Annotated in this window: 88 protein-coding genes and 1 pseudogene (1 of these 89 running past the window's edge); 53 read left to right on the plus strand and 36 right to left on the minus strand. The window is 70.6% G+C overall.

Annotated features, from left to right (window positions below; all coding sequences use genetic code 11):
• On the minus strand, positions 1-361 hold the 5' end (the start) of the coding sequence (locus ABD156_RS19180) for a methyltransferase (protein ID WP_344274973.1). It extends 683 nt beyond the left edge of the window; 361 of the gene's 1044 nt are visible here — the first part of the coding sequence; the start codon lies at positions 359-361; the stop codon falls past the left edge of the window.
• A 215-nt stretch (positions 362-576) separates the two neighbouring features.
• Here ABD156_RS19180 and ABD156_RS19185 point away from each other — a divergent pair, with 215 nt between their 5' ends.
• Positions 577-1935 carry a cytochrome P450 gene (locus ABD156_RS19185; RefSeq protein WP_344274976.1) on the plus strand — a complete coding sequence of 453 codons (1359 nt, stop codon included), beginning with the start codon at positions 577-579 and terminating at the stop codon, positions 1933-1935.
• A 54-nt stretch (positions 1936-1989) separates the two neighbouring features.
• Here the strand turns inward: ABD156_RS19185 and ABD156_RS19190 are convergent, their stop codons facing one another.
• Entirely contained in the window at positions 1990-3291 is a 1302-nt protein-coding gene (locus ABD156_RS19190; protein ID WP_344274979.1) for a condensation domain-containing protein, read from the minus strand.
• Between the two features lie 99 nt (positions 3292-3390).
• Between ABD156_RS19190 and ABD156_RS19195 the strand changes: the two genes are divergently transcribed.
• From ABD156_RS19195 to ABD156_RS19210, 4 genes are read left to right on the plus strand one after another with little or no spacing between them, the layout of a single operon-like run.
• Positions 3391-5049: an FAD-dependent oxidoreductase gene (locus tag ABD156_RS19195; protein ID WP_344274982.1), complete on the plus strand. Its 1659-nt coding sequence runs from the start codon at positions 3391-3393 to the stop codon at positions 5047-5049.
• Between the two features lie 21 nt (positions 5050-5070).
• Positions 5071-6459, plus strand: a complete 1389-nt coding sequence (locus ABD156_RS19200) for an NAD(P)/FAD-dependent oxidoreductase (protein ID WP_344277602.1) — start codon at positions 5071-5073, stop codon at positions 6457-6459.
• A gap of 26 nt (positions 6460-6485) precedes the next feature.
• Positions 6486-7796: a cytochrome P450 gene (locus ABD156_RS19205; RefSeq protein ID WP_344274984.1), complete on the plus strand. Its 1311-nt coding sequence runs from the start codon at positions 6486-6488 to the stop codon at positions 7794-7796.
• On the plus strand, positions 7793-8203 hold the full coding sequence (locus ABD156_RS19210) for a VOC family protein (RefSeq protein WP_067588281.1): 411 nt from the start codon (positions 7793-7795) through the stop codon (positions 8201-8203). Before ABD156_RS19205 ends, ABD156_RS19210 begins: the two co-directional genes overlap by 4 nt.
• A 20-nt stretch (positions 8204-8223) precedes the next feature.
• Here ABD156_RS19210 and ABD156_RS19215 read toward each other — a convergent pair whose 3' ends face one another.
• On the minus strand, positions 8224-9066 hold the full coding sequence (locus ABD156_RS19215; RefSeq protein ID WP_344274989.1) for an acyl-CoA thioesterase: 843 nt from the start codon (positions 9064-9066) through the stop codon (positions 8224-8226).
• A gap of 3 nt (positions 9067-9069) precedes the next feature.
• Positions 9070-10518, minus strand: coding sequence for an MFS transporter (locus tag ABD156_RS19220; protein WP_344274992.1), 1449 nt, complete (start codon positions 10516-10518; stop codon positions 9070-9072).
• A gap of 82 nt (positions 10519-10600) precedes the next feature.
• Between ABD156_RS19220 and ABD156_RS19225 the strand changes: the two genes are divergently transcribed.
• Positions 10601-11059: a VOC family protein gene (locus ABD156_RS19225; protein WP_344274995.1), complete on the plus strand. Its 459-nt coding sequence runs from the start codon at positions 10601-10603 to the stop codon at positions 11057-11059.
• Here ABD156_RS19225 and ABD156_RS19230 read toward each other — a convergent pair.
• Genes ABD156_RS19230 through ABD156_RS19240 form a run of 3 tightly spaced genes read right to left on the minus strand, consistent with a single transcriptional unit; the run spans position 11034 to position 13793 of the window.
• Entirely contained in the window at positions 11034-11498 is a 465-nt protein-coding gene (locus ABD156_RS19230; protein ID WP_344274998.1) for a PaaI family thioesterase, read from the minus strand. The two genes, ABD156_RS19225 and ABD156_RS19230, sit on opposite strands and share 26 nt — an antisense overlap.
• Positions 11495-13084, minus strand: a complete 1590-nt coding sequence (locus ABD156_RS19235; protein WP_344275001.1) for a (2,3-dihydroxybenzoyl)adenylate synthase — start codon at positions 13082-13084, stop codon at positions 11495-11497. The genes ABD156_RS19230 and ABD156_RS19235 overlap by 4 nt, the downstream gene beginning before the upstream one ends.
• A gap of 16 nt (positions 13085-13100) precedes the next feature.
• Positions 13101-13793, minus strand: a complete 693-nt coding sequence (locus tag ABD156_RS19240) for a GNAT family N-acetyltransferase (RefSeq protein ID WP_344275004.1) — start codon at positions 13791-13793, stop codon at positions 13101-13103.
• Positions 13794-13997: 204 nt separating this feature from the next.
• On the opposite strand from ABD156_RS19240, the gene ABD156_RS19245 reads away from it, so the two are divergent.
• Positions 13998-14441: an enediyne antibiotic chromoprotein gene (locus ABD156_RS19245; protein WP_344275007.1), complete on the plus strand. Its 444-nt coding sequence runs from the start codon at positions 13998-14000 to the stop codon at positions 14439-14441.
• Between the two features lie 91 nt (positions 14442-14532).
• Here ABD156_RS19245 and ABD156_RS19250 read toward each other — a convergent pair whose 3' ends face one another.
• Positions 14533-15681 carry a TolB family protein gene (locus ABD156_RS19250; RefSeq protein ID WP_344275010.1) on the minus strand — a complete coding sequence of 383 codons (1149 nt, stop codon included), beginning with the start codon at positions 15679-15681 and terminating at the stop codon, positions 14533-14535.
• A gap of 272 nt (positions 15682-15953) precedes the next feature.
• Between ABD156_RS19250 and ABD156_RS19255 the strand changes: the two genes are divergently transcribed.
• The 11 genes from ABD156_RS19255 (at position 15954) to ABD156_RS19305 (ending at position 26195) form a co-directional block, all read left to right on the plus strand.
• A complete protein-coding gene (locus tag ABD156_RS19255) occupies positions 15954-16391 on the plus strand; it encodes a DUF3592 domain-containing protein (RefSeq protein ID WP_344275013.1) in 438 nt (145 codons plus the stop codon).
• 6 nt (positions 16392-16397) lie between these two features.
• Positions 16398-17186, plus strand: a complete 789-nt coding sequence (locus tag ABD156_RS19260; RefSeq protein ID WP_344275016.1) for an AraC family transcriptional regulator — start codon at positions 16398-16400, stop codon at positions 17184-17186.
• Between the two features lie 47 nt (positions 17187-17233).
• Positions 17234-17644, plus strand: coding sequence for a VOC family protein (locus ABD156_RS19265; RefSeq protein ID WP_344275019.1), 411 nt, complete (start codon positions 17234-17236; stop codon positions 17642-17644).
• A gap of 425 nt (positions 17645-18069) precedes the next feature.
• Positions 18070-19215: an alpha/beta hydrolase gene (locus ABD156_RS19270; RefSeq protein ID WP_344275022.1), complete on the plus strand. Its 1146-nt coding sequence runs from the start codon at positions 18070-18072 to the stop codon at positions 19213-19215.
• 22 nt (positions 19216-19237) lie between these two features.
• The gene (locus ABD156_RS19275) at positions 19238-19924 is read left to right on the plus strand and encodes a TetR/AcrR family transcriptional regulator (RefSeq protein WP_344275025.1); all 687 of its coding nucleotides are present in this window, start codon (positions 19238-19240) and stop codon (positions 19922-19924) included.
• A 145-nt stretch (positions 19925-20069) separates the two neighbouring features.
• Positions 20070-21740 carry an AMP-binding protein gene (locus ABD156_RS19280; RefSeq protein WP_344275028.1) on the plus strand — a complete coding sequence of 557 codons (1671 nt, stop codon included), beginning with the start codon at positions 20070-20072 and terminating at the stop codon, positions 21738-21740.
• Positions 21737-23260, plus strand: coding sequence for an FAD-dependent monooxygenase (locus ABD156_RS19285; protein ID WP_344275031.1), 1524 nt, complete (start codon positions 21737-21739; stop codon positions 23258-23260). The genes ABD156_RS19280 and ABD156_RS19285 overlap by 4 nt, the downstream gene beginning before the upstream one ends.
• Complete coding sequence (locus ABD156_RS19290; RefSeq protein ID WP_344275034.1) at positions 23257-24015, plus strand: maleate cis-trans isomerase family protein; 759 nt, start codon at positions 23257-23259, stop codon at positions 24013-24015. Before ABD156_RS19285 ends, ABD156_RS19290 begins: the two co-directional genes overlap by 4 nt.
• A 12-nt stretch (positions 24016-24027) precedes the next feature.
• Positions 24028-24666 (plus strand): VOC family protein, encoded by a 639-nt coding sequence (locus tag ABD156_RS19295; RefSeq protein ID WP_344275037.1) that lies wholly within the window; start codon positions 24028-24030, stop codon positions 24664-24666.
• 1 nt (position 24667) lies between these two features.
• Complete coding sequence (locus ABD156_RS19300; protein ID WP_344275040.1) at positions 24668-24922, plus strand: hypothetical protein; 255 nt, start codon at positions 24668-24670, stop codon at positions 24920-24922.
• Entirely contained in the window at positions 24915-26195 is a 1281-nt protein-coding gene (locus ABD156_RS19305) for an alpha/beta hydrolase (protein WP_344275043.1), read from the plus strand. Before ABD156_RS19300 ends, ABD156_RS19305 begins: the two co-directional genes overlap by 8 nt.
• 29 nt (positions 26196-26224) lie before the next feature.
• On the opposite strand, the pseudogene ABD156_RS19310 reads toward ABD156_RS19305, so the two are convergent.
• Positions 26225-26374, minus strand: a pseudogene (locus tag ABD156_RS19310) (molybdopterin-dependent oxidoreductase); the annotation flags it as partial.
• Positions 26375-26494: 120 nt separating this feature from the next.
• On the opposite strand from ABD156_RS19310, the gene ABD156_RS19315 reads away from it, so the two are divergent.
• A complete protein-coding gene (locus tag ABD156_RS19315; RefSeq protein WP_344275046.1) occupies positions 26495-27172 on the plus strand; it encodes a fasciclin domain-containing protein in 678 nt (225 codons plus the stop codon).
• 258 nt (positions 27173-27430) lie between these two features.
• On the opposite strand, the gene ABD156_RS19320 is transcribed toward ABD156_RS19315, so the two are convergent.
• Positions 27431-27592: a hypothetical protein gene (locus ABD156_RS19320; RefSeq protein ID WP_344277648.1), complete on the minus strand. Its 162-nt coding sequence runs from the start codon at positions 27590-27592 to the stop codon at positions 27431-27433.
• Positions 27593-27792: 200 nt separating this feature from the next.
• Positions 27793-28002 (minus strand): CsbD family protein, encoded by a 210-nt coding sequence (locus ABD156_RS19325; protein ID WP_344275048.1) that lies wholly within the window; start codon positions 28000-28002, stop codon positions 27793-27795.
• Positions 28003-28177: 175 nt separating this feature from the next.
• Between ABD156_RS19325 and ABD156_RS19330 the strand changes: the two genes are divergently transcribed.
• The 6 genes from ABD156_RS19330 to ABD156_RS19355 are packed head-to-tail and all read left to right on the plus strand — an operon-like array spanning position 28178 to position 30591.
• Positions 28178-28639, plus strand: a complete 462-nt coding sequence (locus ABD156_RS19330) for an Asp23/Gls24 family envelope stress response protein (RefSeq protein ID WP_344273074.1) — start codon at positions 28178-28180, stop codon at positions 28637-28639.
• On the plus strand, positions 28636-28962 hold the full coding sequence (locus ABD156_RS19335) for a hypothetical protein (protein WP_344275051.1): 327 nt from the start codon (positions 28636-28638) through the stop codon (positions 28960-28962). Before ABD156_RS19330 ends, ABD156_RS19335 begins: the two co-directional genes overlap by 4 nt.
• Positions 28959-29135: a hypothetical protein gene (locus ABD156_RS19340; RefSeq protein ID WP_344275056.1), complete on the plus strand. Its 177-nt coding sequence runs from the start codon at positions 28959-28961 to the stop codon at positions 29133-29135. Before ABD156_RS19335 ends, ABD156_RS19340 begins: the two co-directional genes overlap by 4 nt.
• A 3-nt stretch (positions 29136-29138) precedes the next feature.
• On the plus strand, positions 29139-29507 hold the full coding sequence (locus ABD156_RS19345) for an Asp23/Gls24 family envelope stress response protein (protein ID WP_344275059.1): 369 nt from the start codon (positions 29139-29141) through the stop codon (positions 29505-29507).
• The gene (locus ABD156_RS19350) at positions 29504-30031 is read left to right on the plus strand and encodes a DUF6286 domain-containing protein (RefSeq protein WP_344275061.1); all 528 of its coding nucleotides are present in this window, start codon (positions 29504-29506) and stop codon (positions 30029-30031) included. The genes ABD156_RS19345 and ABD156_RS19350 overlap by 4 nt, the downstream gene beginning before the upstream one ends.
• Positions 30028-30591, plus strand: a complete 564-nt coding sequence (locus tag ABD156_RS19355) for an Asp23/Gls24 family envelope stress response protein (protein ID WP_344275065.1) — start codon at positions 30028-30030, stop codon at positions 30589-30591. The genes ABD156_RS19350 and ABD156_RS19355 overlap by 4 nt, the downstream gene beginning before the upstream one ends.
• 72 nt (positions 30592-30663) lie before the next feature.
• Here ABD156_RS19355 and ABD156_RS19360 read toward each other — a convergent pair whose 3' ends face one another.
• The gene (locus ABD156_RS19360; protein ID WP_344275067.1) at positions 30664-31644 is read right to left on the minus strand and encodes a ferritin-like domain-containing protein; all 981 of its coding nucleotides are present in this window, start codon (positions 31642-31644) and stop codon (positions 30664-30666) included.
• Positions 31645-31969: 325 nt separating this feature from the next.
• Here ABD156_RS19360 and ABD156_RS19365 point away from each other — a divergent pair, with 325 nt between their 5' ends.
• Both ABD156_RS19365 and ABD156_RS19370 read left to right on the plus strand, forming a co-directional pair.
• Positions 31970-32455, plus strand: coding sequence for a hypothetical protein (locus ABD156_RS19365; RefSeq protein WP_344275070.1), 486 nt, complete (start codon positions 31970-31972; stop codon positions 32453-32455).
• Positions 32456-33251: 796 nt separating this feature from the next.
• Positions 33252-36008 carry an ATP-binding protein gene (locus ABD156_RS19370; protein ID WP_344275073.1) on the plus strand — a complete coding sequence of 919 codons (2757 nt, stop codon included), beginning with the start codon at positions 33252-33254 and terminating at the stop codon, positions 36006-36008.
• A gap of 524 nt (positions 36009-36532) precedes the next feature.
• Here ABD156_RS19370 and ABD156_RS19375 read toward each other — a convergent pair.
• Positions 36533-37924, minus strand: a complete 1392-nt coding sequence (locus ABD156_RS19375) for a KamA family radical SAM protein (RefSeq protein ID WP_344275076.1) — start codon at positions 37922-37924, stop codon at positions 36533-36535.
• Between the two features lie 121 nt (positions 37925-38045).
• Here ABD156_RS19375 and ABD156_RS19380 point away from each other — a divergent pair, with 121 nt between their 5' ends.
• Genes ABD156_RS19380 through ABD156_RS19390 form a run of 3 tightly spaced genes read left to right on the plus strand, consistent with a single transcriptional unit; the run spans position 38046 to position 42074 of the window.
• Complete coding sequence (locus ABD156_RS19380) at positions 38046-39647, plus strand: amidohydrolase (protein ID WP_344275079.1); 1602 nt, start codon at positions 38046-38048, stop codon at positions 39645-39647.
• Between the two features lie 10 nt (positions 39648-39657).
• Complete coding sequence (gene lnt, locus ABD156_RS19385) at positions 39658-41283, plus strand: apolipoprotein N-acyltransferase (RefSeq protein WP_344275082.1); 1626 nt, start codon at positions 39658-39660, stop codon at positions 41281-41283.
• A gap of 23 nt (positions 41284-41306) precedes the next feature.
• Positions 41307-42074, plus strand: coding sequence for a polyprenol monophosphomannose synthase (locus ABD156_RS19390; protein WP_344275085.1), 768 nt, complete (start codon positions 41307-41309; stop codon positions 42072-42074).
• A 7-nt stretch (positions 42075-42081) separates the two neighbouring features.
• Here the strand turns inward: ABD156_RS19390 and ABD156_RS19395 are convergent, their stop codons facing one another.
• The 3 genes from ABD156_RS19395 to ABD156_RS19405 all read right to left on the minus strand — a co-directional run bounded on the left by ABD156_RS19395 (position 42082) and on the right by ABD156_RS19405 (position 44022).
• On the minus strand, positions 42082-43164 hold the full coding sequence (locus tag ABD156_RS19395) for an SRPBCC domain-containing protein (RefSeq protein WP_344275088.1): 1083 nt from the start codon (positions 43162-43164) through the stop codon (positions 42082-42084).
• A complete protein-coding gene (locus tag ABD156_RS19400; RefSeq protein WP_344275091.1) occupies positions 43161-43505 on the minus strand; it encodes an ArsR/SmtB family transcription factor in 345 nt (114 codons plus the stop codon). Before ABD156_RS19400 ends, ABD156_RS19395 begins: the two co-directional genes overlap by 4 nt.
• Positions 43506-43584: 79 nt before the next feature.
• Positions 43585-44022 carry a winged helix-turn-helix transcriptional regulator gene (locus tag ABD156_RS19405; protein ID WP_344275094.1) on the minus strand — a complete coding sequence of 146 codons (438 nt, stop codon included), beginning with the start codon at positions 44020-44022 and terminating at the stop codon, positions 43585-43587.
• Positions 44023-44108: 86 nt separating this feature from the next.
• Between ABD156_RS19405 and ABD156_RS19410 the strand changes: the two genes are divergently transcribed.
• A complete protein-coding gene (locus tag ABD156_RS19410) occupies positions 44109-45320 on the plus strand; it encodes an MFS transporter (protein WP_344275097.1) in 1212 nt (403 codons plus the stop codon).
• Here the strand turns inward: ABD156_RS19410 and ABD156_RS19415 are convergent.
• A complete protein-coding gene (locus ABD156_RS19415) occupies positions 45235-45693 on the minus strand; it encodes a MarR family winged helix-turn-helix transcriptional regulator (RefSeq protein WP_344275099.1) in 459 nt (152 codons plus the stop codon). The two genes, ABD156_RS19410 and ABD156_RS19415, sit on opposite strands and share 86 nt — an antisense overlap.
• Positions 45694-45781: 88 nt before the next feature.
• Here ABD156_RS19415 and ABD156_RS19420 point away from each other — a divergent pair, with 88 nt between their 5' ends.
• Together ABD156_RS19420 and ABD156_RS19425 are read left to right on the plus strand one after the other, a co-directional pair.
• Entirely contained in the window at positions 45782-46342 is a 561-nt protein-coding gene (locus tag ABD156_RS19420; protein ID WP_344275101.1) for an NADPH-dependent FMN reductase, read from the plus strand.
• A 22-nt stretch (positions 46343-46364) separates the two neighbouring features.
• Positions 46365-47246 carry an NAD(P)-dependent oxidoreductase gene (locus tag ABD156_RS19425; protein WP_344275104.1) on the plus strand — a complete coding sequence of 294 codons (882 nt, stop codon included), beginning with the start codon at positions 46365-46367 and terminating at the stop codon, positions 47244-47246.
• A gap of 395 nt (positions 47247-47641) precedes the next feature.
• On the opposite strand, the gene ABD156_RS19430 is transcribed toward ABD156_RS19425, so the two are convergent.
• The 3 genes from ABD156_RS19430 to ABD156_RS19440 all read right to left on the minus strand — a co-directional run bounded on the left by ABD156_RS19430 (position 47642) and on the right by ABD156_RS19440 (position 50400).
• Complete coding sequence (locus tag ABD156_RS19430; RefSeq protein ID WP_009078445.1) at positions 47642-47989, minus strand: RNA polymerase-binding protein RbpA; 348 nt, start codon at positions 47987-47989, stop codon at positions 47642-47644.
• Between the two features lie 226 nt (positions 47990-48215).
• Complete coding sequence (locus ABD156_RS19435; RefSeq protein WP_344275115.1) at positions 48216-48977, minus strand: thymidine kinase; 762 nt, start codon at positions 48975-48977, stop codon at positions 48216-48218.
• Positions 48978-48999: 22 nt separating this feature from the next.
• Positions 49000-50400, minus strand: coding sequence for an MFS transporter (locus ABD156_RS19440; RefSeq protein WP_344275118.1), 1401 nt, complete (start codon positions 50398-50400; stop codon positions 49000-49002).
• A gap of 250 nt (positions 50401-50650) precedes the next feature.
• Here ABD156_RS19440 and ABD156_RS19445 point away from each other — a divergent pair, with 250 nt between their 5' ends.
• Positions 50651-51355: a transglycosylase family protein gene (locus ABD156_RS19445; RefSeq protein ID WP_344275121.1), complete on the plus strand. Its 705-nt coding sequence runs from the start codon at positions 50651-50653 to the stop codon at positions 51353-51355.
• Here ABD156_RS19445 and ABD156_RS19450 read toward each other — a convergent pair.
• Together ABD156_RS19450 and ABD156_RS19455 are read right to left on the minus strand one after the other, a co-directional pair.
• Positions 51288-52286, minus strand: coding sequence for a helix-turn-helix transcriptional regulator (locus ABD156_RS19450; RefSeq protein ID WP_344275124.1), 999 nt, complete (start codon positions 52284-52286; stop codon positions 51288-51290). The genes ABD156_RS19445 and ABD156_RS19450 overlap by 68 nt on opposite strands.
• A 40-nt stretch (positions 52287-52326) precedes the next feature.
• Positions 52327-53103, minus strand: a complete 777-nt coding sequence (locus ABD156_RS19455; protein WP_344275127.1) for a glycerophosphodiester phosphodiesterase family protein — start codon at positions 53101-53103, stop codon at positions 52327-52329.
• A gap of 66 nt (positions 53104-53169) precedes the next feature.
• On the opposite strand from ABD156_RS19455, the gene ABD156_RS19460 reads away from it, so the two are divergent.
• Entirely contained in the window at positions 53170-53550 is a 381-nt protein-coding gene (locus tag ABD156_RS19460; protein WP_101440048.1) for a hypothetical protein, read from the plus strand.
• Positions 53551-53709: 159 nt separating this feature from the next.
• On the plus strand, positions 53710-54618 hold the full coding sequence (locus ABD156_RS19465) for a helix-turn-helix domain-containing protein (protein WP_344275130.1): 909 nt from the start codon (positions 53710-53712) through the stop codon (positions 54616-54618).
• A gap of 281 nt (positions 54619-54899) precedes the next feature.
• Here ABD156_RS19465 and ABD156_RS19470 read toward each other — a convergent pair whose 3' ends face one another.
• The 3 genes from ABD156_RS19470 to ABD156_RS19480 all read right to left on the minus strand — a co-directional run bounded on the left by ABD156_RS19470 (position 54900) and on the right by ABD156_RS19480 (position 57772).
• Positions 54900-55364: an SRPBCC family protein gene (locus ABD156_RS19470; protein ID WP_344275133.1), complete on the minus strand. Its 465-nt coding sequence runs from the start codon at positions 55362-55364 to the stop codon at positions 54900-54902.
• Positions 55365-55368: 4 nt separating this feature from the next.
• Positions 55369-56394, minus strand: a complete 1026-nt coding sequence (locus tag ABD156_RS19475; RefSeq protein WP_344275136.1) for a tyrosine-type recombinase/integrase — start codon at positions 56392-56394, stop codon at positions 55369-55371.
• Positions 56395-57061: 667 nt separating this feature from the next.
• On the minus strand, positions 57062-57772 hold the full coding sequence (locus ABD156_RS19480; protein WP_344275139.1) for an SDR family NAD(P)-dependent oxidoreductase: 711 nt from the start codon (positions 57770-57772) through the stop codon (positions 57062-57064).
• A 60-nt stretch (positions 57773-57832) separates the two neighbouring features.
• Between ABD156_RS19480 and ABD156_RS19485 the strand changes: the two genes are divergently transcribed.
• Positions 57833-58426: a hypothetical protein gene (locus ABD156_RS19485; RefSeq protein ID WP_344275142.1), complete on the plus strand. Its 594-nt coding sequence runs from the start codon at positions 57833-57835 to the stop codon at positions 58424-58426.
• On the opposite strand, the gene ABD156_RS19490 is transcribed toward ABD156_RS19485, so the two are convergent.
• Positions 58423-59289 (minus strand): LLM class flavin-dependent oxidoreductase, encoded by an 867-nt coding sequence (locus tag ABD156_RS19490; RefSeq protein ID WP_344275145.1) that lies wholly within the window; start codon positions 59287-59289, stop codon positions 58423-58425. The two genes, ABD156_RS19485 and ABD156_RS19490, sit on opposite strands and share 4 nt — an antisense overlap.
• Positions 59290-59330: 41 nt before the next feature.
• Positions 59331-60290 (minus strand): EamA family transporter, encoded by a 960-nt coding sequence (locus ABD156_RS19495; RefSeq protein ID WP_344275148.1) that lies wholly within the window; start codon positions 60288-60290, stop codon positions 59331-59333.
• Positions 60291-60415: 125 nt separating this feature from the next.
• Between ABD156_RS19495 and ABD156_RS19500 the strand changes: the two genes are divergently transcribed.
• The 4 genes from ABD156_RS19500 (at position 60416) to rox (ending at position 64922) form a co-directional block, all read left to right on the plus strand.
• On the plus strand, positions 60416-61021 hold the full coding sequence (locus tag ABD156_RS19500) for a TetR/AcrR family transcriptional regulator (RefSeq protein ID WP_344275151.1): 606 nt from the start codon (positions 60416-60418) through the stop codon (positions 61019-61021).
• On the plus strand, positions 61005-62621 hold the full coding sequence (locus ABD156_RS19505; RefSeq protein ID WP_344275154.1) for an acyl-CoA dehydrogenase family protein: 1617 nt from the start codon (positions 61005-61007) through the stop codon (positions 62619-62621). The genes ABD156_RS19500 and ABD156_RS19505 overlap by 17 nt, the downstream gene beginning before the upstream one ends.
• A gap of 52 nt (positions 62622-62673) precedes the next feature.
• Entirely contained in the window at positions 62674-63318 is a 645-nt protein-coding gene (locus tag ABD156_RS19510; protein ID WP_344275157.1) for a class I SAM-dependent DNA methyltransferase, read from the plus strand.
• A 176-nt stretch (positions 63319-63494) separates the two neighbouring features.
• Positions 63495-64922 (plus strand): rifampin monooxygenase, encoded by a 1428-nt coding sequence (rox, locus tag ABD156_RS19515; protein ID WP_344275160.1) that lies wholly within the window; start codon positions 63495-63497, stop codon positions 64920-64922.
• A 58-nt stretch (positions 64923-64980) separates the two neighbouring features.
• Here rox and ABD156_RS19520 read toward each other — a convergent pair whose 3' ends face one another.
• The 3 genes from ABD156_RS19520 to ABD156_RS19530 form a co-directional block, all read right to left on the minus strand.
• Entirely contained in the window at positions 64981-65751 is a 771-nt protein-coding gene (locus ABD156_RS19520) for a PE-PPE domain-containing protein (protein ID WP_344275163.1), read from the minus strand.
• 253 nt (positions 65752-66004) lie between these two features.
• The gene (locus tag ABD156_RS19525) at positions 66005-66652 is read right to left on the minus strand and encodes an SWIM zinc finger family protein (protein ID WP_344275166.1); all 648 of its coding nucleotides are present in this window, start codon (positions 66650-66652) and stop codon (positions 66005-66007) included.
• Positions 66649-69117 (minus strand): SNF2-related protein, encoded by a 2469-nt coding sequence (locus tag ABD156_RS19530; protein ID WP_344275169.1) that lies wholly within the window; start codon positions 69115-69117, stop codon positions 66649-66651. Before ABD156_RS19530 ends, ABD156_RS19525 begins: the two co-directional genes overlap by 4 nt.
• Before the next feature lie 106 nt (positions 69118-69223).
• Here ABD156_RS19530 and ABD156_RS19535 point away from each other — a divergent pair, with 106 nt between their 5' ends.
• The 5 genes from ABD156_RS19535 to ABD156_RS19555 all read left to right on the plus strand — a co-directional run bounded on the left by ABD156_RS19535 (position 69224) and on the right by ABD156_RS19555 (position 73042).
• The gene (locus ABD156_RS19535; protein WP_344275172.1) at positions 69224-69973 is read left to right on the plus strand and encodes a TetR/AcrR family transcriptional regulator; all 750 of its coding nucleotides are present in this window, start codon (positions 69224-69226) and stop codon (positions 69971-69973) included.
• 87 nt (positions 69974-70060) lie between these two features.
• A complete protein-coding gene (locus ABD156_RS19540; protein WP_344275175.1) occupies positions 70061-71401 on the plus strand; it encodes an RNA polymerase sigma factor in 1341 nt (446 codons plus the stop codon).
• Positions 71398-72216, plus strand: a complete 819-nt coding sequence (locus tag ABD156_RS19545; protein ID WP_344275178.1) for an alpha/beta fold hydrolase — start codon at positions 71398-71400, stop codon at positions 72214-72216. The genes ABD156_RS19540 and ABD156_RS19545 overlap by 4 nt, the downstream gene beginning before the upstream one ends.
• Positions 72201-72524 carry a YciI family protein gene (locus ABD156_RS19550; RefSeq protein ID WP_344275181.1) on the plus strand — a complete coding sequence of 108 codons (324 nt, stop codon included), beginning with the start codon at positions 72201-72203 and terminating at the stop codon, positions 72522-72524. The genes ABD156_RS19545 and ABD156_RS19550 overlap by 16 nt, the downstream gene beginning before the upstream one ends.
• A gap of 29 nt (positions 72525-72553) precedes the next feature.
• The gene (locus ABD156_RS19555; RefSeq protein WP_344275183.1) at positions 72554-73042 is read left to right on the plus strand and encodes a GyrI-like domain-containing protein; all 489 of its coding nucleotides are present in this window, start codon (positions 72554-72556) and stop codon (positions 73040-73042) included.
• An 18-nt stretch (positions 73043-73060) separates the two neighbouring features.
• Here the strand turns inward: ABD156_RS19555 and ABD156_RS19560 are convergent, their stop codons facing one another.
• On the minus strand, positions 73061-73537 hold the full coding sequence (locus tag ABD156_RS19560; protein ID WP_344275186.1) for an anthrone oxygenase family protein: 477 nt from the start codon (positions 73535-73537) through the stop codon (positions 73061-73063).
• A gap of 113 nt (positions 73538-73650) precedes the next feature.
• On the opposite strand from ABD156_RS19560, the gene ABD156_RS19565 reads away from it, so the two are divergent.
• Positions 73651-74490 (plus strand): alpha/beta fold hydrolase, encoded by an 840-nt coding sequence (locus ABD156_RS19565; protein WP_344275189.1) that lies wholly within the window; start codon positions 73651-73653, stop codon positions 74488-74490.
• 214 nt (positions 74491-74704) lie between these two features.
• Positions 74705-75640: an AraC family transcriptional regulator gene (locus ABD156_RS19570; RefSeq protein WP_344275192.1), complete on the plus strand. Its 936-nt coding sequence runs from the start codon at positions 74705-74707 to the stop codon at positions 75638-75640.
• Between the two features lie 113 nt (positions 75641-75753).
• Here the strand turns inward: ABD156_RS19570 and ABD156_RS19575 are convergent, their stop codons facing one another.
• The gene (locus tag ABD156_RS19575) at positions 75754-76890 is read right to left on the minus strand and encodes an FAD-dependent oxidoreductase (protein ID WP_344275194.1); all 1137 of its coding nucleotides are present in this window, start codon (positions 76888-76890) and stop codon (positions 75754-75756) included.
• An 83-nt stretch (positions 76891-76973) separates the two neighbouring features.
• Between ABD156_RS19575 and ABD156_RS19580 the strand changes: the two genes are divergently transcribed.
• The 3 genes from ABD156_RS19580 (at position 76974) to ABD156_RS19590 (ending at position 79320) form a co-directional block, all read left to right on the plus strand.
• Entirely contained in the window at positions 76974-77660 is a 687-nt protein-coding gene (locus ABD156_RS19580; RefSeq protein ID WP_344275197.1) for a TetR/AcrR family transcriptional regulator, read from the plus strand.
• Positions 77661-77687: 27 nt separating this feature from the next.
• Positions 77688-78431: a hypothetical protein gene (locus ABD156_RS19585; protein WP_344275200.1), complete on the plus strand. Its 744-nt coding sequence runs from the start codon at positions 77688-77690 to the stop codon at positions 78429-78431.
• A gap of 82 nt (positions 78432-78513) precedes the next feature.
• Positions 78514-79320: an MBL fold metallo-hydrolase gene (locus tag ABD156_RS19590; protein ID WP_344275204.1), complete on the plus strand. Its 807-nt coding sequence runs from the start codon at positions 78514-78516 to the stop codon at positions 79318-79320.
• Between the two features lie 3 nt (positions 79321-79323).
• Here the strand turns inward: ABD156_RS19590 and ABD156_RS19595 are convergent, their stop codons facing one another.
• Positions 79324-80487 (minus strand): tyrosine-type recombinase/integrase, encoded by a 1164-nt coding sequence (locus tag ABD156_RS19595; RefSeq protein WP_344275207.1) that lies wholly within the window; start codon positions 80485-80487, stop codon positions 79324-79326.
• Entirely contained in the window at positions 80484-81179 is a 696-nt protein-coding gene (locus ABD156_RS19600; protein WP_344275210.1) for a TetR/AcrR family transcriptional regulator, read from the minus strand. The genes ABD156_RS19595 and ABD156_RS19600 overlap by 4 nt, the downstream gene beginning before the upstream one ends.
• Positions 81180-81258: 79 nt before the next feature.
• Here ABD156_RS19600 and ABD156_RS19605 point away from each other — a divergent pair, with 79 nt between their 5' ends.
• A complete protein-coding gene (locus ABD156_RS19605) occupies positions 81259-82380 on the plus strand; it encodes an FAD-dependent oxidoreductase (protein ID WP_344275213.1) in 1122 nt (373 codons plus the stop codon).
• A gap of 74 nt (positions 82381-82454) precedes the next feature.
• On the opposite strand, the gene ABD156_RS19610 is transcribed toward ABD156_RS19605, so the two are convergent.
• Complete coding sequence (locus ABD156_RS19610) at positions 82455-83156, minus strand: flavodoxin family protein (RefSeq protein ID WP_344275216.1); 702 nt, start codon at positions 83154-83156, stop codon at positions 82455-82457.
• Positions 83157-83287: 131 nt separating this feature from the next.
• On the opposite strand from ABD156_RS19610, the gene ABD156_RS19615 reads away from it, so the two are divergent.
• Positions 83288-84178, plus strand: coding sequence for a LysR family transcriptional regulator (locus tag ABD156_RS19615; protein WP_344275219.1), 891 nt, complete (start codon positions 83288-83290; stop codon positions 84176-84178).
• Here the strand turns inward: ABD156_RS19615 and ABD156_RS19620 are convergent.
• On the minus strand, positions 84175-84918 hold the full coding sequence (locus ABD156_RS19620; protein WP_344275222.1) for an AfsR/SARP family transcriptional regulator: 744 nt from the start codon (positions 84916-84918) through the stop codon (positions 84175-84177). The genes ABD156_RS19615 and ABD156_RS19620 overlap by 4 nt on opposite strands.
• Positions 84919-85173 lie beyond the last annotated feature (255 nt).

Below are 85173 nucleotides of genomic sequence, written 5' to 3' on the forward strand. Positions count from 1 at the left end.
GGTTGGCGCAGGACGAATCGCTGCGCCCGACGAAGGTTTCCAGGTCGAGAGTGGCCCGCAGCCCGGCGGGGTGGTCGTCGCGCAGGATGGCGCCCGCTTCGGTGACCCGGTAGGAATCGCCGTCGGCGGCGAAAAGGCCGGTGACGCAAAGGTGGTCCAGCAGCCGCGCGAGCGCGGAGGGATCGGCGCCGGCCGTTTCGGCGAGTGCGGCGGCGTCGCGGGAGCCGTCGCCGATCAGGTCGGCGAGGCGCAGGGTCGCCGCGCAGCGCACGGCGAACGGCGTGACCACGTCGGTCAGCGCGGGGAAATTCACCGCCGGGGCCTCCTCGGACGCGGCGGCACTCTGCTCGGTCGTCGACATGACACCTCGGTTTCGGCGCGGGAAAACGGGAACTGGCAAGCGAAAGAGCGCGGACCAGGATGGGGCCAGCGTATCGGCGGGGCCGCCCGACTGGGGACAATCGGCAGTTGCACACCGCGCGGTTTTCCGGGGGCGGGCGGGTGTTCTACCTTCAGCACCGGTTGTTTGTCGCGGTTCGCGTCCGGCCGCGCCCCTGCAGAGGAAGCGGAAACTCCATGACCTCAGTGCACACGTCCCCGGCCGGTGTCTCGGCCCCGCCCGGGCCGGCCGCGTCGAAATTCGGCCAGACCCGCAATTTCGTCCGGGACCCGATCGACTATCTCGACGGCCTGCACCGGCAATTCGGCGACATCTTCAAGGTGACGCTCGTCGGCATGCCGCCGATCGTCTACGTGGCGAACCCCGAGCTCGCCCGGCAAGTCTTCGCGACCGACCGCAGCGTCGGCGAGGCGGGCAAGACCCGGGCGGATTTCCTGCAGCGCATGGTCGGGGACAACTCGATCCTGGTCGAGGACGGCGAAAGCTGGCTGCGCCACCGGAAACTGCTCGGGTCCGCCTTCCACGCGCGCTATCTGCAGCGCTACCGCGAGCAGATCGCCGAGATCGCCGCGGAAGAGGTGGCGAAGTGGACCCTGGAACAGGAACTGGTGCTGCGGCCCCGGATGCAGGTGATCGCGCTGGACGTGCTGCTGCGCGTGGTGTTCGGCATCCACGACGTCGAGCGGGTCGCGCAGCTGCGGGAGATGCTGCCCCGGCTCACCGCGGCCGCGGCGCGGATGGAGACCGTCGCGTTCGTGCTGTCCCGCGCGGCCTGGACCGGCCTGGAATCGATGCTGCGCAAGATCCCCGGCAGCGCGGCCGCGCGGTTCGCGGTGGCCAGGGCCGACGTCGACCGGATCCTCTACGACGAGATCGAGCGGCGCCGCGCCGCCCCGGACATCGCCGAGCGCACCGACCTCATGTCGCAGCTGCTGCGCGCGTCCGACGACGACGGCGAGAAGATGACCGACCTCGAACTGCGCGACGGGCTGATGACGTTGCTGGAGGCGGGATACGAGACCACCGCGACCGCGATGGCGTGGGTGTTCGAGCGGCTGGTGCGCCATCCCCAGGTGCACGACCGGCTCGTCGAGGAGGTCGACAAGGACGACAAGTACCTGGAAGCGGTGATCAACGAAACGCTGCGCACCCGCCCGATCGTCCCGGTCATGCCGCGGGCGCTGTCGGGCGACCTGGAGCTGGCCGGCTATCACATCCCGGCGGGCTGGTGGGTGGCGCCGTCGGTGCCGCTGCTGCACGGGCGCGAGGCGTCGTTCGACGACCCGGAGGTGTTCCGCCCGGAACGGTTCCTGGACGCGGACCTGCCGCGCGGGACGTTCCTGCCCTTCGGCGGCGGACGGCGGCACTGCCTCGGCGCGCAGTTCGCGATGCTGGAGATGAAGGCGGTGATCCCCGAGGTGATCAAGCGGGTCCGGCTGCGCACCCGGCCCGGTGCGCCGGACGAGCAGCAGCGCGGCTCGCACGTGCTGCTGACGCCGTCCGAAGGGTGTTTGGTGATTCCCGGAAAGCGGTGAGCACGCGACGAAAAAGGGGGACCCGCGCGCGGGTCCCCCTTTTTCGCGCCCGGGTCAGCGCAGCGCGGCGGTCAGTTTCGCGGCCGGCGCGTCCGGCGCGGCGAGCATTCCCTCGGCGAGCACGCGATAGGAGCGCAGCAGCCCGCGGACCCACTCGCGGTCGAGCTGGTTGCGGTCGTAGGAGAGCCGGACGTCGAACCGGTCCTCGCGCGGGATCACGGTGAGGTTGAGCCCGAACCGGCTCAGGCCGTGGTCCGGGCGGAACGTGTCGATGCGCAGCCCGGCTCCGGCGTCGATCGGCGACCACGAACCGGGTTTGCGGTCCGGCAGCATCTGGAAGACCACCTCGTTGACCCGGCCCGGGGTCCGCTGCAACCGCGACATCGGCAGCATCTGGCAGGGCACCGCCTGGTGGGTGGTCGCGTCGAGCACGGTGCGGCGGGTGGCGGCGAGCAGGTCGGCGAACGGCCGGTCCGGATCGACTTTCGCTCGCAGCACCAGCATGTTCGCGAAGAACCCGACGGTCGAGGTCACCTCGCGGCGGGTCCGGTTGGCGAAGAACGACGCCACCGCGAGGTCGTCCTGCCCGGTTTCGTGGTTCAGCAGCAGGTAGTACAGCGCCAGCAGCACCGAGAACAGCGTGTGCCGCCTCCGCTGCGAAAACTCGCGCAGCCCGGCGGCGGTCTCGGCGGACAGCGAAAGGGTTTCCAGCCCGGGGGAGGGCCGGGGCGAGCCCTCCGGGGCCAGCCACGGCAGCGGAGTCAGCTTCATGCCGTCGAGCTGTTCGCACCAGAAATCCTGGTGTGCGCGCAGTTTCCCGGACTTCTCCTGCTCGGCCTGCCAGGTCGTGAAATCGGAGTACTGCCAGGACGGGGCCGCCGGGCGGCGGCCTCCCAACAGCGCGATCAGGTCGGCGATCACGACACCGCACGACCACGCGTCGGAGACGAGGTGGTGCATGTTCACGCACACCACGTGGTCTTCGCGGCCCAGCCGCCACCAGCTCGTGCGCACCGGCTCGCGGCCGGGTTCGAGGTCGGCCGCCTGTTCGGCGCGCAGCAGCGCGAGCATCTCCTCCTCGCCGCCGGAAACGTCCACAACGGACAGTTCGGGACGGTCGCCGCGGTCGTCGTGCACGTGCTGCAGGAGGTTCCGGCCGTCGCGGGAAAGCGTGGTGCGCAAGGCTTCGTGCCGGCGCGTCAGGTCGGCGAGCGCGCCGCGCAGCAGGTCGCCGGAAAGCCTTCCGGAAATCCGGAAGGTGGCGGGGCAGTTGACCGAGGAAGTCTCGGAACGGTAATGCTCGAGAAACCACACCAGCCGCTGGCCGATCGAGGCCGGGAAATGCGCAGTGCCCATTTCGCGGAGTCTAGCCGGAGCGCGCGGCGATTCCGGCGAAGTCGTTGCCCGCCAACCTGAACGCTTCATCGGCGGGCCGCGCGGTGGTACTGATGAGCTATGTCTGATGCCACGCCGGCCGGCCGGCGCACTTCCGTCCTCGTAGTCGGCGCGGGCTACGCCGGGCTCACCACCGCGCTCTTCCTCGCCTGGCGGGGAATCCGGGTCACGCTCGTCGAGCGCCATCCCGACACCTCGGTCCAGCCGAAGGCGTTCGGGATCGTGCACCGCAGCATGGAGCTGCTCCGCCAGATCCCCGGGCTGGCGGAGCGGATCGCGGCCGCGAACGTGCTCGATTTCGCCGCCGAGGCCACCATCACCATCGGGCGCGACCTGCGCGACGAGAACCAGTTCGAACTGCTCGTCGGCGGCGACGACGTGATGAAGGAGCTGGCGTCGATGACGCCGGCCGCGTTCGGCGCGCTGCCCCAGTCGAAGATCGAGTCCGTGCTGCGCGCGACTGCCGAGGAGAACGGCGCGGAGCTGCTTTTCAGCCACCGCCTCGAATCCTTCGAGCAGGACGCCGAACAGGTGCGCGCGCGGGTGCGGGATCTGGGCTCCGGCGAGGAGTTCGCCATCGAGGCCGACTACCTCGTCGCGGCCGACGGCTGGCAGGCCCCCGTGCGAGAGCAGCTCGGGATCGGCACGCACGGGCTCGGCGAGCTGTGGCGGTGCCGCACCATCCTCTTCAACGCCGACCTCGACGAACTGCTCGCCGGGCGCAAGGCGCTGCTGACCTACATGCAGAACGAGCACTTCTCCGGCCTGTACTCGTATCTGGAGAACGCGATCGAGGTGTTCGGCGTCTCCGGCGCGCACCTGCTCGGCGTGAACTACTACCCGGAGCGGGGCGACCGCGACGAAGACTTCACCGACGAGCGCTGCGTCGAGCTGATCCGCGTCGCGACCGCGACGCCGGACCTGGAGGTGGAGATCACCGACCAGTCGACGTTCGTGATCGCGCACCGGGTGGCCGACGAGATGCGCCGCGGCCGGGTGTTCCTGGCCGGCGACGCCGCGCACGTGATGCCGCAGACCGGCGGGCTCGGCGGCGCGACCGCGCTGCAGGACGGCCACGACCTCGCCTGGCGCCTCGCCGCCGTGCTGCACGGGCACGCCGGTCCGGCGCTGCTCGACGGGTACGCCGCGGAGCGGCAGGAGATCGGCGAGTCCACCGCGGACCGCCAGCTCGCCCGGCTCGCCGACCGGATGGCCCCGCACCTGCAGGGCAAATACCCGTTCCCGCCGGAGGTCCCGGCGCAGTGGGAGCACCTCGGCTACCGGGTCGCCTCGGCCGCGGTGCCCGGCGCGGAGCGCGGGCCGGAGACGCTGCTGGAGGACCCGGCGAAGGCGACCGCGGAGCCGGGCAGCCGGGCCCCGCACGTGTTCGTGGACAAGGACGGCACGCGGATCTCCGTGCTGGACCTGACCGGGCGCGGGCACGTGCTGTTCGTCGGCTCGCCCGGTTCCGGCTGGCTCGCCGCGGCCAAGGAGGCCGCCCGGACGCTGGACGTGCCGCTGCCCGCTTACAGCCTCGGCGGGGACCTGACCGACGACACCGGGAGCATGCTGCGGCGCTATCGGCTCGAGCCCGGCGCGGCGGTGCTGGTGCGCCCGGACGGGTACGTCGCGTGGCGGGCGGACGAGGAGTCCGCGGACGCGGCGGCGGAGTTCGGCCGGGCATTGGCGACAGTGCTGGCCAGGACCGCCGCGGGCTGAGGAGGACGCGAAGTGGTGCGGATGGTCATCGTCGGTGCCGGGATCGCCGGTCTGTCCGCGGCGTTGTTCGCGGCCCGGCGCGGGCACGAGGTGGTGCTCGTGGAGCGCGACGCGGCGCGGCCCGAGGGCGGCGCGGACGAGGTGTTCGCGTCGTGGCGGCGGCCCGGGGTGCCGCAGTTCCGGCATTCGCACAAGTTCCTCGGCCGCGCGGTGGGCGTGCTGCTCGAAGAGGAACCGGCGCTGGTCGCCGAACTGCTGGAAGCGGGGGTCCGCAAGACGCCGGTGAACCGGTTCGACGCGGGCCGCGGCGAACCGGCCGAGTACGCGCTCGCCGCGCGCCGCCCGGTGTTCGAGGCGGTGTTGCGGCGAGCCGTCGAGCGCCGGGCGGGCGTGGAACTCGTGCTCGGGCGCCGGGTGACCGGCCTGCGGGCCGACCGGGGCGGCGACGGGTCGGTGCTGGTGCGCGGCGTCGAACTGGACGACGGCCGGAGGCTGGCGAGCGGCCTGGTGGTGGACGCGTCCGGGCGGCGGTCGCCGGTGCTGCGCCGGATGCTCGGCGCGCCGCTGCCGCCGGCGGAGGTGCAGCACTGCGGATTCGTGTACCTGAGCCGGCATTACCGGCTCAGCCCCGGGCGCGAGCTGCCGCCGATGGACCGGCCGCTGGCGTTGCACCTCGGCTACGCCGCGGCGCTGGTTTTCCCTGGGGACAACGACACTTTCTCGCTGTCGCTGACCTTCGCCACCGAAGACCGGCTGCGGCACGCGCTGCGCGATCCGCGGATGTGGGACCGGTTCGTCGCCGCGGTGCCGCACACCGCGCGCTGGGCCGAACGCGGTGTGCCGCGCGGCGGGGTGGACGCCATGTCCGGCATCGACAACCGCTGGCAGCGGATGCCCGCCGCGGACGGTCCGGCGATCGGCGGGCTGGTTTCGATCGGCGACGCCGCGATCCAGACGAATCCCACCTACGGCCGCGGTGCCGCGATGGCCCTGATGCACGCGCAGCAGCTGGCGCGGAGCGCGGGGGAGGCGGAAGACGATCCGGCCGGCTACGTCGCCGGGTTCGCCGCGTGGACCGAACGGCATCTCGGCGTGTGGTTCCGTGCGCAGCTGGCCGCGGACCGGACCGGCGTCGCCAAGATCGAGGCCGGGCTGCGCGGCGCCCGGCACGAGGACGCGCGCGATCCGTTTGCCCGGCTGATGGCGGGCATGGAGGCGATGGCGAGCGAGGACGAGGTCGTGGGACGGGGGCTGGGCCGGATGGCGCATCTGCTGATCACCCCGACCCAGCTGCTGTCGGACCGGGAAGTCGTCCGCCGGGTCACCCGCAGGCTGGGCGAGACGGCCGTGCCGGAACCGCGCGCGCAAGGGCCGAGCAGGGCGGAATTCGAATCGCTGGTCGCCTGCTGAGGGCGGCCGCCGGGAAGGACGGCAGCGTGCGCACTGACGAACCGGCGGGGTGCCCGTTCACCTCCGCCGCCGACGAGGAGTTCGACCCGTTCCGCGGCGCCTACCACGAGGATCCGGCGGAGGCGCTCGCCGCGGCGCGCGCCGGACGTCCGGTGTTCTACAGCCCGCGCATCGACCACTGGATCGTGACCCGCTACGCCGACGTGCAGCGCGTTTTCGCCGACTCCGCGGCCTTTTCCGCGGCCAACGCGATGGACTCGATCCGGCCGCCGGGCCGACGCGCGCTGCGGGCGCTGGTGCGGCACCGGTTCGCCGGAGCCCCGGTGCTGGCGGTGGAGGACGAGCCGGGGCACCGGCGGCGGCGCCGCGCGCTGGCGCGGCCGTTCACCCGGGCGCGGGTGCGCGCGTGGGAGCCGCGGATCCGGGAACTCGCCGCCGCGCACATCGACCGGTTCGCCGAGCGCGGGCACGCCGATTTGATGGCGGAGCTGCTGTGGCCGGTGCCGTCGCACGTGATTCTGGCGTTCATGGGGATTCCCGCCGAGGACATCCCGCGGGTGCACGAGTTTTCCGTGTCGCAGGCCCGGTTCACCTGGGGCGAGCCCACCGAAGAGGAACAGGAGCGGTCGGCGGACGCGCTGGGCCGGTATTGGGAGTACACCGGCGGATTCGTGGCCCGGCTGCGCGAACAGCGCTTTCCGCCGGGCTGGATCGGCCACGCGGTGCGCGCGCAGCGGCGCGATCCCGAGCTGTTCTCCGACAACTACCTCCGTTCCTTGGTGCTCAACGGATCGACCGCCGCGCACGAAACGACTTCGGGGGCCGCGGCGCACGCGGTGCGCGAGCTCTCGGCCCGGCCCAGTCTCTGGGCCGCCGTCGCCGAGGATCCGCAACTGGCCGCCGACGCGGTGGAGGAGTCGCTGCGCTACCGGCCCGCGGTGGTGTCCTGGCGGCATCGGGCCCGGCACGCCACGACCCTCGGCGGCGTGGACCTGCCCGCCGGGGCGAACCTGCTGCTCGTCACGGCGTCGGCGAACCGGGACGAGCGGGCCTTCGACCGGCCCGGCGAATTCGACCCGCACCGCCCCGACGCCCGGCGGCACCTGACTTTCGGCGACGGGGACCACGTGTGCCTCGGTGCGCACCTCGCCCGGCTCCAGGTGCGCGTGCTCGTCGAAGAGCTCGCCCGCCGCTTCCCGGACCTGCGCCTCGAACCGGCGGGCGCGGACGCGTACGTGCCCAACACGTCGTTCCGCACCCCGGTGCGGCTGCCCGCGCGATGGTCGGTCGCACGCCCTGTCCCGGCCCCGTCCGGGACTCTAAAATCGTTGCCATGACTGAGAAATCTTCCTTCTTCCCGTGTCTGCTCTACCGGGACGCCGCGGCCGCGATCGACTGGCTCAAGGAGACCTTCGGGTTCACCGAGAACTTCCGTGTGCCGGGCCCGGACGGCAGCGTCGTGCACGCCGAACTGGGCTGGCGCGGCGACACCGTGATGGTCAACTCGGCGGGCGACGGGCCGCGGCTGGCGACCGAGATCGGCCAGGCGGGCACGTACCTGGTGGTCGACGACCCGGACGCGCACCACGCCCGCGCGGCGGCCGCCGGCGCGGAGATCGTGCGCGAGCTGAAAGACGAGGACTTCGGCGCGTCCCGCGGCTACGCGGCGCGCGACCCGGAGGGCAACGTGTGGGTGATCGGCACCTACCAGCCGGGCACGGTGCCGGTTCCGCCGCCTGCGTGACCGGCTGCCGGGCGGGCCGGTCAGAGCCGGTCCGCCCGCTCCCGCACCGCGGTGCCGAGCATCTGCTGCCCGGCCGAGGCCAGCAGCCTGCCGTCGCGGGTCCACACCGAGCCGCGGCCGTGGAACGTGCCGCGGTGCGCGGCGGTGCCGGTCGTTTCCACCAGCAGCCAGTCGCTGTCCGAGCCAGCCCCGTGGAACGCGACGTAGAGGTCGAGGCTCGGGGCGAACAGCACCGTTTCCCGTTCGGGGAACGCGTTCATCACCGCGGGCCATTGCAGGCTGTCGAGCAGGATCACCGAGCGGCCGGCGTCGACCCAGCAGTCCTCGAAGCACCGGCGCGGCTCGAACCGGGCCCAGCAGCGCACCCGGGGTTCTCGCTCCGCGGCGCCGGTGCGCCCGGAAAGCTCGCGCAGGGTCACGTTCCCGTGCCAGGCCGGGACTCCGCGTCCCTCGGCGGCGAGATGGGTGCGCAGATCAGGCACGCCGTCCGGTCCCGGAACAGACGGGGCGGGCGTCCAGTCGGCGTTGGGCCCGGACAGGCCGGACTGCGCCGCCCAGACCAGCGCTTCCAGCACCGGACGGTCCGTTCCCTGCTCCATCCGCACCCGCACGGCGGTCGCGCGCCGCGAGGCCCGCAGCACCTCCGCCCGCACGTGCACCGGCCCGAATCTCGGCCGGGCGAGGAACTGGCAGGACAGGCTGAGCGGCTGCGCCGGCCCGGCGTGCGCGGCCGCCGCGCGCAACGCGATCGCCGCCAGGTATCCGCCGTTCGGGCCCATCAGGTCCCAGTCGCGGCTCAGCTCCGCCTGAAAGGTGTTCTCGCCCAGCGCGGTGAGCGCGGTGTCCTCAGCCAGGTCTCCCACGCGTCACTCCGTCGCCGCGGGGGCCTGTTCCGCGGGCGCTGCCTGGCGGGCGCGGCCCGGCATCAGGAACGCCACCAGCGTCCCAGCGAGCAGCAGCGCGCAGCCGACGAGCATCGCCCGGGTGTACCCGGCGGTGAGGGTCTCGGCCGCCGGCCCGGTCCGGCCCGCGGTGGTGGTCGCGGCGACCGCGGTGAGCACGGCGAGCCCGAGCGCGCCGCCGAACTGGCGCGTGGTGGAGATGATCCCGGACGCGAGGCCCGCCTCCGCCGGTTCGATCCCGGCCGTCGCCGCCGCGGTGATCGGCACCATCACCAGTCCCATCCCGAGCCCGATGGCGAGCGTCGGCCCGAGCAGGTCGGCCGCGAAGCCGCCGTCGGCGGGGCACTGCGCCAGCCAGGCCATGCCCGCGGTCGCGACCAGCCCGCCCGCGATGAGCAGCGGCTTCGGCCCGCGCGCGGGCAGCAGTTTGGTGGAAATCCCGGTGCCCGCCGCGATGGTCACGGACATGGGCAGGAACGCGAGGCCGGCCTGCAGCGCGTCGTAATTGAAAACCCGTTGCAGCAGAAGCGAAACGAAGTAGAACACGGCCACCGTGGCGGCCCCGCCGAGCGCGGCGAACAGGTTGGCCGGCCCGACGTTCCCGCGCCGGAAGATGCCCAGCGGCACGATCGGCCGCGGCGCCCGGGTCTCGGCGACCGCGAACGCCGCGAGCAGCAGCACGCCCGCCAGGAGCGGGACGAGCACCGCGGGCGAACCCCACGCGTGCCCCTCGAGCTGGGTGACCCCGAGGATGACGGCCGCGAGCCCGGCGGTGACGGTGACCGCGCCGGCGAAATCCGGTTTGCCCCGGTCCCGCCCGGGGGCGAACTCGGTGAGCGACCCGAGGGCGAGCAGCAGGATGACCGCGCCGAGCGGCACGTTCACGAACAGCACCCATTGCCAGCCCGCCGCGTCGGTGAGGAGGCCGCCGATCACCGAGCCGACCGCGCCGCCCGCCGCCGAGGTCGCGCTCCAGACGCCGATCGCTTTGGTGCGCCAGGCCGGATCGGCGAACCCGGTGGTGACCACGGTGAGCGTGGCCGGGGCGAGCACCGCGCCGCCGAGGCCCTGCACCGCCCGGGCGACGACCAGCCACGTGCCGTTCTGCGCGAAACCGCCGAAGAGGCTCGCCGCGACGAAAAGCACGAGCCCGCACAGGAACATCCGGCGGCGGCCGAACAGATCGGCGAACCGGCCGCCGAGCAGGAGGAAACCGGCGAAGGCGACGGTGTAGGCGTTGACCACCCACTGCAGGCCCGCCGGGCTGAGCCCGAGACTGTCGCGCATGCTCGGCAGCGCCACGTTCACGATGGACACGTCCAGCACGACCATCAGCTGGGCGAGGCACGCGACCGCGAGCACGGCGCCGTTGCGCGCGGGTTTCCCCGCGGGCGCCCCTCCGCTTTCGACCATGACAGTCCCTCCAGGGAAGATCGGCTTGCCATATAGTGGCGGCGGAGCCAGTGCCGCCGCAACAGACGACCGGGGGATCGCCATGGCAGACAACGACAAGGCCGGATTCCGAGGAATCGGCCCGTATTTGTACTACGAGAACGCCGCGGCCGCGCTGGAGTGGCTGGCCGAAGTGTTCGGGTTCGCCGAGGTCGCGCGGTACGCCGACGAGAGCGGAGTGGTGCGCGAAGCCGAAATGCGGGCGGGCGACGCGCAGATCTCCTTGCACGGCGCGGATCCGGGCTATTGGGCCGCCCAGGGCGTGCCCGGCCCGGTGGGGCACATGTGCATTGTGTACGTCGACAATGTAGACGCGCAGTGGGAACGGATCCGGGCGGCCGGCGTCGACGGGGTCGCTCCGGAGGACAAGCCTTACGGCGCGCGGATCGCGATGGTCACCGATCCCGGCGGGCACCAATGGACGTTCTGGCAGCACCTGAGCGACGACGTCGAACTGGACGAGGGCTGGAGCGAGATCAAGGCCGAGCCACCCGGGCTTTGAGGCGCTCCGCGGTCGCGGCGGAGAGCACGCGGAACCGCGCTTGCGCGTGCGTGCACTCGCGCGCCGAGTCGTCGGTGATCATCGCTTCGGCGCGCACTTCCCCGGTGTCACGCGCAAGCACGGCCGCCCGGACGGAGTAGCCCGACCCGATGCGCAAGGGACGCCGGAAGTCCGTCGTCATCGAGGCGGCCACGGCGAAATCGCCCGTTTCGCTCACCACCGCCCAAGCCATCGCCTCGTTCAGCACCGCGAGCGCGATCCCGCCGTGCACGAAGGTCGGCGCGCCGGACTGGCCCTCGCCGAAGCTGAACCGGGCGTGCACCTCCTTCGCGACGTCGTCGTAGTCGAAGGGGATGCGCAGCCCGGATTCGTTGGTGGGACTGCAGACGAAGCAATGCGTTTCCCGATGCGTCGTCCCGGTGAGCCGGTGCACCGTCATGGCCGGGCCTCCCGCAGCAGCCGTTTCTTGTCGATTTTCTGCGCGCCGGTCATCGGCAGTTCGGCGACGACGTCCAGCCGGTCCGGCAGTTTGTAGGCGGCCGCGCCCTGTTCGTGCAGAAAGGTGCGCAGCTCTTCGAGTTTCGGCGGCGCCGCGGCGGGCACGACGAACGCGCGGATGCGCTCGCCGAGGCCGGGGTCCGGTTCCGCGACGACCGCCGCCGTCGCCACGCCGGGGTGGCGTTCCAGCAGCGCTTCCAGCTCCTGCGCGCCGACCTTCTCGCCGCCGCGGTTGACGATGTCCTTGATCCGTCCAGTCACCTGCAGTTCGCCGCGCGGGGTGAGCCGCACCAAGTCGCCGGTGCGGAAGAATCCGTCGGGAGTGAAGGACCGCGCGTTGTGCGCGTCGGCCCGGTAGTAGCCGCGCAGCGTGCACGGACCGCGGTAGAGCAGTTCGCCCTCTTCGCCTGGTGCGACGGCGTTTCCGTCCTCGTCGAGCACCATCAGCTCGTCCGCGGCGAACAGGGGAGTGCCCTGGGTGGTGGCGACGGTGTCCGCCGGGGCGTCGAGGCGGGTGCAGCACAGCACTCCCTCGGCCATCCCGAACCACTGGGTGATCCGGCATCCGGCGTCCGTCATCTCCCGCGCGAGTTCCGGGCGCAGCGCGGCGCCGCCGACCTCAAGCAGGACCTTCTTCAGGTCGGCCCCGAACAGCGGGGCGAGTTCGAACCACACCGGCAGCAGCGACGGCATGAGCGTCGTCAGCGTCACGCCTTCGGCTTCGATCAGCGGCAACGCGTCGTCGGGGCTCGGCGTCGGGCTGAGCACGACGCGCCCGCCCGCGCGCAGGGTGCCGAGTACGCCCGGACAGCCCAGCGCGGCGTTGTGGCCGGCGGGCAGCGCCGCGAGGTACACGCTGTTTTGGTCCACCGAAAGCACTTCGGCGCAGGCGCGCAGCTGGCAGGCGTAGTCGTCGTGGGTTCGGGGGATCAGCTTCGGCACGTCGGTCGTGCCGCCGGACAGCAGCAGGAACGCCACGTCCTCGCCGCGCGGCGAAGGCAGCGGTCGCGGCTGGGCGGACAAGTCGGCGAGGCGGAGGTGCTCGCCCGGATCTCCGTCTGTCACGACGAATTCGAGGTCCGGGGCGTTCGCGGCGACCTCTCGGGCCAGCGCCCGGTAGTCGAATCCGCCGTGCTCGGCCGGCCCGAAATACGCGCGGGCGCCGGTGAGTTCGGCGAAGCTGCCGATTTCCAGCGCGCGGTGCGCGGGCAGGGCGAACACCGGCACGACGCCCAGCCGGAACAGCGCCAGAGTGACCTCGACGAACGCGACGGTGTTGGGCAGTTGCACGATGGCCCGGTCTCCGGGGCACAGTCCGAGTTCGGCGAGCCCGGCGGCCAGTTCGTCGGCACGCCGGTCGAGTTCGGCGTATCCGACGCGGCGTTCGCCGCCGACGATCGCGGTCCTCATGCCGTCGGCGCGGGCCCAGTTCCGCCCGAGGTCGGCGAGCGTCTCCCCGGTCCAGTAGCCCTCGGCACGGTACCGGGCGGCGAATTCCGGCGGCCACGGATGTGCTCCGGCAAGCATGGTCGTCCCCTTCCGGTCAGCCTGAGGTGATCGACTGCGGACGACCGCCAGTTGCACGCCCGGCCGCGCCGGCCTCGGCGCCGGGTGCGGTCCGGCCGAGGAACCACAGGTCGATGCCGCTGACCGTGACGGTGCGGTCGAGGTCCCAGCCGAGCGCGCGGTAAAAGCGGACGTTGGCCTCGGTGTCGGTCTCGCCCCAGGACGGGCTGCCGTCGGCGTCCATGATGGCGATCAGCGCGCGCATCAGGGATTCGCCGATGCCGCGGCCCTGAAACCGCGGTTCGACGCCGACCGGCCCGACGTGCCAGTGCGGCTCGGCGAGGTCGTGCAGCACATAGTGGGCGCGCACGTAGTCGCCGATCGCCGGGTCGCCCGCCGAGGGCGCCGGCCCGGTCGCTATTTTCGCGGCGTCGCCGGGAAAAGTGCTGCCGATGCAGTGTCCCGGCGGGCTGGCCGCGGCGGTGCCGACGAGGCAGCCGCGGTAGAACGCGCCCAGCTGCGGGGGCGCCTGCCGGTGGAAGAACGCGGTCCACACCGCTTGCATTCCGGCCAGCCGGTCGAGCGGCTCGGCCCCGAACATCGCGTAAGTGGTGGGGTTGTCGCGCATCGCACGGGCGGTGAGCCCGGCGGCGGCGAGCCGTTCGGTCTTGCGCAGGTCGCGGATTTCGAGCCGGGGAAGGTCGTCCGGCGGCGGCGGTTGCTGAGGCACCCCGCCACGGTAGAGCCGCCTCCCGCGTGCGGGCCAGCACTGTGCAAGCCGGGAAGACGTTCGCCCGCAACGGTTTCCGGCCGTTGACAGCCAGTGACCGGACTGTCACCGTTGATCTTTGCCGACAATGGCGGAATGTTGCCAAGTCACCGTCGGAATTCTCCATTGCCAACGTTTGTCCACAGTGGAAGGAGCTTGTTCCGCATGTTTCGCGATCGACAGAAATCCCTGCCCCTGCTGGTGAAGGCGGCCGCCCCGCTCGCCGCCGCGGCGGCAGCGCTCGCGCTCGCCGCGTCCCCCGCGTCGGCTGCCGGGCCGGCGGTTTCGGTGAGCCCGTCGACCGGTCTGTCGGACGGTCAGCAGGTAGCCGCCACCGGCACCGGCTTCCGCGCCGACACGGACACCTTCGTGGGCCAGTGCGCCACGGTCGGCTCGGAGATCCTGTGCGACAGCGACACGCTGACGCAGGTGAAGTCGGATTCCTCCGGGACCGTGAAGCACTCGCTCGCCGTGCACGCCACGTTCCAGGGCACCGACCCGGAGACCGGCAAACCGGTGAGCACGGTGGACTGCACGAAGGTCGCCTGCCGGATCGGCATCACCCAGGACCACCAGACCGGGGCCAGTGCCGAGATCTCGTTCAGCTGATTCCCGCTGTGCGGCGCGGTTTCCGGAAACCGCGCCGCACAGCCGGTAGCCGGTGCAGCCGGATTCGCTCGCTTCGTGCGGTCGCCGGGTGCTACCCGGTGGTGCTCGCGCCGGCGGTCCAGCCGAGCACCTGCGTGGCCTCGCTCCACGGCCCGTCCAGACGGCGGCTGCCGCCGGTCGTCAGGTCCGCCACGATCAACTGGTGCGTGTTGGCGTCCGCGTACGCCGCGGCGAGTGCGCCCGGCGCCGGAGACGGGACGAACGAGGTTCCGCCGGAGGGTTCGCGGATGCCGCTGTCGCCGCCCAGCGCCATCGGCAGCGTCCGGGAGCTGCGTTGCTGGCCGGTGACCGGATCGAACAGCTTGACGGTGTAGTCGTAGCTGTCTTCGTCGCCCGGGTGCGAAACGACCACGAGCGCGCAGGTTCCCGGCTGGAAGAACCACGCTTCGTCGCCAGCGCCCAGCGGCACTTCGGTGGTGCGCGACAGGTCGGAGGCGTCCGCGAGAAGCGTCGGGCCGGTCACGATCGGATCGGGCGCCCGGTGCAGCAGCGCGTGCCCCTGGCAGGTGTGCAGGAGGTTTTCCATCTGGGGCAGGTCCTGGGCAGTGCCCGCGGCGACGTGGCCGACGACTGTCGTGTTCGGCGCGAGCGCGCCGCCGCCGGTCGGGATCGTCGAGGGCAGATCGCCGTTGTAGCGGCCGAGGATCACCGTGTCCGGGTCGGTCCAGCGGGCACACGTCATCCCGGACACGACCTCCCGGGAGTCGCCCGAGGAGCCGGGTCCGGTCTCGTGGTAAAAGCCGCTGGGCCGGGTGATGAGGCCGGTCACTACGCCCTTGCGGTCGGTTGTGGAAACCCCTTGTTCGGCGGTGATCGCGAAGTGCGCGCTGTCGGGCGCCCAGGTCGCGCACAGCGGACCGGTCACCGAGGCTTGGGCGACGATCTCGGTGCCGGCGCCGACGTCGTGCAGCACGATCCGGCCAGCGCCGTTGACGTAGGCGAGCGTGCGGCCGTCCGGCGACAACGCCACGGCGGGCAGCTTCGGCGCCGTGTTCCCGGACAGCAACGGCATCGCGGCGCCTTCGGTCACCCGCCACACCGCGGGCTGCCCGGCCTTGTCCTTGCCGGCCACCACCAGCGATCCGCCGAGCACCGGCGCCGCGACCTCGGGCGACGACGAGCACGCGGCGGTGAGAAGAGCAAGGGCGCCCAGCAGGACGGCGGTTCGGCGGTACGACATGAAACGATCATCGTGACATCCGGTGCGGTCTGGGGACGGCGGAAATGCCGACCATCGGCGATCAGATCGGGACGACGGCCAGGAACGCCAGGTCTCGGACTTCCTTGCGCCCGCGACAGGGTCGCCAGCAACGTCGATCAGATCAGCTGCCAGTTTCGAGGGGCGTGTTCGGGGCCAGGAGGGAACCGTGCGGCCTTCGGCGGCCTCGAAGCACTGGCAGGCGCGCCGGTCTTTCCCTGATCGGCGGATGCCGTGCGAGGAAGGCCGGGTTCGTGACCACTGTGCAGACTGTGGTGTGGAGCTGCTGGGGCGGCTTCGTCCTGATAATGGTCCTGGTCTCGGTGTTCCAGCTGCGCAAGCTCCGGCACCGGGAGAAGGGGATGCGCACCTGGCCGCACGTCGCGGCTGTGGTCGTCGGCCACCAGGCCGTGCCCGGGGCGGGCTCCGGTGACGACTCCTTGCCTTCGTACCTCAGCGTCTACCAGTATGCCGGTCCGGACGGCCGGACGTATCAGGGCAAGACGATCTGGAGCAAGAGCCGGCCGCTGCCGCTCCGGCAAACTTTGCCGGTGTGCGTCAATCCCGGCTCGCCGGCGGAGTCGTATCCGGTGGAGAAGACCAGCCGGGCCATGCTGGGGTGCTTGTTCGTCGTCATGGGGGTGTTCTGCGTCGGCTCGTTCTTCTTCGTGCGGGTGCTCGTCGGGAGCTGACGGCGCATGCCGCGCGCTACGATGCCCGGCGTGTCGCTCGACCGGGTTGAGGGAATTCCAGGGCTGGAGTACCGGGTGTCGGACTCGCCCTATGTCGAGGGCGTGTACCGGGTGGGACCGGACGGCGGGCAGGGCGGTTTCGCGCCGGAACGCATGGTGTCGGTCGTGAACTCGAACTGGGAGCTGCTGGTGTGGGCCTCGGCCGGGGTGACCGCCGTTTCGGTCCGCGGTCCCGAGACGCGGCCCACCGTGGTTCCGCTGGGCGGCGGGCTGGGCAGCGCCTTCGGCGTGATCTTCCGGCACGGCGCCTTTCTGCGGAATCTGCCCGTGGGCGGCCTTGTGGACGGCACCGTGTCGAGCCCGTACACGACGCCGCGCTCGTTCGTGCTGCAGAACACCGAGTGGGAGATCCCCACCTACGAGAACGCGGAGACGTTCGTAGACCGCCTGGTCCGGGCGGGGCTGCTGGCGCGGGACCCGCTGGTGACCGACGTCCTCGCCGGGGAGCGGCCGGTGCTGGTCACCCCGCGCTCGGTGCAGCGCCGGGTCGCCGCGGCCACCGGCTTGACGCAGGGCATGATCCGGCAGATCGAGCGGGCGCGACGGGCCACGATGCTGCTGCGCCAGGGCGTCGCGGCGACCGACGTCGTGCATCTCGTCGGGTATCACGACCAGCCCCATCTGGCGCGGTCGCTGACCCGCTTCGTCGGCCGGACGGCGACCCAGCTGCGACGTCCAGACCCCGGAGAGATGGTGTCGCTCCTGTACAAGACCGACGCCGAGGTAGCGCCGTAGGTTCGTACCCAGCCGGAACGCCCGGCTGCCGGAACCGAGGAGCACCAATGGCTTTCACGCAGATCTATGTCAACCTGCCGGTCGCCGACCTGGAGGCGAGCACGGCGTTCTACACGGCGCTGGGCGGCGAGCTCAACCCGCAGTTCACCGACGAGACGTCCGCACAGGTCGCCCTCGGCGAGGCGGTGACCGTACAGCTCATGACCCACGAGCAGTTCGCCCAGTTCACCTCGCGGCCGGTAGCTTCCGGTGCGATCGAGTCGATCCTCGCGGTGCCCGCCGAGTCGAAGGAGGAGGTCGACCGGCTGGCCGACGCCGCCGTGAAGGCAGGCGGGTCCGAGCCGCGCCCGCCGCAGGACATGGGCTGGCTCTACAACCGCGCGGTGGACGACCCGGACGGCCACAGCTGGGAACTGCTCTCGTTCGACGCCTCGGCGATGCCCGGTACCCCCGAATGACGGCGGGTGCGGGCGGTCGGATTCCCTTTGCCCGCACCATGCCCGGCCCAAGACGTCTTCGGTCACGCCAATTCACTTTTGCCATCTGCACAAGAATTCCGGCAATCATTTCACCGCGCCGACGGCCACGCAGCGGCCGAAACCGAGCAGTTCACCCTGAAACTGGCTGGCTGGCAAGGCATGCGGACGCGGCCGACGGAACTCCCGGTCGACAGAGCAGATCCGCGGAAGCGATCGAGGGCATCTCAGCGGCTTACCAGTCCAGCAGCACCGGCGGAACACCTCCGGTGCTGCGTCCATACCGCCCGAATGGCGGACGCAGCGCTTTCACCTGCACCGACCCTTGACTTCGACACGCGTGTCGATAACATGACACACCTGTAACAGGGTGGGCAACGGAGCCCGCCTGTCGAAGGGAGACCACCGTGCGCAGCGTGCAACGACGTTTTTCCCGGATGGCTGCGGTGGCGTCCGCCGCGGTGCTCGCGCTGGCCGGTGCCGCGGCTGTCGCGAGCGCGGCCGACAGCTGGCCGCTGACCCCGAAGGCGGTGCCGGGGCTGCCCGGCGCCCCGGCGGCGGCCGACCTGCCGGGCGTGAGCTCGGCGAGCGGAGCGCAGTGCCGCAACTATTTCTTCCCGGTCACCGAGCCCGGAAGTTCCGCCGTGCTCAAGGAATTCGGTCAGCTGTGCACCTCCGACCCGGCACTGCTGGGCAAGCAGCCGGTGCAGATCCTGATCCACGGCGGGACCTACGACCACACTTACTACGACTGGCCGTACCAGCCGGACCGCTACAACTACGTCCGTTACATGACCCAGCGCGGTTTCACGACCCTGAACCTCGACCGGATCGGGTACGGCCACAGCGATCATCCGCTCGGCGCGAGCATGAACTTCGACGTCGCCGCGAACACCACGCATCAGATCGTGCAGTACCTGCGCCAAGGCGGCCTGGGCACGCAGTTCGGCACTGTCACGCTGAACGGGTACTCGATGGGCGGCCTCACCTCGCAGGTCGAGGCAGGCACCTTCCACGACGTCGACGCGCTGATGGTGCACGCCGTCGGGCACGGGCTGCTGACCCCGGCTTCGACCGCGCGGCTGGGCAGTTTCGCCTACCCCGCGCTGCTGGACCCGAAGTTCTCCGGCCGGCCGTGGGCGGTCGATCCCGCGTATCTCACCAGCATTCCGGGCCGCCGCACCATTTTCTACGGCCCCGCGTCCACTTTCGACCCGCAGCAGCTGACCGTCGAGGACGCGACGAAGGACACCATGTCGGCGACCGAGCTCGCGGACATCACCCTGCGCACCTACACCGACCAGACCAAGAACATCACCGCGCCGATCCTGTGGTCGCCCGGCCAGTACGACAAGATCTGGTGCGGCACCACCGACGACTGCGACACCGATCCGATGTCCGCGAACGAGTCGGGCTACTACCGGCCGGGCGTGTTCACCAAGTACATCGTGCAGAACACCGGCCACGCCACGCTGCTCGGCTACGGCGGTGCCGACTACCTGAACGAGATCGTCGGCTGGCTCGGCGCGCACGGCATCCACGGCGTGCGGTGAGCCCGCGGGTAAGCTGCGGATCATGTCCACGGCAGAGCGGGGTAAGGGAAAACGCAGCGAGTTGCGCCGCACGCTGGTGACGTCGGAACTGCTCGACACCGCGACCCGGCTGTTCGCGGAAAAGGGCTACGAGGCGACCAGTCTGCTGGACATCGCGAACGCGCTGAACATTTCGCGGCCCGCGCTGTATCACTACGTGAGCAAGAAGGAAGACCTGCTCGCGATGCTCGTCGAACAGGTCACCAACGGTTTCGCGGAGGTGCTCGCGCAGTTCAAGGCGCGTGACGATCTCGCGCCGTCGGAGAAGGTCGCCGACGTGGTCGGGCTGATCGTGCGGCAGCGGGCCGAGCATTCCGACCAGTTCCGCATTCTCGACCGCTCCGAGTCGATCCTGCCGGAACCGCTCGCGGGCGAGCATCTCGAGGCGAAACGCACTGTCCTGCGCGAATTCACCGCGCTGGTGGAGGCGGGCGTCGAAACCGGCGAGTTCCGCCCGGTCGACGCGCGCACCGCCGCGTTGTCGCTGCTGGGCATGTGCAACTGGGTCGCCTGGTGGTTCCGGTCCGGCTCGGACGTCGAAGCGGTCGTCGCGACGATCACCGGGTTGGCGACGTCGATGCTCGCCGCAGGCGACAACACCGGGCGCGGACGGCAGGACGCCAAGACGATCGACCAGATCCGCGCGCTCCTGGACCGTCTCGAAGGCTGACCGGGATCCTGCTTGGGCCGTGCGGCGCACCAGCGCCGCACGGCCTTTTTGGTGTCCTGGGCCAGCCTGGCGCGCAAGTGACACATGTGTCGAACTTTCGACACAGCTATTGAACTTTCGCTCGGACCGGCTTACCGTCATCCGCATGACGTTGCCTCCACCTGCACCACCGACGACCCCGTACGACGAGGTCAGCGTGCTTGCGTACCGGCGTGCCGGGTTCTGGGCGGGGCGGTCGCTGCCGGCGGAACTGCTCGAGTCCGCCCGCCGGCACGGGACGCGGACCGCGCTCCTGGCCGAGGGCCGCGCGTGGACCTACGACGACCTGTTCGACGAAGCCCAGCGGTTCGCGGCGGGGCTGCTTCGCTCCGGCGCTGCCCGGCCGGGCGAGCCGGTGATGTTCCAGATGGGGAACGTCGCCGAGACGGTCGTCGCCTACCTGGGCTGCTTGTTCGCCGCCGCGCCGCCAGTGTGCACGCTGCCGCAGCACGGAACACGCGAGATCGGCCTGCTCGCCGCGCACGTCGGCGCCCGCACGCTCCTCGTGCAGGCCGACTTCCGCGACGGACGGCTGCGCACTCAGGCCGAGCAGCTTCTCGCCGAGGGATCGGTCGCCGAGGTGGTGACGTGCCGCGGCGAGCCGATCGGGACGGCGCCCGCCTATGACCGGCTGGTGCGCGAGCCAGTCCGGGAACCGTTGCCCTATCTCGAATCCGACCTGCTCCGGCCCGCGGTCTTCCAGCTTTCCGGCGGCACGACGGGCTTGCCGAAGGTCGCGCCGCGGCTGCACGAGGAATACGCCTACAACGCGCGCGCCTGGGCCGCCGCGATGGCGATGGACGAGGACTCCAGAGTGCTCTATCCGTTGCCGCTCATGCACAACGCCGGGATTTCGCTCGCGCTCCAGCCGTCGATCTTCACCGGCGCGACGCTCGTGCTCGCGCCCTCGGCGGACGTCGACACCGTCCTCGAGCTCGTCGCCGAACACCAGCCGGACGTGCTGCCGCTCGTCCCGCCCGCGCTCGCGGTCCGGCTGCTCGAATCGCCACGGGCCCAGCGGACAGACTTCTCCGGCCTTCGCGATTTCGTCGTCGGCGGACAGCGGTTGCCGGCCGAGGTCGCCGAGCGGCTGCGCGACGAGCTGGGCATCCGGATCCGCCAGATGTTCGGCATGGCGGAAGGGATGTTCCTGGTCACGCCCGCCGGAGCGGACGAGGCGGTGCGCCACCACACGGTCGGCGCGCCGATCTCCGCGGCCGACGAAATCCGGATTCTCGACCCGGTGTCCGAGGACGAGGTGCCGGACGGCGAGGTCGGGGAATTCGCCGCGCGCGGGCCGTACACGATCCGCGGCTACTACCGCGCCGACGAGCACAACCGGACCGCGTTCACGCCCGACGGCTTCTACCGCACCGGCGATCTGGCCCGGCGGCACGTCGCCGCGGAGGGCGTCAGCTACTCGATCGACGGCCGGATCAAGGACGTGATCAACCGCGGCGTCGAGAAGATCTTCGCCGAAGAAGTGGAGGAGATCATCGTCGCGCATCCGGACGTGGTCACCGCCGCGCTCGTCGCGATGCCCGATCCGGTGCTGGGAGAGCGGGCCTGCGCTTATCTCGTGCTGGAGGACGGCGCGCCGCCGCTGACGGTCGAAACACTGGGCGCGCACCTGCTTGCCCGCGGGCTGGCCAAATACAAACTGCCCGAGCGCGTCGAGGTCGTGCCCGCGCTGCCGCTGACGAACGTCGGCAAGGTCGCGAAGAACCGGCTGCGCGAGGACGTCCAGGCGAAACTGGCCGAAGGGAGTGCCCGATGACCCGGCGGGTGAACGTGCTCGGCGGCGGTCCTGGCGGGCTGTACGCCGCGAGGCTGCTGAAACTGCGCGACCCGGCCCTGGAGGTGGCCGTCCACGAGCGGATGGACGGCGCGCAGGGGACGTTCGGGTTCGGCGTCGGTCTGACCGAGGCCACGATGCGCAATCTCGAACAGGCCGATCCGGAGACCGCGGACCGGGTCCGGGAGGTCAGTTACGTCGGCCACGAACTGCGGTTCGCCGCCGAGGACCGGTCCGTCTGCCTGCACGGCGCGCGGAACCTCGCGGTCGGTCGCGCCGCGCTGCTGCGAGTCCTGACCGAAGCGGCGACCGCGGTCGGCGTCGAGTACCGGGCCGGGTCCCACGCGGACCTCGGCTCGGTGAGCGGCGACGTCGTCATCGCGGCGGACGGCGTCGGAAGCGGGACGCGCGCCAAGCTCAGCGCCGAACTGGGCGTCCGGACCGGCCTCGGGCGGACGCGGTATGTCTGGTGCGGCGCGCCGTTCGCCGCCTCGTCCGCGTTCTTCGCGTCCGTCCGGCGGGGGCAGCAGCTGTTCGTCACGCACGCGTACCCGTACGCCGAGGACCGCAGTACGTTCCTGATCGAAGTGGACGACCGGACCTGGACCGACGCCGGTCTGGGCGAGTTCGACGCGGCGACCGCGCCCGGAGAAACGGACCAGCAGAGCGTGCGGCTGCTCGAAAACGTGCTTTCGGGCCAATTGCGCGGCGGGGAACTGCTCGCGAACCGCACGCGGTGGAGCCGGTTCGTCAACCTCGGCCTCGAGCGCTGGCACACCGGGAACGTCGTGCTGCTCGGGGACGCCGCGCACACCGCGCACTACACGCTCGGCTCGGGTACCAAGCTGGCTCTGGAAGACGCGATCGCGCTGGCGGACGCTCTCGCCGGGGAAGGCTCGGTGACGGCCGCCTTCGCGGCGTACGAGCAGGCGCGCCGGCCGGCGGTCGAGCGGTTCAAGCAGCTCGCCGGCCGCAGCCAGCGGTGGTGGGATTCCTACCGCTGGCGGGCGGATTGGCCGGCCGAGCGGCTGGGCCTGTCCTACATGACTCGCTCCGGCAACCTGACCATGGCCGACTACGCCGCGTCGGAACCCGAGGTCGTGCGCACCGCACTGGAGTGGCTGGGCGCCGCGCCGTCCGGCGACCCGGCGGAGTGGGTCCTCGCACAACCGTTGCGCGGCAACGGAATCCAGCTTCCCCTGCGGGCGGTCCCGCGAGCCGACCTCGGCCAGCCGGTCGAGGAGGTCGAGTGGACCGAGCCGGACGTGTGGGGAGAAGCCGCCGACCAGACCGTCGACCGGCTCGCCGCCGGCGCCGGACCGCTGCTGGTGACCGGGAAACCCGGCGAGTTCTGGGCCCGTGTCGACCTCGCCGAGCGGCTCCGGCTGCAGACCCGGCGCACGGTCGGAGTGGACCTGCCGCGGTCCGCACGGGCCTTCGCGGCCACCACGGTCGGCGCCGGCCGGGCCGATTTCGTGACTGTCTCCCAGGAGGATTCGTGACCAGCAATTCCCGGCGCGTCGGGCTGATCGTGCCGAGTTCGAACGTGACCGTCGAGACCGAGCTGCCGCGGCTGCTGCGGCGCGTGGACGGCGTCGAGTTTTCGTTCCACGCCAGCCGGATGCGGATGCACGCCGTCACGCCCGAACAGCTGCGCGCGATGAACGCGCAGCGCGAGCGGTGCGTGCTGGAGATCGGCGACGCGCAGACGGACGTGCTGCTCTACGCCTGCCTCGTTGCGGTGATGGCCATGGGCGCCGGCGAGCACCGCGACGCCGAGCTGCGCATCGCCGAGCAGCTAGCGCTCGGCGGATCGGACACGAAGGTGCTGTCCAGCGCCGGCGCGCTGGTGCGGGCGCTGACCGACCTCGCGGCGAAGCGGGTCGCGCTGGTCATGCCGTACACCGAACCGGTAGCGCGCACGGTCGTCGAATACCTCGAGGCCGAAGGATTCACCATCACCGGCTGGCGCGCGCTGGGCGTCGCGGACAACACCGAGGTCGGCTGCATCCCCGGCGAGGCGGTGCTGGCCGCTGCCCGCGAACTCGACTTGAGCGACAGCGACGCGCTGGTGATCTCGTGCTGCGTCCAGATGCCGTCGCTCGACCTCGTCCAGCCCGCGGAAGAGGAGTTCGGGCTGCCGGTGCTGTCGGCGGCCACCGCGGGCGCGTACTCGATCCTGCGCGCCCTCGGCCTGCCCGTCGATCTTCCCGGGGCGGGTTCGCTGCTGCGCACCGACGCCAACGTCCAGGTCTGACAAGGAGTTTCCATGACTGACAAGCCAGTGCACCGGGTGCGCGGGGTCGACCACGCCGCGTTCCCGACCTTCGACCCGGCCGCCACCGTCCGGTTCTATCGCGACGTGCTCAAGTTCCCGATCGTCCACTCCATTTGCGCGGCCGGCTGGGGCCCGGAACGGCACCCGGACTTCATCCACTTCTTCTTCGACATCGGCGGCGGCGACCGGCTGGCGTTCTTCTACTACTTCGGCTGGGAACCGGCGGGCGACCAGAGCGCGCCCGGCGACGCCTGGGCCCGGCTGCCGCACGGCACGCCGAAGTTCTTCGCCGACAGCAGGCATCTCGCGATCAACGTCGAGGACGAGGAAGACCTGCTGGAGTACCGCCGCCGCTTGGACGAATCCGAGTGGCCGGTGGAAATGCAGGTCATGCACGAGACCATCGAATCGATTTACACGCACGACCCGAACGGCTACATGGTCGAGATCACCCGCGCGCTGCGCCCGGTCACGCCGCAGGAGGACCTCGACGCGGAGTTGACCCTGCAAGCGCTGTGCGACGTCGTGGCCGGCGAGGCGCCGTCGATGGACCAGTTGCTGACCCGCAAGGCCGAGCTGATCGTCGAGCGGGCGGCGTCGTGGGAGCCGGCGGGGAAGGAGCTGGTCTGACATGGCCCGGTTCTACGTTCTCGACGTGCCGGAAAACGTCGGAGTCGTCGACGTCGCGCGGCAAGACGACCACAACACCGTCGACCGGATCGGGCCGTATTTCCGGATCACCGCGCCGGAAACCATCGTGATCGACCGGCGCTCGACCGGCTGCCGGCACGCGGTCTGGTACAGCGCGGTGGCCGGGCTGGAAGGTTCCGTGATCGTTCAGCACGACAAGAACGCGTTGCGGGTCGAAAGGCGCGCCGATGGCTGAGAACGGACTCGGCGCCGGCCGGTATCTCGCCCCGGCGGAGCTGCCCGAAGCGACGACCACGACCGCGCACCAGCTCGCCACGAGCGACGGCGCGACCGTGAACGGTCTGCTGAGGACAGTCCCGGGCGCGACCGCCGTGGCCGTGCTGATGCATCCGCGGCAGGACTTCTCGCATCACGTGCTGGTGCCGGAGCTGCTGAGCCAGGGATACGCGGTATGGACCCAGGGCACCCGGACGGCCGGCAACGACCTGACCTTGCTGCACGAGCAAGCCCTGCTCGACCTGGCCGCCGGGAACGTTTTCCTGCGGGACAAGGGCTTCTCGCGGGTAGTCCTCATCGGACACTCCGGCGGCGCCGCGCTGGCCGCGTTCTACCTCCAGCAGGCCGCCCGCCCGGCCGCCCAGCGGCTGCGCCGCGCTCCGAGCGGGAAGCCGGTTCCGCTCGGGGAGGCCGAAATGCCGGTCGCGGACGGATTCCTGATGATGGCCCCGCACCCCGGCCAGGGCGCGCTGCTGCTGCGGCTGATCGATCCGTCGGTCGTCGACGAGCGGGATCCGCGTTCGGCCGCGCCGGACCTGGACCCGTACCTCCCGGCCAACGGCTTCGCCGAACCGCCCGGCTCTTCCGCATACGCGCACGAGTTCGTCGCGGCCTACCGAACGGCGCAGTACGACCGGATCGCCCGGATCGACGCGCTGGCCCGCGAACTCGCCGAGCAGTCCGCGGCAGCCCGGCACCGGTACGGCGAAACCCGAGACGCCGCCGACCGCCGGACCGCGTTGGCCACCGGCGTCCTGACCGCCTACCGCACCGATGCGGACCTGCGCTCGGTCGACCTGTCCCTGGACCCGAACGACCGCCCGTACGGCTCGCTGTTCGGCCGCCGCCCGGACCTCACCAACTACGGAGTCCTCGGCTTCGGCCGGCTGACGACCCCGGATTCGTGGTTGTCGACCTGGTCGGCGATTTCGGGGAACGCGGACCTGGCGGCCTGCCTGCCCGACGTCACGGTGCCGACGCTGCTCGTGGAACTGACCGGCGACCAGGCATGTTTCCCGGCCGACGCCCAGCGGTTCCGAGACCTGAGCGGTGCCGCGGACATCACGCACGTACGGGTGCCAGGCCGCCACTTCGGCGCTCCGCTGCGGGAAGGGATGACCTCCGGGGCGACCCTGGCCGGCGCGGAAATGGGGGAATGGCTGCGCGCCCGCTTCCCGGCAGGGGCGCTCGCGCCGGAGCTCCTGGTTTCGACCCCGAACGCGACGAGGTGATCGAACAGGCGGCCGGAGCACCATCTTGTCGTAAGTACGGCGAAGTCCCTGAGCTTCACCGGGGTCAGGTCGATCGCCCCGTTGCCCACTGCGAGATGGGGGGATCCGTTGATCGAGATCAGCCCCGCGACCAGATGCCCCGCGGCGAGCGCGGCCGCGAGAGCGAGGACGGCAGTCATTTCGTTCACCCGATCGGGTTTTCGCTGCAGCGACCCATCCGCTCCGGCAGCCGCTCCGAATGACCGGCATCCGGCAGTTCCGACGGACTGCTACCTCCGCTCAAGCAGGAGTGAATCATCGTGAACAAGTTCCGCGTCGCGGGTGTCGGCCTTACCGCGGCAGCCGCGCTGACCCTGACCGCGTGCAGCGGCAGCGACAACTCGTCCGGCAGCGGCAGCTCCAGCAGCGCGCCCGCGCCGATGTCGAGTTCGATGTCCGCGCCGATGTCCAGCGGCGCTTCCTCGGGCGACGGGGTGACGACGAATGCCGACGTGTTCGGCCCGGCGTGCTCGAAGCTGCCGCAGGGCAGTGCTCCTGGTTCGCTGGATTCGATGGGTCCGCAGCCGGTGGCCAGTGCGGCGTCGACGAACCCGTTGCTGACCAAGCTGGTCGCCGCGGTGAAGGCGACGAACCTGGTCGACACGCTCAACAGCCAGCAGGCGATCACCGTGTTCGCCCCCGCCGACTCCGCGTTCTCCGCGCTGGGCGACGCCAAGTTCACCGAGCTGGCCAAGAACCCGACCCAGCTGGCCCCGATTCTGCAGTATCACGTGCTGGGCAAGCGTTACGACGCGAAGGGTCTCGCTTCTGCGGGCGACGTGACCTCGCTGAACACGGCGGGCGGGCCGATCAAGATCGAGGGCTCTGGCGACAACATGACGGTCAACGGCGCGAAGATCCTGTGCGGCAACATCCCGACCAAGAACGCCACGGTGTTCGTGATCGACAAGGTCCTCACCCCGGGCACGAACAAGTAGCACCACGCTCCGGGCTTCCTTCTCCTGCTTGAGGGAACCCGGAAAACAGCGGCCGTCGAGGCTCCGGCGATCACCGCGACGGCCGCGTCTCGCTGCTCGCACCCGAACCCTTTGCTCCACCACAGTCTGGCGGCGAGGCGCGTGACATTCGCCGTCGGGGGACGCGACAGCGGCAGCGTCCCGCCGGCCGGTGCCACAGCCTGCTCACTCCAGGTTCGCGGCACCGGCCGGCCCGTCGACGCAGGTGCGCTGAGCGCTTCACCCGCGTCCCAGCGTCTTTCGCTTCACGAAACCGATCACGGCGGTCGCGGCGAACAGGATCGCGCCCACGATGATCAGCCAGAACAAGCCCTTGACCACCACTCCGAGCACGATGCACGCCAGCCAGACGACCAGCAGCAAACCGAGCAATGCCAGCACAGCACCCTCCTGACCTTCGCGGGACGAACTGCGGTTCACCGGGAATGCCGCCGGCGGGCCCGGCGGTCAAGTCCGGGCGGTGCCGCGGGAAGAATCGCGCACGCTGGAGAGTCGCGTTTCCTGGACCCTCCGGCGGCAATTCCGGCGCGGTGCGGAGCCCCGAAACAGCAGCGGGACCCTGCGTGCACACGACGGGGAGATCAGTCTTTCTTCAGCGCGTTCTTGACTTTGTCCGCCGCGTCGCCGAGAGCTTCTTTCACGTTCTCCGCGGCTTCCCTGAGTCCGGCCTTCGCCTGGTCGGCTTTGCCTTCGTTCTCCAGTTTCTCGTTGCCGGTCAGCGAACCGGCGGCTTTCTTGGCTTTGCCGCCGAGATCGTCTGCCTTGGCGCCGATCTTGTCGTCCATCGACATGGATGTCCTCCTTCATCGGGCGTAATAACGAATTCCAGGGTGATGGACAATGCGGATCCCGAATCGTCACTCACTCGAAAATGTGATCGTCGTCACTCGTTCGGGGCGTGAGTTTCGCGCGGCCGGCGAGTCGAACCGATGAACTGAATGACGGGAAACGACTGGAGGAGTTTCGATGGCTTCGACGACTGATGCGGCGGCTAAGTCTCAGGACGTGGAGAAGGTCAATGCGGGTCCGCTGACCAGTTCGCAGGGGACGACCTCGGTCGCGGACGTGGTGGTGCAGAAGATCGCCGGTTTGGCGACGCGGGAAATCCACGGGGTGCACGCACTGGGCGGTGGTGCGGCTCGGGCGTTTTCGGCGCTGCGGGAGCGGATTCCGGGTGCGACGGCGTCGGCCGGGCAGGGTGTTTCGGTCGAGGTGGGGGAGAAGCAGGCCGCGGTGGATCTGCAGATCGTGGTCGAGTACGGGGTGTCGATCGCGGACGTCGCGCGGTCGATCCGGCGGAACGTGATCAGCGCGGTGGAGGGAATGACGGGGCTGGAGGTGGTCGAGGTGAACATCAACGTGGGCGACCTGCACCTGCCGTCCGACGACGAGGAGGACGCGTCCGGCGACAGCGGCCGGGTGCAGTGAATCCGCTCGCTGAGGCCGAGCGGATCATCGCCGCCGTGCGCGAGCTGCCGCAAGTGTCGGACGTGCACGGCGGCCGGTTCGGCCGCATCGCCACGCTCGGTGCCGGCCGCCGGGTCGCCGGGGTGCGGGTGACCGAAGACGACGTCACCGTCGGAGTGGCGGTCCGCATGCCCTTCGCGGTCGACGAGGTCGCGGCCGCGGTGCGTGCGGTCGTGGCGGCGCCCGGTCGTCCGGTGCACGTGCTCATCGCCGATATCGAAGAACCGGTTCCGTCCGGGGCCGGGGTGGAGAAGTCGGAAAACCGGAAGGAGACGGTGTCGTGAACGCAACGGGATTGGGCCTGATCACCGGCCTGGCGCTGGGCATCGCCGCCGCGATCGGCGGCTTCGGCGCGTTCTTGCTGGTCCTCGTGCTGGGAGCGGTGGGGCTGCTGGTGGGCCGCCTGCTGGACGGCAAGCTCGATCTGTCGCAGCTCACCGGCCGCGATCGGGGGTGAGCGGTGGCTGTGGCAGCGGAGGAGCGGGGGAGCCTCGCGATCAGCGAGCACGCCGTCGAGCGGTTGGCCGCCCGTGCGGCGGGCGAGATCGACCGGGTCGGCGGGGCCGCCGGGCGGACGCTCGGGATCAGCCTCGGCGGTGAAGCGCTGGACCGGTCGGCGAAAACGTCCGTCCGGATCGCGGGCGGGGAGGTGGAGCTGGACGTGCGGATCTCGCTGGAGTACCCGGCCCCGGTCGGCGCGACGACCGAACGGGTCCGCGGCCATCTGCGGGGGCGGGTCGAGGAGTTGACCGGGATGCCGGTCCGGCGCGTCGGGATCGCGGTGACGGCCTTGCACGCCGAGGTCGCCGGGCAGAGGAGGGTGGAGTGAAACGCCGAACCCGCCGGTCTCTTCCGGCGAGCTTGACCGCCGGTGTGCTGCTGGCCGTGTGCGTACTGGCAGCCGTGGCGGTGATTCAGCGGCTGGCCGGGAACCGGCCGTGGCTGGACTATCGCACGATCGCCGCGGCCGTCCGCAACGCGCAGTGGACTGACCTCGTCCCGGCACTGGTCTCGGGCGCGGTCGCAGTTATCGGGCTGGTGCTGGTGTGGGCGGCGCTGCTGCCGGGCAAATGCCGGATCCTCCCGCTGGCGGGCGACCTGGATTCCGGCGCCGCCACCGCGGACTACCGGTCCGCGTTGCGGGCGGCCGCGGCGGAGGTGGACGGGGTCGACCGAGCCCGGCTCTCGACCGGCTCGCGCAAGGTCAAGGTGCGAGTGAAAACCGCACGCACCCGGACGGACGGGCTGGCCGATGCTGTCCGTACTGCCGTCGAATCCCGGCTCGACCGCATCGCACCGGCCCGACGGCCCGCGGTGTCGGTGCGGGTTCGTGCTGGGAGGGAGGTGTCATGAATCGCCCGGCCGCGCTCAATCGCTTTCTGCTCGCGGTGATCGGTCTCGTGCTGCTCGCCGCGGGCGGCTTCGGGCTGGCCACCCACTTCCGCGTGCTGCGGGTCGTCGATCCCGAGGCGCCGCTGGTGCCGGGCACCGGGGAGCCGCCCGCCTGGGTGTTCTACGCGATCGCCGCGGCGGCGGTCGTGGTGGGGCTGCTCGCTTTGCGCTGGCTGCTGGCTCAGCTCGCGCACCGGCCGCGCACGGGGGTGTGGCGGTTCGAGACCGATCCCGCCTTCGGACGCACCGAGCTGCGCGCGGACGACGCGGTGGCCCCCTTCGTCGAGGAACTGCGCGCGTATCCCGGAGTGCGCAAGGCGAGCGCATCGCTCGCCGGAACCCGGGAGCAACCCTCTCTGGCGTTGATCGTCACGTGCGAGCAGGACGTCGACCTCGGCGAAATCCGCAGGCGTGTCACCGAGGAGAGCCTGCCGCGGCTCGAGGAAGCGTTGGAACTGGACGACATTCCGGTCTCGATCGAGTTCCGGTTCACCAGCCGCGCGGCCTCCCGCGTCGGATAGCCTCCCGCGAATGCCAGGTCGGCTGCCGAGGTGCCGGACCGCTGGCCGCGGCCCGGCACCTCGGCGGCCGGGTCAGTGTGCGGCGCTGGTGTTCACGGTTCCGTTGACGCCCTTGGGGAAGAAGCCGCCGGAGGTGGCGGCTTTGCTGGTCAGGTAGACGATGTTGAGGACTTGCCCGGGGCTGCGGCTGTAGGCGATGCCGTTGGCGTCGGCGGGCACGATGTTGGCGTTGCCGCGGTCGTCGATGACGCCTTGGTCGTCGTCGCCTGGACCGTCCAGGCTGTCTCGGGCGTCGGAGAGTTTGACCGTGGCTTCGCGCGAGTTCATGCCGAACAGGCCGCCGCCGCGTTCGTAGAGCGCGGTGCGGATGTTGCCGGCGTGGTAGGCCTCGACGGCGAGGATGCCGGCGGCGGCTTCGAGGTAGGTCTTGTTGCTGATCAACGGCGCCGCGCCTTTGTACGCGGTCACGCCGACGTCTTCGAACAGGAACGCGGCCAGCAGGAAATTCTCTTCGCAGGCGAACGCGTCGAAGGTGTGCCCTTTTTTCACGAGGCCCGCGGCTTGTGCGGCGGCGGTGAAACTGGATTGCAGGTCGATCTGCGGCCGGCTCACGGCCGCGGAGCCCAGCGCGCCGCGGAGAAACGCGACGTGCGCTTTTTCGTCGCCGGCGATTTCGTGGGCGTATTGGCGGGCGGCTTTCGTTTCGAACCGCACTGCCCGGCCGCCGGTGACTCCGCCCTGGGCGCCGGTGCCGGTGGTCATCGAGTCCGGCAGCCCGCGGCCGGTGACCGCGTGCAGGTAGAACTCGGCTTCCAGGTACTCGAGGTTGAGCGCGAAGTTGAGCACCGCGCCATCGCTGATTTGAGCGCTTTCGGCCGCCTCCCGGACCGGGCGCGGCGAGGCCGCCGCGCTACCGGCGGTCAGTCCGCCCAGCGCGCCGGCGCCCACCACTCCGAGCCCGGTCATCCCGGCCGCCCGCAGGAATCGGCGGCGGTCCTGGTCGTTCTCCGCGCTCCGGTTGATCATTGAAGCCGCATAATGCTTGCCAAACACGGACGAACTCCTCCCCGCCCGCGCGGGGAACGCGGGCGTCACTCGCGGCCGGACTCCCGGCCGCGAGAACGGATCCTTCGTGGACGATTCGGGTTCGGAGCCGGCGAGGGACCGGTTTGGTCGGGTGCACCGATCAGGTGAACCGGAGCCGCTGAAGCCCGACGAACACGTGCTCGCCGCGATGTGGGGTACGGGTACGTACGGGAACGCACGGGAAACGTGATTCCACCCGGTCGCCTCGGCAGGCTTGGCGTAGTGCTTCACGCAGCCATCCACAACTCCCCGGCGTCTCGACCGGACTCTGGGGCCGAACTGAGGAGGAATCATGCCTGACGTGACCGGAGGCATCGCCGCGGCAGTCGTCGCCGGCAGCATCGCTGTCGCGGGAGTGGTTACCGGCGGTGCCAGCGCCGACGCCGCCCAAGTCGCGAATGCCTGCCGATCGTGGGTGACACACGACTACGTGCGCATCACGGACAACATCCGCCTCGACTCCTGCTACTACGTGACCGGCGGCTACGTGATGTCCGCCCAAATCCCGTTCGAGAACTATTCCGGTGCGGGCCTGACGTATTGCGCACACGCACTCGACACGTCGAATCTCGGCGGCCCCTGGCCCCACGACTTCGGCTGCACTTCTTCCGGCGACAAGGATTCGTGGGTCTGGGCAGGAACCGACCGGCCCTTCGGCTCCCGCTACCAGTACTGGAGTGCGCCGCAGGGCACCTACGTGGTCTCCACCGGAGTCTGGCTGAACGGCCGCTACCTCGGCGACGTCCAGAGCCCGCGGACCTACATCGGCGCGCACTAGACGCACTGACCCGGGAGATCGCGATCGCGGGGACGCGTGATCGGATGATCTCGGTGCGAAGGGGGACCTCCGGGTTTGGTGCGGATCACCGTGATCCGCACCAAACCGCGGCGGTGCACCGCGCGCCCGGCAAGACGCTCGACGCAAGGCCGTGGACGACCGCTCCGGGCCGGCTTGCTCCAAGATCCCGCTCGACGAGAGGAAGGCGACCGCTGCCGCGTTCTGGCGGTGAGCCCGAATCTCCTTTGCTTCCCGAGGAATCACCGTCCAGCGCGTGCTGACCGACAACGGCTCATGCCGCAAAGTCCCGTCTCTGGCGCGAAACCCTCGCCAAGGCGGCGATCTCCCACAAAACAGACCCGCCCCTGCTGCCGCGATGGCCTGGTTCCTCCTGCGGCAGGTGCGCTTGGAGGCAGGCGCCGTCGGTTTCCGCCACTCGTCCGACCCTGATCAGGACTATGCCCACCTGGACCTGGGGTCATTTATGCACATTGTCGGATCGGCGGCGAGCGTGGACTTTCCGCCTGGCTGTGCCCGATCGGCCGCATCGACGGGCAGGCTGACTGTGTGCCCACCGGAGCGAGTGCCCCGCTCCTGGAGGCCCCAGTCGACATCGAGATGGCCGCCACCAGCACGCTGACTCCGGTGCTCTGCGCGATCGCGGACTCCCACAGGTTCCGTGCGAACTCGAACACTCCTCCCAGCCGCAGCGGCGAAATTTCTCCGCACAAGTCCGTACACCTCGTAGACTCGTCATTGGCTTAGACCACCGGGGGAGTGCGGGGGTGGCGCAGGCGTGGGTGTATCCGGGGACTTGGCTCCGAGTCCTGATGAGGCCGTCGATCTGGCCGAGTTCGTCTCCTTGCTGGGAGAGTTGCGCGCCTGGGCGGGGCAACCCTCGTATCGGAGTCTCGCCAAACGGGTGGGTCCGCTGATGCGGCCCGCGCAGGTGGTGTCGCCGTCCACGGTGGTGGACGCGTTCAAACCGGGACGCCGGCGGCTGGACATCGATTTGGTCGTCGCGATCGTCAAAGCCCTCGGACTGGACGAAGCGGCGGTCGCCCGGTGGCGGATGGCGTGTATCGCCGCGCACGCCAACGCCAAGACCGGCGGCCCCGTGGGGGTGTTCCGTCAGTTGCCGGCCGACCTGGCCACATTCACCGGGCGGACGCGGGAGCTTGCTCAGCTGATGGACGCGGCCGCGGACGATGGCCGCCGCGGCCCGCGGACGGTGGTGGTCTCGGCGATCGAGGGCATGGCCGGGGTCGGCAAGACCCGGCTGGCCGTACGCGCCGCGCACGAACTGACGCGCGCCGGACGGTACGCGGACGTGCAGCTGTACGTTGACCTGCGCGGCTTTGACGCGGAGCTGTCGCCGGCCGATCCCGGTGCCGTCCTGGACGGCTTCCTGCGGCAGCTGGGCGTGGCCGCCCAGCGGGTTCCGGAGGGGCTGGACCAGCGGGCGGCGATGTTCCGCGACCGGATGGAGGGCAAGGACGCGCTGGTCCTGCTGGACAACGCGGCGGATGACCGGCAAGTGCGCGACCTCATTCCGGCGAGCCCCACCTGTCTGGTGCTGATCACCAGCCGGCGCACGTTGGCCGCGCTGGAGGGGGCGACTTTCCATCCGCTGGACGTGTTCGGCCAGTCGGAGGCCCTGGACCTCCTTGCCCGCATCGCGGGAGCCGACCGGGTCGCCGCCGAGCCCTCCTCGGCCGAACAGATCATCGAGGCCTGCGGTTGCCTGCCGTTGGCCGTCTCGCTCGCGGCTTCCCGGCTGCGCTCCCGCCCGGCCTGGCGGCTAGCCGACTTCGCCGAACGCATCGCCGACGCGGGCCTGGTTTCCGCGAGCATCGGCGGACGCTCCGTGCGCGCTGTTTTCGACCTTTCCATGGACGTGCTCCCGGAATCGCTGCGGCGATTCTTCCTCGCGGCAAGCCTGTTCCCCGGTGGCGACTTCACCGCGCAGGCGGCCGCCGCGCTTGCCGATACAGGCGTCGGCGCCGCGCGGCAGATGCTGGAGCAATTGCAGGACGAACATCTCCTGCAACAGAACACCCCCGGTCGATACGCGTTCCACGACTTGCTCAGGACGTATGCCAGGGAGCTTGCCGCCGAGGAATCGACCAGAAGCACCCCCGCGGTCGACGAGCCGGTGCGCGGTCACGCGCGCGGGAAGGACACCGAGACCGACGGGGTCGGAGCGGATCTCGGCGCCCTGACTCGGTTGTTCGACCACTACCGGTACACGGCCGCGGTGGCCATGGACCTAGTCGAGCCCGCGACGCGGGAGCGGCGGCCCCGCGTCACTCCGCCGGACACCGAGGCGCAAGAATTCGCCGGCCGCGCCGAGGCGCTCGGCTGGCTGCAGACCGAACGACCCAACCTGCTGGCCGTCGCCGCGCGCGCGGCCTCCTGCGGCCTCGCCGTACACGTGAGCCAGCTCTCGCACATCACCTGGCGCTTCCTGCACGACCACGGCCACCATCGCGACGCGCTCGAGCTGCACACGCTCGCTGCCACGGTCACGAGAGCGAGCGGGGACCGCAGGGGCCAGACCAACGCGCTGCGCTTCAGCGGCCTGGCTTGCGAACGCCTCGGCATGCTGCGGGAGGCTCTCGCCGCGTTCGAGCAGGCCCGCGCGCTGTGCGAGGATCCGGGCGATCGGGCCGCCATCTTGGAGGGCTTGGGCAATGTCAACGTGCTGAGGTGCCGGTATGCGCGGGCCATCGGGTATTTCGACCAGGCTCTGGCCCTGTGGCAGTCGTTGGGCCGCATGCTCGGCGTCGGAAACAACCTGGGAAACCTGGGCATCGCCTCGTTCCATCTCGGCCGCTACGGCACAGCGCACGACTACCTGGTCAGGGCACTCGCCGTGCACCGGGACCACGGCTATCCGACGTCTCAGGCCCAAGCGCTGATCTGGCTCGGCATCGCCGGAGAACGAACCGGAAACTACGCCGAAGCAGCCGAGCATCTGAACCGGGCGCTCGAGCTCACCCAGGCGCACAGCCTGCCCGCCGAAGAGTCCGACGCCCTCGAGGTCCGGGGCCGGGTGCGGCTCGCCCAGGGGGACAGCGACCAGGCGCTGGCCGACCTCCTGTGTTCGCTGGAAATCCGCGGCCAGCACCTCAACCAGCCGAACATGTGCAACAGCCTGCTGGCGCTTGGTGCTTTGTACCAGCGACAACGGGAGTACGACCGCGCGCTGGACCATCTCGGCAGAGCGCTCGAGACCGCCCGCGAGGTCGGTACACCAGCCGGCCAGTGCGCCGCACTCACCGGACTCGGCGAGGTACTGGCGGCACTCGGAGACACCTCGTCCGCGCTCGATCATCATCGGCGGGCACTCGAATTCGCCCGGAAGGCCGGCGATCCCTACTGGCTCGCGCGAGCCCGCGAGGGCCTGGGAATGGTGTTGCGGACCGAAGGACACGAGGCGCGGGGCACGATCCAACTTCAGGCCGCTCACGACTCCTACGACAAAATCGGCGTGCCCGATGCGAAAAGGGTCGAGGCACACTTGCCCGGGAGACAGGTGTCGGCTCCATAGCGAAGTTTTGCTGAGGGATCGCGTCCCTTGTGCGGTGTCGCCGATCTGACGCCGAGCCCACCGCGCCGTCTATGGTTGCCGCGGTCCAGGCGGCCAATCTGGTCGATACCCGCAACAGCCAGCCCGCGAAACCGGAAACATGCGAAGGCGCGATGCGGCTTGCGGGCTGCGTTCCGGCGGGATCGAAATAGTCGGACCCTGGATTTCTGGACGGCAAAATATAGGCAATCGGACCGGCGGGCCGGAAGCATTGCGTGAGTGTCCACTATGGAGTATCTGGGCCGTCCGCCGATCAGAATCGCGGACGTCCCGGGCTCGCATGGCCGAGCAGGTCGGGCTGTTTCATCGCACCGACGGCGACGTCGCGGCGCTTTGGTGGTGCCTGGCCGGCAGTATACCCGCTGGCCAGGCACCACTTTGAGGTCTTCTTCCCCTGCGCGGTTCGCCTATGGCAGGGCTCGGATCCCGTGGCTTGCGGGTCTGTCGCCCAGTCGCGGGCAAGCGCTCGGGATCATGTGCTCGGGTTAGCAGGTCTTCTGGTCGACCCACCACTTCTGCCCGGCCTCGGGCAGCGTCTGGATCGGGTCGTAATACGGGTACTTCCGCTGCAACGCCTCCGGGTCCTCGTGCTCGATCCCGGTCCGATAATTCTTGGTCCAGTACGAAATCCCCAGCTCCCGGTCGTACTCCGCCAACTGGTGCACCCACCGCTTCCCGACATACGGCACATCGCACACAATCCGCGGCGTGGCATACCCCGGCAAGTACCCCATAATAGAATGCTGCAATTCCTGCGCCTCATGCACAGAAACCCGCCAGTGCTCCGCATTAGGAATCATGTCGCACATATAAAAGTAATACGGCAAAATGTTAGCCTCGCCCTGCAAAGCGAAGCAAAGATCCAAAAGCGCAGCCGGAGTGGCATTGACCCCGCGCATCAACACGCCCTGATTGCGCACATCCCGCACCCCGACCTGCAACGCCGTCCGCGCAGCCTCCGCCACCAACGGCGTCACCGACTGCGCATGGTTCACGTGCGTGTGAATAGCCAGGTTCACCCCACGGGCCTGCGCGGTAAGGGCGACCCGCTGCAACCCCTCGGTCACCTTCGGCTGCAGCCAGTGCTGCGGCAGCGCCGCGAGCGCCTTCGTGGCCAGGCGGATGTCGCGGACCGTCTCGATGTCCATCAGGCGCATCAGGAAGGACTCCAGTTGCGGCCACGGCACGTTCGCTACGTCGCCGCCGGAGACGACCACGTCGCGGACGCCGGGGGTGCGCTTCAGGTAGTCGATCATCGCGTCCTGCCGGTCGACCGGCTTGAGCGCGAGCTTGTGCTTCTCGACCTGTTCGGTCGAGTTGCCGACGAGGTCCATCCGGGTGCAGTGCCCGCAGTACTGCGGGCAGGTCGAGATCATCTCGGCCAGCACCTTCGTCGGGTAGCGGTGGGTGAGCCCCTCGACCACCCACATCTCGGCCTCGTGCAGCGAGTCGCGTTCGGCGTGCGGGTGACTCGGCCACACGGGATGCCGGTCACTGCGCACGGGAAGCATGTAGCGGCGGATGGGGTCGGCGTAGAACGCCTCGGTCACCTTCGCCGGGTCGGTGCCCGCGTGCGGGGCCATCGTGTTGATCATCTGCGGCGGCAGCAGCATCGACATCGTGGCCATCTCGCGCTGGTCGGCGAGCAGGTCCTCGTAGAACCGCTCCTCCAGCAGATCGCCCATCAGCGCCCGCAGCTGCTTGGCGTTGCGCACGCAGTGCACGCGCTGCCACTGGGCGTCCCGCCACTCTGCTTCGGTGACGTCGTGCCAGCCGGGGAACCGGCGCCAGTCGGGTTCTGCCAACTCTGCGCGGACGTACTCGTACGGCTGGTCGAAGGCGGCGGCAGTCGGCACAGGTTCCTGGATCGCAGTCATCTGTACTCCTAGTCGTCGGGAACGCGTGAAAATATCCTGCCATAACGTTAGTCGACCGTAAATCTTTCTGCACGATGACCCGGTCTGCCCTGCTCGGGGGACCAGGCGGGAGACTCGGGGAGTGAACGACAGCACCACGCTCCTGCTCGGCGGCCGCGTCTACACCCCGTCCTCCCCGGACGCCACCGCGATGGCGGTCTCGGGCGGCACCGTGGTGTGGGTCGGCCAGGACGCTCCGGCCCGCGCGCTGCACCCGGACGCCGAGGTCGTCGACCTGGGCGGAGCGTTCGTCGCGCCGGCGTTCGTGGACGCGCACGTCCACGCCACCTCCACCGGCCTGCACCTGACCGGTCTCGACCTGACCGCGATCCGCAGCTCAGCCGACCTGCTCGCCGCGGTTCGCGGGGCCGTCGTCCCGGGACAGGTCCTGCTCGCGCACGGCTGGGACGAGTCGTCCTGGACCGAGCAGCGGCTGCCGAGCCGCGCCGAACTCGACGCCGCCGCCGGGGACACGCCCGTCTACCTGAGCCGGGTCGACGTCCACTCCGCGCTGGTCTCGAGCGCGCTTGCGAAACTCGCGCCGGGCGTCGAGTCCGCGGCGGGATGGTCCGCAGACGGCCCGCTCACCCGCGCGGCCCACCACCTCGTCCGCGGGGCGGCCCGAGACGCGATCACCCGAGCGCAGCGTCAAGAAGCCCAGCGCGCGTTCCTCTCGACGGCCGCCGCGCGCGGGATCGTGTCGGTGCACGAATGCGCGGGCCCGGACATCTCCGGCGAGGAAGACTTCGCCGACCTCCTCGCGCTGGCCGACCCGGCCCTGCCGGAGATCGTCGGCTACTGGGGCGAGCTGAACGCCTTCGACACCGCCCGCCGCCTCGGCGCGCACGGCGTCGCCGGAGACCTTTTCGTGGACGGAGCGCTCGGCTCCCGCACCGCCGCCCTCACCTCTCCGTACTCCGACGAGCCCGGCACCTCCGGCTCCCTCTACGCCGACGCCGCGGTCATCGCCGATCACCTCGTCGCCTGCACCGAAGTCGGGCTGCAGGCGGGCTTCCACGTTATCGGCGACGCCGCGGTCGGCGAGGTGATCGAGGGGTTCCGGCTCGCCGAGAAGCAGGTCGGCCAGCGTCCCCTCGCCGCGCGGCACCACCGGCTGGAGCACCTGGAGATGGTCACTCAAGACCAGGCGCGCGCACTCGCCGGCTGGGGCGTCGTCGCGTCCGTGCAGCCGCTGTTCGACGAAGCCTGGGGCGGCGACTCCGGCATGTACTCCGAACGTCTCGGCGCCCGCGCGGCAGCGCTGAACCCCTTCGCACAGCTCGCCGCTGAAGGCGTTGTGCTTGCCTTCGGCAGCGACGCGCCGGTGACCGCTGTCGACCCGTGGGCCGCCGTACGCGCAGCCGTGCACCACCACACTCCCGAAGCGCGCCTCTCCGCGCGCGCCGCGTTCACCGCGCACACGCGCGCCGGACACCGCGCGGCGGGCGTCAACGACGGCGTCACCGGCAGCCTTGTCCCCGGCGCGCCCGCGCACTACGCGATCTGGGACGCGGCCGACCTCGTCGTCGCCACGGCCGACAGCCGCGTGCAGCGCTGGTCCACCGACCCGCGTTCGGGCGTGCCGCCGCTGCCGAGGCTGGAGCCGGGCGCGTCGCTGCCGCGCTGCCTGCGCACGGTTCGCGGCGGGACGGTCATCTACGACGAGTTCACACCGGCCGCTTAGAGTTCCGGGTGTGGCAGTGAGCGTGGCGGACGCCGATTCGGGCGTTCCGCACAAGACCAAGCGAAAGCGGGCGTGGAAGCCCTGGCTCGCGCGCGTCCTGGCGACGGCGGCGACGGGCTACGGCTACTACCTCAGCTTCGCCCCGCGCCCGCTGTGGTGGCTGGCCCCGATCGCGTTCGCCGCGTTCGCGCTGGTCCTTCGTGGACGGTCGTTCCGCGGCGCGTTCGGGTACGGCTTCGTGTTCGGCATGGCGTTCTTCGTGCCGCTGCTGGTGTGGCTGCAGGACTTCCTCGGCCGCGACTTCGGGCCGCTGCCGTGGCTGGCGCTGTCGTTCGCGCTGTCGCTCTACTTCGGACTCGCCGGGTGGCTGATCCGGGTCGTGGCGCGGCTGCCGCTGGCACCGCTCTGGGGCGCTCTGGTGTTCATCGCGCTCGAGACGCCGCGCACCTGGTTCCCGTTCGGCGGGTTCCCGTGGGGCCGGGTCGCGTTCAGCCAGCCCGAGGGCGCGTTCCTGTCGCTGGCGTCGGTCGGCGGTGCGCCGCTGGTCGGGTTCGCCGTCGTGCTCACTGGTTTCGGCCTCGCAGCCGCGATAAGCGCGCTGTGGCGCACTCGCAAGGCCTGGGATCGCGCGCTGGTGTGGCCTGCCGTGTTCACCGTCCTTCCAGCCGCCGCGGGGCTCGCGGTGTGGCCGACGATCGGCACCGAGGCGCAGAACGGTTCGCTCACCGTCGCGTCCGTGCAGGGCAACGCGCCGGACATCGGCCTGGCTTTGCAGGGACAGCGCGGGGTGCTGCGCGCGAACGCCCTCGCCGAAAGCTCCCGTCTGCTGCAGAAGGTCCAATCAGGACAGGCACCGAAGCCGGATCTGGTGCTGTGGCCGGAAACCTCGACGCCGCTGGACGGCGACGACCCGGGCGTCGACCAGATGCTGTCGGCCTTCGGGACGCCCGGGATCATCGGCGCGCTCGTGCGCACGCCGGACGGGGCCGCGGAAAACTCCGCTGTCGTCTGGGATCCGAAGACCGGCCCGGGACAGCGTTACGTCAAGCAGGATCTGGTGCCCTTCGGCGAGTACGTGCCCGCCCGCGCGATCGCGCGGCTGGTGACGCCGTTCATCGACGACACCCGCGACATGCGTCCCGGCGACGGCTCCAACGCCGCGCTGTCGGTCGCGGGAACCAAGATCGGCGTGTTCATCTGCTACGAGTCGGCGTTCGACGGCCCGGCGCGCGACGCGACGAACGCGGGCGGCGAACTGCTCGTCGTGCCGACCAACAACGCGTGGTACGGGCCGGGGGAGATGAGCTACCAGCAGCTCGCGATGGCGCGGCTGCGCGCGGTCGAGCACGGGCGCGCGGTGGTGGTGTCGGCGGTGTCCGGGGTGAGCGCGCTGGTCGCCCCGGACGGGACGATCACCAGCTCCACCGGGCTTTTCACGGCGGATGCCCTGGTCGGGCGCGTGCCGCTGCGCACGCAGACTACGCTGTCGGATCGAATCGGTGCGTGGACGGAGTACGGACTGCTGGCGTTGGCGATCGCGGGTGTCGCCGGCGGGTTCGTGCTCCGTTTTCGCACCCGGCGCGGTACCGGCAAGACAGTGACAACGGGGACCACAGCAGGGGAAGCGGCGGGCTGACTCGCCGGATGCGGAGGAGACGGATGGCGCAGGCGCCTCGGGGGGCCGACACGATCGAACCGGTGCTGGTGGTGATCCCGACCTACAACGAGCGGGAGAACCTCGGCCCGGTGCTGGACCGGCTCCACAAGGCACTTCCGGACGTCGACGTGCTCGTCGTCGACGACGGCAGCCCGGACGGCACCGGCGAGCTGGCCGACGAGCGCGCGGCCGCGGACAAGCGGGTGCACGTGCTGCACCGCACCGCGAAGGAAGGCCTCGGCAAGGCCTACATCGCCGGGTTCCATTGGGGGATGGAGCACGGCTACGCGACGTTCGTGGAGATGGACGCCGACGGTTCGCACGCGCCGGAGGACCTGCCGCGCCTGCTGGACGCGGTCGGCGACGCGGACCTCTCGATCGGGTCGCGGTACGTGCCCGGCGGCAGCACGGTGAACTGGCCGCTGCGCCGGACGCTGCTCTCGCGCGGGGCGAACCTGTACTCGCGGATCGCGCTCGGGATCAAGGTGGCGGACATGACCGCGGGGTTCCGCGTGTACCGCCGCCCGGTGCTGGAGAAGCTGGCGCTGAACGAGGTCGCCTCGCACGGCTACTGCTTCCAGATCGACCTCACGCGCCGCACCGCGGACGCCGGGTTCGACATCGTCGAGGTGCCGATCACCTTCACCGACCGGGAGATCGGCGTGTCGAAGATGAGCGGCGGCATCATGTCCGAGGCGTTCTTCCGGGTCGCGGAGTGGGGCGTGCAGCGCCGCCTGGCCCAGCTGAAGAAGCTGCTGGGCCGAGGCTGACGGTTCTCTAGTTCAGGACGCGGTAGGTGAGGTGTTCGGCGCCCGGCGTCGACACCGTACCGAGCGGCTCCAGGCGCACCGGCGCGGGATTTCCCTTGGGGAACAACGGGGTTCCGTCACCGAGGACGATCGGCGCGAGGTGGATCCGCAGCACGTCCGCCAAGCCGGCGTAGAGGACCTGCGACGCGATCGACCCGCCGCCGCCCACGGTGACGTTCTTCCCGCCCGCAGCCGCGCGCGCCTGTTCGATCGCGCTTTCGAGGCCGTCGGTGACGAACCGGAACCGCGCGCCCAGCCGCACTTTTTCGGGCCGGGCGTGGGTGACGACGAACACCGGCGGCGCGGGGATCCGGTCCTCTCCCTCGCCGTAGCCGTCCTCGTCGGCCCAGCCGTTGGGGCCGTCCACGACGTCGAACATGGCGCGGCCCATGACCACCGCGCCGGTGTCGGTGAACGACCGGTGCAGGATCTCCGCATCGCGCGGCGTCGGGTCGGACACCCAGGCGTGCAGCGGTTCTCCGCCGATGCCGAGCCCGTGGTCGGGACCGGCGCCCGGGGCGGTGACGTAGCCGTCCAGCGACATCGAGATGTCCACGACCACCCGGCTCGCCTCCGGCCGGTCCGCGTCGCGCGCGAGTTCGTCGAGCCGGTCCATCGAATCGAGGATCCCGCGCTCCATCCCGCTCGCGACCATGGCGTCGCGCGCCTCGACGCTCGGGAAGACCGACCGGGTCCGCAACCGCGTCCGGCCGTCGAGGTCTTCGAAGGTCATGCTCTCCAGGCTGACGTTGCCCGGCGCGCCCTCGTACTCGAAGGTCTGCACGATCCGCTCGGCGTTCTCCACCGCGTGGAAGACGCCGTGGAAGAAGTACTCGCTGCCGTCGGTGTCGCGATGCACGTAGCGGTACGCCCCGCCGGCGTGCGCGTCGAACTCCAGGATGCGCATTTCGATGTCGCGCGGGCCGAGCCAGCGGGTGATCAGGTCAGGGTCGGTGTAAGCGCGGAAGAGTTGCGTGGGGGTCGCGTCGAAATCGCGGACGACCTCGATGAACGGGCTGCCGGGCTGGGCGGTGATGGTGGTCGCGGTCATTTGTCTTGCTCCTTGGTCTCTTCGAGGAGGCTGTCGAGGCGGCGGAACTCGCGTTCGCGGGTGAGCCGGTAGGCGTCGATCCAGCTGGTCAGTTCTTCGAGAGCGGCGGCGTTGAGGTGGCACGGGCGGCGCTGGCCGTCGCGGCTGCGCGTGATGAGCCCGGCCGCCTCCAGCACCTGGACGTGCCGCGACACGGCTTGCTTCGTCACCGGGAACGGCTCGGCCAGCTCGTTCACGGTCGCTTCGCCGCGGGAGAGCCGGGCGATCAGCGCGCGCCGGATCGGGTCGCCGAGCGCGGTGAACGCCCGGTCCAGCCGGTCCTCGACGTTGTCAACGGACATTTTTATCAACCGATCTCTTTATCAAGCAGTACGTTGACAATAAGCTCGTCGCGCCCCGAGGGCAAGGGGCAAGCGGGATTCAGCTCTTGCGCACCGAGGTCGTCTCGACGTCGACCGCCGCGCCGCTCGCCGCGACCGGCTTGAGCCGCGGAACCGGCTGGCCGGCCTCGTCGACGAGCACGGAGTGGTCTTCGCCGGGGGAGAAGGCGTGCCGCTCGCCCCACTGCCGGAGCGCGACGACGACCGTGAACAGATCTCGCCCGGCCGGCGTGAGCGAGTAGACCTGCCGCTTGCCGGACTCCGCGGTCTGCCGGTCGAGCACGCCGCGCTCGACCAGGCGGCGCAGGCGGTCGGTGAGGATGTTGCGGGCGATGCCGGTGCGCTGCTGGAAGTCGGTGAACGCCCGTGCGCCGTCCATCGCGTCGCGGACGATCAGCAGGCTCCACCGGTCGCCGACGAGGTCCAGGGTGCGGGCCACCGGACACGACGGGTCGGTCCAGGCCGGGTTCTCGCCCACGAGCGCGCCTCCTTGATGAGTTGCTCTTTGAAACCATTCTGCCGTACGGTGCGATCAGTTGCAATTCGCTACTGATTGGGGGAGTCATGGGCCTCACCACGGGCCGCCGGACGGTGTTCGCCGCGGTGTGCGCGGTCGCCGTCGCGAGCATTTACGCCGCTCAGCCGGTTCTGGCCGAGATCGGCGGAGACCTGGGCGTGCCGGACGCGGGAGTGGGCTGGATCGTCGCCGCCGGACAGCTCGGCTACCTGGCCGGGCTCGCCGTGCTGGTCCCGCTCGGCGATCTCGTCGACCGCCGCAAGCTCATCGCCGGACACCTGCTGCTGACCGCGGCCGGCACCGCATTGGCCGCAGCCGCCACTCAAACCTGGTTGCTGCTGACCGGATTGGTGCTCGCGGGCCTGTTCGCGGTGGTCGTGCAGACGACAGTCGCCTACGCCGCCGCACTGTCCACTTCGGACGAACGCGGCCGCACGCTCGGCGTCGTGACGTCCGGTGTCGTCGTCGGAATCCTCGGTGCTCGCGTCGCCGCCGGTGCCTTGGCCGAGCTATGGGGTTGGCGCAGCGTCTACGTTGCGCTCGCGGTGCTGCTGGTGGCGCTCGCCGGTCTCGTGCTGAAGACGATGCCGCCCGACCCGCGCCGCGACGGCACGACGTACCGGCAGGTGCTGACGTCGCTCGGCGGCCAGTTCCGCGAGCCGCTGTTCCTCTCGAGGGGCCTGATCGCGTTCTTCCTGTTCGCCTCGTTCGGCTCGCTGTGGAGCGGCCTGTCGCTGCCGCTCGCCGCGGATCCGTGGAACCTGAGCACCGCGCAGATCGGCCTGTTCGGGCTGGTGGGTCTGGCAGGCGCACTGGGCGCCGCCCGCGCTGGACGTTGGGCGGACAGGGGACACACGAGCCTCGTTACCGGCGGAGCGCTGGTCCTGCTGGCGGTGTCGTGGCTGGCGGTCGGGCAACCGTCGTTGTGGCTGCTCGGCCTGGGCGTGCTGGTGCTTGATTTCGCCGTGCAGGCGGTGCATGTCAGCAATCAGCACCTGCTCACCGCGGCCCATCCGGACCGCACGAGCAGCGTCATCGGCGGCTACATGATCTTCTACTCGCTCGGCTCCGCCTTGGGCGCGGCCGCGACGACCACCGCGTTCGCGGCGGCGGGCTGGACCGGCTCCAGCACCCTGGGCGCGGCGTTCGCCGGATGCGCGTTCGCGGTGTGGTTCACAGCGGAATGTCGTGCTCGGCGACGTAGTGCCGGATCAGTGCTGCCATCGAGCGGCGAAAGGAATCCTGCCTGCTGTCGCTGAGGGTGCCGGCCAGCTGGCCGATCTCGGCCCGGATCGCCTCGCGCACCAGCCGCACGACCGCCCGGCCGTCCTCGGTGTCGGTGACGTGCACGGCGCGCCGGTTGCCGGGCACCGCGTTCCGCCGCACCAGCCCGCGCCGCTCGGCGCGGTCGACGAGCCCGGTGACGCTGGACTTCTCCAGTTCCAGGATCCCGGCCAGCTGCCGCATGCCGATCTCGCGGTCGTCGAGCACGGCGAGCATCCGCAGCTGGGTGACCGACAGGCCGTGTTCTCCGGCGAGACGGCCCAGGATCGCCTGCACGACGAACGACAGCTGCATGAGCCCGTCGACCAGGTCCGGGGCCGGGGCGTTTTCAGGGGAGGAATCGGTCACAGCGGCCAGGTTAGCTTGACCGAGTTCGCGACACCAACTATTTTAGTTAGTAACACGAACAATACCTGAGACGAACCTGGAGAGGTGCATGGCGGACCGGAAACGCGTCGCCGTCGTCGTCGGCAGCACCCGCCCCGCCCGCATCTGCGGCGGGATCGCCGCCTGGGCGCGCGACGCGCTGGGAGAAGGCAGCGACCTCGCCTACGACCTGGTCGATCTCGCCGACCTCGCGCTGCCGTTCCTCGACGAACCCGTCAAAGCCGCGCTGCAGCAGTACGAACACGAGCACACCCGGGCGTGGAGCGGGCTCGTACAGGGCTACGACGGCTTCGTCTTCGTGTTCCCGCAGTACAACTGGGGCTACCCGGGGGTGCTCAAGAACGCGCTGGACTACCTGTACCGGGAATGGCGCGACCGCCCGGCAAGCCTGCTCACCTATGGCACTCGCGGGGGCGACAAGGCCGCCGAACAGTTCATCGGCGTCCTGCACGGGCTGCACATGCGCGTGCTCGACACGCACGTCGAAGCCGTCATCACCGACCAGGACGTGGACGAAAACTGGCAGCTGCGCGACCTCGACCGCACGTTGCACCCGAACCGCGCACTGCTGCGCAGGATCGACCGCGAGATGACCGAAGCGCTCGGCTGACCGAAGAAACGGAGAACCAGACATGCCAGCAACCGCACGCCGGATCGGCTTCATCGGGCTCGGGAGGATGGGCGCCGCCATGGCCGGCCGCCTGCTCGACGCGGGCTACGACGTCACAGTGTGGAGCCGCACCGCGGGCAAGGCGGACGACCTGGCCGCACGAGGCGCGACCGTGGTCGACACCCCCGAGGCCGCGATCGCCACCGGAACCGTCTTTTCCATGCTCAGCAACGAAGACGCGGTTCGCCAGGTGTTCACCGACGAGCGGATCCGCTCCGCGCCGGAAGGCTTCCTCCACGTCAACCACGCGACCATCAGCCCGCCCGCCGCCCGCGAATTCGCCGCGCTCGGCGAGCGCTACCTCAGCGCCCCGGTGATCGGCCGCCCGGAAGCCGTGACGGCCGGGAACCTCGCCGTGCTGGTCTCCGGCGACGCCGCCGTCCGCGCCGAGGCGGAGCCGATGCTCGCCGCGATCGGCCGGCGGGTCTGGGACTTCGGCGACGCCGCGGACGCCGCCCCGACGGCGAAAATCTCGGTCAACTACCTGATCATCCACGCGCTGCAGGCACTGTCCGAGTCGATCACCCTGCTGCAGCACGCCGGCCTGGACGCCGGGCGGTTCGTCGAGACGATCACCGATTCGGTGTTCCCCGGCCCGGTGTACCGCGGCTACGGCGACTCCATCGCCGCGGGCTCCTACACCCCGCCGGGATTCACCACGACGCTCGGATTGAAGGACCTGGACCTCGCGCTGCGCACAGCGGGCGATCTCGGCGTCGACCTGCCCACCGGGCCGGTCCTGCACGACGTGTTCGCCACCGCGGTCGAGCAGATCGGCGCGGACCTCGACTGGGCCAGCATCGCCGAAGTCACCCGCCGGCGGTCCGAAGGAACGACCGCCTGATCCCGCTGTTCCGGGCAGGATCGAACCCGCGAGCCCGCCCGGAACAGCGGGACGACCCCGCGCGGACAGTCCGGACCTGTGCTCAGCGGCGCGCCGCTCGCATAGGCCGGCGACCGCTGCGACCGCGACGCGCCGGTCGACGACCCGGTGCGCGCCTGGGAAGAGCCGTCGCGGACCGTGCTTCGGCGACGTCGACGCGTCCTTTATGCGTCGCAGACCCCCGACATCCTCGCGCCGCCGGTCAAGCTGCCCGCTGCCCGCGCCCGCTGCCCGCGCCCGTTGCGAGCCGCGCTGTGTCGCGGGGGAGACGTGCCGAAGACGCGAAACGGCCCCCGCGGGGGGAGGTCGCGGGGGCCGTTCCTGTTCGGTGGTGGGAGCCAGCTACTGGCCGAGGCTCAAGCGGACCGGCTGGTCCGGCGTCCCTTGAGCTCGGCGAGACGTTCGTTCAGCAGGTCCTCGAGCTCGGGGATGGAGCGGCGCTCCAGCAGCATGTCCCAGTGGGTCCTGGGGGGCTTGACCTTTTTTTGCTCGGGCTGCCCGCCGTCGACGATCTCGGATTCGCTGCCGTGCAGGCGGCACTCCCACACCGTCGGGATCTCGGCGTCGTCGGAGAACGGCACCTCGAACTCGTGGTTCTTGGGGCAGGAGTAGCGCACGGTACGGCGCGGAGCGAGGTCGTGATTGCGGTCGGTCTCGTAGCTGACCGCTCCCAGCCGGCTTCCACGGAGAACACGGTCGGCCATAGTGGGATTCCTTTCAGTCAGCTCCGGGTGGAGCCAGGGTGATGCTCACCCTATGCAACGAACGAGGCATCCGAGGGATTCCCGGCGCCCCATGTCGCTGCTCACGATGAGCTGCGTCACCCGTGGTCTTCAGCTTCCTCCAGAGGGAGTCCTTTCGCCCTCTGACGTGACGCGGATACCGCCTTCTTAGTGCGGATATCCCCCAGTCGGGCTAGTTAGGTTAGCTCTAGGACAACCGTAACTGACCGTGCTGGGCGGCAGCGGGTCCCAGATCCCCCGAGCGGAAGTGGCGACGGCACAGTACCTGATAACGGACCGTGACCATTTCGGCATCAGACCGTGGTGAAGCTGAAGATTCAACTACGGAGTGTTCGGTATCTGCTACCACAACGGTGTCTCCGTCACGGAGAATCACGTCGTCGCGGACCCGCGCGTTGAACCGGCCGGGCAGCCCGCACCAGCAGAGCACCTCGACCTGGACCGGCTGCAGCTCGTCGGCGAGTTCGAACAGGCGGGAGGCCCCGGGGAACAGCCTGCTGCGGAAGTCGGTCGCGATGCCGAAGCAGTACACGTCGATGCCCGCCTCGTCGGCGAGTTCCGCGAGCTGGTCGACCTGGACGGGGGAGAGGAACTGCGCCTCGTCCACGATCACGTAGTCCACGTGCTGCCCGCGCGCCCACTGCTCGCGCACCAGGTCCCGGATGTCGGTGCCGGTCGCGACCTCGGTCGCGCGCCGCGCGAGGCCGATCCGGCTGGTGATCTGCGGCGCGCCGGACCGGTCGTGGCGGACCAGCACGAGCCCGCGCCGGCCCTGGCGCGCGTGGTTGTGGTCGATCTGCAGCGCGAGCGTCGACTTCCCGCAGTCCATCGGGCCGTAGCAGAACTTCAGCCGTCCCCGAGCGGGACCGTTGCGCCGGGCCCCGGCGGGCGGGGCCGCGGAAAGCGCGTCGGTGGGGTCCTCGAGCACAACGTCGTCTGCAGCGGTCACGACGCCCGACCCTATCTGGGCCTCACAGCACCTCCGGCGGACGGTTGCCGGCGGCCGCGATCGCGCGCCGCACCGGGACCAGCGCGACGAACACGAACCCGAGCACGAAGAACACCACGAGCGCGATGATGGCCAGCCGGAACGACCCGGTCGCCTGCCCGACGCCGGCGAACACGAGCGGCCCCAGCCACGACGTGCCCTTCTCTCCCACGACGTAAAGCGAGTAGTACTGCGCGTCCTTCCCGGCCGGGATCATCTGGCTGAACAGGGACCTGGCCAGCGCGTTCGTCCCGCCCAGCACCAGGCCGATGCCGATCGCCACGGCGAAGAACTGCAGCGGCTGCTTCGGCTGCACGAAGTACGCGCCGCCGAGCACCACGACCCAGAGCACGAGGCTGACCAGGATCGTCCGCTTCGCGCCTAGGCGTCGCGCGAGCAGGCCGTGCAGGACGCCGCCGGCGTAGGCGAGGAACTGGATCACCAGGACAGTGATGATCAACACTTCGTCGGAGAACCGAAGCTCGTCCTTCCCGTACTGCGCCGAGACCGTGACGACGGTGTTGATGCCGTCCGCGAAGAGCAGGTAGCTGCCGAGAAAGGCGAGCGTGAGCGGATACGCCTTCGCCTCGCCGAGCGTCTGGCGCAGCTCTCGGAAACCCGATCGCAGCACCGAGACGCCGCGTTCGGTCGCGGTCGGCACGTGGACGCGGGGAAGCCGCCGCAGCGTCGGGATGGTGAAGACGGCCCACCAGATGCCCGAGGTCAGGAAGCAGATCCGCACCGCGAGGCCGGTGTCGATGCCGAGGGACTCGCGACTGAGGTAGAAGGCGAGTTGCAGCGCGAGAGCGAGGCCGCCGCCGAGGTAGCCGAACGCCCAGCCTTTGGCCGAGACGTCGTCGCGCTCGTCCGGCGTCGCGATGTCCACCAGGAACGAGTAGTAGACGACCAGCGAACCGCCGTAGCCGATGTTCGCGACGATGAACAGCGCCGCGCCCAGCTGCCAGTCCGAACCGGCCATGAAGAACATCAGCGCCGACGCCACCGCGCCCAGCACGGCGAACCCGCCGAGGATCTTGCGCTTGTTGCGGCTGCGGTCGGCCACCGCGCCCGCGATCGGCAGCACCAGAACCTGCACCACTGTCGCCACCGACAGCAGATAGCCCCAGAGCGAACCGGCGGGGAAGTGGAGGCCGAACAGCGACACGTCGCAGTGGTTGAGCTTGTCGTCCGCTCCCGCCGCGTTGAGGCAAGCCCTGTCCCCGTTAAGGGTGATGTTCTGCTTCGCGTCCGCGGCCGCGACAGTGCTCATGTACAGCGCGCCGAACACCGTCGTGACCGACGAATAGAACGGCGAGTTGGCCCAGTCGTAGAAGTACCAGCCCCACCGCTCCCGCTTGCTGTCCCGGGTCTCGGCCAGCGTCATCCACGGCTCCTCGTTCGGTCATGAATCTCCAGGTCGCGCCGGACATTACTGCCGGGAGAGCAACCGGTACCGCCGAAGGGGGCAAACCGTGTCCGGTTCGTCGCTTCCGGTTTCCGCCACGCCGCGCGCAGGAACATCCGACACGCCGGGCCGGGCGTGTCGCTGCCGGGATATCCGGGCGTGTCATGTGAGACTGCTGTGCGTGGTGTGACTCTTGTGGTCCATGAGTCACGTGCTTAGTGTGCGTGGCATGACCAACCGCGTTCGCACTGCCAGACGGGCCGCCGCTCGAGCCTTGCTGCTCGTGGTCGCCGTCCTCGGCATGGAACTCGTCGTCACCGGCGCCGCCTCCGCAGACCCCCAGTCGGACACCTGGGCCAAGCTCCGCATGTGCGAGTCGAGCGGCCGCTACACGATCAACACCGGCAACGGCTACTACGGCGCCTACCAGTTCGATCTCTCCACCTGGCGCAGCGTCGGCGGCCAGGGCCGCCCCGACCAGGCAAGCCCGCGCGAGCAGGACTACCGCGCGCTGTACCTCTACCGGATGCGCGGCTGGCAGCCCTGGGAATGCGGCGGCATGCTCGGCCTCTCCAACGACGGCGACGCCCGCAGCAAGCGTGTCCCGGCCTGGGAAGAGGCCGCCTACATCGGCGGCGGCGGACTGCCCACGCCGCCCGCGCCCAAGCCGCAGCCCGCCCCGCCGCCGGGACCGCCCGGCGCGACGCCCGCGTGGCCCGGCCTCGTCTACGCCTACGGAGACTGCGCGCCCGCGCTGCGCACGTTCCAGCTGCGGATGAACGCCTTCGGCTACGGCTTCAGCGGCACCGGCTGCTACTACGACAAGACCCGCACCGCGGTCCTGGACCTGCAGCGCGCCAACGGCATCAACGACTCGGGCCGGCTGGGTCCGAAGACGTGGAAGGCCGCGTGGGAAGGCAAGGCTCCGCGCTGACCCGCGCCGCCTCGGCGTAGCGCGCGGAGAGCTGCCGGAAAGCTTCGGCGAGTTCGGCCGGGCCGACGACTTCGAGATCAGCGTCGACCCGGCCGAACGAAGCGGCCAGCCCGCGCCACGACCAAGCCCCGAGACTCACCCGGCACCGGTCCGGCCCGAGCGCCTCGATCACGCCGTCGGCCAGGTAACTCGCCGCCTCGGTCGCCGGGAGATGCAGGATCACCTCGCCGCGGCAGGGCCATTCGCCGGACAGATCCGTCCCGCGGAACTTCGCGGCCACGAACGCCGCGACATCGGCCAGCCCGCGCTCCGCGAACCGCGGCCCGGTGGGCGTCCGCGGCGTGATCCGGTCCGCGCGGAAGATGCGCCAGTCCTCGCGATCGAGATCCCACGCGACCAGATACCACCGCTGGCCCCACGTCACGAGATGATGCGGCTCCACGCGCCGAGGCGGCGTATCCGTTGGGGCGTAATCGAACCGCAGCACCTCCCGGGCACGCACCGCCGCGCTCAACGCCACGAGAGTCTGCGGATCCGCGCTCGGCACCGGACGCTCGACGGCGGTGAAGCTCAAGGCGTCCACCCGATGCCGCAACCGAGCAGGCATCACCTGCCGCACAGTCTGCAACGCCCGCCTGGCCGCCTCCTCGATCCCGGCCCCGGTCGCCGCCTGCAACGCGATCGCCAGCGCGACAGCCTGATCGTCGTCGAACAACAACGGCGGAAGCTGCGCCCCGGCATCCAGCCGATAACCGCCGTCCGGCCCCTTCGTCGTGACGATCGGATAGCCCAGCTCCCGCAACCGGTCGACGTCGCGGCGCACCGTGCGCGGACTGACCTCCAGCCGCTCGGCCAGCAGCGCACCCGGCCAATCCCGCCGAGCCTGAAGCAACGAAAGCAGCGACAACAGCCGCGCGGAGGTCTTCGGCACGCCCTCGATCCTGCCCTGAGCAGCGGTCAGGTTCTGTCCGCTACTTCCACGCACCCCGCTCCCGCAGCACCTCGCGCAGCAGATCAGGCCGGTCCGTCACGATCCCGTGCACACCGAGGTCCAGCAGCGTCCGCATCTCGTCCGCGTCGTCGATCGTCCACGTGTGCACCTCGAACCCGCGCCGCACCGCCGACTTCACGAACGAACGGTCGACCACCGTCAACGGCCCCTGCCGCACCGGAACCTGCGCCAGCCAGCCCGCCGAGAACCGGCTGATCGGCAGCAGCGGAGCCCAGCCGTTCGCCCACAACAGGAACGCCGACCGCGGCCCCATCGCGGTCAGCAGCTTCGGCCCCGCCAGCCGCCGCAACCGAGCGAGCCGGGAGTCCGAAAAGGACGCCGCCGCGACCCGGTCCACCGCCCCGGTCCGCTGCAACGCCCGCACGAACGGGACCACCGCGCTGTCGGCCTTCACGTCGATGTTGAAAAACGCGTCCGGCAGCTCCTCGAGCAGATCCTCCAGCCGCGACAACGGCGCCCGGCCGTCGATCTTGACGTCCTTGAGCTGCGCCCAGGTCTGCGTCGCGATCGCCCCGCGCCCGTCGGTCGTCCGATCGAGCGTCGAGTCGTGATGGACGACGACCACCCCGTCCGACGTGGCGTGCACGTCGGTCTCGAGGTAGCGGTACCCCTCGGCGACCGCGCGCTGGAACGCCGGCAGCGAATTCTCCAGCCCCTCCAGATCGCCGAGATGCCAGCCGCGGTGGGCGAAGGCGCGGGGGAGCGAGTCGGCGAGGTACGGAAACGGTGGACGCATGGTTCCAGTCTGCGCCATCGGTGTGGCCCCGTCGTGAGAACGTGATGGACAGCTAGAGTCCGGCGGGTGAGGGAACTGGCCGAACACGCTCTGACCGGCGACGAACGCGTCGTGCCGCGCCGCACGAACGCCCCGAAACACTGCGGCTGGTGCGGACGCCGCCTGCCCGAAGCCGGCAACGTCGGACGCCGCCGGCGCTACTGCGGGCAATCCTGCCGCCAACGCGCGTACGAACGCCGGACCGCCCTGCAACGCAGCGGCCTGCCCGAAGACGCGGTCGTGCTGTCGGACACCGAGATCGCGGCGTTGCAGGACCGGCTCTTCCAGCTGCGCTGTGCTGCGGAGGACATCGTGACCGCCGCCCAGGATGGTGCTTCCGCGGGGGAGTTGCGGCAGTTGGCCGAGGAGATCGCGGCTGCGGCGAAGGATCTCGAACAGCTTCGCTGAGGGTACTTTCTTGCCTTGAAAATCTCCGTCTCGCGAGGGCGAGGCCAGCCCCCGCGGCCCCGGCGCGCTGGAAGGCTGGTCGCCTGGATCTCCCCGGAGCACGACGGCTGCCCGAATTCGAGTTGACCTTCCAGCGGGTGGAAGGTGCAGATTGAGGGCATGGACGAGGCAACCGGCCGCTACCCGATCGGGGAACTTGCTCGCCGCACCGGGCTGTCCGCGCGGACGATCCGGTTCTGGTCCGACAGCGGAGTACTACCGCCCGCGGAACGGTCCGCAGGCGGCTACCGGCTCTACAGTGCCGACGCGGTCGGCCGCCTGCACCTGGTCAGGACACTGCGCGAGCTTGGCTTCGGCCTCGACAAGGTACGAGAGGTGCTCGACAGCCAGTCCACGCTGGCCGAAGTCGCCGCGAGCCACGTCGAGGCCCTCGAAGCTCAGATCCAGCTCTTGCGGCTGAACCGCGCGGTCCTGCTCAACGCCCTCAGCCGAGACGACAAGACCGAAGGACTGGCCGTGATGCACGAACTCGCCCGATTGCCGGCCCGCGAACGGCAACAGCTCATCGACGGCTTCGTCGACAAGATCTTCGCCGGCGTCGACGACCCGGACGCTCTGGTCATCGCCGAGTTCATGCGAGAGATGCCGCCGCGGTTGCCCGACGACCCGACGTCCGTCCAGGTAGACGCCTGGATAGAGCTGGCCGAACTCGTCTCCGACGACGACTTCCAGCACACCATGCGGCAGATGGTGCTCCACGGCGACTCCGACCACCGCATCGATTTCGGCCTCAACATCCGGCCGCTGGTCCTCGAACACGCCGGCCCCGCCGCGGCGCAGGGAATCGGACCGGAATCTGACGCCGGACACGCGATCCTCGACCGGATCGTGCCCGCCGATTTCGGCGACAGCGAGTCGCGGGCGCTGCTCGAATGGCTTGATCTGGTCGCCGAACCCCGGGTCGAACGCTACTGGGAGCTGCTGGGCTTGATCGACAATCGCCCGCCGGGTCCGCACAGCGTGCCTGCTTTCACGTGGCTCGCTGCCGCCCTGCGGGCACATCGATGACACGGGACAGCGCCCGCGGCTGAAGAGAACCTCGGTCGAAACTCCTGCCCGCGACGATCACCGCTACCTGGTTCGGCAGCGGGTTGTGGCTGCTGCGCGGCGGTTTTCGTATCGGCGAACTGCTACGCCCGGCACAGGGGAGAGGCTGACGTCAGTCTCCGCCCGTGCGGCGGTTGCTCGACGCGCCCGAGCGCCAGCATCCGCGCGACCCACTGCCAACGAGGCCCCGCATCCAGGTCCGGATCGCTTGTGGCGCACAGTGTGCACTCGCCGCGCGCTGCTCACGACTGCGGAAGTTCCGCCGCCCTCGCCAGGTTCTCCAGCGACGCCGCCAAGTTGCCCGCCGTCATCGAGCGGGCGCGGGTGTTGCGCATCGTGTCGTTGGGATCCAGCTCGGTCCAGTCGTAGGTGTGCGTCACCTCCGTGCGCGTCGCACTGAGCGGGTTCAGCTCCCAGCGCCACAAATGGCCCGGCGGCTGCTTGCCCGGTTCCGACGGACGCCACGCCACCCGGCGCGACTCCTCGAACTCCACGATGCGGTTCTCTCGGAGCCAGCCGTTCGTGAGGGTCGTCGTGAACACGTCGCCCACCGCGTGGACGCGCTGGCCCGGCTTCGCCTCGGCCACGTTGTCGTTGCCGTCCCAGCTGGGCTGCCGCGACGGGTCGGCGATCAGCTCGAAAATCCGCTCCGCCGGGGCCTCGATCTCACGGCTGGCGCGCACGACGCGCGAAGGTTCGTCAGTCACCCGCTCATGCAATCACATCGGCCTCCCGCGCAGCGCCCTCTTCGGAAGAGTCCTCCCGGGCCAACCCGTTGAGCGCCCGATAAGTGCGGTTGCTCGCCGCGGCGGCTCGTTGTTCCCGGCCGGTCGCCTCGATGTAGTTCTGACTCGTCGCGAGGCTCGCGTGGCCCAGCAAGGACATGATCTCCGACGCGGTCGCACCGTCCTCGGCCAAGCGCGTGGCGAAAGTGTGCCGCAGGGCATGGAGATTCGCGCCCGTCGGCACGCGGTCGTGCAAGCCCGCCCACCGGTAACACGACTTCACCAGGTACTCCAGCGCACCCCGGCCGATCGGGTTGCCCGCCCGGTCCCGCAGCAGCGGCTCGCTTGCCGGGAAACGCTGCCGGGGAAAGCGCCGACGGCACGAAGCCTGGTAGTCCTCGATCAGTTTCGCCATCGCCGGCTGCACCGGGATCGACCGGTCCCGGCTGCCCTTGCCGTGGACGTGCAGCCGCAGTTCACCGTCTCGCCCGACCACCGACCGCGGCGTCAGCGCGCGCATTTCCGCTGCCCGCAGGCCCGCGACCAGCCCGAGCGCCAGCACCAGCACATCCCGCTCCGGCCAAGGATCCCGCGCGCGCCGGGCACCGTCGGCCGCGGCGGTCAGCAGCTGCTCGGGAGTTTCCTCGCCCCGCAAGGGTTTCGGCGTGAGCGGGGGAGTCTTGGGCCGCGCGACAGCTCCCATCGGATTGCCCGGGAGCAGGCCGTCGGACACGCAGAAGGTGAGGAACTGGTTCCACGTCGACCACGCGCGCAGCACCGAGCTTTTCGCGTGAGTGTCGGCAAACGTGCCGAAGGCGGCCCGCAGCACCGGCGCTGTCAGCTCTTCGACGTCCGCCTCGTCACGACCCAGCTCCGCCAGCAGGAGAGCGGTGATCCCGGCGAGGTCGCGCCGATAGGCGGCAGTGGTGTGCGGCGAGTCCTTGCGCGGCCGCCGTGCCGCGAAGAACGCTTGCTGTGCCTCGGAAACGAGCATAGTGATCTTGTACCGCACAGCACCGACAATTTCTTCGACGCTGCTCGTCGCTAGCCACTGTCTGATATATGATGCATAATAGCGATTATGCATGAAACATGGCCGCGGAAGGGGCACGGCGAGGCTTGAGAAGTGGTCGGATCCCCTTGGGGGACAGCGCCTTTCGAGCAACCCTCTCGCGCCTGAATGCTCCCTGCGCGACGTGAAAAGTCGCTGTCATGCGTGCGTCAGCACTGTGAATCGGCCTGGCGACGGACTGGATCCGCGACGCGTTCATCTGGTCGAGTGGATCTTCAAGCCGCCGACTCGGCCTCAGCGCATTGGAGAAAGTTGTTGTGCTCCAACCTCAACGTCCAGCCAGTCGTGCTTAATTCGTCACGGTGACGAATTAAGCACGACCACGCGGGTCTATCCCGTCGGGGATTCCAGTCTCTTCGCCGAGGCGACACCTGAGAACTCCCGAGAGCTCGGCTCAGCCGTCTACCTACGAGAAGAGACGCGTCAGTCGATGCTCAGCGAACCAGGAGCGCTCCAGGGACGCGCACAGAGATAACTCGCGCGACTGCCGTCAGGAACCCTGGAGAAACCCCTCCTCAGCACGCTGATCAGCAGGTCAGCAAAACGCCGATAATGTACATTATGTCAAGTAAGCGTCTTGGCGCGCTGCCCCGTCCGCCAAGACCGGTCACCACACCAGCGGACCGTCGATGTCGGAATACGTTCCGGTGGGCCCGTCCGTCCCCACCTGGGCCATCCGGACGATGATCTCCGCACCGACCTCAACCGGCTGTCCGCCGCGGCGGTCGTTGATGTCGGTGCTCGTGTAGCCAGGTTCGACGGCGTTGATCCGGATCTCCGGGAACGCCTTCGCGTACTGCACAGTCACCATGTTCACCGCGGCCTTCGACGCCGGGTACGCCACGCCGCGGTACGCGTGCTGATGCGTCGTCTCGTCCGTCATCCTGCCGAGCGACCCCAGCGCGCTGCTGACGTTCACCACCACCGGCGCGGACGAACGTCGCAGGAGCGGCAGAAACGCGTGAAGCACCCGCACGACGCCGAAAACGTTGGTCTCGAACGTTTCCCGCATCAGATCGGCAGTCACCTCCGGTGCGCCGACCGGCTCCCCGTCGCTCCGCAGTTCGACGGCGATGCCCGCGTTGTTGACGAGGACGTCCAGTCCTCCGTCAGCCTCGACGGTTTTGGCCGCGGCGAGGACCGACGCCTCGTCGGTGACGTCGAGCTGAACGGTCCGTGCGCCGAGTTCCTCCGCGGCCTGTTGACCTCGGGCGGCGTCGCGCGCGCCGAGGTAGACGGTGTGTCCGGCGGCCACCAGGCGGCGGGCGGTTTCGTAGCCGAGTCCTTTGGTGGCACCAGTAATGAGCGTTGTGGTCATGGCCGCGAAGGTAGGTGCTGGAGCGCGGACCAGGTCAAGAATCGGTGGCAGAATGGGTGCATGCCGCTGCCTCGGCCGACGACGCACGACTGGTCCCGTGATCATGATCCTGAGCACCTGCGGCTGATCCGCGAGAACCCGGATCGGTACGCGCCGACCGGAATGTGTCACTTGATTCTGGAGGTGCTCGCTTACGCCGCGGACGAGGCCAAGGATCTGGGCGCGGGCCGGGCGGTCGTCGAATTTCACCCGGACGGTTCGGTTTCGGTCTCGGACGACGGTCGCGGGACGCAGATGGCGGTCGGCGACGACGGGCGGCCGGTGCGGAAGCCGGTGATGGCGACGAAAGACTTCCGGTACTTCGATTCTCCGCCTGCCACTCCCCTCCCGGACGGGCATCCGCGGTACGGGATGTCGGTGGTCGCGGCGTTGAGCGAGTGGCTGGTGCACACGAATCGCCGTGCGGAGGGCGCGTGGACGCAGCGGTATCGCCACGGCGTCCCGGCGGACGATCTCGTTGCGGTGCCGGCGGATGGCACTACCGGGACGACCGTTCGATTCCTTCCCGCTGCCGGCCTCAAAGACGGCGTCTCCGCCGAGTCGCTGCGGCCGTTGGCGGAGCGGTTGAGCGGGGTGCTGGCGGTCGAGGTCTAGTTCACTCCCCTGGGCGGTCCTTGGCTGATGCGGCGCAGGGTGGGTTCGAGGCGGTCGAGGTCGCTGGTGGTGATCAGCTGCCGTTCGTCCCACCAGGTCGCGCCGGCTTCGGCGAGCGGGGCGATCAGGTCGCGGGCCCGGGCCGGGTCGCCTGGGGTGCGGCCGCCGACGACGAATTCGAACTTCTCCCCCGCGCCGTGTTTTCGGGCGTAGGAAACGACATCGCGGACGTCTTCCGCTGCCGGGACGACGCCGTGCGTGGCGTTTTTGAACAGCGGTGCGATGCCGTCCCATCGGGCGGCGCGGCGGACCGGCCGGCGGTTGGGCCAGACGGCGGCGAGCCAGACCGGCGGGCGCGGCTGCTGGACCGTGGCGGGCAGGAGGGTGACGTCGCGGACTTGGTAGTGCTTGCCGTCGTGGTTGACGGGGCTGCCGGACCAGTATCGGTCGAGCAGGCCGAGGCTTTCGTCGAGATGTTCGGCCAGGACGACCGGGTCGGTGGGTTCGCCGAAGCTGCCGAATTCGTCCTCGATCGGTCCGCCGAGGCCGGCGCCGAAGATGACGCGGCCGCCGCTGAGGGCGTCAAGGGTGGCGACCTGGCGGGCGAGGTGCTCGGGACGGCGGCGGGGCACGGCGGTGACCAGGGCGCCGATCTTGAGCGTGGAGGTCGCGAGCGCGGCCGCGGTCAGCAGCATCCAGGGGTCGCCGAAGGGCTGGCCGCGGCGGGTGTCCTTGTCGTGGACGACGTGGTCCCAGAGGAACAGCGCGTCCCAGCCTTCTTGTTCGGCGGCTGCTGCCACTCTCGCCACGGTCCGGGTGTCGGCGAAATCGCCGAAGTTCGGGATGTTGATCGAGAAGCGCATACGAGGCATGGTCCCGGCGACCGGGCTGGTGCGGCAAGCGATTATGCGCTGGTGCCCGCTTCCTCCGAGGTGCGGGCCGCGTCGTGTTTGGCCCGTGCCACTGTGCTGATCGCGACGAGCGCGACGATCCCCACGACGCCCGCGAAGGTGATCGCCGACGGGCTGAGCCGCGCGTCGGGCAGCTGCAGGAAGAACGCGAACAGCGGCGAGAGCGTGAGCAGGACCGACGCGGTGATCGGCTCGGTGTGTTTGATGCCGACCTGCAGCAGGTACAGCGGCACCGCGACGCCGACGACCGCGATCACCAGCGACGGGAGGAATGCCGTCCCTACGCCGGGATGGTCGTTGAGCGCGACCAGCGTCCAGGTCACGGCCAGCATCAGGAAGAACCGCACCGCCAGCACCGATTGCGGTTTCAGGTTCGCCTCGCTGAGCCGTTTGGAGTAGATCACGTTCGTCACCGAGCCCAGTCCGGTGAGGAGGGTGAGCGCGATGCCGATCGCGGTGTCCGCGGCAGACTGTTCGCCCATCGCGCTGTGCCCGGTGAACGATCCCCAGACCAGCATCGCGATCATCACGCCGATGAACAGCGAGACGACGACCTCGGTGCGCAGCACTTTCGTCCCCGGCCGCAGCACGGGGCTGACCAGCACGGTCAGCAGCGGGCCGAGCGCGAGCCCCACCACGTTCACGATCGCCGGTTCGAGGAATTTCAGCGCGTACAGCATCGACAGCCACGTCACGGCGGTCGTCACGTTGATCATGATGACGTCGTAGCGGTGGTCCCGCAGCGGTCGCAGCGCTGCCGCCGGGCCGCGCCTGATCATGTCGCCGCCGAGGAAGAACACGGCGGCGAGCGTGAACGAAATGGCCGCGACGGTCGCGGGGTCGTGTGCTTGAAGCTGGTTGCCGGCGAAGACGTCGAGCGCGGCGGTGAGGAATGCGAAGCCGGTCAGGGGCACGAGGCCTTGAGCTAGCCGAGTTCGGGGTGTTTCGGGCACGGCAGGGTCCCCCAGGGTTGCGAAGCAGTCGTCGGATGCGGTCAAGGGAAGTGTCCAGGGCCTGACAAGCCGATAAGAGAAGCGACCGTTGACGCAAGTTGTGAATCGGTGGTTCACTTCTTGCCGTGGCCTACCGCAGAACGCCCAAGGTCCAGGAGCGTCTCGATGCGCTCCGGGACAGCATCCTCGACGCCACTGTGCGGCAGCTGGCCGAGCACGGCTATTCAGGCTGCTCGGTAGCCGCCGTCGCCGAGCGGGCGGGCGTTGCCGTGGGCACGGTGTACCGGCACTTCCCCACCAAGGCCGACCTGGTCGTGCGTGTCTTCCGGCAGGTCGTCTCGCGCGAGGTCGAGGCGGTGCGCTCGGCGGCGGCCGGACCGGCCGATCCCGTGGCCCGCGTCGTGGCTGTGTTCGAGACGTTCGCGGTGCGGGCGTTGAAAGCCCCGCGGCTGGCGTATGCGCTGCTGGCGGAGCCGGTGGACGCGGTGATCGACGCGGAGCGGCTCGAGTTCCGGCGGGTCTTCCGGGATGTCGTGGCCGAGCATGTCGCCGAAGGCGTGCGGACCGGGGTGTTGCCCGCGCAGGACGCGGCGGTGAGCGCGGCGGCGTTGGTCGGCGCCGCGGCGGAAGTCTTGATCGGCCCGCTGACCAGCGGCGGGTCGGCGGAGGTCAGCGAGTTGAGCACGTTCGTCGTGCGGTCACTGGGAGGTTCGGATGCCCGCAACGCATGAGGTCGTCAATCAGGTTCCGCCGCTGGAGCACGACGTCGCCGCCGATCCGGCGCTGGCGGAGGCGGTCGGGCGCACGGAGGCGTCGTGGGTCGTCGACGAGTTGCACGAACTGGGGCGGCTGGCGGGCAGCGAGCAGGTGCAGGAGTGGAGCCGGCTGGTCAACGAGAACGAGCCGGTGCTGCGCACGCACGACCGCTTCGGGCACCGGATCGACGAGGTCGAGTTCCATCCGCATTGGCACGACCTGATGAACGTCGCGGTGTCGCACGGGCTGCAGGCCGCGCCGTGGCGGGACGAGCGGCCGGGGGCGCACGCGGCGCGGGCGGCGAAATTCTATGTCTGGAGCCAGTCCGAGGCCGGGCACACCTGCCCGATTTCCATGACGTACGCGGCGGTTCCGGCGTTGCGCGCCAATCCTGAGCTGACCGAGAAGTACGAGCCGCTGCTGGCGTCGACCGAGTACGACTTCGGGTTGCGCGAGCCGAGCACGAAGCGCGGCCTGATCGCGGGCATGTCGATGACCGAGAAGCAGGGCGGGTCGGACGTCCGCGCGAACACCACCGCGGCGCGGCCGGCGGGAGACGGCAGTTACCGGCTGGTCGGGCACAAGTGGTTCACGAGCGCGCCGATGTCGGACATGTTCCTGACGCTCGCGCAGGCCCCCGGCGGGCTGTCGTGCTTCCTGCTCCCCCGCGTTCTCCCGGACGGCAGCCGGAACCCGATCCGGTTGCAGCGTTTGAAGGACAAGCTCGGCAACCGGTCGAACGCGTCGTCGGAGATCGAGTACGACGACGCGGTGTGCTGGCTCGTCGGCGAAGAGGGCCGCGGGGTCCGGACGATCATCGAAATGGTCAACAACACCCGGCTCGACTGCGCGCTCGGCAGTTCGTCGGGCATGCGGCTGGGCGCGGTGCGCGCCGTGCATCACGCGACACACCGGCACGCGTTCGGCAAGGCGCTCGTGGATCAGCCGCTGATGGCGAATGTGCTGGCCGACCTGGTGATCGAGGCGGAAGCGGCGGTGGCGGCGTCGATGCGGCTCGCGGCCGCGGGCGACCGGCGCGACGACGAGCAGGAGCAGGCGTTCCGCCGTCTCGGGCTCGCGGTGACCAAGTACTGGGTGTGCAAACGTGCGCCGATGCACGCGGCCGAGGCGCTGGAATGCTTTGGCGGCAACGGGTATGTCGAGGAATCGGGCATGCCGCGGCTGTACCGCGAGGCTCCGCTGATGTCCATCTGGGAGGGCTCGGGCAACGTCGCCGCGCTCGACGCGTTGCGCGCGATGGGACGGCAGCCGGAGTCGGTGGCGGCGTTCTTCGCCGAGGTCGAACAGGCCGCGGGCGGGGACGCGCGCCTCGACGACGCGGTCGACCGGCTCAAGAAGGATCTGTCCGATGTGGACGATCTGGAATTCAGGGCACGCCGGGTAGTCGAGTCGATGGCGTTGGTGCTGCAGGGTTCGCTGCTCGTGCGGCACGCGCCGCGCGCGGTGGCGGACGCGTTCTGCGGCACGCGGTTCGGCGGCGACTGGGGCCTGGCTTTCGGCACTTTGCCCGCTGGAACCGACACTTCCGCGATCATCGCCCGCGCCCGCGTCTAGTCCGCGTGTTTCGCCGGACAGGGCGCGGCGGCGCGGGCTACTGTCCCTGCCCGTGACCGAACCTGTTTACGTAACCGAGACGCGGACCGCGTACGACACTGTCGCCGAGTCGTACGCCGAAATGCTGAAGGATTTCCTCGAGTCGAGCACGTGGGACCGGACGATGCTCGGCGCGTTCGCGGAGCTGACCGGCGAGGGACCGGTGGGCGATCTTGGCTGCGGACCCGGCCGTCTCACCGGGTACGTCGCTTCGCTGGGGCTGGACGTTTTCGGCGTCGACCTCTCCCCCGCGATGGTCGAGGTCGCCCGCCGGACGCATCCGCACCTGCGCTTCGAAATCGGCTCGCTGGCCGCGCTCGACCTCGCCGACGGCTCGCTCGCCGGGGCGCTCGCGTGGTATTCGCTGATCCACACGCCGCCGGAGGAACTTCCGGTGGTGGCCAAGGAACTCGCGCGGGTGCTGCGGCCCGGCGGCTGGCTGTTGACCGCGTTCCAGGTGGGCGACAACCATCGCCGCCGCATCGAGAACGCCTACGGGCACGACATCGCGGCCGACGCGTACCGGCTCGACCCGGACTTCGTCGCGCAGCTGCTCGCCGACGCCGGGTTCGTGGTGGACGCGCGCCTGGTGCGGGAGCCGGGACCGAGCTTCGAAGCGACTCAGCAGGCGTACTTGATGGCCCGCAAGGAGGGCTGAGGAAAGTCCACTGGGGACGGAAGGGGGCAGGGACTTCTCCCTGTCCCCTTCAACATATAGCGCACCCCGGGGCTTGCGGCAAGGCCCGGGTGGTGCTCCACAATCGTCCGCCGGAGCCCCTGCCTGCGGAAAGACCGCGGGCGGAAACCGGCTCCGGTACAGGGGACGAGAAGTTCATGACGGACGTGATCGTGGTGGGGGCCGGGCCGGCGGGCGTGATGCTGGCCGCGGAGCTGCGGCTGCACGGGGTGCGCGTGGTCGTGCTGGAGAAGGAGGCGGAGCCGCCGAAGTACGTGCGCGCGCTGGGGATGCACTCGCGCAGCATGGAGGTGCTGGATCAGCGAGGGATGCTGGAGCCGTTCCTCGCCGAGGGCTCGACGCATCCGGTCGGGGGTTTCTTCGCCGGGATCCCGCGGCCCGCGCCGGAACGGCTGGACACTTCGCATCCGTACGTGCTGGGGCTTCCGCAGCCCATCACCGACCGGCTGCTGGCCGAGCACGCGGTGAAGGCGGGCGCGGAGATCCGGCGCGGATGCGAGGTTGTCGGGCTGAGCCAGGACGACGACGGGGTGACGGTCTCATTGGCCGACGGCGGCGAACTGCGGGCGCGCTACCTCGTCGGCTGCGACGGCGGGCGGAGCACGGTGCGCAAGGCGCTCGGCGTCGCGTTCCCGGGCGAGCCCGCGCGGCGCGAGATTCTGCTGGGCGAGATGGAGTCGACCGCGGATCCCGCCGAAGTCGCCGCGCTGGTGATGGAAATCCGCAAGACCCAGTTGTGGTTCGGGGTCGGGCCGCTGCGCGACGGCATGTTCCGTGTGGTCGTGCCCGCGGCCGGCGTGGTCGAGGACCGGGAGGCGCGGACGCCGACGCTGGACGAGGTCAAACACCAGCTGCGGGAGTACGCCGGGACGGACTTCGGCGTCCACTCCCCTCGCTGGCTCTCGCGGTTCGGGGACGCGACCCGGCAGGCCGAGCACTACCGCGTCGGCCGGGTGCTGCTGGCCGGCGACGCGGCGCACGTCCACCCGCCGCTGGGCGGGCAGGGGCTCAACCTCGGGATCCAGGACGCGTTCAACCTCGGCTGGAAACTCGCCGCCGAGGTCAACGGCTGGGCTCCGGAGGGACTGCTGGACACCTACGAGGCCGAACGGCATCCGGTCGCGGACGCCGTGCTGGACAACGTCCGCGCGCAGGCGGTGGTGATGTCGCCCGATCCGGACGGGCGGGCGATGCGGCGGCTGATGACCGAGCTGATGGGCTTCGAAGAGGTCAACCGGCTGCTGCTGGAGAAGGTGCTGGCGCTCGACATCCGCTACGACTTCGGCGACGGGCACCGGCTGCTCGGGCGCCGGATGCCGGACCTGGCGCTCAAGCGAGGACGGCTGTACGAGCTGATGCACCAGGGCCGCGGGCTGCTGCTGGACCAGAACGGGCAGCTGTCGGCGGAAGGCTGGGCGGACCGGGTCGACCGCGTCGTGGACGTGAGCGAAGACCTCGACGTCCCGGCCGCGCTGCTGCGGCCGGACGGGCACGTGGTCTGGACCGGTGAAGATCAGCGGGATTTGGAGATGCGGTTGTTGCATTGGTTCGGCCCGCGGCGATGAGGACATAGCGGGTTTCCCGGCTTCCCTGGGGGTGCCGGGAAACCCGCTCGGGCGGCGGTCAGAGGTGCGGACCGCCCCAGCAGTCCTGCTTGCCCAGTCGCACGGACGTGTTGGTGTAGACCCCGTCCGCGATGGTGTCCTCCATGATCGACCGGTGGTCCGTGGGCCGCGGCCACTGATAGCACCAGTGCTGGGCCAGATAGCCGCCCGCGGCCTGGATCGGGTCGAAATCGCAGATGCCGTCGGTCTGGATGCAGTAGCGGATGGACCGGACGCCGGCGAAGTCCGGGCGGCCCGCGCCGAACGACACGTAGCCGCCGAACGGCGACGGCAGCCCGGTGCCCGGCGGGAGCGTCGAGCTGATCCCGGTCCCGGCCGGGCCCGGCGGCTGCATCGGGTCGGCGAACAGCTTCGCGCTGAACTTCGCCTTGTCCACGCCGAGCCGGCCGTCGGCGATGTCGTTAAGCACCATGTTCGCCACGATCGCGCCTTGGGAGTAGCCGACGACGGTGAACTCGGCGTTCGGGTTCTCGCGGTAGGCGTCCTGGACGACCTGGCGGCCCCGGTCGTGTCCGATCGCGACGCTCTGGTCCATCGGGGTCGGGTCGCAGTTCGGCGCGCCCGCCGCTCCGGCGGGATAGTCCACGACCCGCGCGATGCCGCCCCGCAGCCACTCCGGCTTGTAGACCGTCGCCTTTCCGTCGCAGGTGCCGCCGATCAGGATGTAGTAGTGCGCGCCGTCGGCGGACGCCGGCGCCGCGCTGGCGAATCCCGCGCCGAGCGTCGCGACGACAGCGCCGATCAGCGCGATCCTCCTGGCTTTCTTCACAATCGGGTCCCCTCCGCGTCGAATGTTCAGCGCGTTACTGAACGCATTCGGAAAGCTACGGAGAACCCATGAAATCCTGCTGAAAGCAAGATCGCCCCGCGCGCTGCCCGGATCGCCGAAGCCGCTGGTCAGGCGGCACAGGAGCCGGGGACGAGTCCACCGGATCGAGTGACCCGCGGGCCGGGCTCAGCCCCGGCGTGCGCGACGGGCAGGGGGAACCTAGTGCAGGGGCGGTCCGGCGACCACGGGTGTTTCAGCGGACGCGAGGCGTGAACTCGGCGAGATCCGGCAACGGCGGCACCTCCCGCGCATACGCGTCCGCGGCCAGCACTCCCGTCGTGACCCGGGTCGCCGTGCGGTGGCCGAGTTCGTCGAGGATTTCCTGCTCGGTCCGGCCCCGGGCGAGCAGCAGCAGGAACGGGTCGGCGTCGAGCAGCCACGCGACCTGGAACGACAGCGCGGCGGCGTGCCGGCACGGGAGCTCCCAGCCGGGGCAGTCGCAGTCCGGGTCGAGGTCGCCGATGCCGGGCAGGAGCGGGACGACCTCGGCCAGCTCCGGCGGCAGGTGCCGGTCGAGCAGCGCGGCGAGGTGCCCGGAATGGTCGGCGGCGCGGTCCAGCAGCAGCTCCCAGTCCGTTGTGGACAGTTCGGCCAGGTGCACGCCGGTGCGGTACGGGCCGTCGTCGGCGTCCTCGGTGGTCGCGGTGATGCGGCCCGGGCTCACCGTGATGGGGCCGACCAGGCCCGCCGCGGCGTAGCTTCGGCCCTTCTTCAGCTGCCGCAGGTCGAGCGCGGTGTCCTCCATCGCCTGCAGCCACGCGCGGCCCCACCAGGTGCGGGCGAACGGGCCGCGGCCGGGGCGGGCGGGGAACGCGGGGAATCCGCGGACCCGGTCGGTCATCGCTGCCTCCGGAGGGTCACGAGCTCGGCCAGTTCGTCGTCGGTGAGTTCGGTGAGAGCGGCCTCGCCCGAGGCGAGCACCGCGTCGGCGAGGGCGCGTTTCTCCCGCAGCATCACCGCGATCCGGTCCTCGACCGTGCCTTCCGCGACCAGCCGGTGGACCTGCACCGGCCGCGTCTGCCCGATCCGGTACGCGCGGTCGGTCGCCTGGTCCTCGACCGCCGGGTTCCACCACCGGTCGTAGTGCACGACGTGATCGGCGCGGGTGAGGGTCAGCCCGGTGCCCGCGGCCTTGAGCGACAACAGGAACACCGGCACCTCGCCGTTCTGGAAGCCGCGGACCAGCTCCTCGCGCCGCGCGACCGGGGTGCCGCCGTGCAGCAGCTGCGACGGGATGCCGCGCGCGGCGAGGTGCCGTTCCAGCAGCCGCGCCATCACGACGTACTGGGTGAACACCAGCACCGCGCCGTCCTCGGAGAGGATCGTGTCGAGCAGTTCGTCGAGCAGCTCGAGTTTCCCGGACCGGCCGGCGAGCGTGCTGTCGTCCGGCTCGCCGAGATACTGCGCGGGGTGGTTGCAGATCTGCTTGAGCGCGGTGAGGAGCTTGACCACCCGGCCGCGGCGGGCCATGCCGTCGCTCGCGGAGATGTCCGCCATCAGCTCGCGCACGGTGGCCTCGTACAGCGACGCCTGCTCGGTGGTGAGCGACACCGGCCGGTCGGTCTCGGTCTTGGCGGGCAGCTCGGGCGCGATGCCCGGGTCGGATTTGCGGCGGCGCAACAGGAACGGCCGCAGCAGCCGGGACAGCTGCTCGGCGACCGCCGGGTCGGCGCCGGATTCGACCGGCTTCCCCCAGCGGCGGCGGAAATCGGCGAGCGGGCCGAGCAGACCCGGCGTGGTCCAGTCGAGGATCGCCCACAGCTCGGTGAGCGTGTTCTCCACCGGCGTGCCGGTGAGCGCGACCTTCGCCGCGGAAGGCAGCAGCCGCAACGCTTTCGCCGTGTCCGAGCGGTGGTTCTTCACGTGCTGCGCCTCGTCGGCGACCAGCAGATCCCAGCCCACCTCGGCCAGCGGCGCGGGGTCGGCGCGCAGCGTGCCGTAGGTGGTGAGGACGAAGCCGCCGTCGAGCTCGTGCAGCGACCGCGAGGCGCCGTGGAACCGGCGCACCGCGACCCCGGGCGCGAACCGGCGGATCTCGGTTTCCCACGTGCCCAGCAGCGAAGCCGGGCACACGACCAGCGTCGGCCCGGCACCGCGGTGCAGGTGCAGCGCGATGAGCGTGACGGTTTTGCCCAGCCCCATGTCGTCGGCGAGACAGCCGCCGAGACCCAGCCCGGTGACCGTGTCGAGCCACTGCAGGCCGCGCAGCTGGTAGTCGCGCAGGGCCGCGGCCAGCCCGGCCGGCTGCGGCACCGGCTCGGGATCGGCCGACAGCCGCGCGCGCAGGTCTTCCAGCCAGCCGTCGGTGCGGACGTCGACCAGGTCGCCGTCCACCTCGGTGCGGCCGGTGAGCGCGACGCCGAGCGCCTCGATCGCGGTCAGCGGCTTGAGCGTGCGATTCCGGGCACGGTCGGCGGTCTTGCCGTCCAGCAGCACCCACCGGTCCCGCAGCCGGACGACCGGACGCTGGGCCTCGGCGAGCGCGTCTAGTTCCGCGACGCTCAGCTCGCTGTCGCCCAGTGCGAGCTGCCAGTCGAACTGCAGCACCCGGTCGCCGCCGAAGAACGACCGTGCGTCGGACGGCGCGTCGCCCGGCCGGACGACCGCGCGCGCGGCCAGCCCGGTCAGCTCCGCGGGCCAGTGCACCGCCAATTCGGCGGCGTCGAGCGCGCCGGCGAGCAGCTCGGCGATCTCGCGGTCTCCCAACGCGACCGACGACGGAACCGCCGCCGACAGCAGCGGAGCCAGCGCGGGCCACACCTCCGCTCCGTGCCGCAATGCCAGCAGCACCTCGTGCCGCGCCTCCTGGCTCCCGGTGCGCCACAGCTCTTCCGCGTCGGCCAGGGGCTCGGTCCCGCCGTGCACCTGGACGACCGCGCGGAACCGGCCGCCCGCCAGATCGTCGGACTCGATCCGCAGCGACACGCGCAGCGCGGGCTCCACTCCGGCGACGTCGCCGAGGAACCGCATCAGCAGCGGATACGGCTCCGGCAACCGCGCCGGGTCGCCGGGGATCGGCGTCGCGTGGGCGTGCGGAGGCATCGCGTCGGCAAGACGCCGCAGCCACGTTTCCTCGGCCGGGTCGAGCGGTCCGGTCCACCCGGCCGAGGCGAGTCGTTCCGCGGCTTCGGCGGCCAGCGCCCAGAACCGCGCGGACGGATCCGTGAGCGCGCGCAGCACCGGAACCGCCTCGGCGGTCGGCAACCGCAGCGCGGGCACCGTGCGCACCCCGTCCGGCTGCACGACATCGACCGTGCCGGGCGCCCCGGGACCGTCCGGCTCCGCGCCGTCCGGTCTCCAGAACACGATCCGGCCCGGCTCCACCACTGCTGAATTCAGTGCTCCGCCCTCCCCTGGCTGGCCTGTCCGGGATAGTCTACCGGAAAACTCTGTACTGCGTACAAGGAGCGAAATGGACACCGAGGAGCCGGGCGATCCGCGGCGGACCATCGAACTGCTGTGGGGCGTGCCCGGTCCCCCGCGCCGCGGCCCGAAACCGAAGCTGTCGGTCGAGCACGTGGTGGCGGCCGGGGTGCGGGTCGCGGACGCGGACGGGCTCGACGCGGTCACCATGCGCCGGATCGCCGACGAACTGGGCGTCGCGACGATGTCGCTCTACACCTACGTGCCCGGCCGTGAGGAACTGCTGGAGCTGATGCTCGACCACGCGCACGGCGAACTTCCCGGCGAGCTGCCGGAAGGCTGGCGGGCCGGGCTCGCCGCGGTCGCCGAGGACCTCTGGCGGCTCTACCACCGGCATCCGTGGCTGCTGGAGATCCGCGTCGGCCGTCCGACGCTGGGCCCGCACACCTTCGCCAAATACGAGCGCGAACTGGCCGCGATGGACGAACTCGACCTCGACGACGTCCAGCTCGACGCGATCGTCAGCCTGCTCAACGGATTGGTCGCGGGCGCGGCGCGCGGTTCGGTGGACGCGACCCGCGCCGCGCGGCGCAGCGGGATGACCGACGTCGACTGGTGGAACCGGTCCGCGCCGGTGCTGGCCGAGATCCCGGCGGCGGACCCGGCGCACTTCCCGCGCGCGAGCCGGGTCGGCACCACCGCCGGGCAGACCTACGGCGGGTCGTCGGATCCCGAGCACCATTTCCGGTTCGGGCTCGGCCGCATCCTCGACGGGATCGGGAAGCTCGCCGGAGCCTGAACGCGGGAAATTGTCGGTGCCGCGGTTTACCGTTCGGAGGGTGTCGGCGGAACTGGTTCGCCGGCCGGCCCGAGAAGGGAGTGTGCGGTGACCGGGGAGCACGACGTGGTCGAAGCCGCTGTCGCGCAGGCGTTCCGCGACGAGTGGGGCTCGGTCGTGGCCACGCTCATCCGCGTCACCGGCGACTGGGACCTTGCCGAGGAATGCGCGCAGGACGCGTTCGCGCTCGCCGTGCGGACCTGGCCGCGCGACGGCGTTCCCGACCGCCCCGGAGCGTGGCTCACCACCGCCGCGCGCAACCGTGCGGTCGACCGGCTGCGGCGCGCGGCGGCGGGAGCGGACAAGCTCAGGGAGGTCGCGAGCCTGGCCGTGCCGGACGAACCGATCACTGTCCACAGTGGAGCCAGCGGAGTCCGTGGAGCCAGTGAAGTCAGCGGAGTGGAGGACGACCGGCTGCGGCTCATTTTCACCTGCTGCCACCCCGCGCTCGCCTTCGAAGCACAGGTCGCGCTCGCGCTGCGCACGCTCGTCGGGCTCAGCACCGCGGAGATCGCCCGCGCGTTCCTGGTGTCCGAATCGACGATGTCGCAGCGCCTCGTCCGGGTGAAACGCAAAATCCGCGCCGCCGGGATCCCGTACCGGGTGCCGCCCGCCCACCTGCTGCCCGAGCGCACCGCCGCGGTGCTCGGCGTGCTGTACCTGTTGTTCAACGAGGGCTACTCGGCCAGCGAGGGCGACGATCTCCAGCGCCCCGACCTGGCAGGCGAAGCCATCCGGCTGGCCCGGCTGCTGTGCACTCTGATGCCGGACGAACCCGAGGCCACCGGTCTCCTCGCGCTCCTTCTGCTGCACCACGCCCGCCGCAGCACGCGAAACACGCCCGACGGCGAACTGATCCCGCTCGACGAACAAGACCGGAGCAGGTGGGACACCGCCGCGATCGCCGAGGGCACCGCGCTGCTCGAAGGCGCGCTGCGGCGGCGCAGTCCCGGGCCGTACCAGGTGCAGGCCGCGATCGCCGCGTGTCACGCCGCCGCCGCGCGCGCCGAGGACACCGACTGGGCGCAGATCGCCGGGCTCTACCTCGAACTGCGGCGTTTCCGGCCGGGTCCGGTGGTCGAGTTGAACCGCGCGGTCGCGGTCGGGATGGCCGCCGGGCCGGAAGCCGGGCTCGCCCTCGCCGACCGGCTCACCGAAGACCTGGCGGGCTACCACCTGCTGCCCGCCACCCGCGCGGACTTCCTCCGCCGCCTCGGCCGCGCCGAAGAAGCCCAGGTCGCGTACACCGAAGCGCTCGCGCTGGCCCGCACCGGAGCCGAACGCAGCTATCTCCGGAGAAGACTTTCGGAAATTTCTTCGCCCGAGGTGTCTGTCTCGGTCTCCTCCGTTCGTCGGGAAGGCAAACCGACCCCGGAAGGACAGCCATGATCACGAAAACCCTTCGAGTGCCCGGCGCGGAACTCCACTACGACGTCGCGGGCTCCGGACCGCTGCTGCTCCTCGTGCCCGGCGGACCCGCGGACGCCACCGCGTTCACCGCCCTGCGCCCGTTCCTCACCGACCGCTACACCGTCGTCACCTTCGACCCGCGCGGCATCTCGCGCAGCCGCACCACCGAACTCGACGACGACCTGGTCGGCCAGCACGCCGAGGACGTGCAGCGGCTGCTCACCGAACTGGACGGCGGACCGGTCTCCGTGCTGGCCAACAGCGGCGGTGCGATCACCATGCTCGAACACGCCACCCGCTACCCCGGCGCGGTGCGGACGCTCGTCGCGCACGAACCGCCCGTCAGCCGCTATCTCGGCGAACTGCTGGCCGACTTCCCGGACATCCCGGCGATCTACCGGGAGCAGGGCATCGACGCGGCCGTCGGTGCGTTCATGGCCGCCAGCGGATTCGAGATCCCGCCGCCGCCGGAGCACCCCACCGCCGAGGAAATCGAGCAGGGCAAGCAGATGCGGGGCAACTTCGAGGTGTTCTTCGGCAAGCTGATGGGCGCGATCGGCGCCTGGGAACCCGACCTCGAAGCACTCGCCGCCGCGGACACCCGGATCGTCGTCGCAGTGGGCGACGCGATCGGGACCCCGGCGTACGAGGCAGGCGTCGGACTCGCCCGCGCGCTGGGCAGCGAACCTGTCCGGTTCCCGGGAGACCACGCCGGCTTCGCCGTCGAACCCGAGGCGTTCGCCGCCCGCCTCGCCGAAACTCTCACCGAGGAGAACTCATGCGCTACCTCCTGATGATCGCCGGGTCCGAAGCACCCACCGAGGAACAGCTCGCGATCGGCTGCGGCGGCTGGTCCGAGGACCTGGTGGAACGCGGCATCCTCGTCGGCGGCGGAGGCCTGCACCCGCCCGCGACAGCCACCACGGTGCGCGTGCGCGACGGCGACGTCCTGCTCAGCGACGGGCCGTTCGCCGAGACCAAGGACCAGATCGGCGGCTACGCCGTGCTCGAATGCGCCGACCTCGACGAGGCCGTCGAGCACGCGTCCCGGCATCCGGCCGCCACCTACGGAACGATCGAAGTACGCCCGCTCCTCGGCTGAGGCGCGGCCCCTGAACCGGAAGGAATCCCATGCCCGCCATTGTGGACAGAAACGAGCAGCGCTACGTCGGCTACCGCGCGACGGTCGGATTCGACGGCATGGCCGCCGTCGCGCACCGGATCGCCGCGATCGTCGGCGCGCTCGCCGAACGCGGCCTCGAACCCGCCTGCGCGCCGTTCCTCCGTTACCTGGTGCTCGGCACGGACATGCAGACCGTCACCGTCGAGGCCGGAGTCCCGGTCGCGGACGCCGTCGACCTCGGCGACGACTACTTCAACGCCGTCCTGCCGGCCGGGAAATACGCCCAGGCCACCCACCACGGCGCGCCGGACGGGCTCTTCGCCGCCACCGCGGACCTGCTCGCCTGGGGCGAGAAGGAGGACGTGCGCTGGGACCGCACCGTCGAGGCCGACGGCGAGCACTGGACCGCCCGGCTCGAGATCTACCGCACCAACCCGCAGGCGGAGCCGGACCCGAACAACTGGGACACCGACCTCTGCTTCCGGCTCGCGGACTGACCGGCCGGTGGCCCGGGGTCAGGCGCCCCGGGTCACCAAAGCGCCGACGAGACACCCGAACCCGGCCGCCGACGCCACCGTCCGCACCGTGTTCCACCGCACCCACGGCTCCTCGAACTGGGCCCGCAGCGCGGCGAAGTCGACCGAGTCCACGGCGAGGGCGTTGTTCATCGGCACGTTGATCGCGCCGGTCACGATCACCGTCGCCACCAGAAGCACCGCACCCGCGATGAGCCACGGCAACCCGCCCCGCGCGCCGCTTGTGAAGTGCAGGACCACCGCCGCGACCGCGAGCAGCGGCGCGCCCAGGAACGACAGCATGAACCAGCCGTTCACGATGACGTCGTTGATCCGGCGCATCGCGGTCACGAACGTGTGGTCGTCGGCCTGGGCGAGGCCGGGCATCACCGACACCGTGTACGCGTAGAACAACCCCGCGATCAGCCCCGCCGCGACCACTGCCGCCACGAGAACCGCCTTCGAAACGATCACCATCGTCGTGCCTTCCGTTTGTCCCCCAGTACGCCCCCAGTCAACCCAAAGCTCGCGAGACGATCCATCGCTTATCCGCTCGGAACCATGCGCGATCGTCTCAGCAGGAGACACCCATGCAGCACACCCTTCCGAACGGCGTCACGCTCGGCGCCGAGCACTTCGGCGACCCGGCCGACCCGCTGGTCCTGCTCGCCGGCGGCCCCACGATGCTGTCGTGGCCGGACGCCCTGTGCGAAGCCCTCGCTAGCGGCGGACGGCACGTCGTGCGCTACGACCTCCGCGACGCAGGCGCCTCGACCACCCTCGATCCGAACGCCCCGGCCTACACGCTGCGCGACCTCGCCGCCGACGCCGACGCTCTCGCCCGGGAAATCGACGACCGTCCCGCGCACCTGGCCGGGATCGGGGTCAGCGGGATGGTCGCCCAAGTCGCCGCCCTCGACCACCCGTCCGCCTTCTCCGCCCTGACGCTCTACGGAACGCGCCCCGTCGCGCCGGGCCCCGTCGACGCCGATCTGCCTGATCACGACGCGAAGACCATGCACAAGGTCTTCGCGCTGCCGATGCCCGACTGGTCAGACCGGGCCGCCGTCGCCGAACGCGCCGCCGTCAGCGCCGAGATCCTCGGCAACGACCCCGACGAGGCCCGAACCGTCGCTGAACGCATTTTCGACCGGGCGGCCAGCACGGAATCGGCGGTGCAGCTGGCGAATCAGCTGGGCATGGTGTTCTCCAAGCTCGACTGCACGCCGCGGTGGCGCGAACGCCTGCCGGAACTCGCGATCCCGACGGTCGTGTTGCACGGCCGGAGGGACGCGTTCTTCCCGGTCGGCAACGGGGAAGCCCTCGCCCGCGAGATCCCCGGCGCGCGGCTGGTCGTCGTGGAGGATGCCGCGAGCGCGATTCCGGACGCTGCCGTCGAGAAGATCGCGGCAGCGATGCTCGCTGCCTGAGCGGTCACCGGTGTTCGGTGCGGTGCCAGCGCCCGGGGTTGCTGGTTGGCGGTTGCGCTGTCGCACAACGGCGATGCGGAGCCGCACCCAGAAAGGCGGGCCGCGGACTGCGCGCGGCGGCAATCTCACTCCACGGCGCTGCCCAGCGATCCCGGCCAGCCCGAAACCCTCGAACCGCCCAGTTTTCCCTTGCCGCAGCGCTATTCTCAGCCTCGTGGACCCGCTCACCGCGTTGCTCGAGGGACCCCGTGCGCACGGCGCGTTCCTGCTCCGGTCCGTCCTGCGCCCGCCGTGGTCGCTGCGGATCGAGGACGAAGCGCCGCTGACCGTGCTCGCCGTGGTGCGCGGCGACGCCTGGCTGGCGCCCGACAACGCCGAAGCCGTGCGCCTGGACGCGGGCGACGTGGCCGTCATCCGGGGACCCGAGCCGTATCTCGTCGCCGACGATCCGGGCACGCCGCCGCAAGCGGTGATCCGTCCGGGGCAGGAGTGCGTCACCCCGGACGGCGGGCATCTCACCGACCTGACCGAGTTCGGCGTCCGCACCTGGGGCGGCGACGCCGACGGTCCGACGGTGCTGCTCACTGGGACCTACCCGACCGTCGGCGAGGTCTCGCGACGGTTGCTCGCCGCGGTGCCGGGCGTCGTCACCGCACGCGCCGGGACCAGCCCCGATCCGCTCGTCACGATGCTCGCCGACGAGATCGAGCGCGACGTCCCCGGGCAGGAAGCGGTCCTCGACCGGCTGCTGGACCTCCTGCTCGTCCGCGTCCTGCGCGAATGGCTCGACCGCCCGGCCGCGCCAGCCTGGTACCGCGCGCACGGCGACCCGGTGGCCGGACACGCGCTGCGTCTCCTGCAGGACCAGCCCGAGCATCCGTGGACCGTCGCCGGTCTGGCCAGCGCGACCGGCGTTTCCCGCGCCGCGCTCGCCCGGCGGTTCACCGACGCCGTAGGCGAACCGCCGATGACCTACCTCGCCACCTGGCGGCTCGCCCTCGCCGCCGATCTCCTGCGACAGCAACCCGACGCGACGCTCACCGCGATCGCCCGGCAGGTCGGCTACCGCAGCCCCTTCACGCTGAGCACCGCGTTCAAACGGGAGTACGGGCGCAGCCCGCAGCACTACCGCCTGCGCGAACCCGCCTGAACACCAAGTGCCGACGCGAGTCACCGCTGCGGACGGCACCGCGACCCGGCCCCGCACGCCCACGAAGACCACCGGCCGCCGGAAACGCGACGGACCGATGCCACCCGGCTGAGTCAGTCCTCCTCCCCGGACATCTTCGCGAACAGGTGCCGCACCTTTTCCGCCGCGCCGTCGGACATGAACAGCTCCAGGTTGTCCGCCGACATCCGCGCCGCCGGTTCGGCGCGGTCGAACATCGCCTCCTCGAACTTCCGCACGTCGCCGCCCTGAGCGAGAACCAGGGCAAGCTCGGCGCCGTCCCGCATCGCGAGGTTCGCGCCCTGTCCGGCGAACGGCGACATCAGATGCGCCGCGTCCCCGATCAGCGTCACGCCCGGCGCGTGGTCCCACCGCAACCCGACCGGCAGCGCGGTCAGGGGATACACCAGCACCGGACCGGACGACGCGTCCAGCAACGCCAGGAACTCCTCCGGCCACCCGGCGTAGAGCTCCTTCAGCGCGACGCGCGCACGATCCGGGTCGTCGAACGGGATCCCCGAGGTCTCCTGCCAGTCCTCGGCGCACCGCAGGGTCAGGTGAACGCGGATCGTGCCGTCTCCGTTGCGCTGCGCGGAAAGCGTCTGCTGATCCCCGATCGAGGAAAACCCGCCGCGCCCGACCAGCGCGGACGCCGCCGGGTGCGCTCGGTCCGCGTCGTGGATGACCAGTTCCAAGCCGTGCGCGCCGCAGTACGCCGGTTCCGCGTCGGTGAACAGCGGGCGGATTCTCGACCGGGCGCCGTCCGCGCCGACGAGGAAATCGCATTCCAGGGTTCCGCCGTCGGACAGGTGGACGCGGTGCCGTCCGTCGCCGAGCGGCTCCGCGCGAGTCACCGCGTGTCCCCAATGGACAGTCTCCTCGGGGAGCGCGTCGAGCAGCAGTTTCCGCAGCGCCGGGCGGTCCGCCTCAGGACGGCCCCAGCGCGCTTCGCCCTCGTCCGGGGTGATTTCCCGCCGCAGCAACGTTCCCGCGGAGTCATAGAGGACCATGTCCTGGCCCTCGGGCCGGGCGATCTCGCGGTAACCGGCCTCCAGGCCGGCCTCGCGCAGCGCCCACTGGCCCTCGTCGACCGTCAGGTCCAGCGTGCCGCCCTGCACTCGCGCCTCCGGGCCGGCGTCCCGTTCGCAGACCACGGCATCGACGCCGTGCGCCCTCAGCACCGCGGCACAGGTGAGCCCGCCCAGCCCGCCCCCAGCGATGACGATTCGCATGATGACATCCCCTCGATACACTGTATTGACTGAATACACCGTATCGGAAGCGTCCCGGTACTGTCACCCGAAAAGGAGCGAGCATGGACGAACTGGTGTGGGAACGGCCCGAACCGCCGGCGCGCGCGGCGCCGACGCCGTTGAGCCGCGCCCGCATCGTCGAGACCGCCTGCGCGCTCGCCGACGAGGGCGGACTGGAAGCGGTGTCGCTGCGCAAAGTCGCGGCCGCGCTCGGCGCCGGGCCGATGCGGCTGTACGGCTATCTCGACACCAAAGAAGAACTGCTCGACCTGATGACCGACGCCGTCTACGGCGAGATCCCCTTGCCAGACCCGGAAACCGAAGGGCTCGCCGCCCTCCGCGCGCTCGCGCACGGCTGCCGCGCGGCCGTCCAGCGGCACGAATGGTTCGCGGACCTGATCGGCGGACGGCCCGGGCTCGGCCCGAATGCTCTCGCCTACCTGGAGGCGTCGCTCGCCGCCGCGGCCGGGCCGGGCCCGATCGAGGACGCCGTGATCACGGTCTTCACCGTGCACTCCTACGTGACCGGCGCCGTCCGCAGCGAGATCCGCGAGCGGCGGCTCATCAGCGACACCGGCCTCGACGAGGAAAGCTGGCAGCGCGCCGCCGCGCCGTACCTGCAGCGGATGTTCGACTCCGGCCGCTACCCCACCCTCCTCCGCACCGCGCGCGACGCCGTCCACCCCGACGGCGACGCGGTCTTCTCCGCCGGCCTCGACCGGGTGCTCTCCGGACTCTCCCTGCCCTAGTTACCGCTTAAGCGGCAAGATGGCCCCATGGACACCGCCGCGCTGGGCCCGACGACCCGCGTCATGCACGCGATGGAACGGCTCTGGGCCGAAATCCGCAGCAGGCACGCGGACGTTCCCGAGGCGATCCTCGTGCTGGCCTCGGGAACGATGGGCACCACCACCGAGATCCACGGCCACTTCGCGCGGTCCCGCTGGCACGTCGGCGACGGCGTCGAACCGCGCGCCGAGTTCTTCCTCGGCGCGGAAGGCCTCCGGCGCGGCGCGGCCGAGATCCTCTCCACGACGCTCCACGAGGCCGCGCACGGACTCGCCGCCACCCGCGACATCGTCGACGTCAGCGACGGCCGCTACCACAACAAACGCTTCGCCGCGCTCGCCGCCGAACTCGGCCTGCGCGCCGAACAGGCCGACCGGATCGGCTGGTCCGCGACCACCGCGCTCCCCGCGACTCTCCAGTCGTACCAAGAAGAACTCTCCCGGCTCGAAGACGCGCTGACCGTGTGGCGGCACACCGAACAGGAGGTCGCACGACGCGCCGTGGCGGCTCCGCCGGACGATCCCGAAGGACCGGACGAGGTGGCCGAACCGCTCCCGCCGCCGGTGGTGATCGCTCCGGTCGACGGCCGCGGCGCGCATCGCGGCGGGCCGAACTACGTCGCGGCGATCTGCCGGTGCGAACCGCCGCGCCGGATCCGCGCGGCCCGATCGATCCTGGAGCTGGGGCCGATCACCTGCACGTTATGCACCGAACCGTTCATCGAGGCTTGACCGCTGCCGCGGCAGTGCGCAGTGCTTGCACTTTGCCATCACTTCGGGCTACCGTCGCGCATCACGAGCGGAGGGGGTCGCCATGCTGAAACAGGCAGCGGAGGGCGTGCTGGTCCACCAGAGCGAACTGCTGGAGAACAACGCGGTCGTCGTGCGGGGCCAGACTGGCGTGCTGCTAGTCGACCCTGGGCTCACGAGAGACGAACTGACCTGCCTCGCCGCCGATCTGCGCGAACTCGGCCAGCCGGTCGCGGCGGGATTCGCGACCCATCCGGATTGGGATCACGTGCTCTGGCACGCCGAATTCGGCGACGCTCCCCGCTACGGCACCGCCCGTTGCGCGGCCTCCCTGCGGGACCTGCTGGCAAAACCGGACTGGAAAACCCTTGTCGCCGAAGGATTGCCGCCGGAGATCGCCGACGACGTACCGCTGGACCTGCTCGGCCGCATCACCGGTCTGCCCGCCGGAACCGCGTATCTCCCGTGGGACGGCCCGCGAGTCCGGATCATCGAACATCCGGCGCACGCCCCCGGCCACGCGGCGCTGCTGATCGAGGAACCCGGAGTTCTCGTCGCGGGCGACATGCTTTCCGACGTCCTGGTCCCGATGTTCGACGCCACCGCCGACCCGATCGAGGACTACCTCGCCGGATTGCGCGCGCTCGAAGCCGTGGCGGACGACGTCGACGTGCTCATCCCCGGCCACGGATCCGTCGGGGTCGACGAGGTTCGCGCGCGAATCGACCTCGACCGCGCGTACGTGCAGGCCTTGCGCGACGGTCGCGAGCCCGACGACCCGCGGATCGGCCCGTCGGCCAAGCCCGGCTGGGAGTGGGTCCGGGATCTGCACCAGGGACAAGCCCGGAGGCTTGCCCGGACCAGCGGCTGAGGATCAGCCGAGCCAGCCGCGGTGCAACGCCGGAGCGAGTTCGTGCGCGGCGGAATCGCGGATGGCGTTCTCGTCGTGGAGATACCCCTCCGTGGTCGACAACGCGGCGTGCCCGAGATCGCGCTGCACCTGGCGCGGCGGGACCCCTCGCTCGATCGCGTGCGTCGCGTAGGAGTGGCGCGCCGAATGCGGATGGATGGTGTCGCACAACGACTGCAGGTGCGTCGCGACGAACCGCGCCTCGGCGGTGTCGAGCAGTTCCCGCAGCCGCGCGGTCTTGGGCGGCTGGCAGAACGTCGCGCACAGCCGCCGCAGCAACGCCGTCACGTGCGAAACGTGCACGCGCGCGCCGGTGCTCGTGACGAACAGCGGCTCCGCCCGATTCGCGCCCACCTGCCCGCGCAGCGCCGGGACCTGCGGCGTGACCCGGTCCGCGAGATAGGCGTCGAGCGCGTCCGCCACCGGTGCGGCCAGCGCGACCTCGCGGTCCTTGGATCCCTTGCCGTGCACGCGAAGCACGCCGATGCCGCCCGCGGCCGGCCGCCGGTAGTCGCCCAGATCGACGCCGACGAGTTCCTCCGCGCGCACCCCGGTGCCGATCAGGATCTCGACCATCGCCCGGTCGCGCAGGCCGTTGCGGCTGTGGTCGACCAGCAGCCACGCGGCGAGCAGCAACGCCCGGCACGCGTCGAACGACCAGCGCGCGGTCTGCGACGGGACGCCGGAAGGCCGGTTGAGATGCTGCGCGCGCCGGTCGACGAGCGCGGCGGGATTGTGCCCGGCCAAGCCCTCCCGCAGCAGGTACTTGCGGTAGAACGCGGACACCGCCGACAGCATCCGGCCGCGCGTCGCGTCGCGGTACCCGGCTTGGGCCAGCTCGTCCAGCCACTGCTCGACGTGCTCCACCCGGACGTCGGCGAAGGACGTGAACCCGTTGCGCAGACACCACGGCAGCCACGCGAGCGCGTCCGGATCGGTCCGCCGCGACCGGCCGCGGCGACGGCCCGGGTCCGGCGGCTGGTAGCCGGGCACCCAGTCGAGCGGGATGCCGAGATCGGTCGCGTACGCGACGCGGGTGTTGACCGACGCGTACACGCGGAGAAACTCCCCGAACCGCTCCCGCGCGTCCTTGCCCGCTCCCCCGGCATCGGTCACCGCGAGGGTCACGCGCGCCCGCCCGGATACAGCGCGGCGACCCCGGCGAGCACGAGATCAATCCCGGCGAGGAACTGCTCGCGGTCGTCGTGCTCGCTCATCTGGCCCGCCATCGCCCGAGTCGTCTCGTACTCCGCCGGGTCCAATGCCTCCCACGCTTCCGCCGTGGCGGCAAGGAATTCGGCCCGGTCCGCGTCCGGCTCGGTCACCTGGCTGTTCGCCGCGTTCTGCCCGGCCGCGCCCAGGACGTAGTGCATCAGCACCGACGTCGCGGTGAACCAGTGCTCCTCAGGCACGCCCAGCGCCCGGACCCGGCGGCCGAGGCTCTCGAGAATCCGCGGCGTCACCGGCCCGCCGGGGCTGCGGGACAACTGAAGCAGAAGCTGCGCGGCGAGCCACGGATGCGCGTCGATCGCGGAGAACAGCCCGAGCGCGACCGCGTGCACTTCCTCGCGCGGCGATCCGGCCGACTCCGCCGCCAGCGCGTCCGCCACCACCGCGTCGGTCGCGGCGACCAGCAGTTCGCCCTTGTTCGCGACGTGCCAGTAGATCGCCCCGGGGCCGGTCGCGAGCCGCTCGGTGAGCACCCGGAAGGTCAGGCCGCTCTCGCCGGCCGCGTCCAGCAGTTCCACCGCCGCCTCGACGATGCGCTCCCGAGAGAGCGCCTCCGTGCGCCGCTGTGCCCGGCGCGTCCCCGTAGCCATGGGTCCATCTTGACACATCTGGAGCGCCGTTCCAATATGGAATGGCGTACCAGAAATTCTCTTTCGAAGGAGCCGTGTCATGAACACACCCGTCACGATCGTCGGCGCCGGGCTCGGCGGTCTCACGCTCGCCCGCGTCCTGCACGTCCGCGGAATCCCCGCCGCCGTCTACGAAGCCGAGCCGTCGCCGGCCTCGCGCGCCCAGGGCGGCCTGCTCGACATCCACGACTACAACGGTCAGCTCGCCGTCGAAGCCGCCGGGCTGACCGCCGAATTCCGCACCCTGATCCTGGAGGGGAGACAAGAACTGCGGCTGCTCGACCGGGACGGGACAGTGCTGTTCAAACAACCCGACGACGGCACCGGCGGCCGTCCCGAAGTCCACCGCGGCGAGCTTCGGCAGCTGCTGATCGACTCGCTGCCGGAGGGCACTGTCCACTGGGGACACAAGGTCAGCGGTGTGCGGGCCGTGGCCGAGGGCTACGAGGTCGCGTTCGCCGACGGAACCACGGTCACCACAGACCTGCTGGTCGGCGCGGATGGCGCCTGGTCGAAGGTCCGGCCGCTGCTGTCCTCGGCGAAGCCGGAGTACAGCGGGGTGTCCTCGGTCGAGACCTTCGTCTACGACTCCGACCGCCGGTTCCCGGCCACGGCCGAAGCGGTCGGCGGCGGGATGCTGCTGGTGCTCGCGCCGGGCCACGGCATCACCGCGCACCGCGAACGAGAGGGGATCCTGCACGCCTACATCGGGCTCGAACGGTCGCTGGACTGGTTCGACGGCATCGATTTCGCCGACGCAGCCGCCGCGACCGCCCGGATCGCGGCGGAGTACGAGGGCTGGTCGACGGCGTTGACCACGCTGATCACCGAAAGCAACACCGCACCGGTCCTGCGCCCCCACTACGGCTTGCCGATCGGGCACCGGTGGGAGCGGGTGCCTGGCGTGACGCTGATCGGCGACGCCGCGCACCTCGCCCCGCCGAACGGAGAAGGCGCGAACCTGGCCATGCTCGACGGCGCCGAACTCGGGCTCGCGCTCGCCGCCCATCCCGGCGACGTCGAGGCCGCGCTGGCCGAGTACGAACGGGCGATGTTCCCGCGCGGCGAGGAAACCGCCGCCGAGGGCGCGCACCTGCAGCGGCAGATGTTCGGTCCCGACGCACCGCACGGCCTGCTCGCCGACTTCGTCGCCGGGACCTAGCCCTGGGCAGGTCCGTGAAGGGCTCCTTGCAGGAATTAGATTCCCTCAAGGAGCCCTTCACGGACTCACCTGCGTCAGGCCGCTGCTTCCCGGAGGGCGGCGGAGAGCGCACGGGCCTCGTGCTCGGTCATCCGGCCGGTTTCGTACGGCACGCCGTTGACCCACCGCTGCGTCAGCCGGGCGATCCGCTCGCCGTAGCGCTGGGCGGTGACCCGATCGCCAGGCGAACCGGCGTCCTCCGGGCCCAGGTCGGCGTGGCTCTGGCTCATCAGCCCCAGCCACGAGCCGAGCCGGTTGACGTCGTCGCGGGTCCCGCCGCTCCAGTTGTTGCCCGGCATGTCGCCCACGCCGATCCACTGCATGCCCAGCTGCGCCGCGAACACCGACAGCTGCTGCAGCACCGCCAGCTTGTCGCCGCTCTGCGACGCGGACATGGTGAACCCGCCGGCCAGCTTGTCCTTCCACGCCTGCGTCGTGAACGGCGTGAACGCGGCCTCCATGAACGCCTTGAACACCGCCGACACGCTGCCCATCAGCGTCGGGCAGCCCAGGACGATCGCGTCGGAACGGTCCAGCAACGCCATGACCTCGCTGTCGTGCCAGCGGCCCGCGGTGACGTCCTCGGCTCGGATGTCGACGAGGTGCACCTGCACGCCCGGCACCTGCCGTGCCCCTTCGGCGAGGTGCTCGGCCAAGAGACGGGTGTGCCCGTGCACCGAGTGGCAGACGACGGTCACGGTGGCGTGCGGGATGCCGTCAACGGCATTGGCTGTCATGCGAAAACTTCTTCCAGTCGTGGGAAATCCCCTGCTTGCTCCCCATCTCATCCCGATCGCCGGACGCCATCAACGCCGTTCTCCGGCACCCAGCGATCGGTGACACCGATTGATCCGGCTAGCCTGCTCCGGTGGACAGGATCGAGCTCGAAGCGTTCGTCACGGTCGCGGAGGAGCTCCATTTCGGCCGCGCCGCCGAACGCCTCCACCGCGGACAGCCGACCGTCAGCGACGCCGTCCGCCGTCTGGAGAAAACCTTGGGCGGCAAGCTGTTCCACCGCACCAGCCGCCGCGTCTCGCTGACCGATCTCGGCGAAGCGCTCCTGCCCGACGCCCACGCCACCCTCGCCCAGCTGCGCCGCTTCGAGCAACGCGGCCGTTCCCTGGCCGGCGGCGACCGGGCGCGCACCACTCTCGTCGTCGCCCACGCCGAGTACACCGCGCACCAAGTGCTGATGCGCTGCCTGCCGCAGCTGCGCGAGCGGTTCCCGGACGTCGCCATCGTGCCGGAGCCGATGCCGACCACCGCTCAGCTCGCGGCCCTGCGTGCCGAAACCGTCGGGCTCGGCATCGGCTGGGCGACCGGCGGAATCGACGGCGTCCGGGCGAGGGTGCTGTCCGCCGAACGGTTCGTCGCGCTTGTGCCCGCGGCGCATTCCCTTGCCGGACATGCCGAACTGAGCGCCGCCGAGCTGTCCTCGAGCGCGTTGCTGACCTGGCCGCACCAGATCAACAGCGGGCTGTGCGACCGGCTGCTGTCCGCGTTCCGGATCAGCGGGGCGGACCTGCGGATCATCCGGACCGCCGACAGCGTGCAGGCGATCGCCGCCCACGTCGCCGCCGGAACGGGCATCGGGATCACCGTCGAATCGGCACTGGACCACCAGCCGCCGGGACTGCGGATCATCCCGCTGACCGGTCCTTCGACGACCGCCGACCAGGTGGTCCTCTTGCCCGAAAAGCCGTCCGAAGTCGCGCTCGCGCTGCGGGATCTGTTGGTGCGGGCTTCTTTCGCGGGTTAAGGACACGCGCCGGAGAGAATCCGGCCGTGCAGCTCCACCAACCGCGCGCCGGGATCGACGCCCAGCTCGGTGCGGAGGCGGCGGCTCAGCCCTGCGTACCGGCGAAGCGCGTCCGCCTGGCGGCCGTGCCGGCACAGCACCGTCATCAGCTGCGCGGCGATCCGCTCGTCCAGCGGATGTTCGGCGGCGTAGTGGTTCAGCGGGCCGAGCAGCTCCGACGACTTGCCTTCCCGCAGGCAGATGTCGAACAGATCCAGCTCCGCCCCAAGCCGCTCGGCTGCGAACCGCGCGCGCAGATCGACCAGCCACGCGGCGTCGACATCAACGAACGGAACGCCGCGGCACAGCGACAACGCGGCTTCGTAGGACTGTTTCGCCCGCCGCCGGTCGCTGCCGGACTTCCGCGCCCGCGACACCAGGCCGCGGAACCGGCACAGGTCGATGTCGTCCTCGTCGACGATCAGCACGTATCCGCGGTGCCCGCGCGTCAGCACCAGCCGATCACTGTGCTGGACCACCCCGCGAAGCCGGGAAACGTAGCTGTAGAGCGCGTTGTGCACCCGCGCCGGCGGGGAGCCGTTCCAGACCCGGCTGATCAGCTCGCCTGCCGAGATCTGGACGTTCGGCTGGATGAGAAGCGCCGCGAGGAGCCGGCGCTGCCGCGGCGGGCCTAGCGCGAGAATCCGTTCGCCGACCCGTATTTCGACCTCTCCGAGAACCCTCACCTCGGTGCCGCTCACGGAACCTCCCTGGGTTGTTTCCGGGATACCAGTCCCGCCGCCGCGGTTTCAAGGTCGCGGCAAGGTTTCGACAAGGCGCCCCGGCCACGATGGGCCACGGCCCGGGCAGCGTCGCTCCGCATCGGGAACGCGCCCGCCGGCTTTCGCCGACCGATGGCGCGGTTTCCCGCTGCCGGGAACGGAAATCGGGAGGTGAAGGCCCATGCTGTACCGCCACTGACCCGGCAAGCGCAGTGCGGGCGCGGCGCGGCCGGG

It is taken from the genome of Amycolatopsis albidoflavus (assembly GCF_039525725.1).
Lineage (GTDB): Bacteria > Actinomycetota > Actinomycetes > Mycobacteriales > Pseudonocardiaceae > Amycolatopsis > Amycolatopsis albidoflava.

What these genes read in the sequence shown, in the direction of transcription:
- ABD156_RS19185 (WP_344274976.1), top strand. Translation starts at nt 577, where the DNA reads ATGACCTCAGTGCACACGTCCCCGGCCGGTGTCTCGGCCCCGCCCGGG.
- ABD156_RS19190 (WP_344274979.1), bottom strand. Translation starts at nt 3,291, where the DNA reads ATGGGCACTGCGCATTTCCCGGCCTCGATCGGCCAGCGGCTGGTGTGG.
- ABD156_RS19195 (WP_344274982.1), top strand. Translation starts at nt 3,391, where the DNA reads ATGTCTGATGCCACGCCGGCCGGCCGGCGCACTTCCGTCCTCGTAGTC.
- ABD156_RS19200 (WP_344277602.1), top strand. Translation starts at nt 5,071, where the DNA reads ATGGTCATCGTCGGTGCCGGGATCGCCGGTCTGTCCGCGGCGTTGTTC.
- ABD156_RS19210 (WP_067588281.1), top strand. Translation starts at nt 7,793, where the DNA reads ATGACTGAGAAATCTTCCTTCTTCCCGTGTCTGCTCTACCGGGACGCC.
- ABD156_RS19220 (WP_344274992.1), bottom strand. Translation starts at nt 10,518, where the DNA reads ATGGTCGAAAGCGGAGGGGCGCCCGCGGGGAAACCCGCGCGCAACGGC.
- ABD156_RS19225 (WP_344274995.1), top strand. Translation starts at nt 10,601, where the DNA reads ATGGCAGACAACGACAAGGCCGGATTCCGAGGAATCGGCCCGTATTTG.
- ABD156_RS19230 (WP_344274998.1), bottom strand. Translation starts at nt 11,498, where the DNA reads ATGACGGTGCACCGGCTCACCGGGACGACGCATCGGGAAACGCATTGC.
- ABD156_RS19235 (WP_344275001.1), bottom strand. Translation starts at nt 13,084, where the DNA reads ATGCTTGCCGGAGCACATCCGTGGCCGCCGGAATTCGCCGCCCGGTAC.
- ABD156_RS19245 (WP_344275007.1), top strand. Translation starts at nt 13,998, where the DNA reads ATGTTTCGCGATCGACAGAAATCCCTGCCCCTGCTGGTGAAGGCGGCC.
- ABD156_RS19250 (WP_344275010.1), bottom strand. Translation starts at nt 15,681, where the DNA reads ATGTCGTACCGCCGAACCGCCGTCCTGCTGGGCGCCCTTGCTCTTCTC.
- ABD156_RS19260 (WP_344275016.1), top strand. Translation starts at nt 16,398, where the DNA reads ATGCCGCGCGCTACGATGCCCGGCGTGTCGCTCGACCGGGTTGAGGGA.
- ABD156_RS19265 (WP_344275019.1), top strand. Translation starts at nt 17,234, where the DNA reads ATGGCTTTCACGCAGATCTATGTCAACCTGCCGGTCGCCGACCTGGAG.
- ABD156_RS19275 (WP_344275025.1), top strand. Translation starts at nt 19,238, where the DNA reads ATGTCCACGGCAGAGCGGGGTAAGGGAAAACGCAGCGAGTTGCGCCGC.
- ABD156_RS19280 (WP_344275028.1), top strand. Translation starts at nt 20,070, where the DNA reads ATGACGTTGCCTCCACCTGCACCACCGACGACCCCGTACGACGAGGTC.
- ABD156_RS19285 (WP_344275031.1), top strand. Translation starts at nt 21,737, where the DNA reads ATGACCCGGCGGGTGAACGTGCTCGGCGGCGGTCCTGGCGGGCTGTAC.
- ABD156_RS19295 (WP_344275037.1), top strand. Translation starts at nt 24,028, where the DNA reads ATGACTGACAAGCCAGTGCACCGGGTGCGCGGGGTCGACCACGCCGCG.
- ABD156_RS19300 (WP_344275040.1), top strand. Translation starts at nt 24,668, where the DNA reads ATGGCCCGGTTCTACGTTCTCGACGTGCCGGAAAACGTCGGAGTCGTC.
- ABD156_RS19305 (WP_344275043.1), top strand. Translation starts at nt 24,915, where the DNA reads ATGGCTGAGAACGGACTCGGCGCCGGCCGGTATCTCGCCCCGGCGGAG.
- ABD156_RS19325 (WP_344275048.1), bottom strand. Translation starts at nt 28,002, where the DNA reads ATGTCGATGGACGACAAGATCGGCGCCAAGGCAGACGATCTCGGCGGC.
- ABD156_RS19330 (WP_344273074.1), top strand. Translation starts at nt 28,178, where the DNA reads ATGGCTTCGACGACTGATGCGGCGGCTAAGTCTCAGGACGTGGAGAAG.
- ABD156_RS19355 (WP_344275065.1), top strand. Translation starts at nt 30,028, where the DNA reads ATGAATCGCCCGGCCGCGCTCAATCGCTTTCTGCTCGCGGTGATCGGT.
- ABD156_RS19365 (WP_344275070.1), top strand. Translation starts at nt 31,970, where the DNA reads ATGCCTGACGTGACCGGAGGCATCGCCGCGGCAGTCGTCGCCGGCAGC.
- ABD156_RS19375 (WP_344275076.1), bottom strand. Translation starts at nt 37,924, where the DNA reads ATGACTGCGATCCAGGAACCTGTGCCGACTGCCGCCGCCTTCGACCAG.
- ABD156_RS19390 (WP_344275085.1), top strand. Translation starts at nt 41,307, where the DNA reads ATGGCGCAGGCGCCTCGGGGGGCCGACACGATCGAACCGGTGCTGGTG.
- ABD156_RS19395 (WP_344275088.1), bottom strand. Translation starts at nt 43,164, where the DNA reads ATGACCGCGACCACCATCACCGCCCAGCCCGGCAGCCCGTTCATCGAG.
- ABD156_RS19400 (WP_344275091.1), bottom strand. Translation starts at nt 43,505, where the DNA reads ATGTCCGTTGACAACGTCGAGGACCGGCTGGACCGGGCGTTCACCGCG.
- ABD156_RS19410 (WP_344275097.1), top strand. Translation starts at nt 44,109, where the DNA reads ATGGGCCTCACCACGGGCCGCCGGACGGTGTTCGCCGCGGTGTGCGCG.
- ABD156_RS19420 (WP_344275101.1), top strand. Translation starts at nt 45,782, where the DNA reads ATGGCGGACCGGAAACGCGTCGCCGTCGTCGTCGGCAGCACCCGCCCC.
- ABD156_RS19425 (WP_344275104.1), top strand. Translation starts at nt 46,365, where the DNA reads ATGCCAGCAACCGCACGCCGGATCGGCTTCATCGGGCTCGGGAGGATG.
- ABD156_RS19430 (WP_009078445.1), bottom strand. Translation starts at nt 47,989, where the DNA reads ATGGCCGACCGTGTTCTCCGTGGAAGCCGGCTGGGAGCGGTCAGCTAC.
- ABD156_RS19440 (WP_344275118.1), bottom strand. Translation starts at nt 50,400, where the DNA reads ATGACGCTGGCCGAGACCCGGGACAGCAAGCGGGAGCGGTGGGGCTGG.
- ABD156_RS19445 (WP_344275121.1), top strand. Translation starts at nt 50,651, where the DNA reads ATGACCAACCGCGTTCGCACTGCCAGACGGGCCGCCGCTCGAGCCTTG.
- ABD156_RS19455 (WP_344275127.1), bottom strand. Translation starts at nt 53,103, where the DNA reads ATGCGTCCACCGTTTCCGTACCTCGCCGACTCGCTCCCCCGCGCCTTC.
- ABD156_RS19465 (WP_344275130.1), top strand. Translation starts at nt 53,710, where the DNA reads ATGGACGAGGCAACCGGCCGCTACCCGATCGGGGAACTTGCTCGCCGC.
- ABD156_RS19480 (WP_344275139.1), bottom strand. Translation starts at nt 57,772, where the DNA reads ATGACCACAACGCTCATTACTGGTGCCACCAAAGGACTCGGCTACGAA.
- ABD156_RS19485 (WP_344275142.1), top strand. Translation starts at nt 57,833, where the DNA reads ATGCCGCTGCCTCGGCCGACGACGCACGACTGGTCCCGTGATCATGAT.
- ABD156_RS19490 (WP_344275145.1), bottom strand. Translation starts at nt 59,289, where the DNA reads ATGCGCTTCTCGATCAACATCCCGAACTTCGGCGATTTCGCCGACACC.
- ABD156_RS19505 (WP_344275154.1), top strand. Translation starts at nt 61,005, where the DNA reads ATGCCCGCAACGCATGAGGTCGTCAATCAGGTTCCGCCGCTGGAGCAC.
- rox (WP_344275160.1), top strand. Translation starts at nt 63,495, where the DNA reads ATGACGGACGTGATCGTGGTGGGGGCCGGGCCGGCGGGCGTGATGCTG.
- ABD156_RS19525 (WP_344275166.1), bottom strand. Translation starts at nt 66,652, where the DNA reads ATGACCGACCGGGTCCGCGGATTCCCCGCGTTCCCCGCCCGCCCCGGC.
- ABD156_RS19535 (WP_344275172.1), top strand. Translation starts at nt 69,224, where the DNA reads ATGGACACCGAGGAGCCGGGCGATCCGCGGCGGACCATCGAACTGCTG.
- ABD156_RS19545 (WP_344275178.1), top strand. Translation starts at nt 71,398, where the DNA reads ATGATCACGAAAACCCTTCGAGTGCCCGGCGCGGAACTCCACTACGAC.
- ABD156_RS19550 (WP_344275181.1), top strand. Translation starts at nt 72,201, where the DNA reads ATGCGCTACCTCCTGATGATCGCCGGGTCCGAAGCACCCACCGAGGAA.
- ABD156_RS19555 (WP_344275183.1), top strand. Translation starts at nt 72,554, where the DNA reads ATGCCCGCCATTGTGGACAGAAACGAGCAGCGCTACGTCGGCTACCGC.
- ABD156_RS19560 (WP_344275186.1), bottom strand. Translation starts at nt 73,537, where the DNA reads ATGGTGATCGTTTCGAAGGCGGTTCTCGTGGCGGCAGTGGTCGCGGCG.
- ABD156_RS19565 (WP_344275189.1), top strand. Translation starts at nt 73,651, where the DNA reads ATGCAGCACACCCTTCCGAACGGCGTCACGCTCGGCGCCGAGCACTTC.
- ABD156_RS19575 (WP_344275194.1), bottom strand. Translation starts at nt 76,890, where the DNA reads ATGCGAATCGTCATCGCTGGGGGCGGGCTGGGCGGGCTCACCTGTGCC.
- ABD156_RS19580 (WP_344275197.1), top strand. Translation starts at nt 76,974, where the DNA reads ATGGACGAACTGGTGTGGGAACGGCCCGAACCGCCGGCGCGCGCGGCG.
- ABD156_RS19585 (WP_344275200.1), top strand. Translation starts at nt 77,688, where the DNA reads ATGGACACCGCCGCGCTGGGCCCGACGACCCGCGTCATGCACGCGATG.
- ABD156_RS19590 (WP_344275204.1), top strand. Translation starts at nt 78,514, where the DNA reads ATGCTGAAACAGGCAGCGGAGGGCGTGCTGGTCCACCAGAGCGAACTG.
- ABD156_RS19600 (WP_344275210.1), bottom strand. Translation starts at nt 81,179, where the DNA reads ATGGCTACGGGGACGCGCCGGGCACAGCGGCGCACGGAGGCGCTCTCT.
- ABD156_RS19605 (WP_344275213.1), top strand. Translation starts at nt 81,259, where the DNA reads ATGAACACACCCGTCACGATCGTCGGCGCCGGGCTCGGCGGTCTCACG.
- ABD156_RS19610 (WP_344275216.1), bottom strand. Translation starts at nt 83,156, where the DNA reads ATGACAGCCAATGCCGTTGACGGCATCCCGCACGCCACCGTGACCGTC.